The sequence below is a fragment of the Pseudooceanicola profundi genome (assembly GCF_050897955.1).
Classification (GTDB): Bacteria; Pseudomonadota; Alphaproteobacteria; order Rhodobacterales; family Rhodobacteraceae; genus Pseudooceanicola.
The window spans coordinates 223,586-333,879 of the sequence record NZ_JBPAXZ010000001.1 but is presented as its reverse complement, the minus strand read 5'-3'; the positions used below and the strand labels follow the sequence as shown (position 1 = coordinate 333,879).

The 110,294-nt window shown below is 64.0% G+C and carries 111 protein-coding genes and 2 tRNA genes (2 of these 113 running past the window's edge); 49 read left to right on the top strand and 64 right to left on the bottom strand.

The window, feature by feature from the left end:
* From ACRARG_RS01665 to ACRARG_RS01655, 3 genes are all read right to left on the bottom strand, one after another.
* Nucleotides 1-376, bottom strand: the beginning of a protein-coding gene (locus tag ACRARG_RS01665) for an OmpP1/FadL family transporter (RefSeq protein ID WP_432688239.1). It extends 716 nt beyond the left edge of the window; only the first 376 of its 1,092 coding nucleotides appear in the window; it begins with the start codon at nt 374-376; the stop codon falls past the left edge of the window.
* A 177-nt stretch (nt 377-553) separates the two neighbouring features.
* The gene (locus ACRARG_RS01660) at nt 554-1,468 is read right to left on the bottom strand and encodes a DMT family transporter (RefSeq protein WP_432688238.1); all 915 of its coding nucleotides are present in this window, start codon (nt 1,466-1,468) and stop codon (nt 554-556) included.
* Nucleotides 1,469-1,520: 52 nt separating this feature from the next.
* A complete protein-coding gene (locus tag ACRARG_RS01655) occupies nt 1,521-2,411 on the bottom strand; it encodes a DMT family transporter (RefSeq protein ID WP_432688237.1) in 891 nt (296 codons plus the stop codon).
* Nucleotides 2,412-2,761: 350 nt separating this feature from the next.
* Here ACRARG_RS01655 and hemA point away from each other — a divergent pair, with 350 nt between their 5' ends.
* From hemA to ispG, 3 genes are all read left to right on the top strand, one after another.
* Complete coding sequence (hemA, locus tag ACRARG_RS01650; RefSeq protein ID WP_432688236.1) at nt 2,762-3,985, top strand: 5-aminolevulinate synthase; 1,224 nt, start codon at nt 2,762-2,764, stop codon at nt 3,983-3,985.
* A gap of 235 nt (nt 3,986-4,220) precedes the next feature.
* Complete coding sequence (locus ACRARG_RS01645; RefSeq protein WP_432688235.1) at nt 4,221-5,462, top strand: helix-turn-helix domain-containing protein; 1,242 nt, start codon at nt 4,221-4,223, stop codon at nt 5,460-5,462.
* Between the two features lie 112 nt (nt 5,463-5,574).
* A complete protein-coding gene (ispG, locus tag ACRARG_RS01640; protein ID WP_432688234.1) occupies nt 5,575-6,702 on the top strand; it encodes a flavodoxin-dependent (E)-4-hydroxy-3-methylbut-2-enyl-diphosphate synthase in 1,128 nt (375 codons plus the stop codon).
* A 92-nt stretch (nt 6,703-6,794) separates the two neighbouring features.
* Here the strand turns inward: ispG and ACRARG_RS01635 are convergent, their stop codons facing one another.
* From ACRARG_RS01635 to ACRARG_RS01625, 3 genes are read right to left on the bottom strand one after another with little or no spacing between them, the layout of a single operon-like run.
* Complete coding sequence (locus ACRARG_RS01635) at nt 6,795-7,460, bottom strand: thioredoxin domain-containing protein (protein WP_432688233.1); 666 nt, start codon at nt 7,458-7,460, stop codon at nt 6,795-6,797.
* Nucleotides 7,457-8,215: a DsbA family protein gene (locus ACRARG_RS01630; RefSeq protein WP_432688232.1), complete on the bottom strand. Its 759-nt coding sequence runs from the start codon at nt 8,213-8,215 to the stop codon at nt 7,457-7,459. The genes ACRARG_RS01635 and ACRARG_RS01630 overlap by 4 nt, the downstream gene beginning before the upstream one ends.
* Before the next feature lie 21 nt (nt 8,216-8,236).
* Nucleotides 8,237-9,571 (bottom strand): M48 family metalloprotease, encoded by a 1,335-nt coding sequence (locus ACRARG_RS01625; RefSeq protein WP_432688231.1) that lies wholly within the window; start codon nt 9,569-9,571, stop codon nt 8,237-8,239.
* 45 nt (nt 9,572-9,616) lie between these two features.
* Here ACRARG_RS01625 and ACRARG_RS01620 point away from each other — a divergent pair, with 45 nt between their 5' ends.
* Nucleotides 9,617-10,768 carry a pyridoxal phosphate-dependent aminotransferase gene (locus ACRARG_RS01620; protein ID WP_432688230.1) on the top strand — a complete coding sequence of 384 codons (1,152 nt, stop codon included), beginning with the start codon at nt 9,617-9,619 and terminating at the stop codon, nt 10,766-10,768.
* A gap of 96 nt (nt 10,769-10,864) precedes the next feature.
* Here ACRARG_RS01620 and ACRARG_RS01615 read toward each other — a convergent pair whose 3' ends face one another.
* From ACRARG_RS01615 to ACRARG_RS01600, 4 genes are all read right to left on the bottom strand, one after another.
* Nucleotides 10,865-11,602, bottom strand: a complete 738-nt coding sequence (locus tag ACRARG_RS01615) for a helix-turn-helix domain-containing protein (protein WP_432688229.1) — start codon at nt 11,600-11,602, stop codon at nt 10,865-10,867.
* A gap of 181 nt (nt 11,603-11,783) precedes the next feature.
* Nucleotides 11,784-12,098 (bottom strand): hypothetical protein, encoded by a 315-nt coding sequence (locus ACRARG_RS01610; protein ID WP_432688228.1) that lies wholly within the window; start codon nt 12,096-12,098, stop codon nt 11,784-11,786.
* 237 nt (nt 12,099-12,335) lie between these two features.
* Nucleotides 12,336-12,902: an acetolactate synthase small subunit gene (ilvN, locus tag ACRARG_RS01605; RefSeq protein WP_432688227.1), complete on the bottom strand. Its 567-nt coding sequence runs from the start codon at nt 12,900-12,902 to the stop codon at nt 12,336-12,338.
* Between the two features lie 17 nt (nt 12,903-12,919).
* The gene (locus ACRARG_RS01600) at nt 12,920-14,674 is read right to left on the bottom strand and encodes an acetolactate synthase 3 large subunit (protein ID WP_432688226.1); all 1,755 of its coding nucleotides are present in this window, start codon (nt 14,672-14,674) and stop codon (nt 12,920-12,922) included.
* 636 nt (nt 14,675-15,310) lie between these two features.
* Here ACRARG_RS01600 and ACRARG_RS01595 point away from each other — a divergent pair.
* From ACRARG_RS01595 to ACRARG_RS01585, 3 genes are all read left to right on the top strand, one after another.
* Complete coding sequence (locus ACRARG_RS01595) at nt 15,311-16,396, top strand: TRAP transporter substrate-binding protein (protein ID WP_432688225.1); 1,086 nt, start codon at nt 15,311-15,313, stop codon at nt 16,394-16,396.
* Between the two features lie 75 nt (nt 16,397-16,471).
* The gene (locus tag ACRARG_RS01590) at nt 16,472-17,365 is read left to right on the top strand and encodes a TRAP transporter small permease subunit (RefSeq protein WP_432688224.1); all 894 of its coding nucleotides are present in this window, start codon (nt 16,472-16,474) and stop codon (nt 17,363-17,365) included.
* Nucleotides 17,366-17,380: 15 nt separating this feature from the next.
* Nucleotides 17,381-19,735, top strand: a complete 2,355-nt coding sequence (locus ACRARG_RS01585; RefSeq protein ID WP_432688223.1) for a TRAP transporter large permease — start codon at nt 17,381-17,383, stop codon at nt 19,733-19,735.
* A gap of 304 nt (nt 19,736-20,039) precedes the next feature.
* On the opposite strand, the gene ACRARG_RS01580 is transcribed toward ACRARG_RS01585, so the two are convergent.
* The 5 genes from ACRARG_RS01580 to ACRARG_RS01560 all read right to left on the bottom strand — a co-directional run bounded on the left by ACRARG_RS01580 (nt 20,040) and on the right by ACRARG_RS01560 (nt 23,331).
* A complete protein-coding gene (locus ACRARG_RS01580) occupies nt 20,040-20,471 on the bottom strand; it encodes a DUF1236 domain-containing protein (protein ID WP_432688222.1) in 432 nt (143 codons plus the stop codon).
* 193 nt (nt 20,472-20,664) lie between these two features.
* Nucleotides 20,665-21,480, bottom strand: coding sequence for an arginyltransferase (locus tag ACRARG_RS01575; protein WP_432688221.1), 816 nt, complete (start codon nt 21,478-21,480; stop codon nt 20,665-20,667).
* A gap of 280 nt (nt 21,481-21,760) precedes the next feature.
* Nucleotides 21,761-22,210 (bottom strand): RDD family protein, encoded by a 450-nt coding sequence (locus tag ACRARG_RS01570; protein WP_432688220.1) that lies wholly within the window; start codon nt 22,208-22,210, stop codon nt 21,761-21,763.
* 83 nt (nt 22,211-22,293) lie between these two features.
* Nucleotides 22,294-22,755, bottom strand: coding sequence for a DUF2852 domain-containing protein (locus tag ACRARG_RS01565; protein WP_432688219.1), 462 nt, complete (start codon nt 22,753-22,755; stop codon nt 22,294-22,296).
* A gap of 108 nt (nt 22,756-22,863) precedes the next feature.
* A complete protein-coding gene (locus tag ACRARG_RS01560) occupies nt 22,864-23,331 on the bottom strand; it encodes a YbaK/EbsC family protein (protein ID WP_432688218.1) in 468 nt (155 codons plus the stop codon).
* 84 nt (nt 23,332-23,415) lie between these two features.
* On the opposite strand from ACRARG_RS01560, the gene ACRARG_RS01555 reads away from it, so the two are divergent.
* From ACRARG_RS01555 to ACRARG_RS01545, 3 genes are all read left to right on the top strand, one after another.
* Complete coding sequence (locus tag ACRARG_RS01555) at nt 23,416-26,214, top strand: [protein-PII] uridylyltransferase family protein (protein ID WP_432688217.1); 2,799 nt, start codon at nt 23,416-23,418, stop codon at nt 26,212-26,214.
* Nucleotides 26,207-26,482 carry a hypothetical protein gene (locus ACRARG_RS01550; protein ID WP_432688216.1) on the top strand — a complete coding sequence of 92 codons (276 nt, stop codon included), beginning with the start codon at nt 26,207-26,209 and terminating at the stop codon, nt 26,480-26,482. Before ACRARG_RS01555 ends, ACRARG_RS01550 begins: the two co-directional genes overlap by 8 nt.
* Before the next feature lie 99 nt (nt 26,483-26,581).
* Nucleotides 26,582-26,884 carry a hypothetical protein gene (locus ACRARG_RS01545; protein ID WP_432688215.1) on the top strand — a complete coding sequence of 101 codons (303 nt, stop codon included), beginning with the start codon at nt 26,582-26,584 and terminating at the stop codon, nt 26,882-26,884.
* Between the two features lie 294 nt (nt 26,885-27,178).
* On the opposite strand, the gene ACRARG_RS01540 is transcribed toward ACRARG_RS01545, so the two are convergent.
* Together ACRARG_RS01540 and ACRARG_RS01535 are read right to left on the bottom strand one after the other, a co-directional pair.
* Nucleotides 27,179-27,916 carry a COG3904 family protein gene (locus ACRARG_RS01540; protein WP_432688214.1) on the bottom strand — a complete coding sequence of 246 codons (738 nt, stop codon included), beginning with the start codon at nt 27,914-27,916 and terminating at the stop codon, nt 27,179-27,181.
* Nucleotides 27,913-29,196 carry a hypothetical protein gene (locus ACRARG_RS01535; protein ID WP_432688213.1) on the bottom strand — a complete coding sequence of 428 codons (1,284 nt, stop codon included), beginning with the start codon at nt 29,194-29,196 and terminating at the stop codon, nt 27,913-27,915. The genes ACRARG_RS01540 and ACRARG_RS01535 overlap by 4 nt, the downstream gene beginning before the upstream one ends.
* Before the next feature lie 105 nt (nt 29,197-29,301).
* Here ACRARG_RS01535 and ACRARG_RS01530 point away from each other — a divergent pair, with 105 nt between their 5' ends.
* Complete coding sequence (locus ACRARG_RS01530) at nt 29,302-29,766, top strand: MmcB family DNA repair protein (protein ID WP_432688212.1); 465 nt, start codon at nt 29,302-29,304, stop codon at nt 29,764-29,766.
* Between the two features lie 3 nt (nt 29,767-29,769).
* Here the strand turns inward: ACRARG_RS01530 and ACRARG_RS01525 are convergent, their stop codons facing one another.
* The gene (locus ACRARG_RS01525) at nt 29,770-29,970 is read right to left on the bottom strand and encodes a DUF6324 family protein (protein ID WP_432688211.1); all 201 of its coding nucleotides are present in this window, start codon (nt 29,968-29,970) and stop codon (nt 29,770-29,772) included.
* A gap of 426 nt (nt 29,971-30,396) precedes the next feature.
* Between ACRARG_RS01525 and ACRARG_RS01520 the strand changes: the two genes are divergently transcribed.
* Nucleotides 30,397-30,473, top strand: a tRNA-His gene (locus tag ACRARG_RS01520).
* Nucleotides 30,474-30,513: 40 nt separating this feature from the next.
* Here ACRARG_RS01520 and xrtE read toward each other — a convergent pair.
* From xrtE to ACRARG_RS01505, 3 genes are all read right to left on the bottom strand, one after another.
* Nucleotides 30,514-32,088, bottom strand: a complete 1,575-nt coding sequence (xrtE, locus tag ACRARG_RS01515) for an exosortase E/protease, VPEID-CTERM system (protein WP_432688210.1) — start codon at nt 32,086-32,088, stop codon at nt 30,514-30,516.
* Between the two features lie 111 nt (nt 32,089-32,199).
* Complete coding sequence (locus ACRARG_RS01510; protein ID WP_432688209.1) at nt 32,200-32,478, bottom strand: hypothetical protein; 279 nt, start codon at nt 32,476-32,478, stop codon at nt 32,200-32,202.
* Nucleotides 32,479-32,710: 232 nt separating this feature from the next.
* Nucleotides 32,711-33,028: a DUF6476 family protein gene (locus ACRARG_RS01505; RefSeq protein WP_432688208.1), complete on the bottom strand. Its 318-nt coding sequence runs from the start codon at nt 33,026-33,028 to the stop codon at nt 32,711-32,713.
* Between ACRARG_RS01505 and ACRARG_RS01500 the strand changes: the two genes are divergently transcribed.
* The 4 genes from ACRARG_RS01500 to ACRARG_RS01485 all read left to right on the top strand — a co-directional run bounded on the left by ACRARG_RS01500 (nt 33,009) and on the right by ACRARG_RS01485 (nt 36,715).
* Nucleotides 33,009-34,046, top strand: coding sequence for an RluA family pseudouridine synthase (locus ACRARG_RS01500; protein WP_432688207.1), 1,038 nt, complete (start codon nt 33,009-33,011; stop codon nt 34,044-34,046). The genes ACRARG_RS01505 and ACRARG_RS01500 overlap by 20 nt on opposite strands.
* A 280-nt stretch (nt 34,047-34,326) precedes the next feature.
* A complete protein-coding gene (rpoH, locus tag ACRARG_RS01495) occupies nt 34,327-35,223 on the top strand; it encodes an RNA polymerase sigma factor RpoH (RefSeq protein WP_432688206.1) in 897 nt (298 codons plus the stop codon).
* A gap of 130 nt (nt 35,224-35,353) precedes the next feature.
* A complete protein-coding gene (locus ACRARG_RS01490) occupies nt 35,354-36,286 on the top strand; it encodes a capsular polysaccharide export protein, LipB/KpsS family (protein ID WP_432688205.1) in 933 nt (310 codons plus the stop codon).
* A 90-nt stretch (nt 36,287-36,376) separates the two neighbouring features.
* A complete protein-coding gene (locus ACRARG_RS01485) occupies nt 36,377-36,715 on the top strand; it encodes a hypothetical protein (protein WP_432688204.1) in 339 nt (112 codons plus the stop codon).
* Here ACRARG_RS01485 and ACRARG_RS01480 read toward each other — a convergent pair whose 3' ends face one another.
* The 8 genes from ACRARG_RS01480 to ACRARG_RS01445 all read right to left on the bottom strand — a co-directional run bounded on the left by ACRARG_RS01480 (nt 36,716) and on the right by ACRARG_RS01445 (nt 45,845).
* The gene (locus ACRARG_RS01480; RefSeq protein WP_432688203.1) at nt 36,716-36,895 is read right to left on the bottom strand and encodes a hypothetical protein; all 180 of its coding nucleotides are present in this window, start codon (nt 36,893-36,895) and stop codon (nt 36,716-36,718) included. It abuts the gene before it with no gap.
* A 49-nt stretch (nt 36,896-36,944) separates the two neighbouring features.
* The gene (locus ACRARG_RS01475; RefSeq protein ID WP_432688202.1) at nt 36,945-38,762 is read right to left on the bottom strand and encodes a M3 family oligoendopeptidase; all 1,818 of its coding nucleotides are present in this window, start codon (nt 38,760-38,762) and stop codon (nt 36,945-36,947) included.
* Nucleotides 38,763-38,872: 110 nt separating this feature from the next.
* Nucleotides 38,873-39,778, bottom strand: coding sequence for a 2-hydroxyacid dehydrogenase (locus tag ACRARG_RS01470; protein ID WP_432688201.1), 906 nt, complete (start codon nt 39,776-39,778; stop codon nt 38,873-38,875).
* A complete protein-coding gene (locus ACRARG_RS01465) occupies nt 39,775-41,382 on the bottom strand; it encodes an ABC transporter ATP-binding protein (RefSeq protein ID WP_432688200.1) in 1,608 nt (535 codons plus the stop codon). Before ACRARG_RS01465 ends, ACRARG_RS01470 begins: the two co-directional genes overlap by 4 nt.
* Nucleotides 41,379-42,218 carry an ABC transporter permease gene (locus tag ACRARG_RS01460; protein WP_432688199.1) on the bottom strand — a complete coding sequence of 280 codons (840 nt, stop codon included), beginning with the start codon at nt 42,216-42,218 and terminating at the stop codon, nt 41,379-41,381. Before ACRARG_RS01460 ends, ACRARG_RS01465 begins: the two co-directional genes overlap by 4 nt.
* Before the next feature lie 10 nt (nt 42,219-42,228).
* A complete protein-coding gene (locus tag ACRARG_RS01455; RefSeq protein WP_432688198.1) occupies nt 42,229-43,206 on the bottom strand; it encodes an ABC transporter permease in 978 nt (325 codons plus the stop codon).
* 203 nt (nt 43,207-43,409) lie between these two features.
* On the bottom strand, nt 43,410-44,954 hold the full coding sequence (locus ACRARG_RS01450; RefSeq protein WP_432688197.1) for an ABC transporter substrate-binding protein: 1,545 nt from the start codon (nt 44,952-44,954) through the stop codon (nt 43,410-43,412).
* Nucleotides 44,955-45,017: 63 nt separating this feature from the next.
* Nucleotides 45,018-45,845 (bottom strand): class II aldolase/adducin family protein, encoded by an 828-nt coding sequence (locus ACRARG_RS01445; protein ID WP_432688196.1) that lies wholly within the window; start codon nt 45,843-45,845, stop codon nt 45,018-45,020.
* A gap of 154 nt (nt 45,846-45,999) precedes the next feature.
* On the opposite strand from ACRARG_RS01445, the gene ACRARG_RS01440 reads away from it, so the two are divergent.
* From ACRARG_RS01440 to ACRARG_RS01430, 3 genes are read left to right on the top strand one after another with little or no spacing between them, the layout of a single operon-like run.
* Nucleotides 46,000-46,692, top strand: coding sequence for a GntR family transcriptional regulator (locus ACRARG_RS01440; RefSeq protein ID WP_432688195.1), 693 nt, complete (start codon nt 46,000-46,002; stop codon nt 46,690-46,692).
* Entirely contained in the window at nt 46,689-47,723 is a 1,035-nt protein-coding gene (locus tag ACRARG_RS01435) for a histone deacetylase family protein (protein WP_432688194.1), read from the top strand. The genes ACRARG_RS01440 and ACRARG_RS01435 overlap by 4 nt, the downstream gene beginning before the upstream one ends.
* A gap of 36 nt (nt 47,724-47,759) precedes the next feature.
* The gene (locus ACRARG_RS01430) at nt 47,760-49,142 is read left to right on the top strand and encodes an aspartate aminotransferase family protein (RefSeq protein ID WP_432688193.1); all 1,383 of its coding nucleotides are present in this window, start codon (nt 47,760-47,762) and stop codon (nt 49,140-49,142) included.
* Nucleotides 49,143-49,266: 124 nt separating this feature from the next.
* On the opposite strand, the gene ACRARG_RS01425 is transcribed toward ACRARG_RS01430, so the two are convergent.
* Nucleotides 49,267-49,797, bottom strand: a complete 531-nt coding sequence (locus tag ACRARG_RS01425; RefSeq protein ID WP_432688192.1) for a winged helix-turn-helix transcriptional regulator — start codon at nt 49,795-49,797, stop codon at nt 49,267-49,269.
* A 39-nt stretch (nt 49,798-49,836) separates the two neighbouring features.
* Between ACRARG_RS01425 and ACRARG_RS01420 the strand changes: the two genes are divergently transcribed.
* Nucleotides 49,837-50,211: a VOC family protein gene (locus ACRARG_RS01420; protein ID WP_432688191.1), complete on the top strand. Its 375-nt coding sequence runs from the start codon at nt 49,837-49,839 to the stop codon at nt 50,209-50,211.
* Nucleotides 50,212-50,214: 3 nt separating this feature from the next.
* On the opposite strand, the gene ACRARG_RS01415 is transcribed toward ACRARG_RS01420, so the two are convergent.
* On the bottom strand, nt 50,215-51,486 hold the full coding sequence (locus tag ACRARG_RS01415; protein WP_432688190.1) for a DUF3422 family protein: 1,272 nt from the start codon (nt 51,484-51,486) through the stop codon (nt 50,215-50,217).
* A gap of 389 nt (nt 51,487-51,875) precedes the next feature.
* Entirely contained in the window at nt 51,876-52,475 is a 600-nt protein-coding gene (locus tag ACRARG_RS01410) for a TetR/AcrR family transcriptional regulator (RefSeq protein ID WP_432688189.1), read from the bottom strand.
* Between the two features lie 127 nt (nt 52,476-52,602).
* Between ACRARG_RS01410 and ACRARG_RS01405 the strand changes: the two genes are divergently transcribed.
* Genes ACRARG_RS01405 through ACRARG_RS01395 form a run of 3 tightly spaced genes read left to right on the top strand, consistent with a single transcriptional unit; the run spans nt 52,603 to nt 55,927 of the window.
* Entirely contained in the window at nt 52,603-53,064 is a 462-nt protein-coding gene (locus ACRARG_RS01405; RefSeq protein ID WP_432688188.1) for a (2Fe-2S)-binding protein, read from the top strand.
* Nucleotide 53,065: 1 nt separating this feature from the next.
* Nucleotides 53,066-55,306 (top strand): xanthine dehydrogenase family protein molybdopterin-binding subunit, encoded by a 2,241-nt coding sequence (locus ACRARG_RS01400; protein WP_432688187.1) that lies wholly within the window; start codon nt 53,066-53,068, stop codon nt 55,304-55,306.
* Between the two features lie 9 nt (nt 55,307-55,315).
* Nucleotides 55,316-55,927, top strand: a complete 612-nt coding sequence (locus ACRARG_RS01395; RefSeq protein WP_432688186.1) for a hypothetical protein — start codon at nt 55,316-55,318, stop codon at nt 55,925-55,927.
* 49 nt (nt 55,928-55,976) lie between these two features.
* Here the strand turns inward: ACRARG_RS01395 and ACRARG_RS01390 are convergent, their stop codons facing one another.
* On the bottom strand, nt 55,977-56,942 hold the full coding sequence (locus ACRARG_RS01390; RefSeq protein WP_432688185.1) for an alpha/beta hydrolase: 966 nt from the start codon (nt 56,940-56,942) through the stop codon (nt 55,977-55,979).
* 30 nt (nt 56,943-56,972) lie between these two features.
* Nucleotides 56,973-57,263, bottom strand: a complete 291-nt coding sequence (locus tag ACRARG_RS01385) for an SCP2 sterol-binding domain-containing protein (RefSeq protein ID WP_432688184.1) — start codon at nt 57,261-57,263, stop codon at nt 56,973-56,975.
* Between the two features lie 149 nt (nt 57,264-57,412).
* On the opposite strand from ACRARG_RS01385, the gene ACRARG_RS01380 reads away from it, so the two are divergent.
* The 5 genes from ACRARG_RS01380 (at nt 57,413) to ACRARG_RS01360 (ending at nt 62,549) form a co-directional block, all read left to right on the top strand.
* Nucleotides 57,413-57,904, top strand: coding sequence for a tetratricopeptide repeat protein (locus ACRARG_RS01380; RefSeq protein WP_432688183.1), 492 nt, complete (start codon nt 57,413-57,415; stop codon nt 57,902-57,904).
* A 26-nt stretch (nt 57,905-57,930) separates the two neighbouring features.
* Nucleotides 57,931-60,993, top strand: a complete 3,063-nt coding sequence (locus ACRARG_RS01375) for a helicase-related protein (RefSeq protein ID WP_432688182.1) — start codon at nt 57,931-57,933, stop codon at nt 60,991-60,993.
* 9 nt (nt 60,994-61,002) lie between these two features.
* Nucleotides 61,003-61,389: an Hsp15 family ribosome-associated heat shock protein gene (locus ACRARG_RS01370; protein WP_432688181.1), complete on the top strand. Its 387-nt coding sequence runs from the start codon at nt 61,003-61,005 to the stop codon at nt 61,387-61,389.
* Between the two features lie 68 nt (nt 61,390-61,457).
* Nucleotides 61,458-61,796 (top strand): ferredoxin FdxA, encoded by a 339-nt coding sequence (fdxA, locus tag ACRARG_RS01365; RefSeq protein WP_432688180.1) that lies wholly within the window; start codon nt 61,458-61,460, stop codon nt 61,794-61,796.
* Nucleotides 61,797-62,039: 243 nt separating this feature from the next.
* On the top strand, nt 62,040-62,549 hold the full coding sequence (locus tag ACRARG_RS01360; protein ID WP_432688179.1) for a CarD family transcriptional regulator: 510 nt from the start codon (nt 62,040-62,042) through the stop codon (nt 62,547-62,549).
* Between the two features lie 143 nt (nt 62,550-62,692).
* On the opposite strand, the gene cobS is transcribed toward ACRARG_RS01360, so the two are convergent.
* Complete coding sequence (cobS, locus tag ACRARG_RS01355; RefSeq protein ID WP_432688178.1) at nt 62,693-63,439, bottom strand: adenosylcobinamide-GDP ribazoletransferase; 747 nt, start codon at nt 63,437-63,439, stop codon at nt 62,693-62,695.
* 64 nt (nt 63,440-63,503) lie between these two features.
* Between cobS and cobT the strand changes: the two genes are divergently transcribed.
* Complete coding sequence (gene cobT, locus ACRARG_RS01350) at nt 63,504-64,517, top strand: nicotinate-nucleotide--dimethylbenzimidazole phosphoribosyltransferase (protein WP_432688177.1); 1,014 nt, start codon at nt 63,504-63,506, stop codon at nt 64,515-64,517.
* Nucleotides 64,518-64,596: 79 nt separating this feature from the next.
* On the opposite strand, the gene ACRARG_RS01345 is transcribed toward cobT, so the two are convergent.
* Both ACRARG_RS01345 and ACRARG_RS01340 read right to left on the bottom strand, forming a co-directional pair.
* Nucleotides 64,597-66,483, bottom strand: coding sequence for a cation:proton antiporter domain-containing protein (locus ACRARG_RS01345; protein WP_432688176.1), 1,887 nt, complete (start codon nt 66,481-66,483; stop codon nt 64,597-64,599).
* Nucleotides 66,484-66,504: 21 nt separating this feature from the next.
* Nucleotides 66,505-66,981 (bottom strand): Lrp/AsnC family transcriptional regulator, encoded by a 477-nt coding sequence (locus tag ACRARG_RS01340; protein WP_432688175.1) that lies wholly within the window; start codon nt 66,979-66,981, stop codon nt 66,505-66,507.
* A 137-nt stretch (nt 66,982-67,118) separates the two neighbouring features.
* Here ACRARG_RS01340 and hppD point away from each other — a divergent pair, with 137 nt between their 5' ends.
* Nucleotides 67,119-68,213, top strand: a complete 1,095-nt coding sequence (hppD, locus tag ACRARG_RS01335; protein WP_432688174.1) for a 4-hydroxyphenylpyruvate dioxygenase — start codon at nt 67,119-67,121, stop codon at nt 68,211-68,213.
* Nucleotides 68,214-68,234: 21 nt separating this feature from the next.
* Here hppD and ACRARG_RS01330 read toward each other — a convergent pair whose 3' ends face one another.
* Both ACRARG_RS01330 and ACRARG_RS01325 read right to left on the bottom strand, forming a co-directional pair.
* Nucleotides 68,235-71,297: a hypothetical protein gene (locus tag ACRARG_RS01330; protein ID WP_432688173.1), complete on the bottom strand. Its 3,063-nt coding sequence runs from the start codon at nt 71,295-71,297 to the stop codon at nt 68,235-68,237.
* Between the two features lie 104 nt (nt 71,298-71,401).
* Complete coding sequence (locus ACRARG_RS01325) at nt 71,402-72,682, bottom strand: O-acetylhomoserine aminocarboxypropyltransferase/cysteine synthase family protein (protein WP_432688172.1); 1,281 nt, start codon at nt 72,680-72,682, stop codon at nt 71,402-71,404.
* Between the two features lie 109 nt (nt 72,683-72,791).
* Between ACRARG_RS01325 and ACRARG_RS01320 the strand changes: the two genes are divergently transcribed.
* On the top strand, nt 72,792-73,208 hold the full coding sequence (locus ACRARG_RS01320) for a VOC family protein (protein ID WP_432688171.1): 417 nt from the start codon (nt 72,792-72,794) through the stop codon (nt 73,206-73,208).
* A gap of 99 nt (nt 73,209-73,307) precedes the next feature.
* On the opposite strand, the gene ACRARG_RS01315 is transcribed toward ACRARG_RS01320, so the two are convergent.
* Together ACRARG_RS01315 and ACRARG_RS01310 are read right to left on the bottom strand one after the other, a co-directional pair.
* Nucleotides 73,308-73,649, bottom strand: a complete 342-nt coding sequence (locus ACRARG_RS01315; RefSeq protein WP_432688170.1) for an SMR family transporter — start codon at nt 73,647-73,649, stop codon at nt 73,308-73,310.
* A 163-nt stretch (nt 73,650-73,812) separates the two neighbouring features.
* Nucleotides 73,813-74,325 carry a DUF2239 family protein gene (locus ACRARG_RS01310; protein ID WP_432688169.1) on the bottom strand — a complete coding sequence of 171 codons (513 nt, stop codon included), beginning with the start codon at nt 74,323-74,325 and terminating at the stop codon, nt 73,813-73,815.
* A 59-nt stretch (nt 74,326-74,384) separates the two neighbouring features.
* On the opposite strand from ACRARG_RS01310, the gene ACRARG_RS01305 reads away from it, so the two are divergent.
* Nucleotides 74,385-74,705 carry a GIY-YIG nuclease family protein gene (locus ACRARG_RS01305; protein ID WP_432688168.1) on the top strand — a complete coding sequence of 107 codons (321 nt, stop codon included), beginning with the start codon at nt 74,385-74,387 and terminating at the stop codon, nt 74,703-74,705.
* On the opposite strand, the gene ACRARG_RS01300 is transcribed toward ACRARG_RS01305, so the two are convergent.
* Nucleotides 74,702-75,700: a GT-B fold glycosyltransferase domain-containing protein gene (locus ACRARG_RS01300; RefSeq protein ID WP_432688167.1), complete on the bottom strand. Its 999-nt coding sequence runs from the start codon at nt 75,698-75,700 to the stop codon at nt 74,702-74,704. The two genes, ACRARG_RS01305 and ACRARG_RS01300, sit on opposite strands and share 4 nt — an antisense overlap.
* A 120-nt stretch (nt 75,701-75,820) precedes the next feature.
* Here ACRARG_RS01300 and ACRARG_RS01295 point away from each other — a divergent pair, with 120 nt between their 5' ends.
* The 5 genes from ACRARG_RS01295 (at nt 75,821) to ACRARG_RS01275 (ending at nt 80,775) form a co-directional block, all read left to right on the top strand.
* A complete protein-coding gene (locus ACRARG_RS01295) occupies nt 75,821-76,336 on the top strand; it encodes a hypothetical protein (RefSeq protein WP_432688166.1) in 516 nt (171 codons plus the stop codon).
* 129 nt (nt 76,337-76,465) lie between these two features.
* Nucleotides 76,466-77,131, top strand: coding sequence for a TetR/AcrR family transcriptional regulator (locus ACRARG_RS01290; protein WP_432688165.1), 666 nt, complete (start codon nt 76,466-76,468; stop codon nt 77,129-77,131).
* 198 nt (nt 77,132-77,329) lie between these two features.
* Complete coding sequence (locus ACRARG_RS01285) at nt 77,330-78,631, top strand: 3-hydroxyacyl-CoA dehydrogenase (RefSeq protein ID WP_432688164.1); 1,302 nt, start codon at nt 77,330-77,332, stop codon at nt 78,629-78,631.
* An 11-nt stretch (nt 78,632-78,642) separates the two neighbouring features.
* Complete coding sequence (locus tag ACRARG_RS01280; RefSeq protein WP_432688163.1) at nt 78,643-79,413, top strand: enoyl-CoA hydratase-related protein; 771 nt, start codon at nt 78,643-78,645, stop codon at nt 79,411-79,413.
* 90 nt (nt 79,414-79,503) lie between these two features.
* The gene (locus ACRARG_RS01275; protein WP_432691297.1) at nt 79,504-80,775 is read left to right on the top strand and encodes an acyl-CoA dehydrogenase family protein; all 1,272 of its coding nucleotides are present in this window, start codon (nt 79,504-79,506) and stop codon (nt 80,773-80,775) included.
* 189 nt (nt 80,776-80,964) lie between these two features.
* On the opposite strand, the gene ACRARG_RS01270 is transcribed toward ACRARG_RS01275, so the two are convergent.
* Nucleotides 80,965-81,048, bottom strand: a tRNA-Tyr gene (locus ACRARG_RS01270).
* Between the two features lie 156 nt (nt 81,049-81,204).
* Here ACRARG_RS01270 and rlmB point away from each other — a divergent pair.
* Both rlmB and ACRARG_RS01260 read left to right on the top strand, forming a co-directional pair.
* The gene (gene rlmB, locus ACRARG_RS01265) at nt 81,205-81,993 is read left to right on the top strand and encodes a 23S rRNA (guanosine(2251)-2'-O)-methyltransferase RlmB (RefSeq protein WP_432688162.1); all 789 of its coding nucleotides are present in this window, start codon (nt 81,205-81,207) and stop codon (nt 81,991-81,993) included.
* A gap of 239 nt (nt 81,994-82,232) precedes the next feature.
* Nucleotides 82,233-82,706 (top strand): CoA-binding protein, encoded by a 474-nt coding sequence (locus tag ACRARG_RS01260; protein ID WP_432688161.1) that lies wholly within the window; start codon nt 82,233-82,235, stop codon nt 82,704-82,706.
* Nucleotides 82,707-82,791: 85 nt separating this feature from the next.
* On the opposite strand, the gene ACRARG_RS01255 is transcribed toward ACRARG_RS01260, so the two are convergent.
* From ACRARG_RS01255 to hisA, 4 genes are read right to left on the bottom strand one after another with little or no spacing between them, the layout of a single operon-like run.
* Complete coding sequence (locus ACRARG_RS01255) at nt 82,792-83,109, bottom strand: phosphoribosyl-ATP diphosphatase (RefSeq protein ID WP_432688160.1); 318 nt, start codon at nt 83,107-83,109, stop codon at nt 82,792-82,794.
* On the bottom strand, nt 83,106-83,867 hold the full coding sequence (gene hisF / locus ACRARG_RS01250) for an imidazole glycerol phosphate synthase subunit HisF (protein WP_432688159.1): 762 nt from the start codon (nt 83,865-83,867) through the stop codon (nt 83,106-83,108). Before hisF ends, ACRARG_RS01255 begins: the two co-directional genes overlap by 4 nt.
* Nucleotides 83,868-83,917: 50 nt before the next feature.
* Nucleotides 83,918-84,265 (bottom strand): hypothetical protein, encoded by a 348-nt coding sequence (locus ACRARG_RS01245; RefSeq protein WP_432688158.1) that lies wholly within the window; start codon nt 84,263-84,265, stop codon nt 83,918-83,920.
* Nucleotides 84,258-84,983, bottom strand: coding sequence for a 1-(5-phosphoribosyl)-5-[(5-phosphoribosylamino)methylideneamino]imidazole-4-carboxamide isomerase (gene hisA, locus ACRARG_RS01240; protein WP_432688157.1), 726 nt, complete (start codon nt 84,981-84,983; stop codon nt 84,258-84,260). The genes ACRARG_RS01245 and hisA overlap by 8 nt, the downstream gene beginning before the upstream one ends.
* A gap of 129 nt (nt 84,984-85,112) precedes the next feature.
* On the opposite strand from hisA, the gene ACRARG_RS01235 reads away from it, so the two are divergent.
* A complete protein-coding gene (locus tag ACRARG_RS01235; RefSeq protein WP_432688156.1) occupies nt 85,113-85,496 on the top strand; it encodes a DUF2147 domain-containing protein in 384 nt (127 codons plus the stop codon).
* 104 nt (nt 85,497-85,600) lie between these two features.
* Here the strand turns inward: ACRARG_RS01235 and hisH are convergent, their stop codons facing one another.
* From hisH to ACRARG_RS01210, 5 genes are all read right to left on the bottom strand, one after another.
* The gene (hisH, locus tag ACRARG_RS01230) at nt 85,601-86,239 is read right to left on the bottom strand and encodes an imidazole glycerol phosphate synthase subunit HisH (RefSeq protein ID WP_432688155.1); all 639 of its coding nucleotides are present in this window, start codon (nt 86,237-86,239) and stop codon (nt 85,601-85,603) included.
* A gap of 169 nt (nt 86,240-86,408) precedes the next feature.
* Nucleotides 86,409-86,996: an imidazoleglycerol-phosphate dehydratase HisB gene (gene hisB / locus ACRARG_RS01225; RefSeq protein WP_432688154.1), complete on the bottom strand. Its 588-nt coding sequence runs from the start codon at nt 86,994-86,996 to the stop codon at nt 86,409-86,411.
* Between the two features lie 124 nt (nt 86,997-87,120).
* On the bottom strand, nt 87,121-87,768 hold the full coding sequence (eda, locus tag ACRARG_RS01220) for a bifunctional 4-hydroxy-2-oxoglutarate aldolase/2-dehydro-3-deoxy-phosphogluconate aldolase (RefSeq protein WP_432688153.1): 648 nt from the start codon (nt 87,766-87,768) through the stop codon (nt 87,121-87,123).
* Between the two features lie 7 nt (nt 87,769-87,775).
* Nucleotides 87,776-89,581: a phosphogluconate dehydratase gene (edd, locus tag ACRARG_RS01215; protein WP_432688152.1), complete on the bottom strand. Its 1,806-nt coding sequence runs from the start codon at nt 89,579-89,581 to the stop codon at nt 87,776-87,778.
* Nucleotides 89,582-90,085: 504 nt separating this feature from the next.
* On the bottom strand, nt 90,086-91,216 hold the full coding sequence (locus ACRARG_RS01210; RefSeq protein ID WP_432688151.1) for a polysaccharide pyruvyl transferase family protein: 1,131 nt from the start codon (nt 91,214-91,216) through the stop codon (nt 90,086-90,088).
* A gap of 456 nt (nt 91,217-91,672) precedes the next feature.
* On the opposite strand from ACRARG_RS01210, the gene ACRARG_RS01205 reads away from it, so the two are divergent.
* Together ACRARG_RS01205 and ACRARG_RS01200 are read left to right on the top strand one after the other, a co-directional pair.
* Nucleotides 91,673-92,878, top strand: a complete 1,206-nt coding sequence (locus ACRARG_RS01205; RefSeq protein ID WP_432688150.1) for an RSP_2647 family RNA methyltransferase — start codon at nt 91,673-91,675, stop codon at nt 92,876-92,878.
* Nucleotides 92,878-93,426 (top strand): RSP_2648 family PIN domain-containing protein, encoded by a 549-nt coding sequence (locus tag ACRARG_RS01200; RefSeq protein WP_432691296.1) that lies wholly within the window; start codon nt 92,878-92,880, stop codon nt 93,424-93,426. The genes ACRARG_RS01205 and ACRARG_RS01200 overlap by 1 nt, the downstream gene beginning before the upstream one ends.
* Nucleotides 93,427-93,497: 71 nt before the next feature.
* On the opposite strand, the gene ACRARG_RS01195 is transcribed toward ACRARG_RS01200, so the two are convergent.
* The 10 genes from ACRARG_RS01195 to ACRARG_RS01150 form a co-directional block, all read right to left on the bottom strand.
* Nucleotides 93,498-94,499 (bottom strand): LLM class flavin-dependent oxidoreductase, encoded by a 1,002-nt coding sequence (locus ACRARG_RS01195; protein ID WP_432688149.1) that lies wholly within the window; start codon nt 94,497-94,499, stop codon nt 93,498-93,500.
* A gap of 92 nt (nt 94,500-94,591) precedes the next feature.
* Nucleotides 94,592-95,272: a M48 family metalloprotease gene (locus ACRARG_RS01190; protein ID WP_432688148.1), complete on the bottom strand. Its 681-nt coding sequence runs from the start codon at nt 95,270-95,272 to the stop codon at nt 94,592-94,594.
* A 115-nt stretch (nt 95,273-95,387) separates the two neighbouring features.
* Nucleotides 95,388-95,816, bottom strand: coding sequence for an OsmC family protein (locus tag ACRARG_RS01185; RefSeq protein ID WP_432688147.1), 429 nt, complete (start codon nt 95,814-95,816; stop codon nt 95,388-95,390).
* Nucleotides 95,817-95,868: 52 nt separating this feature from the next.
* Nucleotides 95,869-96,501: a DedA family protein gene (locus tag ACRARG_RS01180; protein WP_432688146.1), complete on the bottom strand. Its 633-nt coding sequence runs from the start codon at nt 96,499-96,501 to the stop codon at nt 95,869-95,871.
* A complete protein-coding gene (locus ACRARG_RS01175) occupies nt 96,498-96,842 on the bottom strand; it encodes a hypothetical protein (RefSeq protein ID WP_432688145.1) in 345 nt (114 codons plus the stop codon). The genes ACRARG_RS01180 and ACRARG_RS01175 overlap by 4 nt, the downstream gene beginning before the upstream one ends.
* 13 nt (nt 96,843-96,855) lie before the next feature.
* Entirely contained in the window at nt 96,856-98,040 is a 1,185-nt protein-coding gene (locus tag ACRARG_RS01170; protein ID WP_432688144.1) for a vWA domain-containing protein, read from the bottom strand.
* A gap of 1 nt (nt 98,041) precedes the next feature.
* Complete coding sequence (locus ACRARG_RS01165; protein ID WP_432688143.1) at nt 98,042-98,209, bottom strand: hypothetical protein; 168 nt, start codon at nt 98,207-98,209, stop codon at nt 98,042-98,044.
* Nucleotides 98,210-98,485: 276 nt separating this feature from the next.
* The gene (locus tag ACRARG_RS01160) at nt 98,486-99,907 is read right to left on the bottom strand and encodes a DUF2927 domain-containing protein (RefSeq protein WP_432688142.1); all 1,422 of its coding nucleotides are present in this window, start codon (nt 99,905-99,907) and stop codon (nt 98,486-98,488) included.
* Nucleotides 99,907-100,374, bottom strand: coding sequence for a GNAT family N-acetyltransferase (locus tag ACRARG_RS01155; RefSeq protein WP_432688141.1), 468 nt, complete (start codon nt 100,372-100,374; stop codon nt 99,907-99,909). Before ACRARG_RS01155 ends, ACRARG_RS01160 begins: the two co-directional genes overlap by 1 nt.
* Before the next feature lie 154 nt (nt 100,375-100,528).
* Nucleotides 100,529-101,368: an AAA family ATPase gene (locus tag ACRARG_RS01150; RefSeq protein ID WP_432688140.1), complete on the bottom strand. Its 840-nt coding sequence runs from the start codon at nt 101,366-101,368 to the stop codon at nt 100,529-100,531.
* 215 nt (nt 101,369-101,583) lie between these two features.
* Here ACRARG_RS01150 and dksA point away from each other — a divergent pair, with 215 nt between their 5' ends.
* Entirely contained in the window at nt 101,584-102,006 is a 423-nt protein-coding gene (dksA, locus tag ACRARG_RS01145; RefSeq protein ID WP_432688139.1) for an RNA polymerase-binding protein DksA, read from the top strand.
* A gap of 126 nt (nt 102,007-102,132) precedes the next feature.
* Nucleotides 102,133-103,356 (top strand): FAD-dependent monooxygenase, encoded by a 1,224-nt coding sequence (locus ACRARG_RS01140; protein WP_432688138.1) that lies wholly within the window; start codon nt 102,133-102,135, stop codon nt 103,354-103,356.
* Here ACRARG_RS01140 and xth read toward each other — a convergent pair.
* Nucleotides 103,323-104,105 carry an exodeoxyribonuclease III gene (gene xth / locus ACRARG_RS01135; protein WP_432688137.1) on the bottom strand — a complete coding sequence of 261 codons (783 nt, stop codon included), beginning with the start codon at nt 104,103-104,105 and terminating at the stop codon, nt 103,323-103,325. The two genes, ACRARG_RS01140 and xth, sit on opposite strands and share 34 nt — an antisense overlap.
* A 401-nt stretch (nt 104,106-104,506) precedes the next feature.
* On the opposite strand from xth, the gene ACRARG_RS01130 reads away from it, so the two are divergent.
* From ACRARG_RS01130 to ACRARG_RS01120, 3 genes are all read left to right on the top strand, one after another.
* The gene (locus ACRARG_RS01130) at nt 104,507-105,208 is read left to right on the top strand and encodes a hypothetical protein (protein WP_432688136.1); all 702 of its coding nucleotides are present in this window, start codon (nt 104,507-104,509) and stop codon (nt 105,206-105,208) included.
* Nucleotides 105,209-105,270: 62 nt separating this feature from the next.
* Entirely contained in the window at nt 105,271-106,362 is a 1,092-nt protein-coding gene (locus ACRARG_RS01125; RefSeq protein ID WP_432688135.1) for a DUF6902 family protein, read from the top strand.
* Nucleotides 106,359-107,279 carry a DMT family transporter gene (locus tag ACRARG_RS01120; protein WP_432688134.1) on the top strand — a complete coding sequence of 307 codons (921 nt, stop codon included), beginning with the start codon at nt 106,359-106,361 and terminating at the stop codon, nt 107,277-107,279. Before ACRARG_RS01125 ends, ACRARG_RS01120 begins: the two co-directional genes overlap by 4 nt.
* 33 nt (nt 107,280-107,312) lie before the next feature.
* On the opposite strand, the gene ACRARG_RS01115 is transcribed toward ACRARG_RS01120, so the two are convergent.
* Nucleotides 107,313-107,636 carry a HesB/IscA family protein gene (locus tag ACRARG_RS01115; protein ID WP_432688133.1) on the bottom strand — a complete coding sequence of 108 codons (324 nt, stop codon included), beginning with the start codon at nt 107,634-107,636 and terminating at the stop codon, nt 107,313-107,315.
* A gap of 146 nt (nt 107,637-107,782) precedes the next feature.
* On the opposite strand from ACRARG_RS01115, the gene ACRARG_RS01110 reads away from it, so the two are divergent.
* Nucleotides 107,783-108,994 (top strand): deoxyguanosinetriphosphate triphosphohydrolase, encoded by a 1,212-nt coding sequence (locus ACRARG_RS01110; protein ID WP_432688132.1) that lies wholly within the window; start codon nt 107,783-107,785, stop codon nt 108,992-108,994.
* A 75-nt stretch (nt 108,995-109,069) separates the two neighbouring features.
* A protein-coding gene (locus tag ACRARG_RS01105) for a cation:proton antiporter (protein ID WP_432688131.1) crosses the window boundary here: on the top strand, nt 109,070-110,294 show its 5' portion. 644 nt of this gene lie beyond the right edge of the window; 1,225 of the gene's 1,869 nt are visible here — the first part of the coding sequence; the start codon lies at nt 109,070-109,072; its stop codon lies beyond the right edge, outside the window.

Here is a 110,294-nt window from a genome sequence, read left to right as displayed (position 1 = left end):
GCTTGTACCGCGCCAGCGCCGTCAGCGCCTGCGTTTCGGCCTGCGCGAGAGTGCCCCCAAGCACGGGGTTCAGCGGATCGTAGAGAACATCCGCCCCGAAAGGCGTGTCATAGATCAGCGCAAATGACAGTTTCTCTGTCGCATCGATCTTGATGGCAAAGCCCGGCAGTCCGTAATCCTTGGCGACATTTCCGATCGGCGTGACGGCCGTACCAGTGACCGAGGGCGAGACATGCGCGTAGCTCAGCTCGATCCGGTTGCCCTGCGCAAACAGGATTGACGAAGATTGCGTGGTGCGTTCAATGCCGCCGGCCTGGGCCATTCCAGCCAAACACAGCGCAGAGCCGGCAACCGCCGGCCACAGTTTCTGGTTCACGATCCTTACCTCCCGCGGATGTGATATGTCCCGCGGGTGAGTGTGAGTTCCGTCCGCGGTCTTGATGACGTGATAATTTGACTGCACGTCTGGGTTGCGTCAATCTGGTATCGCTCAATGACGTTGCGGCAGCCGGGCAGGCGGATGGTCTCTGGCAGGCGGGCCGGGCCCAGTCGGCTACGCGCCAGACCGGCGCAACCGCCGTACCAGGCGCCCGTCCAGAACGACCAGCCCGCTGGCAATGATGGCAAAACCTGCGAAATGGCGCGGCATCAGCTGTTCTCCCAGTACCAGATGCCCCAGCAGGATCGCCACGGGCACCAGCAGCAGGGTGACCAGCATCAGGTTGCCGCTGCCCGCCTTTGCGAGGATGGAGTAATACAGGATATAGGCCGCCGCCGTGGCAATCAGGCTGTAATATCCGATGGCGGCCCAGGTCCGCGGGGCCAGCATCAGCTCCGGCACGCCTTCGGTTGCCAGGGCCACCGGGATCATTACCAGAGTCGATCCGGTCAGCATCCCGGCAGAGGCCACCATCGGCGACAGCCCCGACAGCTTCGCGCGCCCGAAACTTCCGCCGCAGGCATAGCAGAAGGTCGCCGCCAGGACCGAGAGCTGCGCCACCGACCGGATGTCGAGCTGGCGCAGACTGTCGAGCCCCATCGCCACCGACACGCCCGCCACACCAAAGGCGACGCCCGCCGCCTTGCGCGCCGTCAGCTTTTCATCGGCAAAGACGATGGCCGCGACAACCACCCCGAAGACCGAGGTGAAACTGTTCAGGATTGCCGTCAGACCGCTTTCGATATGCAGCTGGCCCCAGGCGAGAAAGAAGAAGGGCAGGACATTGTTCAACACGCCCTGGATCAGAAAGGCACCCCAGATACGGGGCGCGCGCGGCACGCTCTGCCCGGTCGCCAGCACCACGATCCACAGCAGCACCATCGCCCAGAAACAGCGATGCATCACCACGGTGAACACGCCGATCTCGTCCAGCGCGATGCGGGTCGACAGGAAAGACCCGCCCCAGATCAAGGCAAGAAGGACAAGCTGCGCCCAGGCCGCGCCGGACATGGTTTTCTGTGGTGTCATTCCGACAGATAACGGCGCTGGGCCGGATCAGGCCAACCCGAAACCTGTGCATTTATGCACGGGTCTCCCCCCGGATATTCGCATAATTGGCCCCGAGGATGATCGCAGCCCCGATCAGCACAAACGGATCAAGCGGTTCGGCATAAAGCAGCAGCCCCAGAATGGCAGCCGCCGGCAACCGTATGAAATCCATCGGCGCCACCAGCGTGGCGGGCGCGATTGACAGCGCCGTGGTCACGCAGAAATGGGCCAGCAGCCCGGCAATGCCGACCAGGATGACCCAGGGCAGGGCCTCTGCGCTGGGCAGGGCGAAATCACCGTCGAACCCGCCGCAGATCGCCCCGAAGATCGCCTGCAGCACGGTCAGCCAGAACAGGATGCAGAGCGTCGCTGTATCGCGGGTCAGAAGCTTTGTCGTCATCACCGTGCAGGCAAACCCGACGGCACAGAGCGCGGCCGCAATCAGACCGGGCGTGACCGCCTGCGCGCCGGGCCGGGCAATCAGCAGGATGCCCGCAAATCCCGTCAGCGCCACCAGGGCCCGCCTGGCCGTCATCTTTTCCCCAAGAAACACGGGCGAGAGCACCAAAATCCAGAGCGGAGATGTGAACTCCAGCGCAAACACCTGTGCCAGAGGGATCACCGTAATCGCGAAGAACCAGAGGTTCTGGCCGGTGAAATGCGCGATATTCCGAAGGATATGCAGGCCCATCCGGTGCGTGGTCACCTTGCCCCAGGATTTTGTCAGCGTGATCACCAGACTTATGAGCACGATGCCCGTCAGGCTGCGGTAGGTCATGATCTCGAACGTGTCGAGGTTGGAAGAGACCGCGCGCCCCGCCACCGCCATCGACAGAAAGCTGACAATGGCCAGTGACATCCATCCCGCCGCCCGCAGGGTCGGGGGCGGCGTGATGGGCAGAGGGGAGGCCGGGGTCGTCATGGCGCATACTCTTCGCGGAATTGGCGCGACCCTAGCAGCGATGCCGGAGGTGTCCAGAGCGCGCAAATCGGCCTCTCTGACTTGACATATTCAGATATGTTAATGCAAATTCGACCTATCGGTCTGTGGAGGACAGGGCGGTGATTGGCGTATTGCCATGAAAAAATGGGAGGAATTGGGGTGACGTCACGAAGTTGTGTTCGCTTGACCCAGATCAAGGCCGTGGGGGCGTCAATTTGTAGCCTGCCGCCGGATGGATGCGCGACTTAAAACCATTCCAATTCTGAAGCGACGGTGTTAGCACCGCACCGCCTGCCCCCGGGTAGGTGAAGACCGAAGGAGGATCGCCCGTGACCTACGAGGCTCAGCTGGATCAGGCACTTGGACGTCTGCACGAAGAAGGCCGCTACCGGACCTTTATCGATATCGTGCGGCACAAGGGGCAGTTTCCCCATGCCACCCGGCGCAAGCCCGACGGGTCCGAACATCCGGTGACCGTCTGGTGCGGCAATGACTACCTTGGCATGGGCCAGCACCCGGTTGTGCTGGAAGCGATGCATGAGGCGATTGACGCTGTGGGCGCAGGCTCCGGCGGGACGCGCAACATCTCCGGCACCACGCTCTACCACAAGGCGCTGGAGGCGGAGCTGGCCGATCTGCATGGCAAGGAATCGGCGCTGCTCTTCACCTCTGCCTATATCGCCAATGATGCGACGCTTTCGACCCTGCCGAAACTCTTCCCCGGCCTGATCATCTATTCGGACGAGCTGAACCACGCCTCCATGATAGAAGGCGTGCGCCGCAATGGCGGGGCCAAGCGCGTCTTCCGTCACAATGATGTCGACCACCTGCGCGAGCTGCTGCAGGCCGACGATCCGGCCGCGCCGAAACTCATCGCCTTTGAGTCGGTCTATTCGATGGACGGCGATTTTGGCCCGATCGAGGCGATCTGCGATCTGGCCGACGAATTCGGCGCGCTGACCTATATCGACGAGGTCCACGCGGTCGGCATGTACGGCCCCCGCGGCGGCGGTGTCACCGAACGGGACCGTCTGGCGCACCGGATCGACATCATCAACGGCACGCTGGCCAAGGCCTATGGCGTGATGGGCGGCTATATCGCGGCCTCGGACAAGATGTGCGACGCCATCCGCTCCTATGCGCCGGGTTTCATCTTCACGACCTCGCTGCCGCCCGCCGTGGCGGCAGGGGCGGCGGCCTCGGTCAAGCATCTGAAAACCGATCAGGCCCTGCGCGATCTGCATCAGCAGCAGGCCAGCATCCTCAAGACCCGGTTCAAGGCGCTTGGCATGCCGCTGATCGACCATGGCAGCCATATCGTGCCGGTCATCGTCGGCAATCCGGTCCATACCAAGATGCTGTCGGACATGCTGCTCGACGATCATGGCATCTATGTCCAGCCGATCAACTTCCCGACCGTCCCCCGCGGGACGGAGCGTCTGCGGTTTACGCCGTCGCCGGTCCACGGACCCAAGGAAATCGATGCGCTGGTGCGGGCGATGGATGCGCTCTGGTCGCATTGCGCGCTCAACCGGCAGGAACTGGCCGGCTGAGCCCGTTCACCCGGACGTGGTTTTGATCACGGATTTTGTGACGTAACGTCTTTTGTCAAATCGCAAAGACCGCGAAGGGTTTTTCGGCGCAGTGACGCCTGTACCCCTTCGAAGAAAGCCTTTTTCTGGCAAATAGCTTGAATCGTGTTACGGTCCTATTAACAAAGAGCGCGACTCGAATCGGGGTGATAACGAGTCCGCACTAGTACAGTTCGAGCGGCGACGGGGCAGCTACATGATACGACGGAAGTCGAAACCAAAGCTGAATGCTGAGGATGCGCAGGTAAAAGGCTTCGACGATTTCGACGTGCGTCTGGGTGACCTGATGCGGGGCGAACGCGCGACGATGGGCAAGTCGCTGCTGGATGTTCAGCGCGAGCTGCGCATCAAGGCCGACTACATCTCTGCCATCGAAGACTGCAATCCCGACGTGTTTGAAACGCCCGGCTTTATTGCCGGTTACGTCCGGTCCTATGCCCGGTACCTGCATCTCGACCCCGATCAGGCCTTTGCTCAGTTCTGCTCTGAAAGCGGCTTCGCCACGGCGCATGGCATGTCGGAGGAAGCCTCCGGCAAGGCCAAACAGTCCAAACCTGTTGCCAAGGCAATTGCCAAGGACCCGCTGATCAGCACGGCCACGCCGTTCCTGCCGGAACGGGAATCTGTCTTTTCCCGGATCGAACCGGGTGCGCTTGGTTCGGTCGCGGTGCTGATCGCGCTGATTTCCGCGCTCGGCTATGGGGGCTGGTCGCTTCTGACCGAAGTGCAGCGGGTCCAGTTCGCCCCCGTTGATCAGGCGCCCGAAGTCCTGAGCGATCTCGATCCGATCCAGACCGCACCGGCCACGGCCGGATCGCCGGATCGCACCGCGCTGACCACCAATGTGACGCCGCCCTCCGAAGGGCTGGACCGTCTCTACCGCCCCGAGGCTCTGGACGTTCCGGTGCTGGTGGCCCGGGATGCGCCGATCTCGACGCTGAACCCGCGCGAAGTTGGCACCTTTGGCACCGAAGGCGGCAACGATCCGATGCTGAACGGCACGGCCGAGGATCGGGCCGTCGCCATGGCGCTGAACACGGTGGAGGAAGAGCATCCGGTCACCGCCGGCACTCCTCAGGTGACGGAAAACGTCGGCCCGGGCGTCACGCTGGTTGCCGTCCGCCCCGCCTGGGTGCGGGTCAGCGCCGCCGACGGCACCGTAGTCTTTGAGAAGATCCTCGACGCCGGTGAGGAATATCAGGTGCCGCTGACGGAAGAGCCGCCGACGCTGCGCGCCGGTATGGCAGGCTCTCTCTATGCCTCCGTGAACGGAGAGCTGCGCGGCCCGCTGGGCCCCGGAACCTCCACCATCCGCAATCTGGCACTGACCAATGATGCGATGACGCGCGACTATGCCGTGGCCGACCTGTCGGCCGATCCGGTCGCGAAAGAGGTCATGCTGGCCAAGGCCCGGCAGCTGGAAGTTCCGACGGAATAATCCCGCCGACAGGATCACGCTTCTGACAGATTGACGGCTCCGTTCATCGGGGCCGTTGCTCATTGGGGCAGGGCGCGCTATCCCGTGCCTGTCACCGACCGGAGGCCGCATCATGACCCATAACCCCGTCCGTCCCTGGCGCAATATCGACCGCCGCAAGAGCCGGCAGATCATGGTCGGCAATGTCCCCGTGGGCGGCGATGCCCCGATCTCCGTCCAGACGATGACCAATACCGACAGCTCCGACGTGGCAGCCACGGTCGCACAGATCCAGCGCGCCGCCGAGGCGGGCGCCGATATCGTCCGCGTCTCCACCCCCGATCAGGCTGCCACAAAGGCACTGAAGGAGATCACGCGCGAAAGCCCGGTTCCGATCGTCGCCGATATCCATTTCCACTACAAACGCGCCATCGAGGCGGCGGAGGCGGGCGCCGCCTGCCTGCGGATCAACCCTGGCAATATCGGCGACGAAAAGCGCGTGGCAGAGGTGATCCGCGCCGCCAAGGACCACGGCTGTTCCATCCGCATCGGCGTCAACGCCGGGTCGCTGGAAAAGCACCTGCTGGAGAAATATGGCGAACCCTGTCCCGATGCGATGGTGGAGAGCGGGCTGGACCATATCCGTATCCTGCAGGACCACGATTTCCACGAATTCAAGATCTCCGTAAAGGCCTCCGACGTCTTCATGGCCGCCGCCGCCTATCAGCAGCTGGCAGAGGCCACGGATGCCCCCATCCACCTTGGCATCACGGAGGCCGGCGGGCTGATGTCCGGCACGATCAAATCGGCCATCGGTCTGGGCAATTTGTTGTGGATGGGTATCGGAGACACGCTCAGGGTCTCCCTTTCCGCCGATCCGGTTGAAGAAGTGAAAGTGGGCTTCGAGATCCTGAAGTCGCTGGGCCTGCGTCACCGGGGCGTCAACATCATCTCCTGCCCCTCCTGCGCGCGGCAGGGCTTCGACGTCATCAAGACGGTGGAGGTGCTGGAGAAACGGCTGGAACACATCAAGACGCCGATGTCCCTGTCGATCATCGGCTGTGTGGTCAACGGGCCGGGCGAGGCGCTGATGACCGACGTCGGTTTCACCGGCGGCGGGGCAGGGTCCGGCATGGTCTATATGGCAGGCGCGCAGAGCCACAAGATGTCCAACGACCAGATGGTCGATCACATCGTGGAGCTGGTGGAGAAACGCGCGGCAGAGATCGACGCGGAAACGGCACCCCAGGCGGCGGAATAATCTGCGGCAGAGATGGGGTAGACGCCCGTCCTGCGCAACCCGCCCGTAGGATGGGGTGTCGCCCCATCTTACCTCCTGGCCAAAGACGCGCGTTACTTCAGGTATTTCTCCAGCACCACGCGCGGCATGGCCCCGCGCAGCATCAGCCCCGGCAACACGTAGCTGGGCGCGGTATCCAGCTCCAGCGTCCGGAACATCGCCGCCTCCTGTCCCGGCTCGGGGCGCAGCATGCGGTCACTGGGCCAGCCCCCCTCCCTCAGCGCCGCCTCCAGCGCCTCAGGCGTCTCCGCCGCCAGCAGGGTCCGATGCGCCGCGGCATAGGCCTCTCCCCCCTGATGGGCGAGGAGCGACAGAAGCACCTGCGCCGCTCCGCTGTCCTCGGCGAAGCGCGGCTCCACTCGGATGTCGGGATAGGCGGCCACCAGCGCCTCCAGATCGGCCCAGGCGGCACCACAGCCCGCGCAGGGGAAGCTCTCGAAAAACACGATGGTCAGACGTGGCTCTGCCGCGCCGATCCCCCGCGCAGAGGGCTGAAACAAAGCCTCCGCGGCCTCCAGCCGGTCCAGATCGGCGTCGCGCGCGGCCTCGAACTCAGTGGCAGGCGGCGGGTTCAGCGCCTGCTCCACCACTTCCGGCGCGGACAGCACGGCCGCCCGCACCTCCTGACCGAAGGCGACACGCTCGCGATCGGTCAGCTCCAACCCCTCCGCCGAGGCGGGCGCGGTCAGCAACAGCAGCAGGGCCGAGGAGCGGATCACCCTTCGCGTTCTTCCGATACGATCTGTTCCATCACGTCGAGCGGCACATAGCCCCGGACCATCTGGGTGTCGAAGACGAAAGTCGGGGTGCCGTTGACTTTCAGCTTCTTCGCCAGCTCATGCGTCTTGCGGATTTCCGCGTCGACCTCGGGCGCATCAAGCTGCGCCAGGATCGGCGCCGGATCGATGTCGAGATCTTCGGCCAGCCGCGTCAGGGCCGGCAGATCGGTCGCGCCCTTGTAGGCCATCAGTGCATCATGCAACTGCTCATAAACCGCATCCCCGGACGCCTGCCGGGCCGCCACCGCAAAGCGGGAGCTGTCGAGAGAGGCCTGACCGAGGATCGGGAATTCCTTCACGATAAAGCGGATGTTGCCGTCGGCCTCGACCAGCTTCTTGACCTCTTCAAAGGCTTTCCGGCAATAGCCACAGCGATAATCGAGGAACTCGACAACCGTGACATCGCCCTCCGGGTTGCCGCCGACCCAGGAGAATCCGTCGTCAAAAATCGCGTCGGCATATTGCCGGACAAGGCTGTCGTCGGCGGCCACCTGCTGCTGCTGATTGCGCTCTTCCAGAACCTGGATCGCCTCCATGATGACCTCGGGATGTTCCATCAGATAGGCGCGGACCTCGGTGTGGAAGGCCTCCCGTTCGGCATCGCTCATGGCGCTGACATCAAAGGCCAGCGCCGGGAGGGCGAACAATCCGGCGGCAAGGGCCAGCGGGGCGGCGAAAAGGGCGGATCGGGTCATCAGAAGGCTCCGGTCATAGGGTCAGTTTCTTTCATTTACGGCATTCAACACATCTTGGGCACGGCGCCAACCCGGCGAACCGTTTGGCAGCAGCCCGGCGGCGCGTTCGGCCAGCACCCGCGCTTCGCGCGTGCGCCCGCGCATCGCATGCCCTTCGGCCGTCACGACCGAGGCCATGCCGGTATTCCCCTGTTTGGCATAGGCGGTTCCCAGATCGCGCAGCGCCATGCCATTGCGCCAGTCATCGCGCGTCGCGCGTTCCAGAACGCTGACCGCAGATTTGAAATTCTGTGCCCCGCCAAGCGCCACCAGAGACCGGCCATAGCTGGCCTGGATCAGCGCATTGCCCGGCGCCCGCTTGGCCGCTGCGGCATAGACCTGCGCGGCGGCCGCGAAGTTGCGGCTTTCCATCAGGATCTGGCCGCGCAGATCGTCGTAATAGGGATCGTTTGCCCGGATCGCCCGGGCCCGGTCCAGCGCCGCCAGCGCCTTCTGGGTCTGGTTCAGCCGGTGATGCGCCACAGCCTCGCGCATGGCGCGGACATCCGGCGCGCTTTCTTTCGCGCGCTGGAATGTCCATTTCGGATTGCGGGTAAAGGCCGAGAGCTTGCCCTTGGCCCGGTCGAACCAATACTCGGCCGCCGGATCGGGCTTCACCGGCTTGCCATAGCTTACCGCCAGCGCCTTGAGATTGCGCAGCCGGTCGCGCGATAACGGATGGGACCGCGCATAAATATCCTGACGCCGGGCGGGCAGGGCTTCCTGACCCGAAAACAGCTCCATCACGCTGACGGCGCCCTGCGTATCGACCCCGGCCGCCGCCATGAACCGTATGCCCGACTGATCGGCCGAGCTTTCTTCGGCCCGGGTATGGCCAAAGAACACCCGCTGCGCCGATCCGGCCACGCCAAGCGCCACACCGCCCGCAGCCGCGCCCTGACCCGTGGCGGCCCCGGCCGCAACAGACAGCGCGGCGCCCAGCAGCATCACATTGCGCGTGGCTGCCATATTGGCGTAACGCCGCGCGATATGGCCGTTGGCGATATGCGCGGCCTCATGGGCGATCACGGATTGCAGCTCTGCCGCGCGCTCCAGCCGCAGGATCATACCGCTGTGAATATAGATCGCCGTCGGGTCCAGCACGAAGGCATTCATATTCCGATCGTCGACCACATAGATGCCAACCCGCGACGGGCTGAGCCCCGCAGCCCGGAGGATCGGGGCGGCAAGCTGACCGAGCGAAAATTCGATATCGGCATCACGAATGAGCGACGCGGCCTGACCGGGTCGTGGCGTAAAATTCAGCAGCCCCAGAATAATAAGGGCAAAGAGAAGGGGGCGCGCGGTTGACCTCACGCGGTGTCTCCGTTTGAAAAGGCACCGTCACTGTCGGAGAACCACATGCCAGTTTCAACCCGGGGCGACGTTGATGCCTTTATTGTGATGGATGTCATGGGAATGGCGGCCGAAGCAGAGGCACAGGGGCGCAACGTGATCCATATGGAAGTCGGCCAGCCCGGCTCTTGCGCCCCAGAACGTGCCCGAGACCGCGTCAGACAGACCCTCGACGAAGATCCGATGGGATATACGCTCACGCTGGGTCTGCCCGAATTGCGGGACCGCATCGCAGCGCTCTACCAGTCATGGTACGGCGTGGATGTCGATCCCGAGCGGATCATCGTGACCTCCGGCTCCTCCGCCGCCTTTGTCCTCAGCTTTGCGGCCCTCTTTGAGGCTGGCCAGACCGTTGGTATCGCCAGCCCCGGCTATCCGTCCTACCGCCAGATCCTCAAGGCGCAGAACCTGCAGGCCGATCTGATCCAGACCGAGGCGCAGGATGGCTATCAGCTGCGTCCGGATCATATCACTGACCGCGATCTCGACGGTGTGATGGTTGCATCCCCTGCCAATCCGACCGGCACCATGCTGGACCGCGACGCGCTCGGCGCGCTGACCGCAGCGGCCAAGGACGCCGATACGGCCTTTATTTCTGACGAGATCTACCACGGGCTCCATTACGACAAACGGGCCGTGACGGCGCTGGAAGTGACGGACGATGCCTTTGTCATCAACTCCTTCTCCAAGTATTTTTCGATGACCGGATGGCGCGTCGGCTGGATGGTGGTGCCGCCGGACTGGCTGCGCCCGGTCGAAAAACTGGCGCAGCATCTGTTTATCTGCGCCCCGCATGCCAGCCAGGTGGCGGCCCTTGGTGCGCTGGACTCGATGGACGAACTGGAAGCCAACCGCCGCACCTATGCCCGCAACCGCCAGATTTTGGTGGACGGGCTGGAGGCCGCCGGCATCACCCGGTTCGCGCCGCCCGACGGCGGTTTCTACGTCTATGCCGATGTCAGCCATCTGGGAGAGGACAGCCTGACCCTCGCCAAGGATTTCCTGGCCGAGGAAGCCGTGGCCGTCACGCCGGGACATGATTTTGACCCGCGCCGCGGCGCGGGGACCTGGCGCTTTTCCTATGCCGGGCCGACGCCGGACATGCACGAAGGCATGCGCAGGCTCGCGCGGTTCACACAGCGCAGACTGTCGACTTGATCACTGGCCTTTGGGTGCTGGTGACGGCGACGCGGGGCAGGGGATATTGTGGGATTTCCGGGCGGACCGGCTGAACCGCCCGGCCCGCCCGGCTTATCACTGGAACGCTTCGTCGAAACGCAGAAGCCTCTGATGGAACTTGGGCAGATCCTCCTGCGGCAAAAGCCCGGCATGCTTTGCCGTCCAGCGGATCGCGTCCCGATTATTATTCAGATATTCGTAAACGGTCCGGCCGACCCGTCGGGTCCGTACGGATTCACGCGCCGATCTGGCGGAGTATCCTTCCAGAAAATGCCCGTCCATCGTCGGATAGCGCGACAGGAACTGATAAGAACAGGTGATCGACCCGCGTCTGGAGGCGATATTTGCGACCCCTTCCTCCTGTTGCAGGAAGACGCCACGAAATTCCCGGTCCGGCCCTTTTGTCGACAGGCCTTGTTGTTCCATCGCCTCTTTCGCCTCGTATCCCCGCAGGAAGGTAAAGCCTGACTCCCGGAAGATGAGCATCAGCCCGAGAACGGCCTGACTATCGTCAACGAAAGACCGCCGCGAGAACCTGTAAAGGCCGGAAGGCACCATCTCTTCAGGCACATCGGTGGAATTCCGCCCAAGAAAATCCCGGATAACCGGGTGGCTGAGCATATCGTTGCCATTATCTGGCACGCTCTCGACGGGCTCTAGCAGGATACGGGCGTCCTTGCCAAAAAAGGTGCATATGCGGTGCAGGACGTCCGGCCGGGGGAAACTTTCTCCGCTGAGGTATCTGTTGAACTGTGTGCGGTTGATGCCGAGCTCCCGGCACAGACCCGCGATCGAGGGGTATTGAGAGCTCATCTGTCGGAGGTTGGATCCGAAGATGTTTCTTAATTCTGCTGGGTCAGGTGAGGGCTGACTCCGCTTCTTGGCAGATTGTGACAAGTGCACTGTCTCCGCATTTTTTCTTGTTGTAGATATAACATGACGCTAACTAGCACCTAAAAATCCCCGTTTGACGTTATTAAGCGTCAGTGTTTTTCTATATAGCGACATTCAAAATAAAACGCGACACAAAATTCGTGGCGTCGATACAGCTTTGGGAATTCTCTGGTGCAGTTTGCTTATTCAGAGTGATCCTGTGGATTAATTGCGGGAGAAGCCGATGCTGGGCGTCGTCCTTTGGAGCAGCGCAGAGAGCCGAAAGGCCGTCATCTGGTGCGAAGACCAGGGTGATCTTGCGTATCTCGACATCCGAACCACTGTTGAGGCGCCCTGTGCCGGCGACCTGGTTCGTATGGAGATTCAAGAAGGTAGCGGTGTCAGGCAGGTCGGCCAATGCGAGCTGATCGCCCAACAGCATGCGCCTGAGCTTGGCGCCGTTCTGACACAGTCAGGCGGTCGCAGATCCGGGGCCGCGACGGGGTCCGGTCGCGACACTTGTATAATTCCTTTTCCGGCGTCAGCGTCCAAACGGGCACCTGCCGGAGAGTCATCTGACCAGCGACCTCTCGCAGCCCAGTGTTAATGACGTTGCGACACCCAAAACAATAGCCAAGCAAAACGGCAGATTGTCGCCGCACCTGGCCGAATGTCAGGCTTCGATACCGCGCGCCAGCGCGGCGACGCCCGTTCTCGCCATTTCCAGCAGACCCAGAGGGCGCATCAAATCGGCAAAAGCGTCGATTTTCTCGGGCGCGCCGGTGATCTCGAAAACAAAGCTGTCCAATGTGCTGTCGACAACATTGGCGCGGAAGATATCCGCAAGCCGCAGCGCCTCCACCCGCTTGTCGCCTGCACCCTTGACCTTGATCAGCGCCAGTTCACGCTCGACCGAGGGGCCTTCCACCGTCAGATCATGCACTTCATGCACCGGGATGATGCGGCCCAGTTGCGCCTTGATCTGTTCGATCACCTGCGGCGTGCCACGGGTGACGATGGTGATGCGGCTCAGATGCCCCAGATGATCCACTTCGGCGACAGTCAGGCTGTCGATGTTATAGCCCCGGCCTGAGAACAACCCGATGACGCGGGCCAGAACCCCCGCCTCGTTGTCGACCAGCACCGCAAGGGTGTGGGTTTCCACCACGTCCGAGAAGGTGGGACGTAGATCATAGGCCGAATGCTTGGTCGAGCCCTTCTTGAGTTGCAGAGCGTTCATATCCGTTTCCTCCCTGCTTACACCAGCGCCGCGCCGGCACCCTGGATCGCGCCCTCGGTCGTGGCCTCGCCCAGCAGCATCTTATTGTGCGGCTCGCCCGACGGGATCATCGGGAAGCAGTTTTCATGTTTCTCAACCAGGCAATCGAAGATCACCGGCCCGTCGTAATTGATCATTTCCATGATCGCATCGTCGAGGTCCTTCGGATCCTTGCACTGGATCCCCTTGGCGCCAAAGGCTTCTGCCAGTTTCACAAAATCGGGCAGGGCTTCGGACCAGGAATGCGAATAGCGTTCGCCATGCAGCAGCTGCTGCCACTGGCGCACCATGCCAAGCCGTTCGTTGTTCAGGATGAACTGCTTGACCGGCAGGCGGAATTGCACCGCCGTGCCCATCTCCTGCATGTTCATCAGCCAGGAGGCCTCGCCGGCCACGTTCACCACCAGCGCATCGCGATGCGCCATCTGCACACCGATGGAGGCCGGGAAGCCGTAGCCCATGGTGCCAAGCCCGCCGGAGGTCATCCAGCGGTTCGGCTCTTCAAACGTCAGGAACTGCGCCGCCCACATCTGGTGCTGGCCGACCTCGGTCGTGAAATAGCGGTCGCGCCCCTTGGTCAACGCCTCCAGCCGCTGCAGCGCATATTGCGGCTTGATGACCGTATCAGAGCCCTTGTATTTCAGGCAGTCCACGGCCTTCCACTGGTCGATCTTCTTCCACCATTTCGCCAGCGCCTCGCGGTCCATCTTGCGGCCGCGGGCCTTCCAGACCTTCAGCATGTCCTCCAGCACATGCGCGACATCGCCGACGATCGGGATATCCACCCGGATCACCTTGTTGATCGAAGACGGATCAATATCGATATGCGCCTTGCGGGAATTCGGGCTGAACGCGTCGATGCGGCCGGTGATCCGGTCGTCGAACCGCGCCCCGATATTGATCATCAGGTCGCAGTCATGCATCGCCATATTGGCCTCGTAGAGGCCGTGCATGCCGAGCATCCCCAGCCACCCCTTGCCGGAGGCCGGATAGGCGCCCAGCCCCATCAGGGTGGAAGTCACCGGCGCGCCGGTTGCATCCACCAGCTCCCGCAGCAATTGGGACGCGGCGGGGCCGGAGTTGATGACGCCGCCGCCGGTGTAAAAGACCGGGCGCTTGGCGACTTCCAGCGCCTCCACCAGCTCCGTGATCGCCTCCATGTCGCCCTTCAGCTGCGGCTGGTAGCGCTGCTGCACCTGCTTGGACGGCGGCATATAGGTCGCCGTGGCGAACTGCACATCCTTCGGAATGTCGATCAGCACCGGGCCGGGCCGGCCGGAGGTGGCGACGTGAAACGCCTCATGCATCGTGGCGGGCAGGTTCGCAGTATCCTTCACCAGCCAGTTATGCTTGGTGCAGGGGCGGGTGATGCCAACTGTATCGGCCTCCTGGAAAGCGTCAGACCCGATCAGGAAGGTCGGCACCTGACCCGTCAGTACGACAATCGGGATCGAGTCGAGCAGCGCATCCGCCAGACCCGTCACCGCATTGGTCGCCCCGGGGCCGGAGGTCACCAGCACAACGCCCGGCTTGCCGGTCGAGCGCGCGTAACCCTCCGCCGCATGTACCGCGCCCTGTTCGTGGCGGACCAGAATATGCTGGATGTCGTTCTGCTGGAAAATCTCGTCATAGATCGGAAGGACCGCGCCGCCCGGATATCCGAATACCGTGTCCACACCCTGATCTCTCAGCGCCTGAACCACCATCTGCGCACCGCTCATCTGACGTGCCATATGTTCTCTCCGCTCTGCGACGCCCTTCCGGGCCATGCTCAACCAACAAAAAAAGCCCCCGGGATTTTCCGGGGGCGCATGGGGTCCTGATCAGGTTCCGGTGTTTACCGGCCCATGCGCCAATCTCCTACGATTACGATTAGTGCGATCATCGACATCACCCGAGGGTCCTTTGTTGCTGGGGGGAGGATTAGGGGCTTGGTGCAGTAAGGTCAACCGCAAATGTCGACGAAAAATGTCGCGTCATGATAAAAATCTTTTCGAAAGTTGCGTCTATCGCGAAAAACTATTCCAGATTCGTCAACAGATGGCCTGTGCGCGTGTTTGGCCGGGCGACGGCGCGTGTTCTGGGGCCGAACGCGCCTGGTGAGTCTGCCAATCACTTGTGGATAAGGGCGGAGGGGCAGGGCGATGCTGTTGTATACAGGCATCACGCTGCCCTGCAGCAATGGCGCTGCGGCAATGGTTGACAGGATCCATTGCGTGACACCCGCATGTAAGTCGCTGCGTAACTTGGCAAAAAAAATGTTGCACGACGGATGCTTATATGTAGGTTGACCCCACTAAAATCGTCGGCGTTTGCGTTAACATTTGGGGATCGCGCTCCGGCTGGATTGATCTGTTGGGAGGAAACAAATGGATCGTCGTTCTTTTCTGAAGGCCTCCGCCATGGGCGGCACGGCTGCCGCCGCCACCTCGCTCGCCGCTCCGGCGATTGCGCAGGGCGGTACCACGCTGACCATGGTCACCACCTGGCCGCGCGGCCTGGCTGGGGTCTGGGATTCGGTGGAGCGTTTCACCAATAACGTCAACGAGATGTCGGGCGGCTCGCTCACCATCGACCCGAAGGGCGCGGGCGAGCTTGTCGGCGCGCTGGAGGTGTTTGATGCCGTGACCTCCGGTCAGGCCGACATGTACCACGGGGCCGATTACTACTTCACCGGTCAGCACCCGGCGCTGGCCTATTTCACCACCGTGCCCTTCGGCATGACCGCGCCCGAAATGATGGTGTGGTACTATGCCAACGGCGGCATGGCGCTGCATCACGAGCTGGGCGAGGTCTTTGGCCTGAAGTCCTTCATCGCCGGCCAGACCGGCGCGCAGGGTGGCGGCTGGTTCCGCAAGCCGATTGAATCCGCTGACGATTTCAAAGGCCTGAAGTTCCGTATGCCGGGCCTCGGCGGTCAGACCGTGGCGGCCATGGGCGCCTCCGTTCAGACCATTCCGGCCGGCGAAATCTACCAGGCCCTGTCCACCGGCGCGCTGGATGCGACCGAATGGATCGGCCCCTGGTCGGATGAAAAGCTGGGCCTGCAGGAGGTCTGCGACTACTACTACCCCGCGGGTTTCCACGAGCCGGGCGCGGCGCTGTCCGTCGCCTGCAACCTCGAGATCTTCGACGGCCTGTCGCCGGAGCATCAGAAGATCATCGAAGTCGCCGCCGCCGATGCGCATCAGCACAACTACGCGGTGTTCATGGCCAACAACGGCCCGGCCCTGCAGCGCCTGAAGGATGGCGGCACGCAGATCATGAGCTTCTCCGACGATGTTTGGGATGCCTATGCCACCGCCGCCAAGGGCGTTCTCGACGGCTTCATGGATGACGAGCTCTTCGCCAAGATCCGCGAATCCGCCGAGAAGTCGATGAACGCAACCGCCGGCTGGGCCTCGCTGTCCGACTCCGCCTATGTGGCGCAGCGTACGCGGACCTTCGGCGTGTAATCGACGCGAAAAAACGTTGAAACCTGACGGTGCGCGCGGTAACCCGCGCGCACCTTACGTTCGGGGGGATGGGGAATGCTGAACGGTCTGATCTGGCTCTTCACGGAAATGGGCCTCGGATTCTACAATATCGCTTACGCCGTGACCCACCCGGGCCTCTGGCTGAACTGGGCCGACAAGGAAAGCCTGATCCGCTTCGTCTATTACGGCGGATCGAAAGAGCTGTTCTTTGCCTTCCTCGATATCTTCCTCGTGTTCACCGTTCTGGGCCTGATCTTCCGGCAATTCATGTGGGGCGTGGTCCGCACGCTTGAAACGATTGCCAATTTCGTCGGCCGCACCGCAGCCTGGGCGGGCCTGATCATGGTTGGCCAGCAGATCATCGTGATCTTCCTGCAGTCGATCTTCCGGCTGGGCGAGATCTCGATTTCTCCGCTGGGCCTGGGCTTCACCTATTCCATGACCTGGTATTCCGAAGGCATGAAGCTCTGGAATGCCATCGTGGTGGCGCTCTGCGTCGCTTACGCCTTTGTCCAGGGCGCGCATGTCCGGGTCGACCTGATCTACGCGCCGCTCAGCCATCGCGGGAAAAAGCTCGTCGATATGTTCGGCGCGCTCTTCTTCATGATCCCCGTGGCGACGCTGATGTGGATGTATTCCTGGTTCTTCCTGTGGCGCCATCTGATCACGCCCAAGGTCTCCGCCTCCGACAAGCTGGAGCTGATGCTGCGCAAGGCCAAGATCGTGAAATGGAACGTGGAGACGGTGAGTTTCAGCCCGGACGGGTTCAACGCCTATTTCCTCTTCAAGATCCTGATCCTCAGCTTCATCGCGCTGGTTTTCCTGCAGGCGGTGTCCTTCTTCTACCGCTCCTTCCTGGAGTTCGTGGAAGGCGAGGAGAGCAATAACAAGTACCTCGACCGCGATACGCTGGGCGAGGGTGAAGAAGCCTTTGAAGGCACGCATTAAGGTAGGGGCAGGGACATGCTTTTTGGTCTGGATGGCGTCGAGATTGGCCTCATCATCGTTTTCCTCAGCCTGTTTGCGGGGATCCTTTCGGGTTTTCCGGTAGCTTTCGCCATTCCCGGCGCCGGGCTCATCTCCTTTGCGGTCATCGCCTGGCTCGACAGTCAGGGGCTGCTGATCCATCAGGCCATCGACAGCTCGTCCCAGGCCTTCCGCGATCTGGTGAATTCGGGCGTAAAGCCTGACACGATCTCGCATTTCCGATACCCGGACCTGCCGACGCTGGCCCAGCCGATCTTTGATCGCGGCTGGGAAACGGCGATGGACCGCAACATCTCCTTCATCGTGAACCGGATGAACGAGCGGGTCTTTGCAGGCCAGTCCATCGACACGCTGCTGGCCGTGCTGATGTTCGTTCTCATGGGCATCACGCTGGAACGCTCCAAAATCGCCAATGACCTGCTGACCACCATGGCGCGGGTCTTCGGGCCGCTGCCGGGCGGTCTGGCCGTGTCGGTTGTGGTCGTGGGCGCCTTCCTTGCCGCCTCCACCGGGATCGTCGGTGCGACCGTGGTTACCATGGGCCTGCTGTCGCTGCCCACTATGCTGCGCAACGGCTATTCGCCAGAGCTGTCAACGGGCGTCATCGCCGCGTCGGGCACGCTGGGGCAGATCATCCCGCCCTCGATCGTGATCGTTCTGCTGGGCACGCTGGCGGGCGATCTCTATTCCGCCGCGCAGGAGACACGCGCCCAGACCTACGGCTGTACCGACGCGCTGACCTACCTTGGCCGTCCCGCCGTTGTCTCTGTCGGCACGCTCTTTCAGGCGGCGCTGCTGCCGGGCATCCTGCTGGCCGTGCTCTATGGCGCCTATGCCTTCGGCTATGCCATGTTCAACCCGTCCAAGGCCCCGGCCGTGCATATCGAGGAGTCGGACGGAGAGGTCATCACCCGCCGCGAGGGCCTGACCTGGTTCGTCATTATGCCCATCGTCATCATCGGCGGCCTCTTCGTCGCGACGGAGATGCGGCTCATCGGATCGCAGGACCTGACGGTGTCGAACTACAGCCAGGTCGACCGGATCGATGCGCTGCGCACCAATGTCTCCGACGACTGCAAGGCGGCGATGATCGACCTGCACGGGCAGGCCCGCTGGGACAGCTCTGTCGCCGCGCGCCAGTCCGCCGCCGACAGCGGCAATACCGAGGTCTCCCGCGAGCTGACCGAGGAGGAAATCCAGCAGGCTGTTGCCAACAAGGCAGCCAGTGCGGCGCCCGTCGGCTCCGGCGTGGCGACGCTCTTTGGCCTCGTCCTGCTGACGCTGGCGATTGCACGGGGGGTGAAGCCCTCCGCCCCGGCCGGCCCGCTCTGGGTCGGGGTGATCGGCGTGGCGCTGGCCTTCATGCTCGATACCGTCTTTATTACGCCGTTCACGTCTGGCGGCACGACGGTGCTGATCCTGCTGATCCCGCTGGCGATCTGCCTGTGGTCGCTGAGACATGCCGCCGCGCGTATGGCCGAGAATGACCTGATCCGCGTCGTCTTCCCGCCGCTGGTGCTGATCATCGCCGTGCTGGGGTCGATCCTGGGCGGCATCACCAACCCGACGCCCGCCGCGGCACTTGGGGCCGGTGGCGCGATCATGCTCGCCGCCTATCGCAAGCTGAAGGACGAGGGCAATTCCGGCCAGATCATCATCTGGGCCACGCTGGCGCTGGCCGCGCTGATCCTGATCGGCATGAACTTCGACCTGCGGATGAACCAGGAGGTCGTGACGGTTGAAAACCGCATCGGCTTCCTCGTGGCCGCCGCGGCCTACATGGTTGCGGGCATCGGCATGATCTACGGCTGTATCGTTCTGTTCCGGAATGGTGTTCTTCAGCCCATCGTGCGCGAGACGGCCAAGGTCACCTCCATGGTCTTCACCATCCTGATCGGGTCGCAGCTTTTGAACCTCGTGGTGATCTCCTTCGGGGGGGAGCACTACATCCAGCAGTTCCTGCGCAGCTTCGACAATGAGTTCACGGTCTTCCTGCTGGTGATGCTGGTGCTCTTCGTGCTGGGCTTCGTTCTGGATTTCCTTGAGATCATCTACATCGTTGTCCCCATCGTCGGCCCTGTGATTTACGGCGGCTCCTTCGACCCGAAATGGGTGACGATCATGATCGCGGTGAACCTTCAGACGTCTTTCCTGACCCCGCCCTTCGGCTTTGCGCTCTTCTACCTGCGCGGCGTGGCGCCGGCCTCGGTGACAACGGGGCATATCTACCGTGGGATCATTCCCTTCGTGCTGATCCAGGTGGTGGGGCTTGGCTTGCTCTGGTTCGTGCCGGGAATCGTGACGATCGTGCCGGACCTGATCGGCAAGTGATCTGACCATCATCGAATGCGAAAAGGCCCGGAGCGATCCGGGCCTTTTTCATGTCGGTCTCGTCGTCGTGCCGGCCCGGAATCAAGGCCCGCAGGGCCGCCGGGCAGCGCCCGACCGCCCCCCGGGCGGGCGCTTCGTCACCGATAGAGCGCGCTCAGAAGGGCAGGCTACCACGAGAGGATAAAATGCGGACCACACAAGGCAGCGGCGCCAGCCCGCGGTCGGGCGCTGCCCTCTGTCGCGCCTCAGGCACAGAAAAACGGCCCGGGGGCAGGCCCGGGCCGCTTCCATCCTGACAGCGGGATCAGTTGACGATCTGCACAACCTGACGGGTCTGCGCATCGACGATCACAGGCTGCTCTTCGACATAAACGTAGGAATACTGCGTCTCCGGCACCGGCGTCAGCACGACATCCTCGGGCACGAGGTAGCCGACCACCACGTCACCATCGACGATGACAGGCTTGACCGGGTTCGTCTCGACATAGGTGACGACCTTTTCTTCCGGAGTCAGCTTGTTGCCGGCCGTGGCACCAACAGCAGCACCGACCACGGCCCCGACCGGCCCGCCGATCATGGCACCGGCGGCAGCTCCGCCTACGGCACCGGCCTGGGCATTGCCCGCCTTCGTCTCAGTGTTGTCCTTGGTGTAAACCTGAACCTCGGTCTCGGCATAGGCGGCAGAGGCCAGAACGGCGGAACCCGCAACAGCGGCGATAGCAATTTTCTTGAACATGATGTGTCCTTTCTTCTTTCGCGGCGCGGGGTCCCGCACCGTCAGCTGAGAAAACAACACCGTGAAATGAAAAGAGGTCCGTCAGCTGTGCTCAGGGTCGGCGGATGGCCTCCTGAAACCTGTAACAAACTGAAATAATGCAAAGCGCCTGATCCGCGGCCGCCGCGCCGTGATCCGGCCCCGATCGCCGGGGTCAGCGCGGCGAGCGAAGGTCCGGCAGAGAGATATTGGCCACCTGTTCGGCAATCGGGTCGGTCTTCAGCGGATGCCGTTCGGAATCGTACTCCTCAGGATCGCGCATCGGCTGCCAGGCGCCGCCCACATAAAGCTCCACCCCGGAGAATTTCGCCTTGTAGCCCATCTTTGGCGATCCCGGCACCCAGTATCCCAGATAGACATAAGGAAGCCCCGCCTCGCGCGCGATCGCCACATGGTCGAGGATCATATAAGTCCCGAGGCTGTCCGCCGGCCGGGTCGGGTCGTAAAACGAATAGACCATCGACAACCCGTCATCGAGAACGTCGGTCAGCGCCACCGCCCGGAGGCCCGCCACATCATCCGCATATTCGATGACCCGCGACCGGATCGGCGTTTCCTCGATCATCGCGGCAAATTCGAAAACGTCCATATCCGCCATGCCGCCATCGGCATGGCGCGCATCCAGATAGGTGCGGAACAGCTCGTATTGTTCCTCTGTCGCCCAGGGCGAGGTTGCCTTGCGTCCCAGCCCCCGGTTGCGGCGCAGTGTCTTCTGCTGGCTTTTGGTGGGCTTGAACCGCGACACGTCGATGCGGGCCGACAGGCAGGCCGCGCAATCGGCGCAGGACGGGCGGTACAGAACGTTCTGGGAGCGCCGGAACCCCTGTTTGGACAGGGTGTCGTTCAGCGCTTCCGATCCCGCGCCGCTCAGGGAGGTGAACAACTTCCTCTCCATCCGGCCCTCGAGGTAAGGGCAGGGCTGTGGCGCCGTCACATAGAATTGCGGCGACAGAGGAAGAGAATGACGCATGGATGTCGGGCAGCAGACAGGTTTTCAGCCACGATACAGATGCGGTGCCACTTGTCAAAGGTTGGCTGGCCGCGTTCTTCCTGAGGTTGCGATCCGCCGGCGGAGGCGCCCCCTGAGGGCGCGTTTTGTTCCTAAAGTGTAAACAAAACCCCTCTGCGGAGCGCTGGCCTTGGCCGGAAATGATCAGGAAATTGAACAAAAGGTCCCATTTCCGGGCGACGGGCGACCATATTGTCGCCAGTCCGCGGCCAATCAGTCACGCTGATTTGACGCAGGCGCGTCAGACCCTGGCGGATTTGTTCAGCGCCACCGTGCCCAGAAGGTTATCTGTCAGCCCCTGGGCGCGCGCGCCGGTCAGCATCAGCACAATGGAAATCACCTGCAGCACCGGAAAGGCGAGTGAGATGCTGTAGCCCATGGTATGCAGAAAGGCCGTTCCGCTATCGAACCGCTGGCCATATTGATCGCGCAGTTCTATCGAAAACAGCCGCATGCCCAGTGTCGCGGACCCGCCTGCCAGGGTGAGCCAGCGATAGCCGAAGCCCACGCAGAGCCAGAGCACCGGCAAAAAGAACAGCCCGACAAACGCGGTAAACGGCAGGGCCAGCACAACGGCGATCGCGGTAAGAAGCGCATCGACCACCCAGGCCAGCAGGCGCTTCATCGGCACGTCGGCATAAAATTCCGGTTGTGTGGCCGGATCGGGCAGGGCCCAGTCGGTGGCGTACATCGGGGTCTCCGTCAGGTGACTTCGTTCAAATGGGAATTGTGCGAAGGAGGGCCGGTTACGGCCCCCCGGGTGAGTGTACCAGCTTACGCGTCTTCGGACTGTTTGTCCTCGGCCTCTGCGCTGGTGTCGCGTGCCTTGCGGGCGCGCTCGTCCATGAACTGGTCGAATTCCGACTTGTCCTTGGCTTCGCGCAGACGCTCCAGGAAGGCCTCGAACTGGTCCTGCTCCTCTTCGAGGCGGCGCAGGGTCTCGGTCTTGTAGGCGTCAAAGGCCGTGTTGCCGCTGGGTTTCATCGCGGCCGCCCCGGCGCGATGCACTTCGTAGCGGCGGGAAGAATGGCGGCAGGATTTGCGGAACATGCGTTTACTCCAGATCATGTAAGCGAGAAGGGCGAGGCCGACAGGCCAGAAGAAGACAAAGCCCAGGACCATCGCGGCGATCCAGGCACCTTTGCCCTTGCTGTCGAGCCAGGCCTCGGATTTGCCCAGCCAGGACATCTGAGAGGTGCCCTGAGAGGAATAAGCCGTGGCGGTGGCGGGGGTCATGTCAGTTCTCCGTTTGTGTCAATGTGAAGGCGTTTCACATTACACTAGATCGGAATGCCAATGCCCTGACACAAGGGTCTATGTGAAAAGATTTTACATTATTCTGAATTACTGAATAAAATCAGCCTGTTCAGCGCCAGAAATTTCGCCAAGAACGGCTGACTTTAGCCGGAAAACATGGTGCGGCGTGCCGGCAGCGGCCCAGATATCCTCGAACTCCAGCAGCCGCGGGTCCAGCCAGGCCCGGATCGGGTTCAGATGCCCGACCGGAGAGACGCCGCCAATGGCAAAGCCGGTCTGCGCCCGGATCAGCGCCGCATCGGCCTTGACCAGCGGCTCCCCCGCCACAGCTGCCGCCTTGTCGCTATCCACCATATTGCCGCCCGCCGTCAGGAAAAGCAGCGCCGCGCCGCTCTCCGCCCCCGCAAAGATGATCGACTTGGCGATCTGGTCGAGGTGACAGCCCACCCCGTCCGCCGCCTGCTGGGCGGTGCGCGCCTCGCCCAGTTCAACAATCTCCACCGGGATACCGGCGGCCTCTAGGGCGGCGGTCACACGTTTGCGGCTCTTGCTCATGGCGGGCTCCGGTCTGTTGCGGGGCGCACCATGACCCCCTTCCGCCCCATTGACCAGCCCCGCAATGCGTCGCACATCTCTGACATGAGTTTCGCCGCCCGCATGACGCGCTGCCCGCGCCCCTTTGAGCCTGATCGCGCCACGGATGCGCGCCAGGCCCTTGATCTGGCTGGACCTTTGGGGGATCTGATCGCCGGGGCAGGCGGGTCGAGCCCCTATCTGCTGACCCTCATTCAGAAAGAGGCGGACTGGATCGGCCCGGCGCTGGACGATCCCGAAACCGCCTTGGCCGAAGAATTCGCCCGCCTCCGCGCCCTGCCGGAAGAGGCGCTGAAATCCGGGCTGCGTCAGGGCAAACGCCGGCTCGCCCTGCTGATCGCCCTGGCCGATCTGGCGGGCGTCTGGCCGCTGGAACAGGTCACCGGCCATCTGACGGAGTTTGCCGACCTTGCCTGTGACCTGGCACTCGGCGCCGCGCTGGCCCCGTTGCAAAGGCGCGGAAAACTACCCGGCGTGACGGAGGAGGATCTGGAGACCGGAGCGGGAATGGTCATTCTCGCCATGGGCAAGATGGGCGCCGGAGAACTCAACTATTCCTCCGACATCGACCTCATCAGCCTCTTCGACGAAGAGCGGCACCGCGACACATTCGATGAGGTCCGCGCCGGTTTCATCCGCGCCACCCGCACCATGGCCGCCACGCTCAGCGACATTACCGACGAAGGCTATGTCTTCCGCACCGACCTGCGGCTGCGGCCCGACCCTTCCGTCACGCCGGTCTGCCTGTCGCTGGAGGCGGCGGAGCGGTATTACGAATCCCTCGGCCGGACCTGGGAGCGCGCCGCCTATATCAAGGCCCGCCCCTGTGCGGGCGACCTTGCCGCCGGGGATCGATTTCTTGAGGCATTGCGGCCCTTTGTCTGGCGCCGCCACCTCGATTACGCCGCCATCCGCGACGCCCATGACATGCGCCGCGCCATGCGCGACCACAAGGGGCTGCACGGGGCGATTACCCTGCCGGGCCATGACCTGAAGCTGGGCCGGGGCGGCATCCGGGAGGTCGAGTTCTTCGCCCAGTTCCACCAGCTGATCGCCGGTGGCCGTGACCCAGGCCTGCGCAGTCGCGGCACGGTCGAGAGCCTGACCCGGCTGGCCGACGCCCGCTGGATCCCCGCCGATGTCGCGCCGATGCTGGCCGGGCATTACCGGGCGCTGCGGGAAGCAGAACACCGGGTCCAGATGGTGAACGATGCCCAGACCCATGCGCTGCCCGGCAGCGACGAGGGGATCGCCCGCATCGCCTGCCTGTCGGACATGGAGCCCGCCGCCTTCCGCAAGGCGCTGAAGGCCCGGCTGGAAGAGGTCCATGCCACCTGCGAACGGTTTTTCGCGGGCGAGGCGCAGAAGCTGGGCGTCGCGACCGCGCCAACCGATCTGCCCGTCGACGATGCGCTGGTGACGCGTTGGCGCAGCTATCCCGCCCTACGATCCGCCCGCGCGCAGGAGATCTTCCAGCGCCTGCGGCCTCGCCTGCTGGAGGCGCTCTCCCGCGCCGCCCGGCCGGAGGAGGCGCTGGCGGCCTTCGACGGCTTCCTCGCCGGTCTGCCCGCCGGTGTGCAGCTTTTCTCTCTGTTTGAGGCGAACCCGCAACTCATTGATCTGCTAGGGGATATCACCGGCACGGCGCCCGATCTCGCGCTGTATCTGTCGCGCAATTCCGGGGTCTTCGATGCGGTGATCGGCGGCTCTTTCTTTGCCGATTGGCCGGGGGCGGAGGCGCTGACGGCGCAGCTCACGCGCACACTCTCCCGCGAACCCGATTACGAGACGCGGCTCGACGCTGCCCGCCGCTGGCAGAAGGAATGGCATTTCCGCGTCGGCGTGCATCACCTGCGCGCGCTGATCCCGCCGGAGGAGGCCGCGCGCCAATATACCGACCTTGCCGATGCCGTCCTCCGCGCGCTCTGGCCCGAGGTTCAGGCGAATTTCGCCACCCGCCACGGGCCCCCGCCCGGACGCGGGGCGATTGTGCTGGGCATGGGATCGCTGGGCGCGCGCAGGCTGTCTGCCCGCTCCGACCTCGACCTGATCGTGATCTATGACGCGGATGGGCAGGAGGCCTCCGAAGGCCGCCGCCCTTTGCCCGCGCGGACCTATTATGCCCGGCTGACACAGGCTTTGGTCACTGCGCTTTCGGCGCCCACGGCCGAGGGGCGGCTTTACGAGGTCGACATGCGCCTGCGCCCCTCCGGCAATCAGGGGCCGGTCGCCACCTCGCTCGCCGCTTTCCGCGAATATCAGGAGGACAAGGCCTGGGTCTGGGAACATATGGCGCTGACGCTGGCCCGCCCCGTGACCGGGCCCGACGCGCTGATGGAAGAGGTCGAGAGCTTCCGCCACGATCTGCTCTCCCGCCCGCGCGACGCTGAAACCCTGCGGCTGGAGACGGCGGAGATGCGCGCGCGCATCGCGCAGGCCAAGGGCGCGGGGGCCGATTGGGACATGAAGCTGGGCCGGGGCCGCATGCAGGAGATCGAATTGCTGAGCCAGGCCGGTGCGCTGGCCGCCGCCCGGCCGGACGCCGATCTGAGGCAGGGGCTGGAAGGGGCAGAAGCCGCAGGATGGCTGCCGGGGGGCGGTGCCGCGACCCTGGCCGAAACCCATGCCCTGTTGTCCCGCCTGCACCAGACGGCCAAGCTCCTGTCAGACAAGCCGCTCGACCCCGATGCTTTGGGCCAGGGCGGCTGCGCCCGGTTGCAGGCGGCGGCCGATGTGTCGGACCGGGCCGCGCTGGAGGCGCTTCTGACCGCGCAGCGAGAGGCCGCAGGTGAGATGATCGACCAAGCGCTGCATGTCGACAAGGAGGATGGCGCGGATGCCTGAGGCCAAAAATCCAAACGATCCCAAAGGCCTGATCCGAGAATCCTACCGGATCGAGAATATCGGGGAGGCGGAATGCCGCTCCATCCTCATGGACTGGGCGCTGAGCCTGCCCGATGAGATCGCCCAACTCGATGCCTTGACCGCCTTGCTGGCACAATATGGCGTGGCAGAGCCGGATCACCCGATGACCCGTCTGATGCAGGAGGGGCTCGCCCCCATGACGCGCGGCGGGCGTCGCGGTGGCCGGGCGGGACGGCGGCAACATTAGGCTGCGTCCATCCGTCCCGGTTGGGAACGCCGGGCAGGGGGTGAATACATTCCTGAAATGAGATATATTGACCGGGACTCATCCGGCCGGAGCTTTGCCATGCCCAAACTGATCCGCCTCTATATCATCAGCGTCCTGATTGGCTTTGGCATTGCCGCCCTCTTCGCCGCATTGCTAATCGGGCTTGACGTGGGTGGGCTGCGTCACCTCGTAACGGGGTCGTCCAGCGGCTATCTGGCGGCCTTCCTGCTGTGGTTCTTCAACGGCATCGTCTTTGCCGGGGTGCAGTTCGCCATCGCGATCATGCAGATGAAGGAAGACCCCGGCCCGCGTGGCGGCCTGCGCCTGCCGCTGACGCCCGCACCGCAGCGGGCGGTTCAGCCGGTCCGGCAGAAAAGATAGGGCGGCGGGCCCGCACGCAACCGTTTGGGTGACGCATTCCCGAGGACCTGTTCATACAGGTGGGCGCCGGGTAACCGAACCAGGGCTCGGACAGAGCCAGCTCCCTCGGATTTGCTTAAGGCCACCGGAATGTACCCGTTCACGAGAAGGGCAGCACCCGCCTCGGCAGGAGATAGGGGATGGGAGGGGCGCCGACAAGGGGGTGTCTCAAATGCTGCCGTCACCGGGGCGTGAGGCAGTGGATTTGCGCAATTATGGCGCAGTGCCTGGGGCGGTGCCTGCGATCTCGCCCCGCTACTCCGTCACCAGCCCGTACTCCCCCAGCTCCTCCGCCGACAGGATGTAGATCGCATCCGGCGGCGTCGCCATCCCGTGGCTCAGCAACATCGGATCGACCCCCATCTGGTCGAGATAGCGCATCACCTCGCCCTGTCCGCGCTGGATGTCCTGCACCGCCAGAAAGGCCGGCAGCAGCGTGTTTTCGCCATAATAATGCTGGTGCACGCCCAGCCGCGCGCCCTCCGCCGCGCTGCGCTCAACCCCACCGGCAAAGACATAGGGACAGGCCGAGAGGCACACATCCTCCGCCCCCATCCGCGTCGCGATCCCCTTGGTGCGGATCGCCCGCCCGATCTCCAACGCGTCCGACACCGACCCACCCGGCGAATGCAGACGCACAGGCTCCGCCCCGCCCGCCGCCAGCTCTCGCGCAATCCGCGCCCCGTCTCCGGGCTGGATGCGCCCGGTCAACAGCCGCCCGCCTTCGTCATCCGTGGTCAGCACCATCCGAGTAGGCATTGGCCCCGTCGTTTCGATCCCCGGGGCGGCGGGCAGGGTGGGCTCATAGCGGCGGGTCTGGTCGCCCGGCGACACTGGCGTCTCGAAGCGCGGCGCCTTGGGACCGGAGGAGGGCCAGGAGAAATCCCGCCCGATATCGCCCAGAAACAGCACCGCGCCCAGAACCAGCTGGAAGCCCAGCACCCAGCCCAGCGTGCGCCGGATCGGCTTCAGCTTTTCGGCGTCGGAGATCATTCCGCTGCCTCCCGGCGCGGCACCTCAGGCGGAGGCACGCCCGTTTCAGGCCCGGCGACAGGCTGAGGCGGTTCGATCAGCTCCCGGTCGATCCCGCGCGCGGCATGCAGGGCCGCCCGTAGCTCTGAAATAGTCATCGTGTCCTCGATCGCCGCGCCTTCGCGCCCCTCGCGGATCAGCCCCTGTGTGATCGCCACGATCAGCACCAGAACGGCCGGCAGCAGGTCGATGGCAATCGCGCCGGCCCAGGAGGGGATGAAATTGCGCGCATAGAGGATGACGGCATCAGCGGCGGAAATCGGCGTATAGGTGCTCTCTGCCGGGGGCGGCATGGCGATCACCTCCGCCGCCGCCGTCTGGAGCGTGGCGGCCCGCTGCTGCAAAACCTCCAGCACGGAGGAGATCGTGGCAGACTGGCTGGTCCGGTTTTCTTCCGTCTGGCCATCGAGCTCCGGCAGGACGACGGATGCGGCGAGGTCCTGCGCCGCCCGGTCCACCAGCGGGGCCACCGAAAGCTGCCGCAGCCGGGTGATGATCCCGGCCAGCTGGACCGCCTGTTCTGAAAACTCGACGGAGCGGCCCTCGACCGGCCCCGGCTCCACCGTCAGCGCCCGCATCCGCGACAAAAGCGCATTTCCTTCCGCAAAGGCGCTGTCCACCAGCGGGCCCTGCGCGGCGATCTGGCTTTCCAGCGCGGTCAGCTCTGCTGACTTCTGGCGCAGCACGCGGAACACCGCGCCCCGGCCCGCGAGGCCCGACAAAGTCCCGGCCGCCTCCTGCTCCGACAGGTCTTCGAACGACTGCCGGACCCGCGCCACATCCCGCTCAAGCCCTTGGGCAGAAATGGCAATCTCATGCGCCCGCTCCAGCGATCCCTGATAATCCTGCACGGTTTCCGCCAGATGCTGCTCTACCGCCGCGGCCCCGGCCAGCGCCGCTGCATTCAGCCAGGAGGACATGGCAACAATGGCCAGCGACCCCAGCCCCATGGCGCCCAGAAGACCCATTCTCGATCGTCGCGTCTGCATCGCCGGGAAGAGCCGCATCATGTAGGACCAGAAGACGAAAATCCCGGTCGACACGGCGACGGAATAGGCGATGGCGGCAAAGGCCTTCATCGCCCCGTCGCCATCCAGCAGCGTCGAGACCCCCAGATAGGTGTAGATGCCCGACGCTACAGACAGCACGCCAAGCGCCGCCCCCGTAAAACTGTCGAGCCAGCCAAGATGCCCCTCCAGCTCCCGCGCCATGCGGGCGCCGCGTTCGGTTCCTGCGGACATATGTTCCCCCTTGAAGACCCTGATGAAAATAGGGCCGGAGGCAGGGTCGCGCCAGCCCGCACGCCCGAACCTTGCGTTTGTTCACGCAATGTTCATGATGACGTTATGAGTATCACGGAACCCGATCTGTCCCTTTTCCAGCCCGGCCAGCTGATTGCCCGGGGTGTCAGCCGTCTGCTGCTGAGCCATGATTTCGCTGTTCTGGAGGAATTCGTGCCAACCCGTGGCCTGCGGGTCGACGTGATGGGGGTTGGTCCGAAAGGGGAGCTCTGGGTCGTGGAATGCAAGTCCAGCCGCGCGGATTACATGTCCGACAGCAAATGGCAGGGCTATCTGGAGTTCTGCGACCGGTTCTTCTGGGCCGTGGGGCCGGACTTCCCGGTAGAGCTTCTGCCGGAGGAAAGTGGCCTGATCATCGCCGATGCCTGGGGCGGGGAGATTGTCCGCATGCCGTCAGAGGTGAAACTTGCAGGCGCCCGGCGCAAGATGCTGATGCAGAAGATCGCGCGGGACGGGCTGCGGCGGCTGCAGGGCTACCGCGACCCTCAGATCACCTCCGGCCTGCTCTGAGGCTCACTTCCGACGCTTCTTGCCCATGGCTTCGGCGGCCTGTGCGGCGGCCATGATCTCTTCGGCAATCTCGCGCGCCTCGTCCGGGTCGAAATCCATCGGGATCTCGGTCTTTCCGGCTTCGATAAAGAGGCGGACCATGCCCTGGTCGGTCGGGCCGATCTGCAGATTGGCTTCGATGTCACGTTCCGTGTCGATGCTCATAGGGGCCTCCTGTTTCGGATGAACGTGGCTATCGCGCCGCGCCGCAGGATTCAAGTCGTCGCTGTACGTTCGGATCATGCTGTTGCCGGGCTCTGTCCTAGGAATCCGCAAGAGTTGGCTTAAGGTGCATTTACACTGTAAGGTGGATTTTGAGATTTGGATATATAGCAAGCAATTACAATGTCTTACATGAACCAGGCGATGTGTTTCTGAATCTGTTTAGGTAGAAAAATTATTAATCTTGATGTATTGGTTGAACTTTTGCCGGCCAGTCACCCCCGCCATCTGTCCTCAGATCATGCGTTCCGCCGACGGCTGCCGGAGGCCCAAGCCCTGGGAAAGGCGCGCGCCAGACCGGCGCGGCAAATTTTCCCGTCAGTGCACACTTGCAATCGACATCGGGGATCTGTAAGTGCCCCTGCACGTGCCGCCTTAGCTCAGTTGGTTAGAGCGCTGGATTGTGGATCCAGAGGTCCCCTGTTCAAGCCAGGGAGGCGGTACCACTTCCCTCCGCACATTGCCCGGCAAGCCGACAGTCCGGACCTACCAGAGGTCCCACCGGCCGAGACTTAGAACCATAAGGCTGAGCAGCGCATTGGTGACCGCATGGGCGATGATCGCATCGCTCAGCCGCCCGCGCACCGCTGTCGCAACGCTGAAGGCAACACCCGCCAGGATACCGGCGAACCAGCTTGCATGCAGCAGGCCAAAGACGACGGCGCTGATCGCAACCGCCGCCGGGGTCAGCCTGCCCTGGGCCACCGTCGTGAAATCCGCCGAGATGGCGCGCCGCTGAAGGAAGCCGCGAAAAGCCAGCTCTTCGATCACCGGAACGACGATGGCGGTGCCAACCAGGCGGAACAGGATCCACAGCAGCACAACAGAGGGCGACCATTGTGCCAGAATACCCGGCATGGCGCGTTCCTCTGCCGTGGTCGCCGGGGCCAGCGCGACCCAGATCACAAACAGACCGACGCCAATCAGCCAGGGCGACAGACGCTGCAACAGGCTGCCATGGCCCCACCACTCACGCAGTGGCGGCAGATCGTACCGCCCCCTGAAGTGCCAGAGCAGGCCCGCACAGAGGATCACCTGCCCCCCATAAACCGGATTGGCCCCCTGGGTGAGGTCGGTCTGAAACGCCGAGGCCAGCAGGCTGAGGGCAAGCCAGACCAGGAAGGGCAGCAGATAGGCCGCCGTCGGATTGTCGCCCGACCGCAGCGCCGGCGCATTCTGTCGGTCCTGCACCCAGGGCACGCGCCGTGCCACCGCCACAAGCCCGATTGTCAGGGCGCAGAAAAATATCCAGCCGGCCATCGAATGGAAGGCGCCTTTGGCAAGCTCCGGATTGACATAGGCGCCGATGACGATCAGCAGCGCCAGCCGCATGGCATTGGCGATGAACGACACCATCAGGCCGACGGGCAGCAGGATCAGTGCATGCGGAAAGCGGTGTTCGGCCCGGAACCGAATGAGATAGCCCGTCATGAAGGTCGCGATCAGGGCCATGCCCTCGATCCCGGAACAGGTTCTGTCGACAAAGACCGGGAAATCGCCCAGCTGGATGACCTGATGCTCGGGATAGACCGTCACGTCGCCACAGCAGGCCTGCAACATCCAGGAGGTCAGGTGCAGCGTCGGTCCCGCAAGACGCGGCCAGTAGGGAAAAATCAGCAGGGTGGCCAGCGCGGCCACCGCCCCAAGCGCGAGAGAGGCGAGCAGGGGCAGCGCCGCCTCCCGGAAGAGCGGCACCAGAGCCTCGCCCAGCAGGGACCGCGTCAGGGCCGCGACGCTGACCAGCGCCAGCGCCATCAGCGCCACCAGCCCCGCCACCCCCGTCATTGCGGCCAATTCGGGCCGAGCCAGGACCGACACCATGCCAAAGGCAAACCCGGCCGCCGTCACGACGTGCAGAATGGCCCAGCCTGCCTGCACAGGGCCGACATGCGGCGCAGCGCCACGCAGCGCTTGTTTCAGCGGGTCGCGGAAAAAGATCAGCGCAGCACAGAGCGCAAGAATGAAGACGCCGACGCCGAGGCTGGATTGCCACAGGATCGTCAGCCAGATCGCCGGCAGTTGTTTCAGGTCCGCCCCGTCAAATGCCCAGGCCAGCCCCATAAAAAGCAGCGTGTATTCTGCAATGAGCAGAGCTGGTATGGCGCTTGCACGCCATACCAGAGAAACGTGGCCTTTTGGAAAGGCCCCATCGATTTGCATGATTTTAAAGAATTAAATCGAACGGCCGCGATTGCCGGCCATAACAGCGATCCCGCCAAGAACAAGGATCAGCGCCGCAACAGCGCCTTCGGCTCCAATTTCCGGTGCGCTAAATCCATTCGGATCGACGCTGGAAGTCGGGCAGAAGGATGCGGGGCCGGGGCACGCATGGTCGTAGGCATTGGGGTTCGGGTTGGCATTGCCCACGCCATTTTTGGCGAAAACGGCGCCGGGGATAGTTGTTGCAGCGGACAGAACAGCTGCAGATGCAATAAGTTTAAGTGACTTCATGTCTATGACTTTCTAGTCTGATCACCCTCAGGTCGGGCCGATCCAAATATGGCAGAAATATGACCCCGTAAACATCACATTTGTCGAATGTCAAAATCTCGGCTCGTTTTTGCTGCACCTGCATACCAGCGACGGCGAGCAGGGCTGTCGCAGCTAAATCTACGGTTGAAGATTCCTTGAGATTTGGCGACGCAGCGTTTCCAAATTGGAAATAATTAAACTGGATTGCCTGTTAGTCTTCTATGGCGATTCGTTTCAATTCGCGACCCTCTGAATCGAAAATCACGATCTCGTCGCTACCGGTCACCACGGCGTACCAGCCACGCCCCGCCGTAAAGGCCGTGGCAGTCTCTCCGGCGGGCAGGGCGATCGTGTCGGGCAATGTCGGCCCCTGCGACCGGAAACTGATGACAATCAGGGCGATCAGGACTATCAGCCCCGCAATCATCACCCCGGCCAATACGGTCACCAGAACCTTCAGGAACCGCAGCTGCGGGATGTCCTGCATGTCAGCCTCGGAAACGCCGTCCTTGTCGAACTCATCCGCCACGCCTGAAACTCCGGTCCTTGCCATCCGCATCGGGGCCAATCCGCCCGCCCGCCTTGATAAGGCGCTGGCCCGCGATGTGCCAGAGGAGGCGGCCCTGTCGCGCACCCGGCTGGCCCGGATGATCGCCGAGGGCGAGGTGACGCGCGACGGTGCCCCCCTGACCGACCCCAAGGCGAAGGTGGAGGAGGGCGATATCATCGAAATCGCGCTCGCCCCGCCGGAGGAGGTGGAGACCCTCGCGCAGGCGATCGCGCTCGACGTTGTCTATGAGGATGAGGATCTGATCGTCATCAACAAACCCGTCGGCATGGTCGTGCATCCCGCACCGGGCAGTCCGGACGGTACTCTGGTCAATGCGCTGCTGCATCATTGCGGCGACAGCCTCTCGGGCATCGGAGGAGAGAAGCGGCCCGGCATCGTGCACCGGATCGACAAGGACACCAGCGGGCTACTGGTCGTGGCCAAGACCGACCGCGCCCATCATGCCCTGGCCGCGCAGTTTGAGAAACACAGCTCTGAACGCGCCTATCTGGCACTCTGCCACGGTGTGCCCTCGCTTGCCGATCCGCGGTTGCGCGGGCTGGCGGGTGTCAGTGCGGACGGGGCGGGCGTGGTCAAGATCCAGACCCGTCTGGCGCGCCATCGGACCGACCGCCAGAAACAGGCCGTGGTATCCGATGGCGGTCGCCATGCCGTCACCCGTGCCCGGCTGATCGAGGCCTTTGGTGACAGCGCTGCGCTGGTCGAATGCCGGCTGGAGACGGGGCGTACCCATCAGATTCGGGTGCATATGGCCTATATCGGTCACGGGCTGGTGGGCGACCAGACCTATGGCGGGCGTCGCAAGGCCGGCAGGAATGTGGGGGCTTTGGCCGCGCACGGTCTTAATTCGTTCCCCCGGCAGGCCCTGCATGCCGCCGTGCTGGGCTTTGAACATCCCGCAGACGACCGCTGGCTGCGGTTCGAGGCGCCGCTGCCACCGGATATGGCCGAACTTCTGGCCGTGCTCCGGTCCTGAGCGGGGACGGCAATCTGCCGGGATGGCTATTCCGGCTGTTGTGCACCGATGCGACCCGACCTGTGCGTTTCGGGCAGTTCTCCCGGCTGCGCCGAAAGGGCAGACTGAGTTCACCAGCTGACACATGGGCGTGAAGTTTTCGAAATGTGGATGCGACCACGACAGAAATCCGTTCATGGTGCGTTAATCTATCAGGCGTAACGGACTTGAAAGGCGTTCGAGGCGCTCCTATCTGGCATGTTAATCCCCTAAACATCAGGGGTCGCGAAAGGACAGTGTGATGGGAAACTATGCAAATCTCCCGGCTCCGACGCCGGAAGGCGGTCTGAACCGCTACCTTCAGGAAATTCGCCGGTTCCCGCTGCTGGAACCGGAACAGGAATATATGCTCGCCAAACGCTGGGTGGAGGATCAGGACACCGATGCTGCCCACCAGCTGGTGACCTCGCACCTGCGGCTCGCCGCCAAGATCGCCATGGGTTATCGCGGCTACGGCCTGCCGCAGGCCGAAGTGATCTCTGAGGCGAACGTGGGTCTCATGCAGGCCGTCAAACGCTTTGACCCCGAAAAGGGCTTCCGGCTGGCGACCTATGCCATGTGGTGGATCCGCGCCTCGATCCAGGAATATATCCTGCGGTCCTGGTCGCTGGTGAAACTGGGCACCACCTCCGCGCAGAAGAAGCTCTTCTTCAACCTGCGTAAGGCCAAAGCCCGCATCGGCGCGCTGGAAGAGGGCGACCTGCACCCCGACAACGTCAAGCAGATCGCAACCGATCTGGGCGTGACGGAGGATGAGGTGATCTCCATGAACCGGCGGATGTCAGGCGGGGATGCCTCGCTCAACGCGACCGTCGGCTCCGAAGGCGAGAGCACGATGCAATGGCAGGACTGGCTGGAGGACGAAGACGCCGACCAGGCCGGCGACTATGCCGAGCGTGACGAGATGGACACCCGCCGCGAACTGCTGGCCGAAGCGCTGGACGTTCTGAACGAGCGGGAGCGGGATATCCTGTCGCAACGCCGCCTCAGCGAAGAGACGATCACGCTGGAGGACCTGTCGGAGCAATACGGCGTCAGCCGTGAACGTATCCGCCAGATCGAGGTTCGTGCCTTCGAGAAGCTTCAGCTGCGCATGCGTGAACTGGCCCAGAGCAAGGGCATGCTGCCCGCCGCCTGACTTCCTGCTGCGGCTGGAAGCGTTCCGTAAGGTCAGCGGCGAAACACCGCCACTCCGGCGCCAAAACAGGGTTGCCTGTCAGGGGCCAGAAATCTAGCCTCCGCCCACCCGGCGGAGGCTTTTTACGACCATGAAGCAGGTGGTCTTTCACCTTCCCGAAGCCTGGCTTTCGGACCGATCCCAGATGCTGCCCTTCTACCGTAAATTGGTTAAGGGTCTGAAAAGGCTGAGGATTGAACATCGGATTGAACCGCTGGATCGATCCCGGATCCTGACGCGCATCGATTCAGATCAATCGTTCCACATCGTGAATCACGCACGGATCGGCCATCCCAGGGCGCTCAGCGCCGGGGTGGCCTATCTCTATCCGTTCTGGCACCTCGATCCCGACGGGATCCGGGCCTTTTCCTCGATCCGGGGCATGAAATACGACCCCGGCGAGATCGACAGCCGCGCTGCAAGCCGCTTTTTCGACCGGCTCCACCGGCGCCACGTCATCGATCGGAAATCGCGCTATGACCAGCCCCGCGACCGGGAGGTGATCCCGGAGGGCTGTATCGCCGTTTTCCTCCAGGATGAGACCAACAGGATCGTCGGCGAGACCACCCATATCGACCGCTGGACCATGCTGGAGACCTGCCTTGCCGCCGCTCAGGACCGTCCGGTCGTTGTCAAACCGCATCCGAAGGAGATTTCGCTGGATACGATGGACCGGCTGGTGGCCCTGCAGGAACGCTGGCACCAGCTGCAGATCAGCCTCGCCAATATACACGATATCCTTGGCGCCGCCTCCCGCGTTGTCACAATCAATTCCGCCGTGGGGGTAGAGGCCTATATGCATGAAAAGCCTGTCATTCTCTGCGGGCAGGCCGATTTCCACCATATCGCGACGGAGGCGCGCGACCCGGTCGAACTGGCCGAAGCGCTGGTCGCGCCGCCGCCGGATGTCGACTTCCGCCGCTATATCGACTGGTATTTCAGGGGGCAGTGCCTGAATGCCGGGGCGCAGGATCTGGTGGACCAGTTCCTCAGACGGTTGCGGAGCCGCGGATTCGCCTCCTGATTGTGTCATGTTGACGTAACGGCAGTTCAGGCCCATCGTCCACAGGATGTAAACGGTTGGGAGGGAACAATGTTAAGATCAGCATCTGCCATGGCACTGGCACTGGCACTTTTGGCGGGGCCAGCCACGGCTGCGCCCAAGAAAATTAATACAGAACAGGAATTCCGGACCTTGGTCGTGGGCCGGACCTTTGGCAACGGCGATTACTCCGCCGTGATAAAGGCGGACGGCACGATGTCCGGTGCCCGCAAGGATGGCGTCAAGATCGTCGGAAACTGGGCGTGGAATGGCAAGCTGTGGTGCCGGAATATTGCCATGGGCAAACAACAACTGGGGACCGATTGCGGGACCTGGACCATTGATGGCAACAAGTACCGGCTCGTGATGGGCGATGGTAAGGGCAAACCTCAGGACGGTACGATCAAGTGATCAGCGGCGGGGCGGTCGCCGTCTGCGTCGAAACTCTGTGACATCCAGCATCAGGACAGCGACGCCCAGCGGCAGCATCCAGAACCCCAGCACCGGCAGGAATCCCAGGACCCCGCCAAAAATCAGCAGGAGCCCCAGCACAGTCCTCAATCCAAAGGGGACGGTGCGCCGCACCTTCACCAGCCACCGCCTCAGGCGGGCGCGCAGGCTATGGTGCGGCGGTGCGATGTCAGTCCTCCATCGCCTCCAGCTCATCGATGAAGCCCTCGATCATGCTCAGGCCCTTGTCCCAGAATTTCGGGTCCGAAGCATCGAGGCCGAAGGGGGCCAGCAGCTCCTTATGGTGCTTCGATCCGCCCGCGCGGAGCATATCGAAATACTTGTTCTGGAACCCTTCGGGCTGCTCCTCATACGCCGCATAAAGCGCGTTCACCAGCCCGTCGCCAAAGGCATAGGCATAGACGTAGAACGGCGAATGCACGAAATGCGGAATGTAGGACCAGAAGACCTCATAGCCGTCCATGAAGTCGAACGCCGGCCCGAGGCTTTCGGCCTGCACGGACATCCAGATCTCGTTGATCTCTTCCGGCGTCAGCTCCCCGCCGCGCCGTGCCTCGTGCAGCTTGCATTCGAAATCGTAGAAGGCGATCTGGCGCACGACCGTGTTGATCATATCCTCGACCTTGCCGGCCAGCAGGGTCTTGCGTTCGCCCTGCGACTTCGCCTCTGCCAGAAGCTTGCGGAAGGTCAGCATTTCGCCAAAGACCGACGCCGTTTCGGCCAGCGTCAGCGGGGTCGAAGCCAGCAGTTCGCCCTGTTCCGCCGCCAGCACCTGATGCACACCATGGCCCAGCTCATGCGCCAGCGTCATCACGTCGCGCGGCTTGCCAAGGTAGTTGAGCATCACATAGGGATGCACCTCCGTCACGGTCGGATGGGCAAAGGCGCCGGGCGCCTTGCCGGGCTTCACGCCTGCGTCGATCCAGCCTTTGGAGAAGAAGGGTTCTGCAATCTCCGCCATCCGCGGATCGAACCCGGCATAGGCCGTCATCACCATCTCCTGCGCCGTGGGCCAGTCGACGGTGCGCGCGGGCTCAATGGGGAGCGGCGCATTGCGGTCCCAGACTTGCATCCGGTCCAGGCCCAGCCATTTCCGCTTCAACTCGTAATACCGATGCGACAGACGCGGGTAGGCAGCGACCACGGCATTGCGCAGCGCTTCGACCACCTCGGGCTCGACATGGTTCGACAGGTGCCGGCCGGTCTGGGCCGTGGGCATGCCGCGCCAGCGGTCCATGACCTCTTTCTCCTTGGCCTGCGTATTATGCACGCGGGCAAAGATGCGGATGTTTTCGCCCAGCACGCGGGCAATTTCCTCCGCCGCCGCCTGACGGGTGTCGCGGTCGGGGTCGGTCAGCAGGGTGGTCGTGGCCTCCAGCCCCAGCTCGTCGCCATTGACGAAGAAGGTCAGCCCCGCGACGGTTTCGTCAAAGAGCTTCTCCCAGGCATCGCCGACCACGCCCATGTCATGCAGGAATTTCTCCATCTCATCCGACAGCTGGTAAGGCTTCATCGTGCGGATGCGGTCAAAGATCGGCTTGTATCGGGCCAGTTCGTCATTCTGGCCGTAGAGCTTTTCAAGGAAATCGTCGGGCAGCCGGTTCAGCTCCAGCGAGAAGAAGACGAGCGGCGTGGTGAAGGTCGTCAGCTTGTCCTGCATATTGGACATGAACTGCACCCGCGCCCCGTCGGTCGTGTGCTGGTAATAGCGCAGCCCGGCATAGGACATCAGGCGGCCGGACACGGTCGACAGTTTCTCGTCCCGCTGGATGCAGCGCAGCATCCCGGCGGCATCGAGCGTCTCCAGCTTGCCCTCGTAATCCGCGGCAAAGCTCGCGCATTCCTCCTTGAGCCAGTCCAGATCGCGCTGGATCTCCGGCGCATCGGGGGCGGCATAGAGGTCGGTCAGGTCCCATTCCGGCAGTTTCCCCAGATCCTTGCCCCCGGCAGAGGCATTTGCGTCGAACAGCGGTTGCGGATGGGTCATGGTCACTCCTTTGGCTCGTTGCGCCAGACATAGGCGGCGCGGGCAGGGGCGGCAAGGGCAGAGGGGGTGGCACGGGCCCGCGATGCGTCGACGGCAGGCCGCCGGGCGCCTTAACCCAACCCCAGCTCACGCAGCCCGCGCCGCACCGTCGCCACCACCGCGCGATGCTGCGGAATGCTGGCGACATGCGGCGTGACCAGCACGCCCGGATGATCCCAGAGCGGGCTGTCCTTCGGCAAAGGCTCCACCGCAAAGACATCAAGCGAGGCACCGGAAAGATGCCCGCTGTCGAGCGCCGCCAGCAGGTCGCCCTCTACCAGATGCGCGCCGCGCCCCAGCTGGATCAGCGCCGCCCCCTGCGGCAGCTTGGCGAAAAAGCCGGCATCAAGCAGGCCCTGCGTTTCGGGCGTCAGTGGCAGCACATTGATCACGATGTCCTGCTGGCTAAGGAAGGCGTCCAGATCGGCGGTCAGCATATGTACCATCCGCGCATCGCCCGGCTCCGGCGGGCGCCGTGACAGCGTCGTCACCGGATAGCCCAGATCGGCCAGCGCCTTGCCTATCGCCCGGCCCATATGTCCGTAACCCATGATGCCCACACGCCGCAGCGTGGGGCTCAGCCCGGTGATGCGGCGCGCCCAGTCGTGGCGCGCCTGCGCCCGCACCGCCTCCGCCATCTGCCGGTGATGCCAGAGCACGTGGAACACCGCAAACCCGGCCATCTGCAGCGCCTGATCGGGGTCTTCGACCCGGTAGAGCGGCACGTCGGGCAGGGAGGGGCAATGTTCGATCCCGTCCACCCCGGCACCCGCCGAAAAGACGGCGCGCAGGTTGGGGTAGGCGGTGAAAGCATCCGCCGCCGGTTTGAAGGTCAGGGCAAACTGAACGGCGGCGGGGTCGGTGACCTCCTCCGGGCCAAGCAGGGTGATTTCCGGCGCATGCTCCGCAAAGGATTTCGAAAACAGCCGCTTGAGGTCAAGCGCCGAACAGGTCGCGACCCCGATGACGCCGCTCATTCCGCAGCCTGCCCCCAGCCGCCGCCGGGCACGGCGGCCAGCAGCTTCTGGGTATAGTCGTGCTGCGGGTTCAGGAAGACCTCCGACACCGGCCCGATCTCCACCAGCTTGCCCTTCTGCATCACCGCGATCCGGTCGCAGAGCTGCGCCGCCACCCGAAGGTCATGGGTGATGAAGAGGATCGACAGGTCGAACTGCGTGCGCAGGTCGCGCAGCAGGTTCAGCACCTGCGCCTGAATGGACACATCAAGCGCGGAGACCGCCTCATCCGCGATGATCAGCTCCGGGTCCATGGCCAGCGCCCGGGCAATCCCGATCCGCTGTCTTTGCCCGCCGGAAAACTCATGCGGATAGCGGTCCACGGCATCGGCGCCGAGGCCCACCGTCTCCATCAGCTCCTTCGCCCGCTGGCGTGCCTGATCCTTCGGCACGCCCTTGGCGATCGGGCCGTCGGTCAGCGCCCGCAGGATCCGGTGGCGCGGGTTGAGAGAGGCATAGGGGTCCTGAAACACCATCTGCACCTTGTGGCGCGCGGCCCGCAGCTCTGCCTCCGTCAGCGCAGCCATATCGGTGCCACCGACCAGCACCTCACCCGCATCGGGCGTCACCAGCCGCACCACGGCCCGACCCAGCGTCGACTTGCCCGACCCAGACTCGCCCACCAGCCCCAGCACCTCGCCCTTGGCGATGGTCAGGGAAACATCGTCGATCGCATGCACATCGCGGCGCGGGCGGAACATGCCGCCGCCGGTGCGATAGACCTTCTGCAGATGCCGGATCTCCAGCGCCGGGGCCTTGTCCACCGCGACCGACTGCGCCACCAGCCCCGAGGGGATCGCGTCAAGCAGGCGCTTGGTATAGTCGTGCTGCGGATCCTCCAGCACGGCCTTGGCGCTGCCCCGCTCCACGATCTCGCCATGGCGCATGACGATGACCTGATCGGCAATCTCCGCCACCACGCCGAAGTCATGGGTGATGAACATCACCGCCATGCCGCGCCGCTCCCGCAGGTCGAGGATCAGCTTGAGGATCTGCGCCTGCGTCGTCACGTCCAGAGCGGTGGTTGGCTCATCCGCGATCAGCAGCTCCGGCTCCAGCGCCAGCGCCATGGCGATCATCGCCCGCTGCCGCTGCCCGCCCGACAGCTGGAAAGGATAGGCGCGGATGATCTTTTCCGGGTCGGGCAGCTGCACCTCCCGGATCAGCGCCAGCGCCTTTTCACGGCGTTCGGCGGGGCGGTGGCGGTCATGCGCCTCGAACACTTCCGCGATCTGGTCACCGATGCGCATCAGCGGATTGAGAGCCGTCATCGGTTCCTGAAAGATCATCGCGATCCGGTCGCCGCGCAGGGCACGTTGCTGCGCCTCAGGGATGCGCAGGATGTCGGTGCCGCCGAATTCCGCGGTGCCCTTGGCCACGCTCACGCCCTCCGGCAGCAGGCCCATCAGCGCATTAGCCGTCATCGATTTGCCCGACCCGGATTCCCCCACGACGCAGAGGATTTCCCCGGCGCCGATCTCATAGGAACAGTCCTTGACCGCCAGCGGCCGGTCCGCGCCCTTGGGCAGGGCGATCGAGAGGTTGGAGATCGTCAGCACGCTCATGACCGGCCCTTTCGCGACAGATGCGGGTTCAGCGCATCGTTCAGCCCTTCGCCGATCAGGTTCAGCGCCAGCACGGTCAGCACGATGGCAACCCCCGGGAAGAACGACAGCCACCAGGCCGACCGGATCACCGTCCGCGCCGCCCCGATCTGGTAACCCCAGGACATGATATTGGGATCGCCGAGGCCAAGGAAGGAGAGGGAGCTTTCCAGCAGGATCGCCGTCGCCACCATAAGCGACGCCATGACGATGATCGGAGAGACCGTATTGGGCAGCACCTGCCGCACGAGGATATGCATATTGGTCAGACCGGCGAGCCGCGCCGCATCGACATATTCCCGCTTGGTGACCGACATCACCTCTGCCCGGACAAGCCGCGCGACCGGCGGCCAGGAAACGATGGCGATGGCGATGGTAATGGAGGTCAGCGTCGGCTCAAGGATCGCCACCAGCACGATGGCGAGCGCAAAGTTCGGGATGGTCTGGAAGAATTCGGTGAAGCGCATCGCGCCCTCATCAACCCAGCCGCCATAAAACCCCGCCAGAGCCCCCAGCGGCACGCCGATCAGCAGCGCCATGACGGTTGAGACAAGCCCCACCAGCAGCGACACCCGCGCGCCATAGACCAGCCCGGCCAGCACATCGCGCCCCAGCGTATCGGTGCCCAGCGGCAGCCCGTCGGTGGTGAAGGGCACGAGGAAGGGCCGCTGCACCATGGTCCATGGCCCGCGCGGATAGAGCATCGGCGCCAAAGCTGCGACCGCGATCACCGCGATCAGGATGATCAGGCCCAGCAGGGCCCCGCGATTTGTGATGAAGCGTTTCCAGAGGGTCATGATGCTCTCCTCACGCCTTATGCCCGATCCGGGGATCGATCAGCCGGTAGACGATGTCGGTGATGATATTGAAGACGATCACCATCGCGGCAGAGATCAGGAAGACCCCGAGGATGGTGTTATAATCGCGCGCGGCAAGGCTCTCGAACATCAGCCGTCCGATGCCGGGCCAGGCAAAGACCGTCTCTGTCAGCACCGCCCCGCCGACAAGCTGGCCGGCCTGCAAACCCGCCAGCGTGACCACGGGCAAGAGCGCATTGCGCAGGATATGACGGCGGCGGATGATGCGGGGCGAGAGGCCCTTGGCCCGCGCCGTCTTGACGAAATCCTGCTGGGAGACTTCGAGCATGGAGGCCCGCGTCATCCGCATGTAGACCGCCATGAAGAACAGCCCCAGCGTCAGCGCCGGCAGGATCAGGTGTTTGAGGATATCCCAGGCCCTTTCCAGCCCGGTGAACCCGCTGCCGACGGTTTCATAGCCAAATCCCGGCAGCCAGCCCAGCTGCACGGAAAACACCAGCACCGCCATCAGCGCCGCCCAGTAGAGCGGGGTGGCGTAGAAGAGCAGCGCCACGCTGGTGATGAGCGTATCGGTGAACTTGCCGACCCGCGCCGCAGCCGCGACGCCAAGCGCCACCCCGGCCAGCAGGGAGATCCAGAAGGCGGTGAGCGTCAGGATCAGCGTCGCGGGCAGGCGTTCGAGGATCAGGTCCAGCACCGGCTCCCCCTGACGGAAGGAATAGCCGAGGTCCAGCGTCACGATATTGCCGACATAGGTCAGCAGTTGCATGTAAAAGGGCTGATCGAGCCCGAACTTGGCGCGCAGATCCGCGATCATCTGCTCATCCGCCGCGCCCGCTTCGCCCGCCAGCACCGCAGCCGGATCGCCCGGCGCGGCATGGATCAGGAAGAAGTTCAGCACGGCAATGGCGAAGAGCGTGATCGCCGCCTTGAGCAGGCGCGACAGGATCGGTCCGGCGATGGTCATGGGCTGGTCTTTCGGCTTCTTCGGGGCTCGGCGTCAGTCATAGCTCCCGCCCGTCGGTTACGCTCGTTGCCCGGCAGGCGATTGCTTTGCAATCGGTGAAAGGGGGGTAGCGCCCACCCGCGGGTCGGCGCTGCCCTGATTTCTCAATGCAGAGCAATGTCTTAATCGAGCCGGGGCGAGCCGCGTCGCCCCGGCAAATTGGATCACTCCTCGATCCAGGCATCCCGCAGACCGTCATTCAGGCCGATCCCCGTGGTGATCAGGTTCTTGACGTTGCAGCGGTAGATCGTCGGGAATTCGATCTCCAGCAGCCAGGCCACCGGGACATCCTCCACGATCTGCTTCTGGATTTCCGTGTACATCTCCTGACGTTTGGCATTGTCAGGCTCGATCGCCGCGGCTTCCCACTTGGCGTCCAGTTCCGGGTTCACATAGCCCTCGACGTTGTTCCAGGGGCTGCCCTTCTTGATCTGGCTCTCGACATAGTTCCGCGCCACACCAAGCGCCGGATCGCCGTACTGGTAGAGGTAGGTGAAGGCCATGTCATAGTCCCAGTTGGCCGTCTTCTCGTTCCAGCCCGCGACATCGGCACTGTCGATATCGACCTTGATGCCGACCTCTTCGAGGTTCTGCTTCACCGCCTCGGCCCAACGCTGCCAAGTCTCGCCATAGGGCAGGGGCAGCAGGCGGACGGGCGTGCCGTCATAGCCCATCTCCTCAAGCAGTGCCTTGGCCTTCTCCGGATCGTGCGGATACATCGGCACGTCGTCGGAATAGAAGTTGGTCTTGGACGACACCGGGCCCGTCGGCACCGTGCCATAGCCGTTCCAGACCACGTCTTTCACGAACTCGCGGTCCATCGCGAACATCACGGCCTGACGGAACAGCTTGTTGGAGGTCGGCCCCTCGCGGTTGTTCAGCCACATCCAGGCGTGGGGGGCGAAGAATTCCCAGCCGGCGGAAGTAGAACAAACGTTCTCCATCTCCGTCAGACGCTTGACGTCCCAGTTCTCCACCGCGCCGCCGGGCAGCACGTCAACTTCGCCGGTCTCGAAAGCCACAGCGCGCGAGGCCGCATCGGGCACCACGCGGTAATAGAGGTCGTCGATATGCGGCAGGCCATCCATGTAATAGCCGTCATATTTGGTCAGATGGATATAGCTGCCCTTTTCCCATTCGACGAACTTGTAGGGGCCGGTGCCGATGGGCGTGTTGTTCATCTCGTTCGTGGCGTAATCGGTGCCTTCATAGATATGCTTGGGCACGATCGGCATGGAGCCCGCCTCGAAGGCGTTGATGAAGGGGCCATAGGGGCCTTTCATCGTGATGACCACGGTATTGGCATCCGGCGCCTCGATGCTCTCGACATGGGAGAAGGCGGCGCGGAAACGGGAATGGTTGTCCTGCAGGAATTCAGCGGAGAAAAGCACGTCGGCAGAGGAGAACGGCTCCCCGTCATGCCAGGTCACACCTTCGTTCAGGTGAAACGTATAGGTCATCCCGTCTTCGGAGATTTCCCATTCCTTGGCGAGCGAGGGCTGCGGCTCCAGATCGGTATTGTAGCGCAGCAGGCCTTCGTAGATCTGGCCCGAGACCATCTGCGTCGGCCCGTTCTGCACGAGGCCCAGCATCAGCCCCGGCGGTTCGGGCTGGACGATCAGGTCAAGACGCCCGCCGTCCTGTTGCGCCACCGCGCCGGTGGCCAGCGCGGCCCCGACGAGGAATGTCGTTAGCTTGAGATATTTCATTTGGGTCGTCCCTGTTGGTTTAGGTTGACGGTGTGCCCGCTTTGCGCGGGTCTGGGTGAGTTTTCAGTCGGCATAGCCGGGCGCGGCGCGGTCCAGCAGCCGCAGCATCGCATCCCATTCCGGGTCACGGCCCGTGGCTTCCATCTTGTCATAGGCGCGGGCGTATTGCCCGGCGGTATGGGCCGCGACATCCTCAGGCAGCACGTCGGGCGTCAGCCCCATCGACAGCGCCGCCACCTGCGCCTTGCAGGAGCGTTCGAGGTTCAGCGCCAGCTTCACCGCCTCTGCCACCGACCGCCCGCAGATCAGCGTACCATGATTGCGCAGGAGCATCACGTTCAGCGTTCCGAGGTCCGCGACAATCCGGGCCCGTTCCTCAAGGTCGAGCGCAATGCCCTCATACTCATGGAACGCGATCCGCCCGTGAAACTGCGCCGACCACTGGTTCAGCGGCAGCAGCCCCTCGCGCACGGAACTGACGGCGACACCGGCGACCGTATGGGTATGCAGCACGCAGGCTGCATCATGGCGCGCCATATGCACGGCGGAATGGATTGTGAAGCCTGCGGCATTGACGCCCAGCCCCAGAGGGTCATCCAGGATCGCGCCGGTCTCGTCGATGGTGACCAGCGAACCGGCGGTCACCTCATCAAACATCATGCCATAGGGGTTCAGCAGGAACCGCTTGGTGCCATCCGTCCCATCGGGCAGGCGGGCGGAGATATGGGTGTAGATGCTGTCATCCATCCCCTTGAGCGCGATCATCCGGTAGGCGGCGGCCAGATCACGGCGGATCTGCGCCTCGTCAGCTGAGTCGCGCCGGGGGGCAGAGGGCGCAGCGCCGCCCAGCGACATTGCCTCTTCCTGCGCCGTTTCCGTCTGTGTCGCCATCGGTATTGCTCTCCGGGACCGCATCTTCTGCGGCCAACAGATTGCCTTGGCCGCCCGGAGTCAAGAAGATTGTCGACAGACGACAAATCATCAGATAATCAAAAATCACATGTGCCGGAACAATGATCAGTGACTGAACCCGGAGGCGTCATCCTTGCCTGAAGGCCATCCTTTCCTGCCGCTCAGCCGCGACGGGCTGGTGGATCGCGTGGCCGACACGCTGGTGGGCGCGATCCTGTCGGGCAGCATCGGTCCGGGCGAACATCTGGCCGAATCCACCATTGCTAAACAGATGGACCTGAGCCGCGCCCCGGTGAGAGAGGCGCTCAGGCTGCTGGAAAGCTCCGGCCTTGTCGAATATCGCGCCAATCGCGGATTTTTCGTGCAGGTGATCTCGGCCGAGTCGGTGTCGAACCTCTACGAGCTGCGCATCGTGCTGGAGACGGCGGCGATCCGGCGGCTGGCAGAGACCAATGCAGAGGCCGCGCTTCCGGCCTTGCAGGCGCAGGTGGCAGAGCTTTACCGGCTGGCAGACGAAGGCGCCGATATGATGGCCCATGTCAGCGCCGACATGCAGTTCCACCGGCTGATCTGCGAAGGCTCTGGCAATCACCGGTTCCTGCAGGTCTTCGACCAGATCGCCAATGAGACCAAGCTGGGCCTGCTGGTGATTGGTCGCCTCTATGACGATCCGCATCGCATGGCTGAAACCCACGAACCCATTGTGGAGGCGATTGTCGCCCGTGATGCCGACCGCGCCGCAGGGGCCATCGACTTCCATATCCGCGTCGCCAAAGACATGGTGACGCAGCATTTTCTCGACCAGCAGGAGGTCAGCCCCTCATGAAATGCTACTACGCCAAATCGACAGAGGCGCATGACCCGATCTTCCGCCTCTACCTCGGCACCATGGCGCGCAATGCCGAACAGGCCGAACGCGCCCGGCTGCTTCTGGCGGGGCTGGACCGGCTGGACCTGCCGGTGACCGAACCCGGCCCGATACCGCGCGAGCTGCTGGAAAAGGTGCATACAAAGGAGCTGCTGGATTTCCTCGAAACCGGCTGGGCGGAGTGGAAAAAGCTGCCGCCCTCGGGGCCGGAGGTCGTGCCCAATGTCCATGCGCTGAATTCGGAGAAAACTTACCCCAAGCATATCGTCGGCAAGGCGGGCTGGCATATGGGCGATACCTCCGCCCCGCTGGGTGAACACAGCTGGCAGGCGACGCTGGGCGCTGCCGCCGCCGCCCATGATGCGGCCAAGGCCGTGCTGGAGGGCGACAGCGTGGCCTATGCGCTCTGCCGTCCGCCGGGGCATCACAGCTCTGCCGATGTGGTCGCGGGCCACTGCATGCTGAACTGTGCCGCCGTCGCGGCGGAGACGCTGCGCGGCACCCATGCGAAGGTCGCCGTGCTGGATATCGACGTCCACCATGGCAATGGCACGCAGGACATCTTTTACGAACGCGACGATGTGCTCTTCGTCTCGGTCCATGCGACGCCCGAAACCTATTACCCGTTCTATGTCGGCTACGATCACGAAACGGGCAGGGGCGCGGGCGCGGGCTACAATCTGAATATCCCGCTTGCACAGAGCACCGGAGACGACGGCTGGTGCGATGCTGTCGCTTCCGGGCTTGACCGCGTCGCCGAGTTCAAGCCTGATGCGCTCGTTGTCAGCCTCGGGCTTGACGCGCATGAAAATGACCCCCTGCAGGGGTTGAAAGTTACCTTCGACGGCTTCAAACGTGCTGGCAGCATGATTTCATCTGCCGGACTGCCGACTGTTCTGGTCCAGGAGGGCGGATATCTCTCGCCCGATCTGACGACCTCTCTCGTTGCCTTCCTCGCCGGATATACCGGCCGGGATATAGATCTCTGACACGGGCCGCCGGCCCCAACCCTTAAGGAGTTCATGATGAACACGCGCTCCAATTCGCTGCACGAAACCGATATCGCCTATCAGGTGCATCCCTATACCAATGCCCGGGTGCATGAGCAGCAGGGGCCCATGATCATCACCAAGGGCGACGGCTGCTACGTCTACGATAGCGAGGGCAAGAAATACCTCGAAGGTCTGGCCGGTCTCTGGTCCGTCGCCGTGGGCTTTTCGCAGCCGCGTCTGGTGGAGGCCGCGGCCAAGCAGATGGCCGAACTGCCCTATATCCAGAACTTCGCCCACAAGGCGCATGCGCCGGGCATCCTGCTGGCCGAAAAGCTGGTGGAAATGACGCCGGAACATCTGACCAAGGTCTTCTACACCAACTCCGGGTCGGAGGCGAATGACACCGTTGTCAAATTCGTCTGGTTCATGAACAACATGCTGGGCCGTCCGCAGAAGAAGAAATTCCTCGCCCGGAACAAGGCCTACCACGGCATCACCGTCGCCTCCGGCTCTCTCACCGGTCTGCCGGGCAACCAGCGCGGTTTTGACCTGCCCGCGATCCCCGTCGTCCACCTGACCTGCCCGCATTACTACCGCTGGGCCAATGAGGGCGAGAGCGAGGCTGATTTCACCGCCCGCCTGCTGAAAGAGGCCGAAGAGACGATCCTGTCCGAAGGCCCCGAAACCATCGCCGGTTTCATCGGTGAGCCCGTGATGGGCGCCGGTGGCGTAATGACCCCGCCCGAAGGCTACTGGCCCGGGATCGAGGCGCTGTGCCGCAAGTACGACATCCTGCTGATCTCCGACGAGGTCATCAACGGCTTTGGCCGCACCGGCCAGCCCTTCGGCTGCCAGACCTATGGCTTCAAGCCCGATATCCTCGTGACCTCCAAACAGCTGACCTCCAGCTACATGCCGCTGGCCGCGATCCTGATGTCGGACGAGGTCTATCAGGTCATCGCCGATTACACCGAACAGCTGGGTACGCTGGGCCATGGCTTTACCGCCGGTGGCCATCCGGTGGCCTGTGCCGTGGGTCTGGAAAACCTCGCCATCATCGAGGAAGAGGACCTGATGGGCAATGCCGCCCGCCTGGCCGACAAGTTCCAGTCCGGCCTGCGTAAGTTCTCCGACCATGAGCTGGTGGGCGAAGTGCGCGGCGTCGGCCTGATCGCCGGTGTCGAACTGGTGGCGGACAAGGCCACCAAGAAGAGCTTTGAGCCTGCTGGCAAGATCGCTGCCGTCGCCGCCAAGATGGCCGCCGAAGAGGGCCTGATCATCCGCAATATCTACGAGGCGATCGGCATCTGCCCCCCGATGATCATCACCGAGGCGCAGGTTGACGAGCTGCTGGAAAAGCTGGGTAAGGCGCTTGACCGGACCCTCGAATGGGCCAAGGCCGAAGGTCTGAAATAAGCGCTTTCACGGCGCAAAACGGACGGCCCGTACCTTCCTGACCGAAGGCGCGGGCCGTTTGCTTTTGGCGATGGACGCAGGGTCTGAGATCGCAGTCCTCAGCCAAAACATCCTGCCTTGGCGCTCAGGCCACCAGCCCAGTCGCCGCCGCAACCTCCATCCCCGTGCCGAGCGCAAGATAGACCGGACGCGGCGGATAGCACGTCGTCTCTGTTTCCCGTCTCAGCCAGTCCTGCCCGTGCAGCTGCTTCAGCCCCTGCGACAAGGCGCGGTCTGATATGGCAGGCAAGGCGCCACGTATCTCGCCGAAATACATCGGCCGCTGACAGACGGTCAAAATCGGCAGGCTCCAGGTTCGGCGTAATAGCGCAGGCGCCTCTTGTCCGGCCTGCATGACCCGTCCGGCCATCAACGCAGCCTGAACGCCTTCGGGGGTCAGCCGGAACTCGGGCCGCAGCGGATGGCCATGCCCCGGATTTCGCTCCAGCAGGCCCAGATCAATGAGATGCGACAGGCTCTGACCAAAGGCCGTCCGGCTGGCCCCGGTGGCGGCGAGCAGCGGCGCCTGTCGCCCCGGCACGCCAGCATCAAGACGATCCAGAATGTTCAGCGACCACGCCCGGGCGGTTATCTTGACAAGCAGCTCAATGTCCATAAAGTATAGTTACTGTATTTTAAATCAAAAGGGAATCCCATGCCGGTCGTCACCCTCGAAAATACGATTACCATCGCCATATCCGTCAAAGACCGCCATGCCAGTGCCAAGTGGTACGCCGATATGCTGGGGTTCGAGGTGATCTATCACGCCGATGAGGCGGGCTGGAGCGAACTGGCCACGATGACGGAGGGCGTGACCCTCGGGCTGGGCGAACAGGCCAATCCGCAGCCGGGGAATTCCGTGCCAGTCTTTGGCGTGGCCGACATTGACCCCGCGCGCGCCGAGCTGGAGGCTGCGGGCGTCCGGTTCGACGGACCGACAGAGGTGATCGAAGGCATGGTCAGCACGGCAACCTTCTACGACCCCGACGGCAATGCGCTGATGCTGGCGCAGGATCTGACCGGCGGCTGAGGCTCAGTGCAGCCGGCTGCGGATGCGTCTGAGCGCGGCCCAGGTCAGCAGCACCACGATCGGGGTCACCACAGCCGCCAGCACCGGCTTGCCCACCGGCAGCACCTCTTGCACCGGCCCGACAAGGTAAAGCACCAGCCCGACCGCATAGTAAGAGATCGCGACGACCGACAGCCCCTCGACCGTGTGTTGCAGCCGCAAAGCCTCGTCCGAGCGGCGGTCCATGCTCGCAAGCAGCTCCCGGTTCTGGCGGGAGCGATCGACCTCTACCCGCGTCCGGAGCAACTCTCCCGCGCGCCGTGCCCGTTCGGTCAGCCCGGTCAGGCGGCGATCCGTCGCCTCGACCGTCCGCATGGCCGGATCGAAACGGCGCGACATGAATTCGCCAAAGGTCTGGCGCCCGTGGAACCGCACCTCGCGCAGCGAGGCGATCCGGTCATTCACGATCCGCTCATAGGCCTTGGTCGCCGAGAGCCGGAAGCTCGCCCGCGCCACCAGCCGCTCCAGCTGCGCCGCCACGTCCAGCAGGTGCTGCAGCGTCTCCTCCGCATCCGAGGCGCCATCGTTCAGGCGTGACACGCCCGCGGACAGGCTCGCCTCCGCCTGCGCCAGCTCCGCCCCCATCTCCCGCGTGCGGATCAGGCCCAGCATGGCCATGGCGCGATAGGTCTCGATATCGCAGAGCCGCTGGATCAGCCGCCCGGTCCGCCCGGGGCCGAACCCGGTCCGGCAGAAGACCGAGAAATGCATGTCTCCCGCCGCATCAGGGCGGAAATCGCAGGCCACCACGGCCTGATCGTCGATCACCCGCGCGGCGGCAAGGCTGTCGGCGGTATGCTGAGCCACCAGCCCCTCCTTGACGAGCTCGTCACCATCGACCTGCATGATCCGGAACCGGGCAGAGGCGATGCGCATCCCCTCCGCATCCTCAAGGATATCGCCGGCCAGCCGAAGTACCTCCTTTTCCTCCGGTCCCCAGACAAGGAAGGTCACGAATTCCGTGTGGTTCTCCCATTTCAGCGTCAGCGGACCCAGCCGACCGATCCAGTGGGTGGCCTCGGGCGGGGGCGGGGTCTGGCAGGCCTTCTCGATCAACCGGTCGAGCTGCGCGCGTTCCGCCTTGCGGTCGCGATCCGACCGCCGCTCGGGGCGCAGCGCCACGATCCACGCCGTTGACGGGACGGAGATCGTCGGGAAGGGCCGCGCGTGGAGCTCATCGACAAGGGCCGCACGGGCCGGATGGTCGATCGTCGTCATGGGCACGCCCGTATCCATTCAGCAAATCCTTGGCAGCGGTTCACAGTCCAGCATATCGACAACGCGCTGTCCGCCAAAGGCGCTGCGCAGGGTTTCTTCCGGGGGCAGGGTCACGCCAGCTGTCTCCGCCATCTCGTTGCACGCGGACGTCCGCCTGCTGCCTGTGGCATCCCCTGCGGCCCCTGGCCGGGCGCCGCATCAGGGTATGCCTGCATCAGATCGTGCGGCGGCTGGCCGTCAGATTGCAACGATGCTGGAAGCGCCAGATCGTCGCGGGCCGTCAGAATGGTCGCACCGTGATCATCCAGCGTCGCTCCGGCATAACCGGCGGGCAATTGTGCCGCCCAATAGGGCGCCGCTGCGTGAATTTCCGAAGACCGGAGGACTGGCGTCTTAGATACGCCGCCTCACGCCCCCGGCACCGCAAAGGCCGCCATCACCGTGTCCACGCTTGTCTCGATGATCCCGTCCAGCGCATTCTGCCCGATCAGCACGCCGGTGAAGATCGCGGGCCAGTAGGCCTGCGCCTTGATCATGCCGATAAACTGCGTCATCGCCAGCTCCGGCGCGTCGGGGCGCAGCCGTCCCGCTGCCGCCGCCGCGCGGAAGAAATCGCCATAGCAGTCCTCCGGCTGCGGACCCAGCCCCAGCCGCTCTGCCAGATCGGGCGTGCGCATCAGCTCTCCGGTGCCCATGCGCGCCATCTTCATCAGCTCTTCGGAGCGCAGAAGCCGCCCCTCGATCTGGCCGATCTCCAGCAACTGCTCCCGCAGGCCCTTTTCCGGATCGAAGACATAGCGCCGGGTTTCCTCGGCAATCGCATAGGCGCTTTCGACAATGGACGAGAACAGCCGTTCCTTGCTGTCGAAATGGTTGTAAACCGTGCGTTTGGACACGCCCGCCCGGTCGGCGACCCGGTCCATCCGGGCGCCGTCAAAGCCATGATCCTGAAACTCATCCGTCGCGGCCATCAGGATCTGGCGGCGCTTTTCCTCTGATTTGCTCACCGGCGCTCCGCTGTCATCGCTCTGTTAGTAAATTCTGTTCCTCCTGATGTAAACTCACGGGTTTACCTTGGCCCTGCAAAATGTAAACTCACGAGTGTAATTCGACTCGCATCCCAGGGAGGTTCGCATGGAGTTCATGGTTAATGGTGCCCTGAGGGAAGCCGATGTCGAGCCGGAGATGCCGCTGCTCTGGGTCCTGCGGGACGAGCTGGGGCTCTCCGGCACAAAATTCGGCTGCGGCATCGCGCAATGCGGCGCCTGCACGGTGCATGTCGATGGCCTCGCCGTCCGCGCCTGTCAGATGACGGCCGGGGAGGCCGAGGGCGCAGAGATCACAACGATTGAAGGCCTTGGCACGCCGGAGGCGCCGCATCCCGTCCAGCAGGCCTGGATCGAGGCGCAGGTGGCGCAATGCGGGTACTGCCAGTCGGGCCAGATCATGCAGGCGGCCTGGCTGCTGGAGCAGAACCCGGCGCCCTCCGACGAGGAGATCGACGCCACCATGTCCGGCAACCTCTGCCGCTGCGGCACCTATCCCCGGATCCGTCAGGCGGTCCATGCCGCCGCCTCCAAGATGAAGGAGGCCTGAGATGAGCCGCGCCGGAAAAATTGCCCGCCGTACCTTTCTGATCGGGTCGGCCGTCATCGCGGGCGGCGTGGCCTTCGGGGTCTACAAGGTCCGCACGCCGCATGCCAATCCGCTGAAGGACGACCTTGGCGCGGGGGAGGCCGCGCTGTCCCCCTGGGTCAAGATCACAGGGGAGGAGATCGTGCTGATCACCCCGCATACCGACCTGGGCCAGGGCGCTTATCACATGCAGTCCGTCCTGATCGCAGAGGAGCTGGATCTGGACCTCGGCCAGTTCCGCGTCGATCCCGGCCAGCCCGCGCCCGCCTATTACAACACCGCCGCGGGCGAGGACCTCGCCCCCTTCCTGACCAGCGACCATTCCTTCACGGCGGAGGCGGCGCGGGGCGTCTTCTCCGGCCTCACCAAACTGCTGGGGCTGATGGGCACCGGAGGCTCCTCCACCGCGCCCGACAGTTTCGACAAGCTGCGCGCGGCCGGGGCCACGGCGCGGGAGACGCTGAAACTGGCCGCCTCTCAGGAGACCGGCGTGCCGGTGGCGGAGTTGCGGACGGAGAGCGGCGCGGTGATCCTGCCCGATGGCACTGCCATGCCCTATACCGCGCTCGCCGCCACCGCCGCGACGCTCGACCCGGTGACGGATGTGGCCCTGCGCGACCCCTCCGAATGGCGGCTGATCGGCCAGCCCATGCAGCGGCTGGATATTGTCGCGAAATCTACCGGCACGCAGGGCTATGGCATCGATTTTGCCCCCGAAGGTGTCGTCTATGCTGCCGTCAAGGTGAACCCCCGTCAGGGCGGCGCCCGTCTCGGCTATGACGCCAGCGCCGCCCGCGAAATGCCCGGCGTGATCGACGTGTTGGAGGTGACCAATGGCCTTGCCGTTATCGCCGACAACACCTGGCGCGCCTTCCGCGCCGCCGAGGCGTTGCAGATCGACTGGGGCCCGGCGCCCTATCCGGCGGAAATGGCCGATCACTGGGCGACGATGGAGGCGAGCTTTACCGAAGACGCGCTCGACAAGGAATGGCGCCATGACGGCGATGTCGACGAGGCGCTGACCGGGGCGGAGGTGATCGCGGCCGAATACCGCGCCCCCTATGTCGCCCACCAGCCGCTGGAGCCGCTGAACGCCACGGTTCTGGTCACCGACGAGGGCGCCGATATCTGGGTGGCGCATCAGTTTCAGGGCTTTGTCGGCCAGAAGGTGGCGGAGGTCACCGGCCTGGATGCTGACAAGGTCCGTTACCACCAGCTCTATGCGGGCGGCAGTTTCGGCCACCGGCTGGAATGGGAAAACGTTATCCTCGCCGCCGAGATCGGCAACCAGATGCGCGGCACGCCCGTAAAGCTGACCTTCACGCGGGAGGAGGATTTCGCCCATGACTTCCCCCGCCATCTGGGCATGGCCCGGGGGCGTGGCTCTGTCAGCAACGGCCAGGTCGACACCTTCGATCTGCAGGTCGTGAACACCAGCGCGCTCCGCTCGCAATTCAAACGTCTGGGCCAGCCGTCGCTCGGCCCCGACATGCAGATCGCGGCGGGCGGCTGGAACCAGCCCTTTGCCGTGCCGAACTTCCGCTACCGCGCCTATGCCGCGCCGGAGCTGGCGCCGGTCAGCTCATGGCGGTCGGTCGGCGCCTCCTCGCAGGGGTTCTTCGCCTCCGCCTTCCTCGACGAGCTGATCCATGCCGCGGGCGCCGACCCGCTGGTGGAACGGCTGCGGCTCTGCAATTACGACATCGCCCGCGGCGTGCTGGAGACGGTGGGAGAGATGTCCAACTGGGGCAGCGACCTCGGGCCCGACAGGGGCCGTGGCATCGCCTATGTGGAGGCCTTCGGCGTCCCCGTGGCGGAGGTCGTGGAGGTCACGAACACCCCGCAGGGCATCCGAATCGACAAGGTCTATGCCGCGCTCGACGTAGGCACCGTGATCGACCCGGTGAATTTCGAGAACCATGTGCAGGGCGCGATTGTCTGGGGCCTCGGCCACGCGATGAACGCAGAGATCACCTATTCCGACGGCATGGCAGAGCAGACCAATTTCCACGCCCACGAAGGCATGCGGCTCTACCAGACGCCGGAAATCATGGTGAAGAACGTCGGTCGCGGGCCCAAGGTGCGCGGCGTGGGCGAACCGCCCGTGCCGCCTGCCGCACCCGCGCTGGCGGGCGCCATCTTCGGCGCGACCGGCACAAGGCTGCGCGAGATGCCCTTCAACAAATTCGTCACCTTCGTCTGAGAGGCCGCCATGTATCGTTATCTCGTGATCCTCGGCCTGCTTGCGACCCCTGCATTGGCGGAAACCGGCGGCCTGACCGTGCCCGACCACCCCGAAGGCACGGTGTCGGAGGCGCAGGGCCTCGACGCCTGGTCGCGGATCGAAGCTGTCGTGACCCATCCCCGCTGCACCAACTGCCATGTGGAGGCCGGGGCCGCGCCCATGTGGTCCGGCCCGGAATTCACCCCCGAACGTCCGCATGGCATGAACATTCAGGCCGGAGACAGCCGCATCGGCGCCGAATTCCTGCCCTGCCAGTCCTGCCACATGACCGACCCGGGCCCGAACATGGTGCCCCATGCGCCGCCGCACACCGGGCTGGAGTGGCAGCTCGCCCCGGCGGAATTCGTCTGGTTTGGCAAGGAGGGCGCGGCGATCTGCGCCCAGCTGCGCGACCCCGAACGCAACGGCGGCCGCGATGGCGCCGCGCTGGTCGAACACATCACCCATGACGCGGAGCTGCGCGGCTTTATCACCTGGGGCTTTGCGCCGGGCGGTGACCGGGAACCCGCGCCGGGCGACCTGCAATCGCATCTCGACGATATGGCAGAATGGGTCGCGGCGGGGATGCCCTGTCCGTGATCCATCACGGCCCGGGGCGCCGCTATGTCAGTTGAAAGCCGAGGCGAAATCAGGCGCTCTGCACCTTCGGCGTCACGGCCCCTTGTTCATCCAGGAACGGGATCAGCCGGTCAAAGATCTGATCCCGGATCGCCGGCGTCTCCATCAGCACCTCGTGGCGGCCGCCTTCCAGCAGCACCAGCTCTCCGCCCGGCCAGGCCCCCATACGCGCATGGATCCGCGCCGGATCGACGATCTGCTCTTCGGTTCCAAGGAAGGTCAGGCAGGGAAGGGCAGGCGAGGGGCGCCGCGCCAGCAGCAGCATCTCTGACAGCGACTGGTTCAGCCAGTGCAGCGACGGCCCGCCAAGGCTGAGATCAGGATGTTCCGTCAGCTGCCGCCGCATATAGTCGTACATATCGAGGTCAGAGGTCAGCCGGTTCGTCTCGAATTCCGATCCGAGCGGGTAGGGCACTTCGCTCATGCCCGGCGCGATCAGATGGCCAAGCCCCAGCCGCGACCCGCTCCAGGACAGGACCCAGGCGGCGGGACGCGTGGGCGCCGCCAGCCGGATGCCCCACATGGGCGCGGAGAAGATGGCGGAGGCGACCGGCAGCCCCTCCATCGCCGCACGCAGACCGATACAGCCGCCCATGGAATGGCCCAGCATATGCCAGGGCTTGGGCAGCCCGGCCTCTTCCGCCACTTTCAGGACCGCCGCGACATCCTTCTGATAATCGGGGAACAGCCCGACATGGCCGATCCGTTCATTGGCCACCATCCGGTCGGCAATGCCCTGTCCGCGCCAGTCGATCGCCAGCACGGCATAGCCCGCCGCCGTCAGGACCTGCGCATCGCGGCCGTATTTCTCGACATATTCGGTACGGCCCGGAAAGATCAGGACCGTGCCCTTTTCGGGACCTGTGGCACGCCACCAGCCAACCCGGATACGCAGCCCGTCCTCGGCCTTGGTCCAGACCGCCTGACCACCCTCAGGCCCCTCTGCCACATCAGTGTAAAATGGTGCCTGTTCCATCGGTCCCGGTCCTTCTGCTCGGCCCGGAGTTTAGGCCAGCACGGACCCGAGCGCCATGGCTTTTCCCATGTCGCCGTCAACGGAAAGTTTACCGCTCATGAAGGCCGAGGTCGGGTTCATCTCGCCCGACAGGATCTCCTCGAAGGTCTCCTTGTCGGCGGTCAGGGTGACGTCGGCCTCTTCATCGCCCGCGCGCACGCCGGTGCCGTCGATCATGATGGCGCCTTCGCCCTCGACCACGAATTTGGCGACGCCGTCAAAGCTGTCATCGCCCATTTTTGCCTTCAGGGCCGTCACGGCCATATCGATCACGTCGCTCATTGGTTCACCTTTTCTCGAATTCGCGCTTCGGGGCTGTACCGCAGTTACCATTTGCCGCTACGATACACTCGATGACAGTTATGGGCCTCTCTATGCGTTTTTCCAAACATGTCGTTGCGGCAATGTTGACGTTCGCGTCACCCGCCGTGATGGCCCAGGACTTGCCCTCCGGTGTGCCGGAGCTTCTGCAACAGCTTCATGACGCCGATCCGGGCGACGCAAAAAAGATCGAGCGGGAGATTGCCCTGATCTGGCGCCGCTCCGGTTCGCCCTCCATGGACCTGCTGCTGACCCGCGGTCAGGACGCGCTGGAGGCGGGCGATGTGGAAACCGCGATCGGCCATTTCTCTGCCCTGATCGATCATGCGCCGGATTTCGCCGAAGGCTGGCACCGCCGCGCGACGGCCTTCTACAGGGAGGAGGAATACGGCCTTGCCATGGCCGATCTCGCCCATGTGCTGACGCTGAATCCCGACCATTTCAACGCGCTTTTCGGGCTGGCGGTCATCCTTGAGACGCTGGACCAGACCGACCGCGCCTATGCGGCCTATGAAAAGGTGCTGGAGTTCTATCCCACCCATGAGCGCGCGCTGGAAGCTGTCGAGCGTCTGCGCACCGGCGCCGAGGGCACCCGGCTCTAACCCGCCGGGCAGGAAGGCAGGACCACATGGCCGGGCAGGGCAGGATCGCCGCCGTTCTGGGGCCGACCAATACCGGAAAGACCCATTACGCCATCGACCGGATGCTGGGCCACCGCACCGGCATTATCGGCCTGCCGCTGCGCCTGCTCGCGCGGGAGGTCTATGACAAGATCGTCGCCATTCGCGGCCCCTCTGTCGTGGCGCTTGTCACGGGGGAGGAACGGATCGTGCCGCCCCGCACCGCCTACTGGGTCTGCACCGTAGAGGCGATGCCGGAAGGCATGGGCACCGATTTCCTCGCCATCGACGAAATCCAGCTCTGCGCCGATCCCGAACGTGGCCATATCTTCACCGACCGGCTGCTGCGCGCGCGCGGCCTGCACGAGACACTCTTCCTCGGCTCCGACACGATGCGCGGCAAGATCGCGGAGGTGGTGCCGGAGGCGCAGTTCATCCGGCGGGAGCGGATGTCCCATCTCAGCTACGCAGGTTCGAAAAAGATAAGCCGGATGCCTGCCCGCAGCGCGATCGTCGGATTTTCGGTTGATAATGTATATGCCATTGCAGAGCTGATCCGCCGCCAGAAGGGCGGCGCGGCCGTGGTCATGGGCGCGCTCTCCCCCCGGACGCGGAACGCGCAGGTGGCGCTCTACCAGAATGGCGATGTCGATTATCTGGTCGCCACGGATGCCATCGGGATGGGGCTGAACCTCGACATCAACCACGTCGCCTTTTCGTCCCTCACCAAATTCGACGGCCGCCGCATGCGGGAGCTGATGCCCAACGAGCTGGCCCAGATCGCGGGCCGGGCCGGGCGCGGCATGTCCGACGGCACCTTCGGTGTCACTGGCGAAGCACCGCCGCTGGACGAGGAGGTGGCGCAGGCGATCATGGACCATCGCTTCGCCCCGATCCGGCATCTGCAATGGCGGAATTCCGCCCTGAATTTCGGCAGCCCCGAAAGCCTCATCGCCTCTCTGGAAGAACCGCCCCGGCAGGAGGGGCTCGTCCGCGCCCGGGAGGCCGACGATCTGATGGCCCTGCGCACCCTCGCGGCGGATGCCGAAACCCGCGCCCGGGCCAGCTCGGCCGAGTCGGTCCGCCTGCTCTGGGATGTCTGCCGCATCCCTGATTTCAGGGGGATCAGCCATGCCGAACATGCCAGCCTGCTGACCCAGATCTTCGCCTTCCTGCACCAGTCGGGCCGGGTGCCTGACGACTGGATGGCGCGGCAGATCAAACGCATCGACCGCACCGATGGCGACATCGACACCCTGTCCAAACGGCTGTCCTTCATCCGCACCTGGACCTATGTCGCGCAGAGAAGGGCATGGCTCGATGACGAAAACCATTGGCGTGACACGACTCGCGCGGTAGAAGACCGCCTGTCGGATGCCCTCCATGAGCGCCTGACCCAGAGATTTGTGGACCGGCGCACCAGCGTGCTCCTGCGGCGGCTCAAGCAGAAGGAGGCCCTTTTGGCCGAAGTAAGCGATACCGGTGATGTGACGGTCGAAGGCGAATTCGTCGGCCGTCTGGAAGGCTTCCGATTCCGTCAGGATGCCCAGGCGAGCGGCGAGGAGGCCAAGACGATCTCCCGCGCGGCCTTGCAGGCGCTGACACCGCATTTCCACCTGCGGGCGGACCGGTTCTACAATGCGCCGGATACGGAGATCGACTTCACCGAACAGGGCGGCCTCATGTGGGGCGAGCAGGCGGTTGGCAAGCTGGTCGCCGGATCCGAGCCGCTGAAGCCCGGCGTAAAGGTCTTTGTCGATGACGAGGCCGGGGAGGACGTGGCCCAGAAGGTCCAGCGTCGCCTGCAGCATTTCATTGACCGCAAGGTTGCGGCGCTTTTCGAGCCGCTGCTGGCGATGAGCCGGGATGAGGCCATGACCGGTCTGGCCCGCGGCTTTGCCTTCCGGCTGGTCGAAAACCTCGGCATCATCCCGCGCCAGTCCGTGGCCGACGAGGTCAAGCAGCTGGATCAGGACGCCCGTGGCGCGCTGCGCAAGCATGGCGTCCGGTTCGGCCAGTTCACCATTTTCATGCCACTGCTGCTGAAGCCCGCGCCGACCCGTCTGCGGCTGGTGCTCTGGTCGCTGGCGCAGGGGCTGGACGAATTCCCCGAGGCGCCGCCGCCGGGGCTGGTGACCGTACCCGCAGATGGCACCGCGCCGCAGGGCTATGACACCATGTCGGGCTACCGAACCGCAGGCGAACGGGCGATCCGCATCGACATGCTGGAACGTCTGGCCGACATGCTGCGCGGCGAGGACAGCCGGGGCGGATTCGAGGCCAAGGCCGATATGCTCTCGATCACCGGCATGACGCTGGACCAGTTCGCAGACCTGATGACCGGTCTGGGTTACAAGGCCGAGAAGGGCGAGCGGGAGAAGGCCAAACCGGCTGAAACCGTGACGGAAACCTCAGGCACGCCCGACGACGCCGCGGCTCTGGACACCGCCGCCGCTGTGACGCCCGACGACGGCAGCGCCATGACGGCGGAGCCTTCGGAACCCGCAGTCGAGGGCGTTTCCCCCGATGGCGCCCCGGAGAAGCTGGAAGCCGAAGAGACGACCGCGGGCCTCTCGACCGAAGAAGTCATCGCAGAAGCCACCACGCCGGAACCCGAGGCCCCGAATGCCCCGGCAGAGGTGCAGGACGGCCCCTTCATCGTGGCAGAGACCGATCAGGCCGACGCCGGTGCCGCACCTGCCGCCCCGACCGCCGAGGGCCCCACGACAGAGGTCTTCTACACCTTCACATGGGGTGGCCGTGGCAATCGCAATACCGAGCGGCGCGGCCGCGGCGGCGACCGTCATGCGCGTGGCGCCGAAGGCGGGCAGGGCCAAGGTCAGGGGCAGGGGCGTGGCCCCCGTCAGGACCGGGGCGACAAGGGCGAGCGCGGCGACCGCAAGGGTGGCGACCGCAAGGGCGGCAAGGGCCCGCGCAAGGGCAAGGGCGGCGACCGCCCCGACCGCGATCGTGGCCCCAAGACCTACGAATCCCGTCCCGCCCGCAAGGAAAAGGCCATCGATCCCGACAATCCCTTCGCCGCCGCGCTGAAGGGTCTCAAGACCGACTGAGCGGGCCGCGTGGAAAGCGCCCCCAAATTCCGGCTGGACAAGTGGCTCTGGCAGGCGCGGTTCGTGAAAAGCCGCAGCCTTGCCGCAGCCCTCGTCACCGGGGGGCATGTCCGCGTCAACGGCCAGCGCGCTGGGAAACCGGCCCATGCAGTCCATGCCGGCGATGTGCTGACCTTCCCGCAGGGCGACCGGATCCGGGTGGTGCGGATCCTCGCCCCCGCGACCCGGCGCGGCCCCGCGACAGAGGCGCAGAGCCTCTACGAGGATATGACCCCCGTGCAGGAGAAGGAAATCCCGCCCATTGCCCGTCTGGAAGGCAATTCTCGCCCCACGAAGCGGGATCGCAGGAAACTCGATCTTGATCGTGCCAAGCAGGGCAATGATGCGCTTGAATGATCTTTTCCAGCGCGTTAGCTAAGCCGGAACAAGGGTGAAACGCCCCCGAAGATCCGAGCGGAGTCCGCATGACCTACATCGTCAATGACAACTGCATTGCCTGCAAATACACCGATTGCGTGGAGGTCTGCCCCGTGGACTGCTTCTACGAGGGTGAGAATATGCTGGTGATCCACCCTGACGAATGCATCGACTGCGGTGTCTGCGAACCCGAATGCCCCGCCGATGCCATCCGCCCCGATACGGAGCCGGATATGGAGAAGTGGGTGGAGTTCAATCGCAAGTATTCCGAACTCTGGCCGGTCATCATCACCCGCAAGGATCCGCTGCCCGAAGCAGAGGACCGCGACGGCGAATCCGGCAAACTTGAGAAGTACTTCAGCGAAAAGCCGGGCGAAGGCGGCTGACGTTAGGTCATCAGGGTTGAACCCGGGCGACATGCCGCCGCAGTGCGACATGACCCTTCCGATTCGGGCTGATTCGTGGTATAACTGCCGATACCTATGATGAAGACTGCCTGCCCCCAAGTAGCGGATGCTGCCACCCGCTGCGACACATACTGACAGCAATCGCCGGTCCGGACGATGCCGCAAGGCATCGCCCGATAAACTGTCGCCTGTTGGTATGGGGGGCCTTGTGAGGATCAAACTATGACCAAGACGAAAAAAGCCGAATTCAGCCCGAACGACTATGTTGTTTACCCGGCGCATGGGGTCGGCCAGATCGTGTCTATCGAAAGCCAGGAGATCGCGGGGCTCTCGCTCGAGCTCTTCGTCATCTCCTTCGAGAAGGACAAGATGACCCTGCGCGTGCCGACCAACAAGGCCGCCGAAGTGGGCATGCGTTCGCTCTCTACCCCCGACGTCGTGTCCAAGGCCATGACTACCCTCAAGGGTAAGGCCAAGGTGAAGCGCGCCATGTGGTCGCGTCGCGCCCAGGAATATGAGCAGAAGATCAATTCCGGTGACCTGATTTCCATTGCGGAGGTCGTGCGCGACCTGCACCGCAGCGATGATCAGCGCGAACAGTCCTATTCGGAGCGTCAGCTCTACGAAGCCGCGCTGGAGCGTCTGACCCGTGAAGTCGCCGCCGTTTCCGGTGCCGATGAGGTGGATGCCGCCCGCAAGGTGGACGAGGTTCTGGTCTCCCGCGCTGCGTGATCTCCGGACCTGACTGATAAGAAGGCCGTTCCGGGCAACCGGGGCGGCCTTTTCCTTGGCGGGGGCGGATCCGAGGCATCGGACCGCCGCACATGGCCGGGCCAAGGTCCGTCGATACACGGCTCCGCTCCCAGGTCCGAACTTTACGCCCCGATCAGCGTAAACAGCACCCCGATCTCCACCAACTGCTGCACCGCGCCAAGGATATCGCCGGTCTGCCCGCCGATCCGCTTTTGCGCCGCAGACACGACCAACAGCGCCAGAATGCCGCCGACAAGCATCGCCGCGAAAACACCGCTGCCAAGCGCCAGAACAGCAATCACACAGGCGATCCCGCCCGCCAGCGCAGCCTGCATCCGCCCGGGCCGCCCCGTGCCCTTTGACAGCCCGTCCGTCCGGGCAGGTGCCATGCCCTGCATGATCAGCGGCAGCACCCCGCGCGACAGCACTGCCGCCGCGATCAGCGCGCCCCAGTGGCCGCCAACCGCCAGCAGCCCCGTCACCGCATACCACCGCGTCAGCAGCCCCAACACCAAAGCGATCACCCCGTAAGAGCCGATCCGGCTGTCGCGCATGATCTCCAGCCGCCGTTCCCGCGTCTGCCCGCCCCAGAGCCCGTCCGCCGTATCTGCCAGCCCGTCCTCATGCATCCCGCCCGTCGTCATGACCTGCACGGCCAGAACCACCACCGCCGCACCACCCGCGGGCAGGCCAAACGCCAGAACCACACTCCCGGCGAAAGCCGCCAGCACCGCCAGCACCAGCCCCGCCAGTGGCCAGGCCCAGCTGGCCGCCGCCCCGCGATAGCCATGCGCGGGCACAGGCAGGCGCGTGAGCAGCGAGAGCGCAGTGCAGATGTCGTCTCTGGTCCGTGCAAGGACGGGCGTCATGGTCTTGCTCCTGTTGCACCATGCTTTAGACACCGCAGGACCCGACAGTTCAACGGAGAACGCCATGTCACGCGCGCCCGCCACCCTTGCCGATTACCGCAACCTTCTGGCGACGCTCCCCGCGCCCGATGCCGGGGCCATAGCCGCCGCAGAAGAGCGTAACATGCAACTGACCAAACCCCCCGCCGCCCTTGGCCGGCTGGAGGAGATCGCCCGCTGGGTCGCCGGCTGGCAGGGCACCGGACGCCCCCAGATGCAGGCGCCGCAGGTGGTGATCTTTGCCGGCAACCACGGCGTCGCGGCGCGTGGCGTCTCCGCCTTCCCGCCGGAGGTCACGGTGCAGATGGTCGCCAATTTCGAAGCAGGCGGCGCCGCGATCAACCAGCTCTCCAAGGCCTTCGGGGCCAAAATGGATGTGCATGCGCTGGAGCTTGACCGCCCGACGCAGGATTTCACCAAAAGCCCCGCGATGACGGAGGCAGAGCTGCTGACAGCCCTTGCCACGGGCTGGGATGCCGTCGACCCAAAGGCGGATGTCTTCGTGACCGGAGAGATGGGGATCGGCAATACCACCCCCGCTGCCGCCATCGCGCTGGCGCTTTATGGCGGGGCGGCGACCGACTGGACCGGGCGCGGCACCGGGGTCGATGACACGGGCCTGGCGCTCAAGGCGTCGGTGGTGGCGGAGGGCGTGGCGCTTCATGCCGAGGCCCGCGACGGGCTCGACGTTCTGCGCTGCCTCGGCGGGCGGGAGATCGCGGCCATGGCGGGTGCCATCCTGCGGGCGAGGGCGGAACGTATCCCGGTGATCCTCGACGGGTTCATCTGCTGTTCGGCGGCGGCCTGCCTGCGCTCTGTCTCACCGGATGCGCTGGACCATTGCGTCGCGGGCCATGTCAGCGCCGAGGCCGCCCATCCCGCGCTTCTCGCCAAGCTCGGCAAGGAGCCGCTGCTGTCACTGGGCCTGCGTCTGGGCGAAGGGTCCGGTGCGGCGCTGGCGCTTGGCGTGCTGAAAGGGGCGATCGCCTGCCATTCCGGCATGGCGACCTTTGCAGAGGCCGGGGTGAGCGCGGGCTAAGGGCTGACCACGGTCCCCCTCGGGGCGGGGCAGGTGTCCCGTGTCTCTGGAAAGGACGCAGCGAAATCCAGCGCCCGCCCTAAGCTGCCTCATCCTCGTCTTTGTGCAAGAGCGACTGCAGCGCCACTTCCAGATCCTTCTCCAGCTCCTTCGCACGGGCGACATATTCCGGGTTCTGATCGCCCGGCACATTCGGATCCCAGAGCTCGGCCAGTTCCCGCACCGTCTCCCGGTCGTGATGGTAGAAGGTCTCTTCCATCTTTGCCGCCTCGTATTCGGAGAAGCCGGTGTTCTCCAAAACATAGCGGCCTGCGCGCAGGGAGCTGTCGAAGGTCTCCCGCACGATATCATCCGCCCCGGCCTGATAGAGCGCATAGACATGCCGCCGGTCATGCGCCCGGGCGACGATATGCAGCTCCGGCCGCTGTTTGCGGGCATAGCGGACCAGCTCCGTCACGCTTTCGGGGCTGTCCATCGCGGCGACCAGCACACGCGCGGAGTCGAGCCCAGCCGCCCGCAGGATATCGGGGCGGGTCGGGTCGCCAAAATAGCCCTTGAAGCCAAAACGTCGCATGACCTCGATCGTCTCCATATCGTGGTCCAGAACAACCGTCTTCACGCCCGATGACTGCACCAGCCGGTTCACGATCTGACCAAACCGCCCGATACCCGCGATGATGACCGGGCCTTCCTCGTCGATATCGTCGGCTTCACGTTCCTCGCCCACGCCCGGCTCGCCCATTTTCTTGGACAGGTAGTCATAAAGCAGGAAGAGCAGCGGTGTGATCAGCATCGTCAGCGCGATGACCAGCAGCAGCTGCTCGCTCAGCGCGGCGGGCAGCACGTTCAGCTGGCCGGAGAACGAGAGCAGCACAAAGCCAAATTCCCCCGCCTGCGCCAGCGACAGGGTGAACAGCATCAGCCGCCGCCGCTTCAGCCCGGAAATCCGCCCGATCACAAACAGCACCAGCCCCTTGATCAGCATCAGCCCGAAGGCCATGCCGAGGATCGTCACAGGATCCCGGAAGAGCACAGAAAAGTTGATCCCCGCGCCCACGGTGATGAAGAAAAGCCCCAGCAACAGGCCCTTGAACGGCTCGATATCGCTTTCCAGCTCATGCTTGAATTCGGAGTTCGCCAGAACCACACCCGCCAGAAAGGTGCCAAGCGCGGGCGAGAGGCCCACCATGTTCATCAGCGTGGCAATGCCCACCACGATGCCAAGCGCGAGTGCCGTGTACATCTCCCGCAGGCGCGCGGCATGGATGAATCGGAAGACGGGCGCGGTCAGGTAGACCCCCACCAGAATGACGGCCGCCACGGCCCCCAGCGTGACAAGTGTCACGCCCCAGCCCGGCAGGCCTTCGACCAGTGACACGCCATGATGCGCCTCTGCCGCATGATCGTCGGCGGCACGGGTCAGGGACCCGTCCTCATTGGCCCGCATCAGCAGCGGGGCAGCCAGCAGCGGCAGGCCCGCCAGCATCGGGATCACCGCGATATCCTGCGTCAGCAGCACCGAAAAGGCCGACCGTCCGCCCGGGGTCTGCATCAGCCCTTTCTCCGACAGGGTCTGCAGCACGATGGCGGTGGAGGACAGCGCAAGGATCAGACCGGCGGCCAGCGCCACAGACCAGCTCTGCCCGATGGCCATGAAGCCCGCCATGATGGCAAAGGTGGTCAGCACCACCTGCGACCCGCCCAGCCCCAGCAACCTGTGCCGCATATCCCAGAGCGCTCTCGGCTCCAGCTCCAGCCCGATCAGGAACAGCATCATCACCACGCCGAATTCCGCGAAATGCTGCAGATCCTGCGTCTCCGTCCCGACAAGGCCGAAGACGGGGCCGATCAGGATACCGGCCGCCAGATAGCCCAGCACCGACCCAAACCCCAGACGGGCAGAGATCGGCACCGCGATGACGGCAGCGGCAAGGTAGATCGTGGCCTGGTAGAGAAAGCCTTCCATTCGGGGCTGGGTCCTTTCGACTTAGCGCGCCCTGACGGGCAGTTTTACGGGCAGGGGGCCATCCCGCTTGAGTTGATCCATAACGATCTGGCTTTGCACCCGCGTGACGGACGGATGCGCAAGAAGAACTTCGTGGATCAGCCGGTGCAGGGCACCCAGATCCTCACAATAGACCCGCAGAAGGTAATCCGCTTCGCCGGTCAGCGTCCATGCGCTAATCACCTCTTCCCGCGCGTTCACAAGGGTGGCAAAGGCGCTCGAATGCTCCGGCCCGTGGGTGCCAAGCTGCACCTGCACGAAGGCCTGGATCGTCAGCCCCAGCCGGTCCGGCGCCAGCCGCGCGACATAGGCCGAGATATAGCCCTCTGCCTCCAGCCGCTGCCGGCGCCGCCCGGCCTGGCTGGGAGAGAGGTTCAGCATCTCGCCCAGATCCTGTGCGGTCAGATGCGCGTCTTTCTGCAACGCCACCAGCAGGCGCAGGTCGGTGGAATCAAGCATGTGCGGCAATCTCGCATGAACACTGCATTCAGTGTAAAAACTCCGCACGCTGATGGCAATGGCTGCCCCAGAACGCGCAGATTTCCGGTCGATTGACGCCTATCCTGACGGGAAATCGCGCCAGCAGGAGGTCAGCCATGGGTCCGTTCCCGCACGAAGCCCCGAAATCCACCATCACCGAAGCGAACCCCGCCGGGACCGACGGCTTTGAATTTGTCGAATTCGCCCATCCCGATCCGGAGGAACTGCGCAGCCTCTTCGCCAAGATGGGCTATGCGCTGGTTGGCCGTCACAAGACGAAGGATATCGAGCTCTGGCAGCAGGGCGACATCACCTACATTGTGAACGCAGAGCCCGGCACCCATGCCGCAAAATTCATCGAAGAGCACGGGCCCTGTGCCCCGTCGATGGGCTGGCGCGTTGTCGATGCCCGGCAGGCCTTTGACCATGCCGTCGCCAAGGGCGCGACGCCCTATGAGGGCCCAGGCAAAACTATGGATGTGCCCGCGATTGTCGGCATCGGCGGCTCGCTGATCTATTTCATCGAGGAGTATTACGAGACCTCGCCCTATAACGCGGAATTCGAATGGCTGGCCCAGTCCAAACCGCGCGGCGTCGGCTTTTACTACCTCGATCACCTGACCCACAATGTCCACAAAGGCAATATGGACACCTGGTTCCGCTTTTACGGCGACCTGTTCAATTTCCGCGAAATCCGCTTCTTCGACATTCAGGGCAAGTTCACCGGGCTTTATTCCCGCGCCCTGACCTCGCCCTGCGGCCGCATCCGCATCCCGATCAACGAGGACCGGGGCGAGACCGGCCAGATTGTCGCCTACCTCAAGAAGTACAACGGCGAAGGCATCCAGCATATCGCCGTCGGCGCCCGCGACATCTACGCCGCCACCGATCAGATCGCCGAGAAGGGCATCCAGTACATGCCCGGGCCGCCGGATGCCTATTACACCATGTCGAAGGACCGCGTGCAGGGCCATGAGGAGCCGATCGATCGGATGAAGAAACACGGCATCCTGATCGACGGCGAAGGTGTGGTGGATGGTGGCGAAACGCGCATTCTTCTACAGATCTTCTCCAAGACCGTGATCGGGCCGATCTTCTTTGAATTCATCCAGCGCAAGGGCGATGACGGCTTCGGCGAGGGGAATTTCAAGGCGCTTTTCGAGTCGATCGAGCAGGAGCAGATTGACAATGGAGAAATCGCCGCCGAGTGACGGTACGGCCCCGGGGGCGGATCAGCCCTTGGGCATCTCCAGCACCTGGTTGCGGCCGCCCTTCTGATATTGCAAGGAGGCATCCCCGATGGCCAGCACACGCCCGCCATCAACCCGGTCGCCCACCTTGACCTTCTGGTAGCGCCCGTTCGACAGCCGGACCAGCGCGCGGCGGGACGACGGCTGACCATAAACGCCGATCAGGTTGATCCTGTTCAGATTGATCGCATTGCGAACCGTCGCCTGCTTGGCCACGGAGGCAGAGGAAGGGATGGAGGGCGCAATCGCCCGCGGTGCGGCGGCCACCTGAGTAACGGTTGCCTCTGGCGTCCGCTCCGCCCGCTGGATCAGCGCCTCGATATTGCCCGGACGGGGTTTGGGCCGCAGCGCCGCAAAGGCCGGTGTCAGCTCTTCATCAGGTTCGACCGCGGCGGGCGGCGCGCTGAATGCCGCGGCAAGCCCCGCCGCCACCGCCGCGCGATCCTCGTCGGTTCCCGCGTCCGGCTCATCGCTGCCGGGGCGGACGACCGGGCGGATGCCGCCCGCCGCCAGAGATGCGGCCGAGGCGAGGATGACATCCTCCGCATCCGTGGTATCGGAATTATCTGCGGCGACCTCTGCCTCATCGGCATCCTGCTCGTCAGCGCTGGTCGCCTCCGCCAGTTCGGGGCTGTCTTCGGGTCCGGTTTCGGCGCGGGCCAGCGCTTCGGGGCGGGGCTGCGGCCGTATTCTGGGGACCGATGGGCCGGTCACGGCCTCCGGCGCAGCCTCTGCGACGTCGGTGCCGGTGCCGGTCTCGGTATCGGCGGGCGCCGCGTCAGCCGGTGACGGCAGCGACGCCTGTTCCGTGTCTGCCGTATCGGATTGCCCAGCCTCTGACGGAGCGGGGTCCAGTGCGGCGTCGTCTTGGCCCGTCTCGGGCGCATCCGTGCCGGGCCGGGTGGGCGGATCCAGCGGCGGCGGGCTGGCATAGATAATGACGCCGGACTGGGACAGCGTTCCCTCGGGCGTTGCGATAACCAGCCCCCGATCGTCCATGTCAAAGCGCATTCCGGGCAGCAGCGGCGGCGGCGGAGTGGCCGGCGGCAGGTCACGCGCCGGACTGTCCAGCGTCACGGCCGGGTGGCGTGACCCGATCCCGGCAATGGTCGGCAGGGCGCCCGGTGTGTCTTCGGCCGGGCCTTCTGGCCGGGCATCGGGACCATCGGGCGATTGCTGCCAGATGCCGGTGGCGGCATAGCGCGCCTCGGCCGCCGGGTCGGGCGAGGCCATGCCGGTAACGCCGGTTGTCGCATCGGGCGCAGGAACGGGATTGCCGTTGGTCTCCGACGCGGCGAGCCTGTCAAAGGCATCCGGGGTCTCCGGCGTCTCGGGCTCTTCCGCGGCCGCAGAGTCCGTGGCCGGCTCCTCTTCCGCGGTTGTGCTGGCCGGGGGCAGGGCGGCAGGCAGAACGACGCCCTCCGCCTCATCGCTGCCGGCATCCCCGGACCCTGGCGTTTCGGCGGATCCCGCATCGGCCCCGGTGTCATCGGCCAGGACCTCGTCACGCGGCGAAATCAGCGCGGCAATCCGGTCGTCCAGAAAAACAGAGGCCCAGGCCGCCACGCCTGCAAGGAAAATCAGCAGAAGTGCCGTCAGGATCAGCCCCAGATACCGCGGGCTGCGCGGGCTGCTTCCGGCATTGCGCTGGCCGAACACGGTCAGACGCTCCGCCTCCTGGCGGCGTTGCTCTGCAGTCATGCCGCCCGGCAGACCCTCGGACCTTGCGGTGTGGGCACCGGCGGCCTCCACGACGGCACTCTCTGCCGGGTCCGTCTCGGGGACGGGCGCAGAGGCGGCCACCGGCGGGTCAGAACGCCCCGCCTTGCCGCCGCGCGTGCCTTTTTTCGCAGCGGCCGGGGCCTTCGGCGCCGCCGCCTTGCTGGGCTTTGACGATCGGGCCGGCTTTGTCGGTTTGCCCGCCTGCGTATCCTCCGCCGGCTGGTCGGCTGCGCTGTCAGCGTCCACCGCGGCGGGAAGCGGGGCGGTGTCGCGCTCTGCATGCACCTTGAGCGTCAGGGCCGATGCCTCTTCCGCGGCCTTGCGGGCCCGGGCTTCTTCCTTGGCCAGGCGTCGTGCGTCCTGTTTCGCGCGGAGCCCGTCGCCGATCCCGCGCAGGCTGCCCAAAGCCTTGTCGGCAAGGCCTTTAAATACCGCAGACCCGGCCGGGGCCTTGTTGCCGCGACCAGCATCAGGCGCCGGCGCCGGGATAAAGTCGGACCCGCTCTCGGCCTCCGTGACGGTCAGTCGTCGCGCCACCGGGCTTTCGGTCGCGGGCACGGGCGCGCTGGCCTCGCCCTTGCGGATCGAGGAAAATCGCGGTGTGCCGGTCTGCTCTGTATCCTCGCCCGGGGCATCGGCAGAAACCTGTGCATCGGCTTCGGCGGCGGTTCCAGTGGATGCGGGGCCACTGGCCGCATCACTTTTGGCCGCCACCGGGGGCGCAACGGGGGCGGGGGCCGCCGGTTCCGCAAATCCGGGCATATCGAGGGTCGGTTTCGCGTCGCGGTAGCGCCCGGTCACCCGGATGGGCAGGGTGTCACGGTCGATCCGGGTTTCGGGCGGCAGGTCCGGCGAATGGCCGAAATAGGGTTCGCCGCCGTAATCGCGCGTCTCCGGCATGGCCACGAAGGACGCCGGGACAAAGCCGTGGTTCTGGGCGAACATATTCGCCTCGTCCAGGGTTTCGGCAGCGACGGCTGCGATCTGGATCCGGTCCCCCACCACATGAAAGTCGTAGCTGAGATCCTCAAGATCATAGGGCGTCGCCCCGTCAAGCGCCGCTTCGACGGCAGCCTGCTGTGCCTTGGGATCGCGGGGGGCAGGCTGAACCTCCAGATACCGGATCTGGTCGTTGGGCACGACGATCTTGCAGCTCTGATCATCGGGCGAGATGCTGGCAAGCTTGTCCTGCAATTCGGCAAGTCTGGAATCCAGAGCGGGATCGTCCGGCGCAACATCACCGACGAGATCCCACCCGGGCGAGGACCGCTTCAGCAAAGCAATCCCGTCCATCGACAAAATCAGCGCAAAGTTAGGTTTCATGGCCTCTGTCAAAGACGAGTCGGCGACCCGGTACAACGTTCCGCAATCCTATAACACGGACAACCTGAGGAAAAGCTGAATGGATTTTTCCTTTAACCTTCCGCTCATCCCCCGGCCCTGGCCAGAGCCTGATCGAGATCGGCGATCAGATCCGCCGGATCCTCGATCCCGATGGAGAGCCGCACCACCTCAGGCGCGGCCCCCGCGGCCTTCTGTTGTTCGGGCGACAGCTGCCGGTGGGTGGTCGACGCAGAATGGATGATCAGCGACCGCGTATCGCCGAGGTTCGCGACATGGGAGAAGATCTCGACCGCGTCGACCAGTTTCACGCAGGCCTCGTAGCCGCCCTTCAACGCAAATGTGAAGAGCCCCCCGGCACCCTTGGGGCAGATCCGGCCCATTCGGTCGTAATAGGGCGAGGAGGGCAGCCCGGCATAGGTGACGTAATCCACCCGCGGGTCCTTCTCCAGCCAGCTGGCGACCTCGATGGCGTTTTCGACATGCTTGGCCATGCGCAGCGACAGCGTCTCGATCCCCATCAGCGTGTAATGCGCCGCCTGCGGGTTCATCGTCATGCCCAGATCGCGCAGACCGATGGCGATGCCGTGGAAGGTGAAGGCGAGCGGCCCGAAGGTCTCGTGGAACTTGAGCCCGTGATAGGCGGGCTCGGGCTGGCTGAGGGAGGGGAACTTGTCCGAGGCCGACCAGTCGAACGTGCCCGAATCGACAATGCAGCCGCCCGTCACCGTGCCATTGCCGGTCAGGTACTTGGTTGTCGAATGCACCACCAGCGTCGCGCCATGCTCGATAGGCCGGCAGAGATAGGGCGTGGCAGAAGTATTATCGACGATCAGCGGCAGCCCGGCCTCCGACGCGATGCCGGAGATCGCGTCGAGATCGGTGATATAGCCCCCCGGGTTCGCCACGGATTCGCAAAAGACCGCGCGGGTGTCCTCGTCAATCGCCGCCTTTACCGCCTCCAGATCGTCGAAATCGACGAACTTGGCCGACCAGCCGAAGCGTTTGATCGTCTGGGAGAACTGGGTGATCGTCCCGCCGTAGAGCCGGGTGGAGGCCACGACATTCCGCCCCGGTGCCATCAGCGGAAAGAGCGCCATGATCTGCGCCGCATGACCGGACGAACAGCAGACAGCGCCCTGGCCCCCCTCAAGCGTTGCGATCCGTTCCTGCAGCACGGCGACCGTCGGGTTGGTCAGGCGCGAATAGATATAGCCGACCTCCTGCAGGTTGAACAAAGCCGCCGCATGATCTGCATCGCGAAAGACATAGGCCGTGGACTGATAGATCGGCGTCTGCCGCGCGCCGGTTGCCGGATCGGGCCGGGCGCCTGCGTGGATCTGAAGCGTGTCGAAACCGTAAGCCATGTCTGTCCTCCCACAAGACCTGTCCTGCCCGCCGTTGCATCCGGGGGCCTTGCCTTTCACGCTAAGGGATCGCAGCTTGCCGCTCAACAACCCTCAACCGGAGGCCTGCATGATCCCGCCGTTCCACCTTGCCTATCACGTCACTTCCCTCGACCAGGCGCGCGCCTTTTATGGCGGCGTGCTGGGCGCTGAAGAGGGGCGCAGCACCGAGACCTGGGTGGATTTCGACTTCTTCGGCCATCAGCTCTCCCTCCACCTCGGCACGCCATTTGCGACGACAAATACCGGCAAGGTCGGCGATCACATGGTGCCCATGCCGCATCTGGGCATGGTGCTGCCGCTTGACGACTGGAAGGCCATGGCGGACCGGTTGACCGGGGCAGGGGTCGACTTTGTCCTGCCGCCCTCGGTGCGGTTCGAAGGCGAGCCGGGGGAACAATGGACGATGTTCTTCCGCGATCCGTCGGGAAACCCGATCGAGATCAAGGGGTTCAGGGATGCAGCGGGGATTTTCGCCAAAGCCTAGACGGATTTGGCGGGGATGGGTGACATCACCCATCCTACGAACGGACGCCCCGTAGGATGGGTGATGTCACCCATCCCGATCGCCGCCTCAGCCCCCGCGTTAATGCGTCACCGCGCCCGAGAACACATTGACCACGATCACCCCGGCCACGATCAGCCCCATGCCAAAGAGCGCCGGCAGATCAAGCCGCTGCCCCTGCCAGAGCCAGGCCACCATCGCGATCAGCACCACCCCCATGCCGGACCAGATCGCATAGACGACCCCCGTGGGCATGACCTTCATCACCACCGCCAGCAGCCCGAGCGCGATGGCATAACCCACGGCGGCGATCACCGCCGGCCCGCCCCGCGTCAGCCCGTGCGACGCCGCAAGCGCCGTGGTTGCAATGACCTCAGAGGTGATCGCAGCGGCAAGCAGGACATAGGCGAGGGGCAGGGACATCTGTGTTCTCCGGTAAAACTGCGCCCCTTCTGCCCGCGCCGGATTTATGGGTCAAACCGGATTCGTCCGGCCTGAGGGCGGAAAACGTCATTGCAGAAAGCGGCGGTCTGTCCCGCAGGCAGATCTCGGGAAACCTATGACATGCAGCCGGTTATCTCTCCCGTCACGCGAACCCGGCAAGGGTCAGCGCGTGGCGGTGAATATCCCCGGGCCAGCGCTCCGTCATCGTGATGAAATCATCGGAGCGCCCGGCATAAAGTGCCCGCATCGCCTCCTCGAAGCCTGGCAGATTGCCGGCGATGGCCGAACAGAAGCGGTAGCAGGCGTCACGCCGGAGCACCGCATCATCCCCGGCGCTTGCTGCCTCGATCAGCCGCCGCAGCGTGGCCGATGCCCCGCCGCGTTGGGTCGCCAGCCAGTCCCAGTGACGCGGCAGCAGGGTGACCTCGCGCGCGACCACGCCCAGCTTGGGCCGCCCGCGCCGGGGGGCGTCCGCGTAACGCTCGGCCACGGCCTCCGGCCCGCCGGAGAGGTCCAGATCACTCTCCCGGCCCGTGGCATCGGAGAATATGAGAACCTGCGTTCCGCCAAACCCGATCAGGGCCTGCGCCACCTCTGCCCGCGTCCCGCGCGCCACGATCCTGCTGCCCGAAAAGGCGGTAAACTGCTCTGTCATATCGGACAATTTACACCCGGGTAAAAATATGGTCAACGGTGCTGAACAAGGAGCGCACCATGGCCATCGACAGAAAAGCCGCCCGTTACGCCTGGAAAGACCGGGCGGAGGTCTGGACCGTCTACGCCGCCCGCACCGGCGGGCAGGTCTGGGTCGGCGTGACCAACGACATCGCGGCCATAGAGAACCGGCTGGGCTTTACCCTGAAGCTGGGCGATTGCCGGGCGAAGGGCATGCAGGCGGCCTGGGATGGCACATTGACCATCGAGCCGCTGGAGGACCTAGACCCGACCCTTGGCCCGCTGGCCCGGCAGGACGTGATCAAGGCCCGTCGCGCCCATTGGTGCGCGGAGCTGAGCGCCACGCCGATCGAGCGTTAGCGGACCCAGAACCCTTCGCGCTTGATCTTGTTACGGATCGCCTGTTCCTTCCGGGGCAGGTTGTCCCTGTCGAACAGCGCACGCACCTTCTTGCCCCGCTCATGAAAGACCATCTTCTTGATCGGATCATAAGTCTTGAGCAATTTCTTGACCTTATTGGGCGCCGCGACGCTTTCCAGCACCTCAACCACCCGGTCGCTTTCCCGCGCATAAAGCAGCGGCAGCAGCCGGTAATGGCAGGTCACCTCGCCATCCAGCAGCCCCGGCGGCAACACATCCCGGCCGCCGCCGAAGGAATGGATTACCAGTGGCAAAGCCACCTGATCCAGCCAGGGGTCCAGCGTCTGACACACCAGCTCCTCAGGACCGTCGTCCCGGATCGCCAGCGCGTAATCGAGGAAGCGCTGGCCGAACTGATGCGGGCATTTGTAGTAGAAGAACCCGGCGTTGAAATAGAGATAGCGCCGCCAGTATTCATCGGGCTGGCTGAGGTCGAGCGAACTGTCGAAATCCAGCGCGAACTTGTCGTAGAGCGCTTTCCAGGTCTGGGTGTAGCCGGGCCCGTAGAGCTCGATCTTGGGCCAGGTCCCCTCCACCCGCAGCGAGGCCGAGGGCCGGTCGAAATCGAAGGGCACCCGGGCCAGGCTGTCCAGCACCAGCGTATCGCTGTCGAAGAAGACAAACGGCTCGCCCTTGGGCAGGGCCAGCAGTGCCTCGATCTTATTGCCATAGGGATAGTCTTTGCCGAAATGCCTGTTCTGGAACGGCAGGATCGTCGCCCCCAGATCCTCCAGCATCTCGCGCACCGGGGCATCCATCACCGGATTGCCGGGCCAGCGGGGGCCGGGCTGCGGTTCGGCCACAAAAAGCCGCGCAACGCCGGGGCTGTTGGCGGCCAGTGACGCAGCAAAGAGCACGGCCTCATACTGAAGCCGTCCGCTCTGACCTACGATCATGAGATTGAAGCCGCTGCCGTCCGGCTCGGTCCCTGTCATGCCTGCAACCCCTTGTCATCCCAAGCGTTATTCTATGCTTGGCCAATAGCACCCTACCATCAATAATGGCAGAAAAAAGGCAGGCCGTCCGGTCGGCCAGATAAGGGAGAGAATTCGCTCATGATTCCGGCTATTTCCGCTTGTGCCATCCTTATGTCGGGCGCGGTTGCCCTGTCCGGCGCAACGCTTCATCGGGTCAGCTCTCCCGCGGCACCCGCCTCTCCGTCCAGCCCGTCGGCCCCCGCCGATCCCGGTATGAAGCCCGAGGATCAGACGGTGACGGGGCGGTTCACGACGGCGACGGAGGTCAAACCCATCCTCACCGCGACCAAGCAGAGCTGGGTCGCCCTGCGCGAATACAACGGCCAGGACCTGCTGTATGTCACGCAAATCCTGTCCTGGCGCTGCGGATTGCTGGGCCTGCGCATCGGCGTGAACAATGCGCCCATGCAGAACTGGCCATTGCCAGCCTGCCATATGGGCACCGCGACGCCGAATGCGCTGACGCCGCAGGATGGTCTGCCGTATCTCAATCTGCCGCTGAGCTCGGTTCAGTCCATTCAGATCGAATTGATTTACGACGATTTGACCACCGATACCGGAAGTTTTGAACGTGCTGCCGTGCTGATGCCGTGAACCGGGACGGACCGGACCGGGCCAAGGCTCTTGCAATATTTCCTGACGACCGTCAGGGTCCGGCCCAAGTCCAGCCCCTGTCCAGCCCAAATCCGGGCTCGACCGGGCTTAAGAAAAGGGGGGCGCCCTATGTCCAGTGATACCGGCAGACGGCTGCATGCCGTACGAGACATGCTTCTTCAGGAGGCCGAGCTGACGGCGGTACAGAACCCCGATCTCGTCCAGACCCGGCGCGAACAGATCTGCGATGCTGCGCTGGAGCTCTTTCTGGAAAAGGGGTTTGCCTCCACGACGATCCGCGACATCTGCGCCCGCTCCGGCGTCAATCAGGCCAGTATCTACGACTATATCGCCAATAAGAACGATATCCTGCGGCGGCTGCTGAACCAGCTCTGGTTCCGGCCCGACGTGACCGCGCTGCCCGATGTGCTGTCGGATACGGACAAGCCGCTGGAAGAGGTGTTCGAGGCCTATTTCCGCGTCGCCTGGGACCGCAAGCGCAAGGGCACGCTACTGGTTTACCGCTCTGTCCCGCATCTTCTGGCCGAGGATCGCCGTGCCATGCGGGCACATGACCTGGCGCTTATTCACGATCTTGCCCGGCAGCTGGAACGGCGGGCGGAGGGGCCGCTGGATACAGCCAGACTGGATATTCTGGCAAATATCCTGATCTTCCTCTCGGCCTTCGGGCCGATGCGGGACTGGCTGCATCAGGACCTCGACAGCGAGTTGGTGCTGCGCACCGTCTCTGCCGGGGCGGCGGCCATGGTGCGTGAACTTCTGCGGGTCGAATAACCGAAAAGAATGCTGAGAGCATGAGTATTGACCTCATGACCCGAACCGATTTACCTATGGCTGACAAGCGTCAGGATTCAGCCCGGACGCGGCGGAGCGAGCCCTGGTTGGGAGGCCGGCGACCCCGTTAAACCATCTGAAATACATATTTTTCCGCCGGGCGGCGCGCCCGTGCGGCGTCATGCAGGGAGAGGATGAATGACCACAGCGACCATGGATGTTGGCGATTACCTCGGACAGGCCGGGAAACTGGCCTGGGAGGTTCCGGGGCTCGCCCCCGGCACTGCAAAACGGCCCGTCAAAACCGTGGGCATCATCGGCGCGGGCACGATGGGCGGTGGCATCGCCATGAACTTCCTGACCGCAGGCATCCCCGTGACCATCGTGGAGACCAAGCAAGAGGCGCTGGACCGGGGCACCAAGGTGATGCGCGGGAATTACCAGCGCTCCGCCGACAAGGGCCGCTTCCCGCAGGAGGAGGTCGACCTGCGCATGGGCCGCCTGACGCCGACGCTCAACATGGAAGACCTGGCCGAGTGCGACCTGATCATCGAGGCCGTCTTTGAGGATATGGGCGTCAAGAAAGAGGTCTTCACCAAGCTCGACGCGATCTGCAAGCCGGGCGCGATCCTTGCCACCAATTCCTCCGGCCTCGATATCGACGAGATCGCGGCGATGACCAAACGGCCAGAGGATGTGATCGGGCTGCACTTCTTCTCCCCCGCCAACGTCATGAAACTGCTTGAGATTGTCCGGGCGGACGAGACGCGGGATGACGTCGTCGCCACCTCCATGGATATCGCAAAAGAGATCAACAAGATCGCGGCGCTGGTCGGCGTCTGCCCCGGATTTGTCGGCAACCGCATCCTGCGCATGCGTCAGGTGCAGGCCAACAAGCTGCTCTACAAGGGCGTGATGCCCTGGGATGTTGATGCCGCCATCAATGCCTTCGGCTTCAAGATGGGGCCTTACCAGATGTCCGACCTCGCCGGCCTCGACATCGGCTGGTCCAAGGGCGCCAAGACGCAGAACCCGATCCGCGACGCGCTTTGTGAGATCGACCGCCGCGGCCAGAAAACCGGCGCGGGCTTTTACGACTACGACGAGAACCGCAACCGCACCCCGTCTCCGGTCACCGAAAAGATCATCAAGGAGATCACCGGCGCGGGCGATGCCACCATGTCCCAGGACGAGATTATCGAGACCTGCATCTTCCCGATGATCAACGAGGGCGTGAAGATCCTCGAAGACAACAAGGCGCAGCGCCCCTCCGATATCGATGTCATCTGGATCAACGGCTACGGCTGGCCGCAGGACAAGGGCGGGCCGATGTTCTACGGCGATATGGTCGGCGCCAGGGCCGTGCTGGCGCGGATGGAGAAGCTGGGGGCAGAGGACCCGGAATTCGTCCCGGCAGAGACGCTGAAGAAACTGGCGGCGGAGGGCGGCAGCTTCCTCGACCTCGATCTCGGCGGTCTCAAGACCGGCCAGGGCAAATAAGGAGCCAACCCATGGAATTCGTCAAAACCGAAACCCGCGGCAATGTCCTGATCGTCACCATGAACCGGCCGGAGGTCTATAACGCCACCCATGCGCCGATGAGCCAGGAGATGCATCAGGTCTGGGAAGACTTCAACGCCGATCCCGACCTCTGGGTCGCCGTGCTGACCGGCGCGGGCGACAAGGCCTTCTGCGCCGGCAATGACCTGAAATACACCGCCCAGGGCGGCACGGCACAGCCCCCCGCCACCGGGTTCAACGGGCTGACCATGCGGTTTGACCTGATGAAGCCGATCATCGCCGCTGTGAACGGCTTTGCCATGGGCGGCGGCTTTGAGACGGCGCTGAGCTGCGACATCATCCTCGCCTCCGATCAGGCGAAATTCGCTTTGCCGGAGGTCAAGGTGGGCCTCTTCGCCGCCGCCTCCGGCGTGCAGCGCCTGAGCCGCCAGATCGGCCGCAAACCGGCGGTGGAGATGATGCTGACCGGCCGCACCGTCATGGCGGACGAGGGCAAAACGCTGGGCTTCGTCAACGAGGTCTACCCCCATGCCGAGCTGATGGAGAAAGCCATCGCCAAGGCGCAGGAGATCGCCTCCGTCTCGCCATCCTCCGTCCGCGCCACGCTCAAGGTGCTGCGCGCCATGGACGGGATCGAGAACCTGGAGACCAGTCTGAATTATTCCCGCGAGGTGATGTCGGAGCTTCGCGAGACCGAGGATTTCAAGGAAGGCGTCACCGCCTTTGTCGAGAAACGCGCACCTCAGTGGAAAAACCGCTGAGGCAGGAATAGGGGCCCCGTGGCCCGAAGAAACAGACCAGAGGAGACCCAAGTGTCATTCGACCCATTTGACGAACTCAACGACCTGCGCATGTCCAAAGAGGCGCGCCCGCTGCTGGAAAAAGTGATCAAGCACATCAAGGATAACTGCGACCCGGCCCTTGAGAAATACGAGGAGCTGGGCCGCAACCGCCCCGAACGTTTTGCCTATGCGCCGGGCCAGCTGGAGATTCTGGAGGACCTGAAAAACAAGGCCCGCGAAATGGGTCTGTGGAACTTCTTCCTGCCCAATGCCGAAACGGGCGAGGGTCTTTCGAACCTCGACTATGCCTATATCGCATTTGAGCTGGGCAAGAACTCCCTCGCGTCGCAGTCGATGAACTGCGCGGCCCCCGATACCGGCAATATGGAAGTGCTGGAACGGATCGGCACCCCGGAACAGAAGGAACAATGGCTGAAGCCGCTGCTGAACGGCGAAATCCGCTCGGCTTTTGCCATGACCGAACCCGATGTGGCCTCCTCCGACGCCAAGAACATCGGCACCACCGCCGTTCTGGAAAACGGCGAATGGGTGATCAACGGCGAGAAATACTATATCTCCGGTGCTGGCGATCCGCGCTGCAAGATCATGATCGTCATGGTCAAGACCTCCCCCGATGCCGAACCCTTCCGCCAGCAGTCCCAGATCCTCGTGCCGACGGACTGGCCGGGGGTGGAGATCGTCGGCCCGATGAATGTCTTTGGCCATGACGACGCGCCGCACGGGCATATGCAAATCCGGTTCAAGGACTGCCGGGTGCCGGAGGGCAATATCCTCTGGGCCGAGGGCAAGGGCTTTGAGATCTCCCAGCTCCGTCTTGGACCGGGGCGCATCCACCATTGCATGCGCTCCATCGGGGCGGCGGAAAAGGCGCTGGACCTGATGATCCATCGCGGCCTGACGCGGGAGGCCTTTGGCAAGAAGATCATCGACCTCGGCAAGAACATGGAGACGATCTCCCGCTCGCGGATCGAGATCGACGCGATGCGGCTGATGGTGCTCAAGGCCGCGAAGGCCATGGATGTGCTGGGCAACAAGGAGGCGCGCATCTGGGTGTCCAAGGCCAAGGCCATGGTGCCGGAAAAGGTCTGCAAGATCATCGACGACGCGATGCAGGTGCATGGCGCAACGGGGATCAGCCAGTGGTCGCCGCTCTCGGCCATGTACATGAAGCAGCGCACCCTGCGTTTTGCCGATGGTCCGGACGAGGTGCATCACAATGTGATCGCGCGGGCGGAACGTCGCGAGTTCGAGGCGTCGAACGAGCGCCAGGCGGCGGCGCTGGCCGAAACCGGGCGTGGCATGATGTTCGAAGGGCCGTGATCTGGGGGCGCGATCAAGGCGCAGTGGCGCCCGCGTGAGCGGGCGCCAAGGGGGGCTGTCTGCCCCCCTCCTGTCAGACGCAGGGCGTCTGACAGCCCCCCGAGGATATTTCGGGACCAGAGAAAACAGGCGGCAGATTGCGGCAGGCGTCAGCGCGGGCCATTATGCAGGTACGTCACTGGGGGAGAGTGGTGGGCGACCCTGGAATCGAACCAGGCATGGGTCTCCCCGGCGGAGTTACAGTCCGCTGCCGCACCTTGCAGCTCGTCGCCCGATCTGGTGCGGGGCGGGGCCCCGACGCGGATCGTGAGGGGGTGATTACAAGTCTGCTCCGGAGGCGTCAACAGCAAATTCGAGCTTTGCGGAGTGACTGGACGACGCCCGGGACGAGGCGCTAGAAGGCCCCGGGTGAGCGAGGCGGAAGGTGCCATGAAGAAACCGAAATGGGTGGTCGAAAAAGAACGGTCGAAACGGGCGGCGGAGGCGGAGACGGTCTGGCTCTTTGGTCTGCATGCCGTGCGCGATGCGCTGATGAACCCGGCCCGCGTCAAGCTACGCCTGATCCTGACGAAAAATGCCGCCGACAAGCTGGGCGAGGCGATTGCCGCCGGCGGGATCGAGCCGGAGATGGCCGATCCGCGAAAGTTTACCGCGCCGATCGACCCGGGCTCCGTGCATCAGGGGGCCGCGCTGGAGGTCAAGCCGCTGGACTGGGGGCAGGTGGCCGACCGCTGTCTGGGCGACGGGCAGCGCCCGCCCCGCGTGGTGCTGCTCGACCGGGTGACCGATCCGCATAACGTGGGCGCTATCCTGCGTTCGGCCGAGGTCTTTGGTGCGGTGGCGGTGATCGGCATGCGCCATCACGCCGCGCCGGAGACCGGGGCGCTGGCCAAGACCGCCTCCGGCGCGCTGGAACGCCAGCCCTATCTGCGGGTGCGCAACCTGGCCGACACGATGCAGGAGCTGCGCGCCATGGGTTATCTGGTGCTGGGGCTGGACGGCGAGGCGGAGGTGACGCTGGAAGAGGCCGTGGATGGCCGCCGCGACCGTCCGGTGGCGCTGGTGCTGGGGGCCGAGGGGCCCGGCCTGCGCGAAAAGACCAAGGAGACCTGCGATGCGCTTGTTCGCATCCATTTCGCCGGCGATTTCGGATCGCTGAACGTGTCGAATGCGGCTGCAGTGGCGCTTTATGCTGCGCAGCCGGTGGCCGGGGGCTGATATCCACAGAATTCGTTGTGGAAACGGTGTCGGAGTTCACATTCGTATTACAAGGGCTGCATAGAGTGATCGGGACTACCTATCTGGAGTCTTGAGATATCGGACCGGAACTCCGGTATTTCCTTTCACTGTCCCTCGTTCCGTACTGCGCCCGGGTTCTGATCCGGGCGCTTTTTTCTTGGGCCGCTGCCGGTCAGATCGCCCTTGCGGCGCGGCAGGCTTCGGATCACTCTGCGCCTATGACCGAGCCCTATTCCGACGCTTACCTGAAAAACATCCTGACCCGCACCAAGGTGGTTGCCGTGGTGGGCGTGTCGATGAACCCGGTGCGGCCCAGCTATTATGTGGCGCGCTATCTGAGCCTGAAGGGATTTACGGTGATCCCGGTCAATCCCGGCCACGCGGGGGAGCGGTTGTTTGGTCAGACCGTCCGCGCGAGCCTTGGCGAGATCGAAGAGCCGGTCGATATGGTCGATATCTTCCGCCGCTCCGAACATGTGCCGCCGATTGTTGCGGAGGCGCTGGAGGCCTTTCCGGGGCTGAAAACTATCTGGATGCAGATCGGGGTAGAGAGCCCAGAGGCGGCGGAGATGGCGCGGGCGCGTGGGATCGACGTGGTGATGAACCGCTGCCCCAAGATCGAATATCAGCGGCTCTTTGGTGAGCTGCGGATGGGCGGGTTCAATACCGGGGTGATTTCGTCAAAGCTCTGAGGCTTTGGGGGGGCCGGGCAGGGGGGCGCTGCCCCCCGTCGCTGCGCGACGTCCCCCGGAGTATTTCCGGAAAGATGAAGCTGGATCAGCCCTGGCGGGCGGCCTTTTCGGCAATGCCGGAGGTGCCGTCGCGGCGGTCGAGTTCTGCCAGGACATCAGTCAGGGCCACGTCGCGGGCCGAGAGCATGACGAGGAGGTGGTAGAGCACATCCGCGGCCTCTGACGTCAGGCGGGCGCGGTCGCCTTTGACGGCCTCGATGATCGCTTCGATCGCCTCCTCGCCGAATTTCTCGGCGCATTTCTCTGGTCCCTGGGCCATCAGTTTGGCAGTCCAGGAGCTGTCGGGATCGGCGCTTTTGCGGGCTTCGATCACGGCGGCGAGGCGGGTCAGCGTGTCACTCATATCAGCCTCATCGGGATGCCGGCGGCGGCCATATGCTCCTTGGCCTCGCGGATGGTGTGATCGCCGAAATGGAAGATGGAGGCGGCCAGCACGGCGGAGGCATGGCCCTTGGTCACCCCTTCGACCAGGTGGTCGAGCGTGCCAACACCGCCGGAGGCGATCACCGGGACCGGGACGGCATCGGCAATGGCGCGCGTCATCTCAAGGTTGAAGCCCGCGCGGGTGCCGTCGCGGTCCATGGAGGTCAGCAGGATCTCTCCGGCACCTTTTGCGGCCACGAGGCGGGCGAACTCTACCGCATCGATGCCGGTGGGTTTGCGGCCGCCATGGGTGAAGATCTCCCATTTGCCGGGGGCCACGGTCTTGGCGTCGATCGCGCAGACGATGCATTGAGAGCCGAAGTGATCGGCCGCCTCCGCCAGCACATCGGGATTGGCCACGGCGGCGGAGTTGAAGCTGACCTTGTCCGCCCCCGCGAGCAGCAGGTTGCGCACATCCTGCACCGTGCGGACGCCGCCGCCGACGGTCAGGGGAATATAGCATTGCTCCGCCGTGCGGGTGACCACATCGAACATGGTGCCGCGGTTTTCATGCGTGGCATGGATGTCGAGAAAACAGAGCTCATCGGCGCCGGCCGTATCATAGGCCCGCGCCGCATCGACGGGATCGCCCGCGTCGCGCAGGTCGACAAAGTTCACGCCCTTGACCACGCGGCCATCGGCGACATCGAGGCAGGGGATGATCCGTGTCTTGAGCATGAGAGCCTTCTAACGGCGCGCCGGGGCAGGCGCAATTGCCTGCACGCCGGTCAGCCGGGCTTGCGGTTGCGGCGCCACCAGTATTCCGCCAGCCCTGCCAGCGGCGCGGCCACGGGCCCGGCAACCAGACCGGGCAGGGTCAGCAGGGCCGCGATCCCGCCGATGCGGAGCACGAGGCCCGACAGAAGCGTCGGGGCAGGGCAGGTCATCGACCGGATCGAGGCACCCTCGCATCCCAAAAGCTGCGCGATCAGCTGTGCTGCGATCAGCAGGACCAGCGCCGCAGCCGTCAGCCCGCCCATGCCGATCAGCAGGTAGCGCGCGCCGCGATAGCGGCAGAGGGTCCCGGCGGCAATGGCGGCCAGGCTGAAGACCAGCGGGATCAGCAGTTCAATCATGGCGCAGCGCCTTGAGTGCCGCACCCAGGTCCAGCGCCCCGTCATAGAGCGCCCGCCCGGAGATCGCACCATTCAGCGCCACGCCGCAGTCGCGCAGGGCGATGAGATCGTCGAGCGAGGAGACCCCGCCGGACGCGATCACGGGGATCGAGACGGCCCGGGCCAGATCGGCCGTTGCCTCGATATTGGGGCCCTGCATCGCACCGTCGCGGTTGATATCGGTGTAGATGATAGCCGCCACCCCGGCATCCTCGAAGGAGCGGGCGAGGTCGGTGACCATCACATCCGTCTCCTCGGCCCAGCCCTTGGTCGCGACACGGCCATTGCGGGCGTCGATGCCGACGGCGACCTGCCCGGGGAAGCTCCTGGCCGCCTCGCGCACGAGGGCCGGGTTCTCCACCGCCACGGTTCCCAGGATCACCCGCGCCAGCCCCTTTTCCAGCCACATTCCAATGGTCGCCATGTCGCGGATGCCGCCGCCCAGCTGCGCAGGCACCTTGGTGCGCTGCAGGATCGCCTCGACCGGGGCGGCATTGACGGGCGCGCCCGCAAAGGCACCGTTCAGATCGACCAGATGCAGCCAGTCGCAGCCCGCCTCGACAAAAGCCATCGCCTGGGCCGCCGGATCGTCGTTGAAGACGGTGGCCTGATCCATATCGCCCTTGAAGAGCCGCACGGCCTGGCCGTCCTTGAGGTCGATGGCGGGGTAGAGGATCATCGGCTGCCTGGTCCTTGCCTGTCGGAATGCTGGCCTGCCCTGTCGCATGACGCCACGGGAATTGCAACGCAGCTTGCAAACGCCCGGCGTGCCGCGTCAGGATCGCTGGCAGGAAGAGGAGGACAAACCATGAAAACTCTAGCTCTCGGGCTGGCCCTGTGCCTGGTCGTTCCGCTGGCGGCCCTGGCCGACCCGGTTGAAGGCATCTGGAAAACCGAAGTGGACGAGGGCGCCTATGCCCATGTCACCTTCGAACCCTGTGGCGCGGGGCTCTGCGGCACGATCTTGCGCACATTCCGGTCCGGAGGCGAATTCAAAAGCGACACGATCGGCCGGAAACTGGTCTGGGACATGAGCCCGGCGGGCGGTGGCGATTATACAGGCGGCAAGATCTGGCAGCCCTCGACGGACAAGGTCTACAAATCCAAGATGTCGCTTGCGGGCGATACCCTAAGGGTCGCGGGCTGTGTCGGCCCGATCTGCAAAAAACAGACCTGGACGCGTGTGAAATAGACCTGATCCAGAGGCGCGCCTGCGGCGCATGCTATCCATCCGCTTTTCCCTCATCGGGAAAAGCACCGCACGGGACGTAGCAGCGCCGCGCCTTTGGCCCGGCCTCAGGGCGCCCAGCTCAGGAAGTTTGCGATCAGTCGCAGGCCCGTTGCCTGGCTCTTTTCCGGGTGGAACTGCGTCCCGATCATCGTGTCCCGGCCCACGATCGCCGTGACCGGGGCGCCGTAATCCACATGGGCCAGCAGCTGATCCGACGCTGCCACGGCCATGTGATAACTGTGCACGAAATAGGCATGCTGACCGCTCTCGATCCCGTCCAGAACCGGATGCGCGCCGTCCAGAACCAGATCGTTCCAGCCCATATGCGGCACTTTCAGCGCCGGATCCTCGGGCGTGATCTTCGTCACCTCGCCTTCGATCCAGCCGAGCCCCGCGGTCTCTTCATATTCGTGGCCAACCCGCGCCATCAGCTGCATGCCGACGCAGATGCCCAGAAACGGCCGCCCGCGGACCTCCACAGCTTCGCGCAGCGCATCGAACAGGTTCTCGCGGCCCTTCAGCGCCCGCGCACAGGCCGGGAAAGCCCCGTCGCCCGGCAGAACCAGCCGATCCGCCCGCGCCACATCCTCGGCCCGGTCCGACACGATCACCTCGCCGCCGTCCACCTCGCGCGCCATGCGCTGAAAGGCCTTCTCCGCAGAATGGAGATTGCCGCTTTCATAATCGATCAGCACGGTCAGCATGGCTCAAATCCCGTCGGAAGCATCGCGCCCCGGGCTTGCCCCGGAACCGCCCGGCGGTCAAGGGCGCGGCACCCTCCTTTTTCTTGCTGAAAATATCCCCGCCGGAGGCATCCGCCTTGCGGCACGCAAGGCGCGGATCGGCCTGCGTCAGCAGGCCGAAACCCCTGTCTCAGAGCATACCCTTCGTCGACGGAATAGCATCGCCCTTGCGCGGATCCATCTCCACCGCCTCCCGCAGCGCCCGTGCCACCGCCTTGAACGCCGCCTCCGCGATATGGTGCGAATTCACCCCCTCCAGCATGTGGACATGCAGGGTGATGCCGCCATGGGTCGACAGCGCCTGAAAAAACTCCCGCACCAGCTCGGTATCGAATGTCTTGATCTGCGGCGTCGGCATCGGCACCTCCCAGACGAGGTAGGGCCGGCCCGACAGGTCAAGCGCCGCACGCACCAGCGCATCATCCATCGGCAGCAGGCAGGACCCGTAGCGCCGGATGCCCCGCTTGTCGCCCAGGGCTTTCGTCAGCGCCTGGCCGATCGCGATGCCGACATCCTCCACCGTGTGATGGTCGTCAATATGGGTGTCACCCTTGCAACTCACGGCCATGTCGATCAGCGAATGCCGCGCCAGCTGGTCCAGCATGTGGTCAAAGAAGCCCACGCCGGTTGCCATTTCGTAACGGCCCGACCCGTCGAGGTCGAGGGTGACGGAGATCTCGGTCTCCGCCGTCTTGCGGCTGATCTCTGCGCGGCGCATGGGGGCCCTTTCCGGCTGTGCGAGCCTGCTTATAGGCCGCGCCGGGTGACAGGCCAAGACCTCCGAAAGAGGCCGTGGAAAACCGTTGCAATTCCGTGGCTTCCCGGCACTGCGCCGGGTCGGCTCAGGCGGAGAGGGTCGCGGCCGCCCGGGCCAGCCCTTCGATCCCGCCCCAGTCGCCGCTCTCCAGCTTGTCCGCAGGTGCGACCCAGGACCCGCCGACGCAGGCGACATTGGGCAGCTTGAGGTAATCCGGCGCATTGGTCGGGCTGACACCACCCGTCGGGCAGAAGAGGATCTGCGGGATCGGCGCGCCGATGGATTTCAGGAAGGGCGCGCCCCCTGCCGCTTCCGCCGGGAAGAACTTCTGCACCCGGTAGCCGCGCTCCAGCAGCCGCATCGCCTCCGAGGCCGAGGCAGCCCCCGGCAGCATCGGCAGCCCCATCTCCTCCGCCGCATCGAGCAGCTTGTCCGTCGCACCGGGCGAGACGCCGAATTTCGCGCCCGCTTTCAGTGCATTCTCCACATCCTGAGGTGTTAGCAATGTGCCCGCACCGGGGATGCCGCCCGCGACCTGAGCCATCTCCGCGATGACCTCCAGCGCGCAGGGCGTACGCAGGGTGACTTCCAGAACGGGCAGTCCGCCTTTCACCAGCGCCTCTGCCAGAGGTGCGGCATGGGCGACCTCGGTCACCGTCAGTACCGGGATCACCGGCGCGGTACGGCAGAGTTTCTCGCTGGCGACACAGGCCTCTTCGGGGGTGATGCTCATGATATCCTCACACGATATTGGCGGCGCCGGCCGTGGCGGTTCCGGCATTCTGGCGGAACAGCTCGAACATCTCGCGTCCGATGCCAAATCCGTTAGCGGACAGGTCCGGCGTCACGGGCGCGCGATCCAGCGCCCCATCGGTCAGCACGTCGATCGTGCCCGCTACCGCATCCACCCGGATCAGATCGCCATCCTTGATGCGCGACAAGGGCCCGCCATCGGCAGCCTCCGGCGCGACATGGATTGCGGCAGGCACCTTGCCCGAGGCGCCCGACATCCGCCCATCCGTCAGCAGCGCCACCTTCAGCCCGCGATCCTGCAGCACCGACAGGGTCGGCGTCAGCGAATGCAGCTCTGGCATGCCATTGGCGCGGGGGCCCTGGAACCGGACGACAACCACGGTATCCGATGTGAACTCCCCGTTCTTGAATGCGGCCTTGACCGCCTCCTGATCCTCGAACACCCGCGCGGGCGCCTCCACGATATGCCGTTCCGACGCCACGGCAGAGACCTTCATGATCCCCGTGCCGAGGTTTCCGGCCAGCCGTTTCAGCCCGCCGGTTTTCTGGAACGGGTCGTCTGCAGGTCGTACGATCTTGTCATTCTCCGACTGGCGCGGCCCGGCCTCATAGGCGATCCGCCCGCCCGTCAGCTTCGGCTCCCGCGCATAGGCGGCGATCCCGTCACCGGCGATCGTCTTGGTGTCGTCATGCAGCAGCCCCGCATCCAGCAGCTGCCCGATCAGGTAGCCCAGACCGCCCGCCGCATGGAAATGGTTCACATCGGCCAGACCGTTCGGATAGACCTTGGCCATCAGCGGCGTGACGGAGGAGATCTCCTCGAAATCATCCAGCGTCAGCTGCACGCCCGCCGCCCGCGCCATGGCGGGCATATGCAGAACGAGGTTCGTGGACCCACCCGTTGCCATCAGCCCGACGATCCCGTTCACAAAGGCCTTCTCATCCAGGATCTGCCCCGCAGGCCGGAAATCATTGCCAAGCGCGGTGATCTCGATCGCCCGTTCGACGCCCGCCACCGTCAGGGCATCGCGCAAAGGCGTGTTCGGGTTCACAAAGGACGCGCCCGGCAGGTGCAGCCCCATGAATTCCATCAGCATCTGGTTGGAATTGGCCGTGCCGTAGAAGGTGCAGGTGCCGGGCGAGTGGTAGGAGGCCATCTCTGCCTCCATCAGCTTGTCCCGGCCCACTTCGCCCGTGGCGAACTGGTTGCGCACCCGCGATTTCTCATCGTTCGGCAGGCCGGAGGGCATCGGCCCCGCCGGCAGGAAGACCGCCGGGATATGCCCAAAGGTCGCCGCCGCCATCACCAGCCCCGGCACGATCTTGTCGCAGACGCCCAGATACAAGGCCGCGTCAAAGCAGTTGTGCGACAGCGCCACCCCTGCCGCCAGGGCGATCACATCGCGGGAAAAGAGCGACAGCTCCATCCCCGGCTGGCCCTGCGTGACCCCGTCGCACATCGCGGGCACACCGCCCGCCACCTGCGCCGTCGCCCCCTTGGCCCGCGCCGCTTCCCGGATCAGCTGCGGGAAGCGTTCAAACGGCTGATGGGCCGAGAGCATATCGTTATAGGCCGTCACGATCCCGAGGTTCGCCGCCGTCCCCGTCGACAGGGCCTCCTGATCCAGCGGCACGCCCGCATAGGCATGGGCCTGGTTGCCGCAGGTCAGATGCGCCCGGACCGGGCCTTTTTCCACCGCCGCATTCATCCGGTCGAGGTACCGCCCGCGCGTCTCCTCCGACCGTTCGATGATCCGCTGTGTCACTGCATCAATAGTGGGATTGAGGGGCATGAGGGGCCTCCTGTCTCATCTCTCCGGGGGCGCCGCTCACCCCGCGTCACCCACCTGATAGCAATATATGTTTGCGCTAACAACCTGCAATCCGGGCCCGTGGCACCCTGTGCCGCGCGCCGGTCCTGTGCTGAACGTAGCACATTGAGCGCTGGCGTCCATTGGGGGGGGGAAAGGGAGTAACGACCGCTGCGGGCTCACTTTGACCTAAAAGCGCCACGACGGTTTGGGGAGACAGCAATCATGACTCGTAAATAGTGGCCAGAGCGGACACTCGAACTGAGCGCGGCATAGACGGTACCGGCCCGAATCGGAGGTGATAGCTTAATCAGCAATGCATCAAATACATTGCTGAAACTAGTGTAGAGAAAGTTGTTTGAGCTATTCAATCAGAAGTTGCTGTCGCCAAAATAAATTGGCTTAAGTATCGTCGGCGAAGTTATGTTAGAGTAAGTCAAAAAGGCATCTAAATGCTTGGACGGTTCAAAAAAGTTCCGCGCCGCATTATGCAGAGGTCAAATCTTCCAATATAGTATTCGTCGACTCTTTTCGCACAGCCTTTCTGAGTAGGTCAAAATTGGATTCTGACGTTGCGCGCATTTTATCCAGAGTGTCGCGCCGTGTCGTGCTCGCTTTTACCTTCTCCGCTCGATCTATGGCATCCTCCAATTTAGACCTATTTGTTTCCGAAACCGGAACGGTTACCAGGCCGAGCTTCTTGGCGATTGCCCTTGTTTTAGGGTTTCCGTCGTCGACGATGATAACAGCGCATCCTCGCGCATATGCGAAGATGGCGGCGTGCATACGGTTGGTCACGACCAAATGTGATCGTTCATAGGTTCTGAGCACTTCGGAAAGGATCAGACTACTATTTTGTGTGCTCGAGATATCCTTTTGAGATAGAGCGATGCTTAACTTTTGGCACACGGCTGGGTCCATGTGAGGACGGACATCATGGCTGATGAACTCGGTAGCGAGATTTGGATAACGATGTTTGGCTGCCAAAATGAGCTGAAGAATTTGCTCGTCGTCAACCGTACGTTGTTCAGAATCGTCCTCGCAAGGCGCAACGAGCAAGCTCGTACGATTACTATCCGCTGTGTATGGCTCCCAAAGCGCACCGAAAGAAAACGCAAGGTCTTGCGTCACCACAGGTTTCACTTTTTTCAGTAGGGGAGCTGCACCAACGACAGAAAAATCTTCGCGAACCGCGAATAAATCCGCGTTCTTGAAAATTCTGCGATAACGCTTGACCTTATCAGCCGAAAGTTCAGACACGCCGCAGCCGATAACAGCGGTCTTCGCACCGGTTAATATAGCCAATCGAGAAAGCGCTTCTGCGGCACGAAGCGAGTTATTGGAAGCGTTGTTGCGAAGTAGCTGCCCTCCGCCCCAAAGCAGCAATGTGTCAGGTCCAAGTAAGGTATACGGCTTGATGCTCTTCCCGGATATAGGAGCTACATCCATCCGTTCTAACGCCATCTTCGCGGTTTCAGGAACATCGCCCCAGCAGTAGCTCCAAATTTGAGCGAATGCAAAATCACTTTGTCGGCGCAGGCCCTCTACACAAGACTGCAGCAGCGCCAGATCTCCAACATTGTCGAGGGCGCCAGAGAAAATAATTACATGCTTCATAAATGATCACACACCCAACACACGAATGTAGCGAAGATTCCCTTCGACATTCATACACCACACAACCTAACCCGAAATATTTCGGGTTGGGTCCACATCCACTCACAATGCCTAAAAAGAATGTCGGTCAGGCTTTGTCAAGGCTTTTGACAATCACAGCCTTCGGATTTTTCGCGCTGAGAAATGTCTAGCGAAAAATATCACCGCAAGCCTTACAAGTGCTTTGGTGCTGCTATGCTATACTATGCGCTCAAGGTCGCCTGATAAATTTTGAGTTCAATAACTGCGTTTGGCTATCGGCTGCCTACGGCGCACCGAATTAGCAGCTTCCCGCTTTTCCTCACACAATTCTGTGCAGTTGCGCCAGCAATCACGCACGCATAACTACCGGCCGAAACATCCTCACCCCCATCACCCCCTCTTCCCGCCCGCACCGCTTCGCTGTAGGAGGGGCCCATGACAGACACGCTGCCCACCATCCGCATGAAACCCAAGATGGATCCGCGCCGGATCCGCTTTGGCTACCCCTGGGTCTATGACAACGAGCTGGTGATGGACCGCCGCACCAAGGCGCTTGCCCCCGGCACCGTCGCCTTGCTGGAGGATGAGGGCCGCGCGCCTCTGGCGCTGGTCGCCGTCACCCCCGGCTCGCGCATCGCCGCCCGGGTACTGGACCGCCCCGATGTGCCGGGCCTCGACATGGCCTGGTTTGTCGACCGGTTCGCCCGCGCGCTGGCGCTCAGGGAACGTCTGTTCTCCGACCCCTTCTACCGGCTCATCCATGCCGAGGCCGACGGCATGCCCGGCGTCATCATCGACCGCTTCGGCGACACCGCCGTGGTCCAGCCCAATGCCGCCTGGGCAGAGGCGCATCTGGAGATGCTGACCGCCGCCCTGATCCGCGTCACCGGCGTGACCACCGTTTTGAAAAGCGCGGGCGGACGGGCGCGCAAGCTCGAAGGGCTGGACGATCAGGATGCCACGCTCGCCGGCACGACCCCCACGGCCCCGGTCCCGGTGCCGATGAATGGCGCTACCTATATGGCCGATCTGACGGGGGGCCAGAAGACCGGCCTCTTCTTCGACCAGCGCCCCAACCATGCCTTTGCCGCCCGCCTCGCCAAGGGTGCCCGGGTGCTCGACGTCTTCTCCCATGTCGGCGGCTTTGGGCTCGCCTGCCTCGCCGCGGGCGCGGAGACGGCGTTGGCGGTCGACGGCTCCCGCCCCGCGCTCGATCTGGCCGAAGAGGGCGCGCGCCAGTCCGGCCTCGCAGATCGCTTTGCCACCCGCCAGGGCGACGCTTTCGACACGCTCACCGCGCTTGGTGAAGAGGGCGAAGCCTTTGACGTGGTGATTTGCGATCCGCCCGCCTTCGCGCCCTCCAAACAGGCGCTCGACGCCGGCCTGCGCGCCTATGAGCGCATTGCCCGCCTCGCAGCACCGCTGGTGCGGGAGGGCGGCTACCTCGGCCTCTGCTCCTGCTCCCATGCCGCGGATCTGGAGAAATTCCGCACCGCCTGCACGCGCGGCATCGGGCGTGGTCTGCATGGCTCTGGCCGGACCTCCCAGCTGATCCAGACGGGCTATGCCGGCCCCGACCACCCGATGCATCCGCAGCTTGCCGAAAGCGGCTATCTCAAGGCGCTGTTCTTCCGGCTATGATGAAACTGACCCTCGACGCCTGCGTGCTCTACCCGACCGTGATGCGCGAGGTGCTGATGGGCGCGGCAGAGGCGGGCTTCTTCCAGCCGCTCTGGTCGCCCCGCATCCTTGAGGAATGGGCCCGCGCCGCCGCCCGCATCGCCCCGGGCGAAGAGGCCGTGGCGCGCGGCGAAATCGCCATGTTGCAGGCCCGCCACCCAAGGGCCTCTGTCACCCCGCCGGACGGCCTCCAACAGCGCCTCTGGCTGCCCGATGACAATGACATCCACGTCCTCGCCGCCGCCATTGCCGGCCATGCCGATGGCATCGTCACGATGAATGCCAAGGATTTCCCCCGCAATATCCTCGCAGAGGAAGGGCTCACCCGCGCCGATCCCGACACGCTCCTGCTGGGCTTTTACGAGGCCGATCCCGACCGCATGGCCCGGGTCGCCCAGACCGTCCTGCAAGAAGCCCGCCGCCTCTCCGGCCAGGACTGGACGCTGCGCGATCTGATGAAAAAGGCCCGCCTGCCGCGCCTTGGCAAAGCGCAACAGGCCCGGACCTGAACCGCGCCCCCCCCGTTCACCTTTCCAAAAATACTCTCGCCGACGGCTTCCGCGCGCCAGCGCGGACCCGCTCAGGCCGCCGCCAGCGCCCCGTGCGACCGCAGCGCCCGCGCTGCGATCTCGACCGACCGCACCCGCGCCGCATGATCCCAGATCTGCGCATTCACGATGACCTCATCGGGCGCATAGCGCTCGATCAGCTCCCCGAGCTTCGCCGTGACCGTCGCCTCGGACCCGGTGGCGCTAACGACCAGCCTGGATTGCGCCGCCGCGATCCAGTCCGGCGGCAGGTGATCCTCCAGCCGCTCGACCGGGGCGGGCAGGGGGCCGGGCTGGCCCTGCCGCAGCTTGGCAAACCCCAGGATGGAGGAGGTGCGGATGAACTCCGCCTCCCTGTCCGTCTCCGCCGCGAAGACATTCATCGCCACCATGAAATGTGGTTTCTCCAGAAATTCCGAGGGCTGGAATGACGTCCGGTAGACATGTCCCGCCTCCTCCAACATCTCCGGCGCGAAATGCGAGGCAAAGGCGTAGGGCAGCCCCAGATGCGCCGCCAGCTGCGCCCCGTAGAGCGAGGAGCCCAGAATCCAGACCGGCACCCGCGTGTTCATGCCCGGAAAGGCACGGACCCGCTGGCCATCTTCCACCGGGCCCAGATAGGCCAGCAGCTCCAGCACATCCTGCGGGAAGGTATCCTGCTGCGACATGTGGCGGCGCAGCGCCCGCGCCGTCTCCATATCCGTGCCGGGCGCCCGGCCGAGGCCGAGGTCGATCCGGTCGCCATGGATCTCCGCCAGCGTCCCGAACTGTTCGGCAATCACCAGCGGCGCATGGTTGGGCAGCATCACCCCGCCGGAGCCCACCCGGATCCGCGTCGTCGCCGCCGCGATATGCCCGATCAGGATCGACGTGGCCGAGGAGGCGATGCCGGGCATATTGTGATGCTCTGCCAGCCAGTGCCGGGTATAGCCCGCGGCCTCAGCCGCCTGCGACAGGGCCACGGAATTGGCGATGGCCTGCCGCACGCCGGAGCCTTCGGGCACGGGTGCGAGATCGAGCAGGGAATAGTGCATGGGAGCCTCCGGTCGTTCTGGAGTGGTAACATGGGGGCTATGCCCGGAGGATGCCAGAGCCGGGACCGCAACCCCGTGTTGCGCGGAAATGCCTAGGCCCAGCCAGACTCCAGCCGGCGGATGGCGGCGATCCGGTCCTCGGGGCTGGGATGGCTCAGCAGCCAGGCGGGCGGGCGGCCGCCGCCCTGCTGGGTCAGCGCCTCCAGTTTCTCGAAAAGCCGCACCTGCGGCGCCACGCCGATCCCCGCCTTGGTCAGCAGCGCGGCGGCATAGGCATCCGCCTCATATTCATCCGAGCGTGACAGCCGCGCCGCCAGAAGCGATGTCAGCAGCCCCGCCAGCAGCCCGCCGATCCCCGGCACCAGCCGCGACAGCACCATGCCAAGCGCCGTGCGCATTGCATTCTGGCCGGAGAAATCGATGAGCCGACGCCGCGTATGGTTCAGCGCCACATGGCCCAGCTCATGCGCGATGACGGAGGCGAGCTCCTCCGCCGTGACCTCCCCGGCGGTGTATTTGTCGAGAAACCCGCGCGTGATGAAGATGCGCCCGTCCGGTACGGCCATGCCATTGACCGGCGCGATCTCGTAGACATGGACCCGGATGCGCTCCAGATCGAGCGCCTGCGCCATTCTCTGCGTCAGCTTCGCCAGTTTCGGATCGGCCAGTTCGGTCGAACGCTGGTCAAGCTCCTTCTTCAGTCGCCAGGAGGAGAAGTGCCAGGCGACAATGCCGTAGAGGATGGCGAGGAGGATCGGGGTGAAACGCAGCATGGGCGCAATGTGGGGGTGTTGCGTGGCAAGGGCAACGGTGGAACTGGGGCTCTGCCCCAGACCCCGGGATATTTTTCGCAAGAAAAAGACGGGGGCCGGGGCAGAGGGGGGCAGATCAGGCCAGTTTGGCGTCCAGCGTGATCTCCGCGCCTTTGAAGAGCTTGGAGATCGGGCAGCCGGCCTTGGCGTTGTTGGCGGCCTCTTTGAACTTGGCCTCATCCGCGCCGGGGATCTTGGCGGTCAGGTCGAGGTGGACCGACTTGATCTCGAACCCGCCGTCGGTGCGGTCCATGGACACGGTCGCCTTGGTGGAGATCTCGTCTGCCGTCATCCCGGCCTGTTCCAGCTGCAGCGACAGCGCCATGGAGAAACAGGCGGCATGGGCCGCGCCCGCCAGTTCCTCGGGGTTGGTGCCGGGTTCGCCCTCGAAACGCTGTTTGAAGCCGTATTGCGCCTTGTCCAGCACGCCGGATTCGGTGGAGACGGTGCCGGAGCCGCCCTTGATGGTGCCGTTCCAGATTGCGGAGCCGAATTTCTTGATCATGGTGATCTCCTTTGCTTCAGTTGCCACAAGGAGAGCGCGGTTTGCCCCGGTTTCAAGGGCTGGGGGATGTCACGGCATCCCGGTCGCCCGCCGCATGGGCGCGTTTCAGCGCCCGCCGCATCCAGAGCGCGGCCACCACCATCACCGCCAACGCAGCCAGAAGACCCACGGCGTTCTGGCTGATCTCCGCGATCATCTCGATCCGGCTGCCGAAGGCATAGCCGAGGCCAACATAGAGGCTGACCCAGACCGCCTCTCCGGCCAGGTCCCAGAGGGTAAAGCGCAGCCGGTCGAGCCGCGCGGCCCCGGCGGCAAAATTCACGTAAGGCCCGAGCGGAGAAAGCAGCCAGCGCGACAGGAAGACGGCGAGGCCCGCGCGGGCCTCCAGCATCGCCTCCGCCCGGGCCATGGCGATGGCGCCGCGTCGGCCCGACCCGGCCCGGCGCCGCAGCCATTCGCTGCCGGAATGACCGATCTGGTATCCGACCTGATCGCCCGTAACCGCGCCGCCATAGGCGCCAAGCGCGACCGACCATAGCGACAGATCGCCCGAGGCCGCCAGCGCCCCGCCGCCCAGCATCAGCAGCGAACTGGGCACCGGCATGGCGAGGCAGCTGAGGAAGGTGACCAGCATCAGGACCGGCACGCCCCCAAGGGCCAGCGCCTCCATCAGCCAGTCGGTCATGGGCGTGCTGTCCGCGTGTTGAGATAGGCGGCGAGGGTGGCGATCAGTGCCTCAAGCGGCATGCCCTTGTCCGCCGCGATCCGCTCCAGCGTCATGCGGTCGGCGGGGGGCGTGAGGCCGAGCTCACGAAAGACCTCCTCCGGCGGCAGGTGCCAGGAATGGGCAACATAGCCCGGGGTCATCCAGCCTTCGGGATGCTGCTGGCGATGCGCCGGATCGGCCCAGTAGACGGAAAAGAGCGTCAGCCGCACCGCAAAGACCAGCGCCAGAACCGCCGCCAGCCCGAAGAAGCTGAGCGCAAACGGGTGGTGGCGCCAGAGGTGGGGCAGCGAGCGGATCATGTGGCCCGGCCCCTCAGCGGGTCAGTTCCTTCATGCCCTGTTCCAGCCCGGCCAGGGTCATGGGCACCATCTGATCCTCGAACAGCTCGCGGATCATGCGGATGGACTGGGTATAGCCCCAGTATTTCTCGGGCACCGGGTTGATCCACAGGTTGGATTTCCAGTGCTGGCGACAACGGTCGAGCCAGACCTGACCGGCCTCCTCGTTCCAGTGCTCATTGGCACCGCCAGGATAGGCGACCTCATAGGGCGACATCGAGGCATCGCCCACAAAAATGCATTTATAATCAGGCCCATAGGTGCGCAGCACCTCCCAGGTCGGGGTCTGTTCCTGCCAGCGCCGCTTGTTGTCCTTCCAGACGCCCTCATAGAGGCAGTTGTGGAAGTAGAAATGCTCCAGGTGCTTGAATTCCGACCGCGCGGCGGAAAAAAGCTCCTCCACCACCTTGATATGCGGGTCCATGGAGCCGCCGACATCGAGAAACAGCAGCACCTTCACGGCATTGCGCCGCTCCGGACGGGTCTTCACGTCGAGGTAGCCATGTTCCGCCGTGGCGCGGATCGTACCGTCGAGGTCAAGCTCCTCATGCGCCCCGTCGCGGGCCCATTTGCGCAGCCGTTTGAGCGCCACCTTGATATTGCGGGTGCCCAGCTCGACCGTATCGTCGAGGTTCTTGAACTCACGCTTGTCCCAGACCTTGACCGCGCGCTGGTGGCGGGATTTCTCCTGCCCGATGCGCACACCCTCGGGATTGTAGCCATCCGCGCCAAAGGGCGAGGTGCCGCCGGTGCCGATCCACTTGTTGCCGCCCTGGTGGCGGCCCTTCTGTTCTTCCAGACGCTTCTTCAGCGTCTCCATCAGCTTCTCGAACCCGCCAAGCGCCTCGATCTCGGCCTTTTCCTCTTCGGTGAGGTGCTTTTCGGCCATGGATTGCAGCCAGTCGGCGGGCAGGTCGACCTTCTCCAGCATCTCGTCAAAGGTGATCTGGTCGAGCCCCTCAAAGGTCTTGGCGAAGGCCACGTCGAATTTGTCGAGGTTCCGTTCGTCCTTCACCATGGCGACGCGGGCGAGGTAGTAGAACCCCTCCGGATCATAGGTGACAAGGTCCGCCTTCATCGCCTCCAGAAAGCTCAGATATTCCCGCAGGGACACGGGAATGGCATGGGCGCGGAGGGTTTCGAAGAAGGGAATGAACATTCTACATCGCCATGCGGTGGATGATTATCGTGGCGAAGAGCCCGATCACTCCAAACAGCATGGCATGCACGGCGGCATATTGCAAAATATCGAGGCTGCCGCCCTTGCGGGACTTGGCGCGCCAGGCCCCCAGAATGGCTCCGAAGAGAAGCCCTGCGATTGCGATCATTCCCTGCCTCCTGAATCGTCAGGGCCAGATGGCGGCCCTGAAGGTCTGATTTGCGGGAACGTCTTGTTCGCGCAAGCTATGTCTTGGGAGTTCTCATTGGAGCCCGAGCCAGACACAAGCGCGTACGTCGATCGATGGATCCGCCCGGCGTTTACGCCGGGCAGCGCCGACCCGCCCCCCCGGGGCGGCGCTATGGCGCCACCCCGCGGGCCGGCGCTGCCCTCATACGCGACAATGAGTGTTGAAAACATTCGGTTACCGGTCCTTCCCGGGGAGTTAACCCCGGATAGCGTCCGGCCGCAGCGCTGCGATCTCGTCGAGCTTGGCGCGCACGGCCCAGTCAGGGCCGAAGCCGTATCGCGCCCAGCCCAGACTGTCCAGACGGACGGTCTGCGCGTCGCTGTCGCGGCCCGTCATCTCAAGCGCCTCGGCCCTGAGCATCTGGATCGACGCCAGCAGGGCGGCATTCTCGCTCTGCCGGGCCACATCATCCTGACCGTTCAGCAGCGACAGCGCCAGATCGCCCTTGCCTTCACGCAGCGCATGGGCGGCCAGCTGGGCGGCGGCATGGGCGGCATGGGTGGCGGTTTCGGGACGACGGCGGAAGATCGTATAGGCGGCGGTCATATGTTTGAACGCCTCCGCCCGGTCCTTCCGCTGCAACATGCGGGCCAGCACGAAATGCGAGAAACCCAGCCGGTGGTCCTGCCAGCCTTCGGACTGCGCCACGCGCAGGGCGTTTTGCGCCGCCGCGACGCGCGCACCCTCGGACCGTCCCGGGCCCAGAGCGGCGGTAATATCGTTGATCCATTCCGGCGTCGTTTCCGGCAGGCGGCGATTCAACTCCCCGTCGCCCTGCGGGTTCAACCGCGCCAGCAGTCCGGGCAGGACCCGCGCCACCTCTTCCCGGCTCATGCCGGAGCGCAGTTCGGGCGCATAGGTGGCTTTGAGCACCAGCATGTCGAACCCGGTCAGGACCGTATGCATATTGTCGTCGTTGAAGGTGCTGTCGGGCAGGCGGTAGAGGTCATTGAGCGGCCCCAGAGCCTGCGCCAGCTCCTCGTGCAGACAATCGCGCGCCTCCTGCGGGGCGACGTCATTGGGCACGAAGATCGCGATCTTCTCGCGCTTGCCCAGCCGCGCCCAATCGGTCAGCCCGGCCCGGCGCGCCTCGTGATACTGCGACAGGCTGGTGATGCCGGGCACCACGAAACAGGCGGCCTGCGGCAGGTAACGCCGGATCTCTGCGCTGCTGACCGCCTGAACGGTTACCAGCGCCTGACCCTTGGCCGACCCGTTGAGAGAGGCCTTGCCGAAGTTGATGTCGATCCCGGCCTCCTGCCGGAGCCGTCGCATCACCGCACGCAGATCGGTGATCATGCCGGGCGCGGGCTTGCCAGAGACCACAACTTCAATCGGCGCCTCGAACCGGGTGAAGACGGGCAGGGCGCGCCCGCTCTCCAGCTTGAAGGACAGGTCGAGGAAATCCTGCGCGATATCGCTGTTCGACCGCGTCGGTGCCAGCGGCAGCACGCGAGAAAAGACCTTCATCGGGGGCAGGGCGACGGCAGGCGCCTGTGCCAGCCGCGTCGGCGTTTCATCCGACAGGGGCAGGCCGGCAGGCCGTGTGTCCACCGGGTCGATACAGGCCGTCAGGGCCAGGAACATGGGCGCGAGGCGCAGGATGCTCCGCGCCATCAGAGCACCCTCTGGTATTTGATGAAATCGGTGACGCCCGCGATCTGATCGTAGAGCTTGCGCGCCGTCGCATTGTCCTGCTGGGTCAGCCAGTAGACGGTGGGCGCCCCGGCCTCGTCCGCCGCCGCATAGACCGCCGTGATCAGCGCCGCGCCAACCCCTTTGCCGCGCACCGAAGGATCGGCATAAAGGTCCTGCAGATAGCAGACCTTCTCCGCCTTCCAGCCGTGCCGGTGAAAGAGGTAATGCACGAGGCCCACAGGCTGATCCCCGACCAGCGCGATGAACCCGGCGAATTCGCCCTCCGCCCCCGACAACAACCTGTCGAAGGCGAGATCGTACATCTCACCCGGAAGTTCGGTTTTGTAAAAGTCCAGATAGCCCTGCCATAGCTGGCCCCAGCCAGCACGATCGGCCTGTTCGATTGGCCGAATAGTCAGGGCACCGGCTGTCGCCGTGCCTGCCATTGAAACTGCTCCGCTCTCAATCGTGCGGGATGTTTTTCCCCCGTCACGCCGTATCGGCCGCCTTCCGGGTGTCTCTGCCGGTTCTTTGCCCGGTCAGGCCCCTTTTTATGGTCAGCGACCGGGACGATTCCTCGCCCCTTGCCTGATCTCACTATTACCGTTGTCCGCGCGCAAGGAAAGCCAAACGTTCGAACAGATGCACGTCCTGCTCATTTTTTAGGAGGGCACCGTGCAGTTTTGGCAACGCATTTGCCCCGTCGCGCTTCAGATCGTCGGGCGAAAGGTCCTCTGCCAGCAGCAGTTTCAGCCAGTCCAGAACCTCCGAAGTCGAGGGTTTCTTCTTCAGCCCGGCCATCTCCCGGACCTCGAAGAACTGGGTCAGCGCAGAGGTCAGAAGCTCTGCCTTGATGCCGGGGTGATGCACCTCCACGATCTGCTTCATCGTCTCCATATCGGGGAAGCGGATGTAGTGGAAAAAGCAGCGCCGCAGGAAGGCGTCGGGCAGCTCTTTTTCATTGTTGGAGGTGATGATGACGATGGGCCGGACGCGGGCGGAAATCGTCTCTCCGGTCTCGTAGACATGGAACTCCATCTTGTCGAGCTCCTGCAGAAGATCGTTCGGAAACTCGATGTCCGCCTTGTCGACCTCATCGATCAGAAGCACGACTTTCTTATCCGATTCAAAGGCTTGCCACAGCTTGCCCTTGCGGATGTAATTCTTGACGTCATGTACCTTCTCTTCGCCCAGCTGGCTGTCGCGCAGGCGGGAGACGGCGTCGTATTCATAAAGGCCCTGCTGCGCCTTGGTGGTGGATTTGATGTTCCATTCGATCATCTCCAGCCCGAGGCTTGAGGCCACCTGCCGCGCCAGTTCCGTCTTGCCGGTGCCGGGTTCACCCTTGACCAGAAGCGGCCGCTCCAGCGTCACGGCGGCATTCACCGCCACGGTCAGGTCGTCGGTCGCGACGTAGCTCTCGGTGCCTTGGAATTTCATCGGAATTGCGCCTCTCCCTGCGATGTTCCGCGTGACGATAATTTGTTTCACCACCCCATGCAATGCGCCACCCTGATAGGTGTCAGGCAGGTTAACAAACAGTGGAAATGTGTAGTGACAAGCCTATCCAATCGGAGTATCTGCACCCCCAGTAAGGGGCCCGTGGGGTGCCGGTGGACCACCAGATGCGCCACGGCTTTAGTAGGGAGCCACTAATGAAAGCAGAAACTTTTCTGCCCGAAGACTATCGTCCCGCCGAGGACGAACCCTTTATGAACGAGCGTCAGACGGAGTATTTCAGACGCAAACTTTTGAACTGGAAAGACGACCTTCTGGCCGACAGCCGCGATACGGTCGAAGGGCTGCAGGAAAATACCCGCAATATCCCTGATGTCGCCGACCGCGCCTCTGAAGAGACCGACCGTGCCCTCGAACTCCGCACCCGTGACCGCCAGCGCAAGCTGGTTGCCAAGATCGACGCCGCCCTGCGCCGCATCGACGAAGGCGAATACGGCTATTGCGAAGTGACGGGCGAGCCGATCTCTCTCAAACGCCTAGATGCGCGTCCCATCGCGACCATGAGCCTTGAGGCGCAGGAGCGTCATGAGCGCCGCGAAAAAGTGCATCGCGACGACTGATTTGGGCTGAATCGGCTGTCTGCGGCGCATGACGTCGCGGCTGTACCGGTACGAAAACGGTCGACATTTGCCGCTAACAGTGCAACGTCGGGGCCTGCCCCGACGTTGTGCGTTTCAGGTGTCGCCATGGGTCTCGCGGACCGTTCCATCATTGTCATAGGTGCCGGTATCGGCGGTCTGGCCGTGGCCCGGGCGCTGGCGCTGCGTGGTGCCGCCGTCACCCTGATGGAACAGGCGCCGGAGATCACGGAGGTTGGCGCCGGCATCCAGATCGGCCCCAACGGTTTTGCCGTTCTGCGCGGCCTTGGGCTGGAACGTCCGTTCCGCGAAGGCGCACGCGCCGCCGTTCAGGCCAAGGGCGTCACCCTGAGGGACCGCCACGGGTTGCGCGTCGCACGGCTCAGGTTCGACGGGATGAAGCGGGGCGAAGACTATGTGTTCTGTCATCGCGCCGACCTGATTGATATCCTGGCCGATGGCGCCTCTGCCGCCGGGGTCCGGGTGATGATCGACACCGAAGTCACCCGTGTCGACACCGGCCCGAACCCGGCCGTGCAGACCGCCAAGGGCCGTGTCATCCCCGCCGATCTGATTGTCTGTGCCGACGGGCTGCATTCGCGTATGACGCCGCGCCTTAATCCCGGATCGCATCCACACTACACCGGCATGGTCGCCTGGCGCGCCGTGGTGCCGGGCGACGAAGGCCCGCATATCGCTCAGGTTTTCATGGGCGCGGGGCAGCATATCGTGACCTATCCGCTGCGCGGCGGCAAACAGCGCAATATCGTGGCGGTGCAGGAACGGCATGAGTCGATGCCGGAGAACTGGAACACCCATGACGACCCCGCGAACATGCGCGCGGCCTTCCGTGACATGGGCTCGCGGGCCCAGACCCTGCTGTCGCGCATCAAGGAGGTCCATCTCTGGGGGCTCTTCCGGCATCCGGTTGCGGAACGCTGGTTCTCTGATGGTGTGGTGCTGCTCGGCGATGCGGCCCATCCCACGCTGCCCTTTCAGGCGCAGGGCGCATCCATGGCGCTGGAAGATGCCTGGGTACTAGCCGAGGCGCTGGACGAGGTCGCGGATCAGAACGAGGCTCTCGCGCTCTATCAGGAGCGGAGAGAGGCCCGCGTGCACCGGGTCATCAACGCAGCCGAAAAGAACGCCCGCCGCTATCACCTGAGCGGTCCGGTTGGCGACATGGCTCATATGGGGCTGCGTCTGGTGTCCGCCCTGGCGCCGATTGCCCTGACCAGCAGCTTCAACTGGCTCTACAATCACGACGTGACGGGCGGCCAGCGCCTATCTGGCAGCGGTCAGGCGTCCAGATCGACCCAGACCGGCACGTGATCAGAGGGCTTGTCGCGCCCGCGAAGCTCTTTCTCGATCCCGGAATCTGTCATTAAATCAGCACATTGCGGCGTCATCAGGATGTGATCGATGCGAATGCCGTTATTCCGTTGCCAGGCGCCCGCCTGATAATCCCAGAAGGAATAATGCCCGGGCGCCGGCGTGCGGGTCCGGAACGCCTCCGTAAAGCCGAGGTTCAGCACGCGCCGATATGCATCCCGGCTGTCGAGCCTGAAGAGCGCATCCTCGCGCCAGCTATCCGGCTTTGCGGCATCCTCGGCCTGAGGGATAATGTTGTAATCCCCGGCCATTAGCGCGGGTTCCTCAAGCTCCATGAGAGCTTCGGCCCGTGCTTTAAGCCGCTTCATCCAGCTGAGCTTATAGTCGTATTTCGGCCCCGGCGCCGGGTTCCCGTTGGGCAGGTAGAGCCCGCAAAGCCGCACGGCGGTCTTTTCGCCCATCACCGTCGCCTCGATCCAGCGGGCCTGTTCGTCCTCGTCATCACCAGGCAGGCCGCGTGTCACATCCTCCAGCGGCAGCTTCGACAGGATCGCCACGCCGTTAAAGCTCTTCTGCCCGTGGGTTTCGACATTATAGCCACGCTCTTCGAACAGCTCGCGCGGGAACCCTTCGTCGACCGATTTGATCTCCTGCAGCAGCACCACGTCGGGGGTAGCTTCGTCGAGCCAGGCGGTCAGCGCTTCATGTCGCGCTTTGATGCCGTTTATGTTGAAAGTCGCGATGCGCATGGGTCCAACCCTCCGTTTATTTCTCTATCGCCGATCGCGCCCGCGCGAGCAAGCGATACACCCCCGGTCACGGCAGCCCGCGCAGAGTCGCTCCTGAGCGTCTCAACTATGCGATACAGCGTCATTTCTCGCTTGGCGCTGACCGATGTTGATTCACCCAAGACTGCTGATTCTAACCGATTCGACGCCGTAAACTGAACTCAGGGAACTGATAGGGGCGGTTTCGTGACTCAAGATGAAAAAAATATCACTGGTCGGCGCGCTAATGCTTTCAGGGATTTAGTGCGAATCGGGTCGCGTGCCACAAAATATGCCACACGCATAGGTAGAATTTTCACTTTGGAAAAACCGGAAAGAGGGCAACGCTGAGGTCATCAACAGCCAACATGGAGACCACGAAAATGACCGCAGTTCGCAAAATCACCGACAAGCAAGCTTTTGTTAAAACAGAAGAAACTTCGATCTTCTCCGGCGATGCCACCGAGATGTTTGCCTCCGGCTCCGCCCCTGTTTCTGCCTCTTCCGCACTGGGCGATGCCACCGAAATGTTCGCCTCCGGCTCCGCCCCTGCATCCATCCTCCGCAGCCTCACCGGCGACGCGGTGGAAATGTTCGCATCGGGCTCCGCACCCCGTGCTTCGACCACCAAACTGACCGGCGACTCGGTCGAGATGTTCGCCTCTGGCTCCGCTCCGACCGCAACGGCGATCACCTCGGGCGACGCAGTGAACATGTTTGCCTCGGGTTCGGCCCCGGCTGCCACGAAAATGGGCAATGGCGACGCGGTTGAGGCCTTCGCATCCGGCTCCGCACCGACCGCCTCTGACGTGACGACCGGCGACGCGGTTCAGGCCTTCGCCTCCGGATCTGCACCGGTTGCATCCAGCACCTCCGCCGGCGACCAGGTCGAAGCTTTTGCATCCGGTTCCGCCCCTGTCGCTTCCGACGTCACCACCGGCGATCAGGTCGAGGCCTTCGCCTCCGGTTCCGCTCCCGCCGCCATCTCCGGCGACAAGGTCGAAGCCTTCGCGTCCGGCTCCGCCCCGACCGCATCCGCAGCCCAGCTGGGTGACGCGGTTCAGGCCTTCGCCTCCGGCAGCTGATCGGCTGCCACCTAACTGACGGGACGGGGCAGGGTGCCCCGATGAACAAAGGAGACTATATAATGTCCAATGTCATCCAGCTGACCTTCCCCTCCCGCAGCGCACAGCGGGCCGCGAAACACGCGGCCCTGCTGGAAACCTTCGCCAGCCACCGCCGCGATCAGGGCGATGTCTTCTGGCTCAAGGAAAATGCGGAAATCCTGAACATTCTGGAGTGCACCGGCCAGTCGGTCGCTCCGGAAGCTCTGGCCGCTTATGACGAGCTTTATGCGGGGATCGAGGAGCGTCTGGAATTCTTCCCGCAATACTATCGATTCTTCCTGTCGATCGCGCAGGACCTCGAAGCGCTTGGCATGCCGGGAGGGAAATCCGCCCGAATGGCGCAGTGGATCGCCGATCAGGGACTGGTAGAGGCAGAATTATCGGACCTCCAGCGCGGCGAAGCAATCCGCCTTCTGACGCGAAATGGCGTCATTCTCTCCGAAGATGTGACGCGGATCAACGGCAGGTTGAAACAATTCGCGTCACGCAGAAGCACCTTCGCTATTCCCAACAAGAAGGCCGCCTATGAGCTGACGCACATTTCCTTCTATCTCAGCGAATATGGCCGCAAAAATCCACAGCTCGGTGACGCGGTTCGGCGTAGCCTCGACAACGCCGGAACCCTCGCAATTCTGGATTGCAATTGGGACCTACTTGCTGAAGTGTCGGTCGCAATGCGTTACGGCGGATGGGTCCCGCCGCGGATCTGGGATGAGACGCTGGCGCGCGCGACAGAAGGGTTTTCGGTCGCTGAGGGAGATGGCGCCATGCGGCAGGACGATTATCACGAGTATCTCGTATGCAACTGGGCGTTGAGCGCTGCAGGCGGCGAGCCGTTCAAAATCTCCACCCGTCCGGGCCCCGTCAGCTTCCATTCCGCGCCCCGCTATACCTCTGCCCTGCGTGAGATGTCCGAAATCCTTCACGAACTCGGCCCGCGCCGCTCCGCTGACTGGCATCTGAGCCGCGACTATCTGCTGGATGCCGTCACATCCGAGGCGGCGGATATGATCCTGCATGCCGAAGAGGCGGCAGATGATTTTGACGAATTCTACGCGCATTTCGCCCGTACGGCCATGCGCGCACCAACACGGGAGGTTGCCCGGGCATGATCAAACAGGCTTCAGGAGCGGCGCTGATCGGCGCCGCGCTCGTCCTTATATATACGGCGCTGATCTCCTCTGCCGATGCGATCACCAAACTGCTGGCGGGCGGCTATGCTGCACCCCAGCTTTACGCCGTTTCGGGCGGGCTTGTGGCCCTGTTCTGTGTCATCGCCAACCGTGCAAAACCGGCCCAGGGCGGGCTGCGCACCACGAAACCCGTGGCCATGGCCCTGCGCTCCGTTGCGACGGTGCTGGCGGGGCTCTGCTTCTTCTACGCCTTCCGCCTGCTGGCCTTCGCCGAAGTCTTCGTCTTCATCGGCCTGATGCCCATCGTGGCGGGTCTGCTCTCCGGCCCGATCCTGGGTGAACACGTCCACTGGCGCAGCTGGATCGCGCTTGGCGTCGGTTTCATCGGTGTCATCAGCCTCTTCCCGGAAGGGGTGCAGGCCGTCGAACCGGGCCATCTCGTGGCGCTTGGCGCCTGTCTCTTCGGCACCTTCTCTATGGTCATGGCGCGCTATGTCGGCCGGTATGAGAAGAACTCGCTGGCGCTGGTCTTCTACCCGAACCTGCTGAACATGATCGTCATGGCAGCAGCACTTCCCTTTGTTTTCAAGCCTATGCCGCTTACCGACCTCGGGCTGGCAGTGGCCTATGCGGCGCTGCTTTTCGGGGCGCGCTGGCTGCTGGTCATCGCGCTGCGGCTGCTGCCGGCCTATACGGCCACACCGCTGATGAACATGCAGTTCGTCTGGATGGTCATCATGGGCGCGCTGTTCTTCGGCGAATTCCCGGCCTCCAACGTCTTCCTCGGTGCGACCTTTGTCGTCGCCTCGGGCGTCTATCTTGTGATGGATCAGTTCGCCCGGGACCGCGGCCAGCGGTTGTCCGGACGGCGCACATCCATGCCCCCGGCGGAATGACGGCCGGGCTTACGCTGTAAACGGGCCCGGAATTCAGATAGAGAAGGACGTGCCGCAGCCGCAGGAGCTGGTGGCATTCGGGTTCTCGATCACGAAGCGCGCCCCAATCAGCTCATCCGCGAAATCGATCACCGCGCCGGCCAGAAAGGGCAGGGAGACGTCATCGACGATCACCTTCTCGCCCTTGCCCTCCAGCACCAGATCGCCATCCGTCACATCATCCAGCCGGATATCGTACTGGAAGCCCGAACAGCCGCCGCCCTCGACGGCCACGCGCAGCGCCTGACCCTGTGCGCCTGCGCCAATCTCGGCGAGGCGGTCAAAGGCACGGTCGGTAACCTTGGGCGGGATCTGCATGGGACACTCCTGCAATCGGGTGCAAACATCGGGAAACAGGGCATTTGCCTGTCACGCCCCCACAATATATGCAGACCATAACGGGACGACAAGGATGCCGGGCCAACCGGACCTGCCGCCCAGGGGACGAAATGAGGGGAGGCGCCATGCTTGCGCCCTATGCCAGCCACGCGGACCAGTCGCGCGGGCGTCTGTTTCCGCAGGAGGAAAGCCATTTCCGCTCCTGCTATCAGCGCGACCGCGACCGCATCATCCATGCCTCCGCCTTCCGGCGCCTGAAGCACAAGACGCAGGTCTTTATTGAACATGAGGGCGACTATTTCCGCACCCGCCTGACCCATTCGATCGAGGTGGCGCAGGTCGCCCGGACCATCGCCGGTGCCCTTGGCCTCAACCCCGAGCTGACAGAGGCCGTGGCGCTGGCCCATGACCTGGGCCATCCGCCCTTCGGCCACACCGGAGAGGACGCGCTCTCTGAGCTGATGCAACCCTACGGCGGCTTTGACCACAACGCCCAGGCCATCCGCATCGTCACCAAGCTGGAGCGGCACTATGCTGAATGGGACGGTCTGAACCTGACCTGGGACACGCTGGAAGGCATTGCCAAGCACAACGGACCCGTCACCGGCAATATCCCCTATGCCCTTGCCGAATATAATGAAATTCACGACCTGGAGCTGCATACCCACGCCTCTGCGGAGGCGCAGGCCGCCGCCCTGTCGGACGATATCGCCTATAATAACCATGACCTGCACGACGGTTTGAGGGCAGAGCTTTTCTCCACCGATGAGCTGTCGGAACTGCCTGTCCTCGGCACGTGTTTCGCGGAGGTAGACGCGCGCTATCCCGGCCTCAACTACTACCGTCGTCGGCATGAGGCGCTGCGCCGCTTTTTCGGCATCCTGGTGGAGGATGTGATCGACGTCAGCCGTGCCAATATCGCCGATCTCAACCCCGGCAGCGTTACGGATATCCGCAATGCCGGCCGGATGATGGTGCAATTTTCGCCCACCGTCTGGTCCGACCTCAAGCAGATCCGAGAGTTCCTTTTCCATCGCATGTACCGCGCCCCGGAAGTTGTTGAAATGCGGAAGAAAGTCACGGATATCATCCATGAGCTCTTCCCGCTGTTCATGGCCCAGCCGGACCTGCTGCCCAAGCAGTGGCGCAAGGATGTCGAGGATATTGAGGGCGATGAAACCGCGCTCGCCCGGATCGTCAGCGATTATATCTCCGGCATGACGGACCGCTTTGCCATCGTCGAACATGCGCGCCTGACCGGGCAGGAGCCCGAGCCGGGCCTGCGCGCCTCCGGTCCCGGTCATATCCGTTACGAACAGCGCTTGCGTGACGGCTGACAGTGTAAGGTTCCGGGATGCTGGCCGTGGCGGCGGCCCAGACTATATCCGCCTGAACCCTGACCGGAGAGCCCGATGAGCACCCCCGACATGCTGCCCCCCGTTGTCGCCTTCGCCCTTGTGGGCGTGCTGGGGGTGGGCGCGCAACTCCTTGCCTGGCGGCTGAAAATGCCTGCCATTGTGCTGATGCTCCTGGCCGGGATCATCGCGGGGCCGGTGACGGGCATCTTCGATCCGCATGCCGCCTTTGGGGACCTGCGCGACCCGATGATCGCCGTCGCCGTCGCCATCATCCTTTTCGAGGGCGGCCTGACGCTCAATTTCAAATCCCTGCAGGACGCAGCCCTCGGTGTCCGCCGTCTTGTCATCATCGGCGCGCCCCTCGGCTGGCTTCTCTCCGCCCTCACGCTGCACTACGCGGCGGGGCTGGGGTGGGAAACCTCCGCCGTCTTCGGCGGCATCATGATCGTCACCGGCCCCACGGTGATCGCCCCGCTGCTCCGCTCGGCCCGGCTGTCGCGCCGCCCGGCCCAGATCCTGCAGTGGGAGGCCATCGTCAACGACCCGATCGGCGCGCTGGCCGCCGTTCTGGCCTATGAGGTCGTCGGCGTCTTCCGCGCTTCCCACGCGCTCTCTGCCGCGATTGGTGAAACCCTGCTGGGCATCACCCTGGCTGTGGCTGTCGGTGTGGCCACCGGCTTTGGCCTCGTCTGGACCTTCAAAAAGGGCAGGGTGCCGGAATATATGAAGGTGCCGGTGCTCTTCGCTCTGCTACTCGCCATCTTCGGACTTTGCGACTGGGTGCTGCATGAAAGCGGGCTGCTTGCCGTCACCGTCATGGGCATCGTCATCGCCAATTCCGACCTCCCCAGTTTTGAGGAGCTGCGCCGGTTCAAGGAACAGGCCACGATCCTGCTCGTCTCCGGCGTCTTCATCCTGCTGGCCGCCGGTCTTGATTTCACCGAACTTTCGGCCCTCACCTGGCGCGCGGCCCTGTTCGTGCTGGCAATCATGCTGATCGCCCGTCCACTTACAGTGTATGCCTCCCTCATCGGCACCGGCCTGCCATGGCGCGAAAAGCTCCTGATCGCCTTCACCGGCCCCCGCGGCGTCGTGCTTGTCGCCGTCGCCGGCCTCTTCGGCGAACGCCTGGCCGCGCTTGGGGTCGAGGACGGCACCCTCGTCGGCCCGCTGGCCTTCGCCCTCGTCGCCGTCACCGTGGTTGTCCATGGCTTCGGCCTGCGCCCGCTTGCCCGCGCCCTTGGCCTGACCGGTGCCGAAACCCCGGGCCTGCTGATCG

What these genes read in the sequence shown, in the direction of transcription:
- ACRARG_RS01660 (WP_432688238.1), bottom strand. Translation starts at nt 1,468, where the DNA reads ATGACACCACAGAAAACCATGTCCGGCGCGGCCTGGGCGCAGCTTGTC.
- ACRARG_RS01655 (WP_432688237.1), bottom strand. Translation starts at nt 2,411, where the DNA reads ATGACGACCCCGGCCTCCCCTCTGCCCATCACGCCGCCCCCGACCCTG.
- ACRARG_RS01645 (WP_432688235.1), top strand. Translation starts at nt 4,221, where the DNA reads ATGATACGACGGAAGTCGAAACCAAAGCTGAATGCTGAGGATGCGCAG.
- ispG (WP_432688234.1), top strand. Translation starts at nt 5,575, where the DNA reads ATGACCCATAACCCCGTCCGTCCCTGGCGCAATATCGACCGCCGCAAG.
- ACRARG_RS01630 (WP_432688232.1), bottom strand. Translation starts at nt 8,215, where the DNA reads ATGACCCGATCCGCCCTTTTCGCCGCCCCGCTGGCCCTTGCCGCCGGA.
- ACRARG_RS01620 (WP_432688230.1), top strand. Translation starts at nt 9,617, where the DNA reads ATGCCAGTTTCAACCCGGGGCGACGTTGATGCCTTTATTGTGATGGAT.
- ACRARG_RS01615 (WP_432688229.1), bottom strand. Translation starts at nt 11,602, where the DNA reads ATGAGCTCTCAATACCCCTCGATCGCGGGTCTGTGCCGGGAGCTCGGC.
- ilvN (WP_432688227.1), bottom strand. Translation starts at nt 12,902, where the DNA reads ATGAACGCTCTGCAACTCAAGAAGGGCTCGACCAAGCATTCGGCCTAT.
- ACRARG_RS01600 (WP_432688226.1), bottom strand. Translation starts at nt 14,674, where the DNA reads ATGGCACGTCAGATGAGCGGTGCGCAGATGGTGGTTCAGGCGCTGAGA.
- ACRARG_RS01595 (WP_432688225.1), top strand. Translation starts at nt 15,311, where the DNA reads ATGGATCGTCGTTCTTTTCTGAAGGCCTCCGCCATGGGCGGCACGGCT.
- ACRARG_RS01590 (WP_432688224.1), top strand. Translation starts at nt 16,472, where the DNA reads ATGCTGAACGGTCTGATCTGGCTCTTCACGGAAATGGGCCTCGGATTC.
- ACRARG_RS01585 (WP_432688223.1), top strand. Translation starts at nt 17,381, where the DNA reads ATGCTTTTTGGTCTGGATGGCGTCGAGATTGGCCTCATCATCGTTTTC.
- ACRARG_RS01580 (WP_432688222.1), bottom strand. Translation starts at nt 20,471, where the DNA reads ATGTTCAAGAAAATTGCTATCGCCGCTGTTGCGGGTTCCGCCGTTCTG.
- ACRARG_RS01575 (WP_432688221.1), bottom strand. Translation starts at nt 21,480, where the DNA reads ATGCGTCATTCTCTTCCTCTGTCGCCGCAATTCTATGTGACGGCGCCA.
- ACRARG_RS01570 (WP_432688220.1), bottom strand. Translation starts at nt 22,210, where the DNA reads ATGTACGCCACCGACTGGGCCCTGCCCGATCCGGCCACACAACCGGAA.
- ACRARG_RS01565 (WP_432688219.1), bottom strand. Translation starts at nt 22,755, where the DNA reads ATGACCCCCGCCACCGCCACGGCTTATTCCTCTCAGGGCACCTCTCAG.
- ACRARG_RS01560 (WP_432688218.1), bottom strand. Translation starts at nt 23,331, where the DNA reads ATGAGCAAGAGCCGCAAACGTGTGACCGCCGCCCTAGAGGCCGCCGGT.
- ACRARG_RS01555 (WP_432688217.1), top strand. Translation starts at nt 23,416, where the DNA reads ATGAGTTTCGCCGCCCGCATGACGCGCTGCCCGCGCCCCTTTGAGCCT.
- ACRARG_RS01550 (WP_432688216.1), top strand. Translation starts at nt 26,207, where the DNA reads ATGCCTGAGGCCAAAAATCCAAACGATCCCAAAGGCCTGATCCGAGAA.
- ACRARG_RS01545 (WP_432688215.1), top strand. Translation starts at nt 26,582, where the DNA reads ATGCCCAAACTGATCCGCCTCTATATCATCAGCGTCCTGATTGGCTTT.
- ACRARG_RS01540 (WP_432688214.1), bottom strand. Translation starts at nt 27,916, where the DNA reads ATGATCTCCGACGCCGAAAAGCTGAAGCCGATCCGGCGCACGCTGGGC.
- ACRARG_RS01535 (WP_432688213.1), bottom strand. Translation starts at nt 29,196, where the DNA reads ATGTCCGCAGGAACCGAACGCGGCGCCCGCATGGCGCGGGAGCTGGAG.
- ACRARG_RS01530 (WP_432688212.1), top strand. Translation starts at nt 29,302, where the DNA reads ATGAGTATCACGGAACCCGATCTGTCCCTTTTCCAGCCCGGCCAGCTG.
- ACRARG_RS01525 (WP_432688211.1), bottom strand. Translation starts at nt 29,970, where the DNA reads ATGAGCATCGACACGGAACGTGACATCGAAGCCAATCTGCAGATCGGC.
- xrtE (WP_432688210.1), bottom strand. Translation starts at nt 32,088, where the DNA reads ATGGGGCTGGCCTGGGCATTTGACGGGGCGGACCTGAAACAACTGCCG.
- ACRARG_RS01510 (WP_432688209.1), bottom strand. Translation starts at nt 32,478, where the DNA reads ATGAAGTCACTTAAACTTATTGCATCTGCAGCTGTTCTGTCCGCTGCA.
- rpoH (WP_432688206.1), top strand. Translation starts at nt 34,327, where the DNA reads ATGGGAAACTATGCAAATCTCCCGGCTCCGACGCCGGAAGGCGGTCTG.
- ACRARG_RS01490 (WP_432688205.1), top strand. Translation starts at nt 35,354, where the DNA reads ATGAAGCAGGTGGTCTTTCACCTTCCCGAAGCCTGGCTTTCGGACCGA.
- ACRARG_RS01485 (WP_432688204.1), top strand. Translation starts at nt 36,377, where the DNA reads ATGGCACTGGCACTGGCACTTTTGGCGGGGCCAGCCACGGCTGCGCCC.
- ACRARG_RS01475 (WP_432688202.1), bottom strand. Translation starts at nt 38,762, where the DNA reads ATGACCCATCCGCAACCGCTGTTCGACGCAAATGCCTCTGCCGGGGGC.
- ACRARG_RS01470 (WP_432688201.1), bottom strand. Translation starts at nt 39,778, where the DNA reads ATGAGCGGCGTCATCGGGGTCGCGACCTGTTCGGCGCTTGACCTCAAG.
- ACRARG_RS01465 (WP_432688200.1), bottom strand. Translation starts at nt 41,382, where the DNA reads ATGAGCGTGCTGACGATCTCCAACCTCTCGATCGCCCTGCCCAAGGGC.
- ACRARG_RS01460 (WP_432688199.1), bottom strand. Translation starts at nt 42,218, where the DNA reads ATGACCCTCTGGAAACGCTTCATCACAAATCGCGGGGCCCTGCTGGGC.
- ACRARG_RS01455 (WP_432688198.1), bottom strand. Translation starts at nt 43,206, where the DNA reads ATGACCATCGCCGGACCGATCCTGTCGCGCCTGCTCAAGGCGGCGATC.
- ACRARG_RS01450 (WP_432688197.1), bottom strand. Translation starts at nt 44,954, where the DNA reads ATGAAATATCTCAAGCTAACGACATTCCTCGTCGGGGCCGCGCTGGCC.
- ACRARG_RS01445 (WP_432688196.1), bottom strand. Translation starts at nt 45,845, where the DNA reads ATGGCGACACAGACGGAAACGGCGCAGGAAGAGGCAATGTCGCTGGGC.
- ACRARG_RS01435 (WP_432688194.1), top strand. Translation starts at nt 46,689, where the DNA reads ATGAAATGCTACTACGCCAAATCGACAGAGGCGCATGACCCGATCTTC.
- ACRARG_RS01430 (WP_432688193.1), top strand. Translation starts at nt 47,760, where the DNA reads ATGAACACGCGCTCCAATTCGCTGCACGAAACCGATATCGCCTATCAG.
- ACRARG_RS01425 (WP_432688192.1), bottom strand. Translation starts at nt 49,797, where the DNA reads ATGGACATTGAGCTGCTTGTCAAGATAACCGCCCGGGCGTGGTCGCTG.
- ACRARG_RS01420 (WP_432688191.1), top strand. Translation starts at nt 49,837, where the DNA reads ATGCCGGTCGTCACCCTCGAAAATACGATTACCATCGCCATATCCGTC.
- ACRARG_RS01415 (WP_432688190.1), bottom strand. Translation starts at nt 51,486, where the DNA reads ATGGATACGGGCGTGCCCATGACGACGATCGACCATCCGGCCCGTGCG.
- ACRARG_RS01405 (WP_432688188.1), top strand. Translation starts at nt 52,603, where the DNA reads ATGGAGTTCATGGTTAATGGTGCCCTGAGGGAAGCCGATGTCGAGCCG.
- ACRARG_RS01400 (WP_432688187.1), top strand. Translation starts at nt 53,066, where the DNA reads ATGAGCCGCGCCGGAAAAATTGCCCGCCGTACCTTTCTGATCGGGTCG.
- ACRARG_RS01395 (WP_432688186.1), top strand. Translation starts at nt 55,316, where the DNA reads ATGTATCGTTATCTCGTGATCCTCGGCCTGCTTGCGACCCCTGCATTG.
- ACRARG_RS01390 (WP_432688185.1), bottom strand. Translation starts at nt 56,942, where the DNA reads ATGGAACAGGCACCATTTTACACTGATGTGGCAGAGGGGCCTGAGGGT.
- ACRARG_RS01385 (WP_432688184.1), bottom strand. Translation starts at nt 57,263, where the DNA reads ATGAGCGACGTGATCGATATGGCCGTGACGGCCCTGAAGGCAAAAATG.
- ACRARG_RS01380 (WP_432688183.1), top strand. Translation starts at nt 57,413, where the DNA reads ATGGCCCAGGACTTGCCCTCCGGTGTGCCGGAGCTTCTGCAACAGCTT.
- ACRARG_RS01375 (WP_432688182.1), top strand. Translation starts at nt 57,931, where the DNA reads ATGGCCGGGCAGGGCAGGATCGCCGCCGTTCTGGGGCCGACCAATACC.
- fdxA (WP_432688180.1), top strand. Translation starts at nt 61,458, where the DNA reads ATGACCTACATCGTCAATGACAACTGCATTGCCTGCAAATACACCGAT.
- ACRARG_RS01360 (WP_432688179.1), top strand. Translation starts at nt 62,040, where the DNA reads ATGACCAAGACGAAAAAAGCCGAATTCAGCCCGAACGACTATGTTGTT.
- cobS (WP_432688178.1), bottom strand. Translation starts at nt 63,439, where the DNA reads ATGACGCCCGTCCTTGCACGGACCAGAGACGACATCTGCACTGCGCTC.
- cobT (WP_432688177.1), top strand. Translation starts at nt 63,504, where the DNA reads ATGTCACGCGCGCCCGCCACCCTTGCCGATTACCGCAACCTTCTGGCG.
- ACRARG_RS01345 (WP_432688176.1), bottom strand. Translation starts at nt 66,483, where the DNA reads ATGGAAGGCTTTCTCTACCAGGCCACGATCTACCTTGCCGCTGCCGTC.
- ACRARG_RS01340 (WP_432688175.1), bottom strand. Translation starts at nt 66,981, where the DNA reads ATGCTTGATTCCACCGACCTGCGCCTGCTGGTGGCGTTGCAGAAAGAC.
- hppD (WP_432688174.1), top strand. Translation starts at nt 67,119, where the DNA reads ATGGGTCCGTTCCCGCACGAAGCCCCGAAATCCACCATCACCGAAGCG.
- ACRARG_RS01330 (WP_432688173.1), bottom strand. Translation starts at nt 71,297, where the DNA reads ATGAAACCTAACTTTGCGCTGATTTTGTCGATGGACGGGATTGCTTTG.
- ACRARG_RS01325 (WP_432688172.1), bottom strand. Translation starts at nt 72,682, where the DNA reads ATGGCTTACGGTTTCGACACGCTTCAGATCCACGCAGGCGCCCGGCCC.
- ACRARG_RS01320 (WP_432688171.1), top strand. Translation starts at nt 72,792, where the DNA reads ATGATCCCGCCGTTCCACCTTGCCTATCACGTCACTTCCCTCGACCAG.
- ACRARG_RS01315 (WP_432688170.1), bottom strand. Translation starts at nt 73,649, where the DNA reads ATGTCCCTGCCCCTCGCCTATGTCCTGCTTGCCGCTGCGATCACCTCT.
- ACRARG_RS01310 (WP_432688169.1), bottom strand. Translation starts at nt 74,325, where the DNA reads ATGACAGAGCAGTTTACCGCCTTTTCGGGCAGCAGGATCGTGGCGCGC.
- ACRARG_RS01305 (WP_432688168.1), top strand. Translation starts at nt 74,385, where the DNA reads ATGGCCATCGACAGAAAAGCCGCCCGTTACGCCTGGAAAGACCGGGCG.
- ACRARG_RS01300 (WP_432688167.1), bottom strand. Translation starts at nt 75,700, where the DNA reads ATGACAGGGACCGAGCCGGACGGCAGCGGCTTCAATCTCATGATCGTA.
- ACRARG_RS01295 (WP_432688166.1), top strand. Translation starts at nt 75,821, where the DNA reads ATGATTCCGGCTATTTCCGCTTGTGCCATCCTTATGTCGGGCGCGGTT.
- ACRARG_RS01290 (WP_432688165.1), top strand. Translation starts at nt 76,466, where the DNA reads ATGTCCAGTGATACCGGCAGACGGCTGCATGCCGTACGAGACATGCTT.
- ACRARG_RS01285 (WP_432688164.1), top strand. Translation starts at nt 77,330, where the DNA reads ATGACCACAGCGACCATGGATGTTGGCGATTACCTCGGACAGGCCGGG.
- ACRARG_RS01280 (WP_432688163.1), top strand. Translation starts at nt 78,643, where the DNA reads ATGGAATTCGTCAAAACCGAAACCCGCGGCAATGTCCTGATCGTCACC.
- ACRARG_RS01275 (WP_432691297.1), top strand. Translation starts at nt 79,504, where the DNA reads ATGTCCAAAGAGGCGCGCCCGCTGCTGGAAAAAGTGATCAAGCACATC.
- rlmB (WP_432688162.1), top strand. Translation starts at nt 81,205, where the DNA reads ATGAAGAAACCGAAATGGGTGGTCGAAAAAGAACGGTCGAAACGGGCG.
- ACRARG_RS01260 (WP_432688161.1), top strand. Translation starts at nt 82,233, where the DNA reads ATGACCGAGCCCTATTCCGACGCTTACCTGAAAAACATCCTGACCCGC.
- ACRARG_RS01255 (WP_432688160.1), bottom strand. Translation starts at nt 83,109, where the DNA reads ATGAGTGACACGCTGACCCGCCTCGCCGCCGTGATCGAAGCCCGCAAA.
- hisF (WP_432688159.1), bottom strand. Translation starts at nt 83,867, where the DNA reads ATGCTCAAGACACGGATCATCCCCTGCCTCGATGTCGCCGATGGCCGC.
- ACRARG_RS01245 (WP_432688158.1), bottom strand. Translation starts at nt 84,265, where the DNA reads ATGATTGAACTGCTGATCCCGCTGGTCTTCAGCCTGGCCGCCATTGCC.
- hisA (WP_432688157.1), bottom strand. Translation starts at nt 84,983, where the DNA reads ATGATCCTCTACCCCGCCATCGACCTCAAGGACGGCCAGGCCGTGCGG.
- ACRARG_RS01235 (WP_432688156.1), top strand. Translation starts at nt 85,113, where the DNA reads ATGAAAACTCTAGCTCTCGGGCTGGCCCTGTGCCTGGTCGTTCCGCTG.
- hisH (WP_432688155.1), bottom strand. Translation starts at nt 86,239, where the DNA reads ATGCTGACCGTGCTGATCGATTATGAAAGCGGCAATCTCCATTCTGCG.
- hisB (WP_432688154.1), bottom strand. Translation starts at nt 86,996, where the DNA reads ATGCGCCGCGCAGAGATCAGCCGCAAGACGGCGGAGACCGAGATCTCC.
- eda (WP_432688153.1), bottom strand. Translation starts at nt 87,768, where the DNA reads ATGAGCATCACCCCCGAAGAGGCCTGTGTCGCCAGCGAGAAACTCTGC.
- edd (WP_432688152.1), bottom strand. Translation starts at nt 89,581, where the DNA reads ATGCCCCTCAATCCCACTATTGATGCAGTGACACAGCGGATCATCGAA.
- ACRARG_RS01210 (WP_432688151.1), bottom strand. Translation starts at nt 91,216, where the DNA reads ATGAAGCATGTAATTATTTTCTCTGGCGCCCTCGACAATGTTGGAGAT.
- ACRARG_RS01205 (WP_432688150.1), top strand. Translation starts at nt 91,673, where the DNA reads ATGACAGACACGCTGCCCACCATCCGCATGAAACCCAAGATGGATCCG.
- ACRARG_RS01200 (WP_432691296.1), top strand. Translation starts at nt 92,878, where the DNA reads ATGAAACTGACCCTCGACGCCTGCGTGCTCTACCCGACCGTGATGCGC.
- ACRARG_RS01195 (WP_432688149.1), bottom strand. Translation starts at nt 94,499, where the DNA reads ATGCACTATTCCCTGCTCGATCTCGCACCCGTGCCCGAAGGCTCCGGC.
- ACRARG_RS01190 (WP_432688148.1), bottom strand. Translation starts at nt 95,272, where the DNA reads ATGCTGCGTTTCACCCCGATCCTCCTCGCCATCCTCTACGGCATTGTC.
- ACRARG_RS01185 (WP_432688147.1), bottom strand. Translation starts at nt 95,816, where the DNA reads ATGATCAAGAAATTCGGCTCCGCAATCTGGAACGGCACCATCAAGGGC.
- ACRARG_RS01180 (WP_432688146.1), bottom strand. Translation starts at nt 96,501, where the DNA reads ATGACCGACTGGCTGATGGAGGCGCTGGCCCTTGGGGGCGTGCCGGTC.
- ACRARG_RS01175 (WP_432688145.1), bottom strand. Translation starts at nt 96,842, where the DNA reads ATGATCCGCTCGCTGCCCCACCTCTGGCGCCACCACCCGTTTGCGCTC.
- ACRARG_RS01170 (WP_432688144.1), bottom strand. Translation starts at nt 98,040, where the DNA reads ATGTTCATTCCCTTCTTCGAAACCCTCCGCGCCCATGCCATTCCCGTG.
- ACRARG_RS01165 (WP_432688143.1), bottom strand. Translation starts at nt 98,209, where the DNA reads ATGATCGCAATCGCAGGGCTTCTCTTCGGAGCCATTCTGGGGGCCTGG.
- ACRARG_RS01160 (WP_432688142.1), bottom strand. Translation starts at nt 99,907, where the DNA reads ATGGCGCGGAGCATCCTGCGCCTCGCGCCCATGTTCCTGGCCCTGACG.
- ACRARG_RS01155 (WP_432688141.1), bottom strand. Translation starts at nt 100,374, where the DNA reads ATGGCAGGCACGGCGACAGCCGGTGCCCTGACTATTCGGCCAATCGAA.
- ACRARG_RS01150 (WP_432688140.1), bottom strand. Translation starts at nt 101,368, where the DNA reads ATGAAATTCCAAGGCACCGAGAGCTACGTCGCGACCGACGACCTGACC.
- dksA (WP_432688139.1), top strand. Translation starts at nt 101,584, where the DNA reads ATGAAAGCAGAAACTTTTCTGCCCGAAGACTATCGTCCCGCCGAGGAC.
- ACRARG_RS01140 (WP_432688138.1), top strand. Translation starts at nt 102,133, where the DNA reads ATGGGTCTCGCGGACCGTTCCATCATTGTCATAGGTGCCGGTATCGGC.
- xth (WP_432688137.1), bottom strand. Translation starts at nt 104,105, where the DNA reads ATGCGCATCGCGACTTTCAACATAAACGGCATCAAAGCGCGACATGAA.
- ACRARG_RS01130 (WP_432688136.1), top strand. Translation starts at nt 104,507, where the DNA reads ATGACCGCAGTTCGCAAAATCACCGACAAGCAAGCTTTTGTTAAAACA.
- ACRARG_RS01125 (WP_432688135.1), top strand. Translation starts at nt 105,271, where the DNA reads ATGTCCAATGTCATCCAGCTGACCTTCCCCTCCCGCAGCGCACAGCGG.
- ACRARG_RS01120 (WP_432688134.1), top strand. Translation starts at nt 106,359, where the DNA reads ATGATCAAACAGGCTTCAGGAGCGGCGCTGATCGGCGCCGCGCTCGTC.
- ACRARG_RS01115 (WP_432688133.1), bottom strand. Translation starts at nt 107,636, where the DNA reads ATGCAGATCCCGCCCAAGGTTACCGACCGTGCCTTTGACCGCCTCGCC.
- ACRARG_RS01110 (WP_432688132.1), top strand. Translation starts at nt 107,783, where the DNA reads ATGCTTGCGCCCTATGCCAGCCACGCGGACCAGTCGCGCGGGCGTCTG.